This window comes from Paraburkholderia sp. EG286B (assembly GCF_040965655.1).
Classification (GTDB): Bacteria; Pseudomonadota; Gammaproteobacteria; order Burkholderiales; family Burkholderiaceae; genus Paraburkholderia.
In genome coordinates this window covers 56,238-171,580 of record NZ_JBFRCF010000007.1, presented here as the reverse complement: position 1 = coordinate 171,580, position 115,343 = coordinate 56,238, and the positions used below count along the sequence as shown (strand labels likewise).

101 protein-coding genes and 4 pseudogenes (2 of these 105 cut by a window edge) are annotated in these 115,343 nt (G+C 63.9%); 41 read left to right on the top strand and 64 right to left on the bottom strand.

The features are described 5' to 3' along the window. Positions 1–134: the 3' portion of a hypothetical protein gene (locus AB4Y42_RS17355; protein ID WP_368694826.1), read on the top strand. It extends 115 nt beyond the left edge of the window; the window shows 134 of its 249 coding nt (coding positions 116–249); the start codon falls outside the window, past its left edge; its stop codon occupies positions 132–134. A 171-nt stretch (positions 135–305) separates the two neighbouring features. Here AB4Y42_RS17355 and AB4Y42_RS17350 read toward each other — a convergent pair whose 3' ends face one another. Beyond that, the gene (locus AB4Y42_RS17350) at positions 306–686 is read right to left on the bottom strand and encodes a BON domain-containing protein (protein WP_368694825.1); all 381 of its coding nucleotides are present in this window, start codon (positions 684–686) and stop codon (positions 306–308) included. A gap of 198 nt (positions 687–884) precedes the next feature. Here AB4Y42_RS17350 and AB4Y42_RS17345 point away from each other — a divergent pair, with 198 nt between their 5' ends. Continuing rightward, positions 885–1,400: an Rrf2 family transcriptional regulator gene (locus tag AB4Y42_RS17345; protein WP_028204661.1), complete on the top strand. Its 516-nt coding sequence runs from the start codon at positions 885–887 to the stop codon at positions 1,398–1,400. Between the two features lie 96 nt (positions 1,401–1,496). Here the strand turns inward: AB4Y42_RS17345 and AB4Y42_RS17340 are convergent, their stop codons facing one another. Continuing rightward, a complete protein-coding gene (locus tag AB4Y42_RS17340) occupies positions 1,497–2,702 on the bottom strand; it encodes an NAD(P)/FAD-dependent oxidoreductase (RefSeq protein WP_368694824.1) in 1,206 nt (401 codons plus the stop codon). A 157-nt stretch (positions 2,703–2,859) separates the two neighbouring features. Next, positions 2,860–4,044 (bottom strand): TIGR03118 family protein, encoded by a 1,185-nt coding sequence (locus AB4Y42_RS17335; protein WP_368694823.1) that lies wholly within the window; start codon positions 4,042–4,044, stop codon positions 2,860–2,862. Here AB4Y42_RS17335 and AB4Y42_RS17330 point away from each other — a divergent pair. Continuing rightward, the gene (locus AB4Y42_RS17330; protein WP_368687958.1) at positions 4,043–4,201 is read left to right on the top strand and encodes a hypothetical protein; all 159 of its coding nucleotides are present in this window, start codon (positions 4,043–4,045) and stop codon (positions 4,199–4,201) included. The genes AB4Y42_RS17335 and AB4Y42_RS17330 overlap by 2 nt on opposite strands. Here the strand turns inward: AB4Y42_RS17330 and AB4Y42_RS17325 are convergent. The 9 genes and pseudogenes from AB4Y42_RS17325 to rbsK form a co-directional block, all read right to left on the bottom strand. Continuing rightward, the gene (locus tag AB4Y42_RS17325; protein ID WP_368687959.1) at positions 4,192–5,511 is read right to left on the bottom strand and encodes a tetratricopeptide repeat protein; all 1,320 of its coding nucleotides are present in this window, start codon (positions 5,509–5,511) and stop codon (positions 4,192–4,194) included. The two genes, AB4Y42_RS17330 and AB4Y42_RS17325, sit on opposite strands and share 10 nt — an antisense overlap. A 200-nt stretch (positions 5,512–5,711) precedes the next feature. Further along, on the bottom strand, positions 5,712–8,441 hold the full coding sequence (locus AB4Y42_RS17320; RefSeq protein ID WP_368687960.1) for a glucosidase: 2,730 nt from the start codon (positions 8,439–8,441) through the stop codon (positions 5,712–5,714). A gap of 92 nt (positions 8,442–8,533) precedes the next feature. Beyond that, entirely contained in the window at positions 8,534–10,501 is a 1,968-nt protein-coding gene (locus AB4Y42_RS17315) for an amylo-alpha-1,6-glucosidase (RefSeq protein WP_368694822.1), read from the bottom strand. A gap of 95 nt (positions 10,502–10,596) precedes the next feature. Further along, on the bottom strand, positions 10,597–11,625 hold the full coding sequence (locus AB4Y42_RS17310) for a substrate-binding domain-containing protein (RefSeq protein ID WP_368687962.1): 1,029 nt from the start codon (positions 11,623–11,625) through the stop codon (positions 10,597–10,599). 165 nt (positions 11,626–11,790) lie between these two features. Then, positions 11,791–12,756, bottom strand: a complete 966-nt coding sequence (gene rbsB, locus AB4Y42_RS17305; RefSeq protein ID WP_368694821.1) for a ribose ABC transporter substrate-binding protein RbsB — start codon at positions 12,754–12,756, stop codon at positions 11,791–11,793. Positions 12,757–12,863: 107 nt separating this feature from the next. Further along, a complete protein-coding gene (locus AB4Y42_RS17300; RefSeq protein WP_368694820.1) occupies positions 12,864–13,823 on the bottom strand; it encodes an ABC transporter permease in 960 nt (319 codons plus the stop codon). A gap of 42 nt (positions 13,824–13,865) precedes the next feature. Next, positions 13,866–15,365 carry a sugar ABC transporter ATP-binding protein gene (locus AB4Y42_RS17295; protein WP_368694819.1) on the bottom strand — a complete coding sequence of 500 codons (1,500 nt, stop codon included), beginning with the start codon at positions 15,363–15,365 and terminating at the stop codon, positions 13,866–13,868. Positions 15,366–15,384: 19 nt separating this feature from the next. Further along, positions 15,385–15,783 (bottom strand): D-ribose pyranase, encoded by a 399-nt coding sequence (gene rbsD / locus AB4Y42_RS17290; protein ID WP_368687966.1) that lies wholly within the window; start codon positions 15,781–15,783, stop codon positions 15,385–15,387. Positions 15,784–15,791: 8 nt separating this feature from the next. Continuing rightward, a pseudogene (rbsK, locus tag AB4Y42_RS17285) lies at positions 15,792–16,756 on the bottom strand (ribokinase). 166 nt (positions 16,757–16,922) lie between these two features. Here rbsK and AB4Y42_RS17280 point away from each other — a divergent pair. Continuing rightward, positions 16,923–17,843: a 3-hydroxyacyl-CoA dehydrogenase family protein gene (locus tag AB4Y42_RS17280; protein ID WP_368694818.1), complete on the top strand. Its 921-nt coding sequence runs from the start codon at positions 16,923–16,925 to the stop codon at positions 17,841–17,843. 18 nt (positions 17,844–17,861) lie between these two features. Here the strand turns inward: AB4Y42_RS17280 and AB4Y42_RS17275 are convergent, their stop codons facing one another. After that, positions 17,862–19,319, bottom strand: coding sequence for a sigma-54 interaction domain-containing protein (locus tag AB4Y42_RS17275; protein ID WP_368694817.1), 1,458 nt, complete (start codon positions 19,317–19,319; stop codon positions 17,862–17,864). A gap of 358 nt (positions 19,320–19,677) precedes the next feature. Between AB4Y42_RS17275 and AB4Y42_RS17270 the strand changes: the two genes are divergently transcribed. Beyond that, entirely contained in the window at positions 19,678–21,078 is a 1,401-nt protein-coding gene (locus tag AB4Y42_RS17270) for a GntP family permease (protein ID WP_368694816.1), read from the top strand. 24 nt (positions 21,079–21,102) lie between these two features. Beyond that, positions 21,103–21,894 (top strand): 3-hydroxybutyrate dehydrogenase, encoded by a 792-nt coding sequence (locus AB4Y42_RS17265; RefSeq protein ID WP_368694815.1) that lies wholly within the window; start codon positions 21,103–21,105, stop codon positions 21,892–21,894. Positions 21,895–22,068: 174 nt separating this feature from the next. On the opposite strand, the gene AB4Y42_RS17260 is transcribed toward AB4Y42_RS17265, so the two are convergent. The 14 genes from AB4Y42_RS17260 to AB4Y42_RS17195 form a co-directional block, all read right to left on the bottom strand. Then, a complete protein-coding gene (locus tag AB4Y42_RS17260; RefSeq protein ID WP_368694814.1) occupies positions 22,069–25,032 on the bottom strand; it encodes an EAL domain-containing protein in 2,964 nt (987 codons plus the stop codon). Beyond that, positions 25,029–26,273 carry an ABC transporter substrate-binding protein gene (locus tag AB4Y42_RS17255; protein ID WP_368688091.1) on the bottom strand — a complete coding sequence of 415 codons (1,245 nt, stop codon included), beginning with the start codon at positions 26,271–26,273 and terminating at the stop codon, positions 25,029–25,031. Before AB4Y42_RS17255 ends, AB4Y42_RS17260 begins: the two co-directional genes overlap by 4 nt. 328 nt (positions 26,274–26,601) lie before the next feature. Next, complete coding sequence (locus AB4Y42_RS17250) at positions 26,602–27,837, bottom strand: MFS transporter (protein ID WP_368687972.1); 1,236 nt, start codon at positions 27,835–27,837, stop codon at positions 26,602–26,604. 483 nt (positions 27,838–28,320) lie between these two features. Beyond that, on the bottom strand, positions 28,321–29,472 hold the full coding sequence (locus AB4Y42_RS17245; RefSeq protein ID WP_368687973.1) for a diguanylate cyclase: 1,152 nt from the start codon (positions 29,470–29,472) through the stop codon (positions 28,321–28,323). A gap of 194 nt (positions 29,473–29,666) precedes the next feature. Further along, positions 29,667–30,005 carry a type II toxin-antitoxin system RelE/ParE family toxin gene (locus tag AB4Y42_RS17240; RefSeq protein ID WP_133183974.1) on the bottom strand — a complete coding sequence of 113 codons (339 nt, stop codon included), beginning with the start codon at positions 30,003–30,005 and terminating at the stop codon, positions 29,667–29,669. Next, positions 30,005–30,289 carry a type II toxin-antitoxin system Phd/YefM family antitoxin gene (locus AB4Y42_RS17235; protein ID WP_133183973.1) on the bottom strand — a complete coding sequence of 95 codons (285 nt, stop codon included), beginning with the start codon at positions 30,287–30,289 and terminating at the stop codon, positions 30,005–30,007. Before AB4Y42_RS17235 ends, AB4Y42_RS17240 begins: the two co-directional genes overlap by 1 nt. A 156-nt stretch (positions 30,290–30,445) precedes the next feature. Further along, positions 30,446–31,072 carry a hypothetical protein gene (locus AB4Y42_RS17230; RefSeq protein ID WP_368687974.1) on the bottom strand — a complete coding sequence of 209 codons (627 nt, stop codon included), beginning with the start codon at positions 31,070–31,072 and terminating at the stop codon, positions 30,446–30,448. Positions 31,073–31,222: 150 nt separating this feature from the next. Then, positions 31,223–32,107 carry an SMP-30/gluconolactonase/LRE family protein gene (locus AB4Y42_RS17225; RefSeq protein WP_368694813.1) on the bottom strand — a complete coding sequence of 295 codons (885 nt, stop codon included), beginning with the start codon at positions 32,105–32,107 and terminating at the stop codon, positions 31,223–31,225. Then, entirely contained in the window at positions 32,104–32,871 is a 768-nt protein-coding gene (locus tag AB4Y42_RS17220) for an SDR family NAD(P)-dependent oxidoreductase (protein ID WP_368687976.1), read from the bottom strand. The genes AB4Y42_RS17225 and AB4Y42_RS17220 overlap by 4 nt, the downstream gene beginning before the upstream one ends. 88 nt (positions 32,872–32,959) lie before the next feature. Further along, a complete protein-coding gene (locus AB4Y42_RS17215) occupies positions 32,960–35,368 on the bottom strand; it encodes a glycoside hydrolase family 3 N-terminal domain-containing protein (RefSeq protein WP_368694812.1) in 2,409 nt (802 codons plus the stop codon). A 107-nt stretch (positions 35,369–35,475) separates the two neighbouring features. After that, positions 35,476–36,606, bottom strand: coding sequence for an ABC transporter ATP-binding protein (locus tag AB4Y42_RS17210; protein ID WP_368694811.1), 1,131 nt, complete (start codon positions 36,604–36,606; stop codon positions 35,476–35,478). A 45-nt stretch (positions 36,607–36,651) separates the two neighbouring features. Then, on the bottom strand, positions 36,652–37,482 hold the full coding sequence (locus AB4Y42_RS17205) for a carbohydrate ABC transporter permease (RefSeq protein ID WP_368687979.1): 831 nt from the start codon (positions 37,480–37,482) through the stop codon (positions 36,652–36,654). 3 nt (positions 37,483–37,485) lie between these two features. Beyond that, the gene (locus AB4Y42_RS17200) at positions 37,486–38,403 is read right to left on the bottom strand and encodes a carbohydrate ABC transporter permease (protein WP_368694810.1); all 918 of its coding nucleotides are present in this window, start codon (positions 38,401–38,403) and stop codon (positions 37,486–37,488) included. A gap of 60 nt (positions 38,404–38,463) precedes the next feature. After that, positions 38,464–39,759 (bottom strand): extracellular solute-binding protein, encoded by a 1,296-nt coding sequence (locus AB4Y42_RS17195; protein WP_368694809.1) that lies wholly within the window; start codon positions 39,757–39,759, stop codon positions 38,464–38,466. A gap of 284 nt (positions 39,760–40,043) precedes the next feature. Here AB4Y42_RS17195 and AB4Y42_RS17190 point away from each other — a divergent pair, with 284 nt between their 5' ends. Beyond that, positions 40,044–41,120 (top strand): LacI family DNA-binding transcriptional regulator, encoded by a 1,077-nt coding sequence (locus AB4Y42_RS17190; protein ID WP_368603224.1) that lies wholly within the window; start codon positions 40,044–40,046, stop codon positions 41,118–41,120. On the opposite strand, the gene AB4Y42_RS17185 is transcribed toward AB4Y42_RS17190, so the two are convergent. The 10 genes from AB4Y42_RS17185 to AB4Y42_RS17140 form a co-directional block, all read right to left on the bottom strand. Next, positions 41,099–41,488: a type II toxin-antitoxin system VapC family toxin gene (locus AB4Y42_RS17185; RefSeq protein ID WP_201695153.1), complete on the bottom strand. Its 390-nt coding sequence runs from the start codon at positions 41,486–41,488 to the stop codon at positions 41,099–41,101. The genes AB4Y42_RS17190 and AB4Y42_RS17185 overlap by 22 nt on opposite strands. Further along, on the bottom strand, positions 41,488–41,718 hold the full coding sequence (locus tag AB4Y42_RS17180) for a type II toxin-antitoxin system Phd/YefM family antitoxin (protein WP_368687981.1): 231 nt from the start codon (positions 41,716–41,718) through the stop codon (positions 41,488–41,490). Before AB4Y42_RS17180 ends, AB4Y42_RS17185 begins: the two co-directional genes overlap by 1 nt. A 688-nt stretch (positions 41,719–42,406) precedes the next feature. Further along, complete coding sequence (locus AB4Y42_RS17175) at positions 42,407–42,628, bottom strand: hypothetical protein (RefSeq protein WP_368687982.1); 222 nt, start codon at positions 42,626–42,628, stop codon at positions 42,407–42,409. A gap of 29 nt (positions 42,629–42,657) precedes the next feature. Beyond that, a complete protein-coding gene (locus tag AB4Y42_RS17170) occupies positions 42,658–43,788 on the bottom strand; it encodes an ABC transporter ATP-binding protein (RefSeq protein WP_368694808.1) in 1,131 nt (376 codons plus the stop codon). Positions 43,789–43,884: 96 nt separating this feature from the next. Next, a complete protein-coding gene (locus tag AB4Y42_RS17165) occupies positions 43,885–45,222 on the bottom strand; it encodes a GH1 family beta-glucosidase (protein ID WP_368694807.1) in 1,338 nt (445 codons plus the stop codon). Positions 45,223–45,290: 68 nt separating this feature from the next. Beyond that, a complete protein-coding gene (locus AB4Y42_RS17160; RefSeq protein ID WP_368687985.1) occupies positions 45,291–46,121 on the bottom strand; it encodes a carbohydrate ABC transporter permease in 831 nt (276 codons plus the stop codon). Beyond that, entirely contained in the window at positions 46,118–47,134 is a 1,017-nt protein-coding gene (locus tag AB4Y42_RS17155) for a carbohydrate ABC transporter permease (protein WP_368687986.1), read from the bottom strand. The genes AB4Y42_RS17160 and AB4Y42_RS17155 overlap by 4 nt, the downstream gene beginning before the upstream one ends. 106 nt (positions 47,135–47,240) lie before the next feature. Further along, on the bottom strand, positions 47,241–48,488 hold the full coding sequence (locus AB4Y42_RS17150; RefSeq protein ID WP_368694806.1) for an ABC transporter substrate-binding protein: 1,248 nt from the start codon (positions 48,486–48,488) through the stop codon (positions 47,241–47,243). 173 nt (positions 48,489–48,661) lie between these two features. Continuing rightward, on the bottom strand, positions 48,662–49,753 hold the full coding sequence (locus tag AB4Y42_RS17145; RefSeq protein ID WP_368687988.1) for a LacI family DNA-binding transcriptional regulator: 1,092 nt from the start codon (positions 49,751–49,753) through the stop codon (positions 48,662–48,664). Between the two features lie 207 nt (positions 49,754–49,960). After that, positions 49,961–51,115, bottom strand: a complete 1,155-nt coding sequence (locus tag AB4Y42_RS17140) for a porin (protein ID WP_368687989.1) — start codon at positions 51,113–51,115, stop codon at positions 49,961–49,963. An 814-nt stretch (positions 51,116–51,929) separates the two neighbouring features. Here AB4Y42_RS17140 and AB4Y42_RS17135 point away from each other — a divergent pair. Continuing rightward, complete coding sequence (locus AB4Y42_RS17135) at positions 51,930–52,271, top strand: BON domain-containing protein (protein ID WP_368694805.1); 342 nt, start codon at positions 51,930–51,932, stop codon at positions 52,269–52,271. 67 nt (positions 52,272–52,338) lie between these two features. Here the strand turns inward: AB4Y42_RS17135 and AB4Y42_RS17130 are convergent, their stop codons facing one another. From AB4Y42_RS17130 to AB4Y42_RS17110, 5 genes are all read right to left on the bottom strand, one after another. Beyond that, entirely contained in the window at positions 52,339–53,613 is a 1,275-nt protein-coding gene (locus AB4Y42_RS17130; protein ID WP_368687991.1) for an ABC transporter permease, read from the bottom strand. Between the two features lie 24 nt (positions 53,614–53,637). Further along, a complete protein-coding gene (locus tag AB4Y42_RS17125) occupies positions 53,638–55,158 on the bottom strand; it encodes a sugar ABC transporter ATP-binding protein (RefSeq protein WP_368694804.1) in 1,521 nt (506 codons plus the stop codon). Next, a complete protein-coding gene (locus AB4Y42_RS17120; RefSeq protein ID WP_342921775.1) occupies positions 55,159–56,133 on the bottom strand; it encodes a substrate-binding domain-containing protein in 975 nt (324 codons plus the stop codon). A gap of 72 nt (positions 56,134–56,205) precedes the next feature. Then, on the bottom strand, positions 56,206–57,273 hold the full coding sequence (locus AB4Y42_RS17115; RefSeq protein WP_368687993.1) for a LacI family DNA-binding transcriptional regulator: 1,068 nt from the start codon (positions 57,271–57,273) through the stop codon (positions 56,206–56,208). Between the two features lie 126 nt (positions 57,274–57,399). Beyond that, positions 57,400–57,636, bottom strand: a complete 237-nt coding sequence (locus AB4Y42_RS17110) for a hypothetical protein (RefSeq protein ID WP_368687994.1) — start codon at positions 57,634–57,636, stop codon at positions 57,400–57,402. Positions 57,637–58,012: 376 nt separating this feature from the next. On the opposite strand from AB4Y42_RS17110, the gene AB4Y42_RS17105 reads away from it, so the two are divergent. After that, positions 58,013–58,450, top strand: coding sequence for a YMGG-like glycine zipper-containing protein (locus AB4Y42_RS17105; RefSeq protein ID WP_368694950.1), 438 nt, complete (start codon positions 58,013–58,015; stop codon positions 58,448–58,450). Between the two features lie 26 nt (positions 58,451–58,476). Here AB4Y42_RS17105 and AB4Y42_RS17100 read toward each other — a convergent pair whose 3' ends face one another. From AB4Y42_RS17100 to AB4Y42_RS17090, 3 genes are all read right to left on the bottom strand, one after another. Continuing rightward, complete coding sequence (locus AB4Y42_RS17100; protein ID WP_368687995.1) at positions 58,477–59,049, bottom strand: hypothetical protein; 573 nt, start codon at positions 59,047–59,049, stop codon at positions 58,477–58,479. Positions 59,050–59,379: 330 nt separating this feature from the next. Beyond that, positions 59,380–59,778 carry a 2-oxoglutarate dehydrogenase gene (locus AB4Y42_RS17095; protein ID WP_368687996.1) on the bottom strand — a complete coding sequence of 133 codons (399 nt, stop codon included), beginning with the start codon at positions 59,776–59,778 and terminating at the stop codon, positions 59,380–59,382. Between the two features lie 83 nt (positions 59,779–59,861). Next, complete coding sequence (locus tag AB4Y42_RS17090) at positions 59,862–61,682, bottom strand: peptidase S10 (protein ID WP_368694803.1); 1,821 nt, start codon at positions 61,680–61,682, stop codon at positions 59,862–59,864. 831 nt (positions 61,683–62,513) lie between these two features. Between AB4Y42_RS17090 and AB4Y42_RS17085 the strand changes: the two genes are divergently transcribed. The 3 genes from AB4Y42_RS17085 (at position 62,514) to AB4Y42_RS17075 (ending at position 67,199) form a co-directional block, all read left to right on the top strand. Continuing rightward, positions 62,514–63,677, top strand: a complete 1,164-nt coding sequence (locus AB4Y42_RS17085) for a hypothetical protein (protein ID WP_368694802.1) — start codon at positions 62,514–62,516, stop codon at positions 63,675–63,677. Positions 63,678–63,737: 60 nt separating this feature from the next. Then, a complete protein-coding gene (locus AB4Y42_RS17080; protein ID WP_368694801.1) occupies positions 63,738–64,838 on the top strand; it encodes a TAXI family TRAP transporter solute-binding subunit in 1,101 nt (366 codons plus the stop codon). A gap of 234 nt (positions 64,839–65,072) precedes the next feature. Then, the gene (locus AB4Y42_RS17075) at positions 65,073–67,199 is read left to right on the top strand and encodes a D-(-)-3-hydroxybutyrate oligomer hydrolase (protein ID WP_368688000.1); all 2,127 of its coding nucleotides are present in this window, start codon (positions 65,073–65,075) and stop codon (positions 67,197–67,199) included. 30 nt (positions 67,200–67,229) lie between these two features. Here AB4Y42_RS17075 and AB4Y42_RS17070 read toward each other — a convergent pair whose 3' ends face one another. Further along, a complete protein-coding gene (locus AB4Y42_RS17070) occupies positions 67,230–68,108 on the bottom strand; it encodes a LysR family transcriptional regulator (RefSeq protein ID WP_368688001.1) in 879 nt (292 codons plus the stop codon). A gap of 159 nt (positions 68,109–68,267) precedes the next feature. Here AB4Y42_RS17070 and AB4Y42_RS17065 point away from each other — a divergent pair, with 159 nt between their 5' ends. Next, complete coding sequence (locus AB4Y42_RS17065) at positions 68,268–69,734, top strand: MFS transporter (protein ID WP_368694800.1); 1,467 nt, start codon at positions 68,268–68,270, stop codon at positions 69,732–69,734. 340 nt (positions 69,735–70,074) lie between these two features. On the opposite strand, the gene AB4Y42_RS17060 is transcribed toward AB4Y42_RS17065, so the two are convergent. Beyond that, positions 70,075–70,296, bottom strand: a complete 222-nt coding sequence (locus tag AB4Y42_RS17060; RefSeq protein WP_368688004.1) for a hypothetical protein — start codon at positions 70,294–70,296, stop codon at positions 70,075–70,077. Positions 70,297–70,686: 390 nt separating this feature from the next. Here AB4Y42_RS17060 and AB4Y42_RS17055 point away from each other — a divergent pair, with 390 nt between their 5' ends. After that, a complete protein-coding gene (locus tag AB4Y42_RS17055; protein WP_368694799.1) occupies positions 70,687–70,821 on the top strand; it encodes a hypothetical protein in 135 nt (44 codons plus the stop codon). Here the strand turns inward: AB4Y42_RS17055 and AB4Y42_RS17050 are convergent. Then, a complete protein-coding gene (locus AB4Y42_RS17050; RefSeq protein ID WP_368694798.1) occupies positions 70,807–72,081 on the bottom strand; it encodes an NRAMP family divalent metal transporter in 1,275 nt (424 codons plus the stop codon). The genes AB4Y42_RS17055 and AB4Y42_RS17050 overlap by 15 nt on opposite strands. A 163-nt stretch (positions 72,082–72,244) precedes the next feature. Here AB4Y42_RS17050 and AB4Y42_RS17045 point away from each other — a divergent pair, with 163 nt between their 5' ends. The 4 genes from AB4Y42_RS17045 to AB4Y42_RS17030 all read left to right on the top strand — a co-directional run bounded on the left by AB4Y42_RS17045 (position 72,245) and on the right by AB4Y42_RS17030 (position 76,262). Further along, positions 72,245–72,823 (top strand): sugar O-acetyltransferase, encoded by a 579-nt coding sequence (locus AB4Y42_RS17045; protein ID WP_368694797.1) that lies wholly within the window; start codon positions 72,245–72,247, stop codon positions 72,821–72,823. 127 nt (positions 72,824–72,950) lie between these two features. Further along, positions 72,951–73,760 carry a class I SAM-dependent methyltransferase gene (locus tag AB4Y42_RS17040; RefSeq protein ID WP_368694796.1) on the top strand — a complete coding sequence of 270 codons (810 nt, stop codon included), beginning with the start codon at positions 72,951–72,953 and terminating at the stop codon, positions 73,758–73,760. A gap of 50 nt (positions 73,761–73,810) precedes the next feature. Next, a complete protein-coding gene (locus AB4Y42_RS17035; RefSeq protein ID WP_368694795.1) occupies positions 73,811–75,184 on the top strand; it encodes an LLM class flavin-dependent oxidoreductase in 1,374 nt (457 codons plus the stop codon). Between the two features lie 139 nt (positions 75,185–75,323). Continuing rightward, entirely contained in the window at positions 75,324–76,262 is a 939-nt protein-coding gene (locus AB4Y42_RS17030; RefSeq protein ID WP_368694794.1) for a DMT family transporter, read from the top strand. Here the strand turns inward: AB4Y42_RS17030 and AB4Y42_RS17025 are convergent. Then, positions 76,229–77,119 (bottom strand): annotated as a pseudogene (locus tag AB4Y42_RS17025) (alpha/beta fold hydrolase); the annotation flags it as partial. The gene AB4Y42_RS17030 and the pseudogene AB4Y42_RS17025 sit on opposite strands and share 34 nt — an antisense overlap. 94 nt (positions 77,120–77,213) lie before the next feature. On the opposite strand from AB4Y42_RS17025, the gene AB4Y42_RS17020 reads away from it, so the two are divergent. The 3 genes from AB4Y42_RS17020 (at position 77,214) to AB4Y42_RS17010 (ending at position 79,613) form a co-directional block, all read left to right on the top strand. Then, a complete protein-coding gene (locus AB4Y42_RS17020; protein ID WP_368694793.1) occupies positions 77,214–78,134 on the top strand; it encodes a LysR substrate-binding domain-containing protein in 921 nt (306 codons plus the stop codon). A 112-nt stretch (positions 78,135–78,246) separates the two neighbouring features. Continuing rightward, positions 78,247–79,476, top strand: coding sequence for an MFS transporter (locus AB4Y42_RS17015; RefSeq protein WP_368694792.1), 1,230 nt, complete (start codon positions 78,247–78,249; stop codon positions 79,474–79,476). Then, a complete protein-coding gene (locus AB4Y42_RS17010) occupies positions 79,473–79,613 on the top strand; it encodes a hypothetical protein (RefSeq protein WP_368688012.1) in 141 nt (46 codons plus the stop codon). Before AB4Y42_RS17015 ends, AB4Y42_RS17010 begins: the two co-directional genes overlap by 4 nt. A 19-nt stretch (positions 79,614–79,632) precedes the next feature. Here the strand turns inward: AB4Y42_RS17010 and AB4Y42_RS17005 are convergent, their stop codons facing one another. Continuing rightward, positions 79,633–80,163, bottom strand: a complete 531-nt coding sequence (locus AB4Y42_RS17005; RefSeq protein WP_368688013.1) for an isochorismatase family protein — start codon at positions 80,161–80,163, stop codon at positions 79,633–79,635. 122 nt (positions 80,164–80,285) lie between these two features. On the opposite strand from AB4Y42_RS17005, the gene AB4Y42_RS17000 reads away from it, so the two are divergent. Together AB4Y42_RS17000 and AB4Y42_RS16995 are read left to right on the top strand one after the other, a co-directional pair. Next, positions 80,286–80,552 carry a hypothetical protein gene (locus AB4Y42_RS17000; RefSeq protein ID WP_342923243.1) on the top strand — a complete coding sequence of 89 codons (267 nt, stop codon included), beginning with the start codon at positions 80,286–80,288 and terminating at the stop codon, positions 80,550–80,552. A gap of 407 nt (positions 80,553–80,959) precedes the next feature. Further along, positions 80,960–81,133, top strand: coding sequence for a hypothetical protein (locus AB4Y42_RS16995; RefSeq protein ID WP_368688014.1), 174 nt, complete (start codon positions 80,960–80,962; stop codon positions 81,131–81,133). A gap of 43 nt (positions 81,134–81,176) precedes the next feature. Here the strand turns inward: AB4Y42_RS16995 and AB4Y42_RS16990 are convergent, their stop codons facing one another. Continuing rightward, positions 81,177–81,800: an ATP-binding cassette domain-containing protein gene (locus AB4Y42_RS16990; protein ID WP_368694791.1), complete on the bottom strand. Its 624-nt coding sequence runs from the start codon at positions 81,798–81,800 to the stop codon at positions 81,177–81,179. A gap of 11 nt (positions 81,801–81,811) precedes the next feature. Beyond that, positions 81,812–82,966 carry a hypothetical protein gene (locus AB4Y42_RS16985; protein WP_368694790.1) on the bottom strand — a complete coding sequence of 385 codons (1,155 nt, stop codon included), beginning with the start codon at positions 82,964–82,966 and terminating at the stop codon, positions 81,812–81,814. Between the two features lie 341 nt (positions 82,967–83,307). On the opposite strand from AB4Y42_RS16985, the gene AB4Y42_RS16980 reads away from it, so the two are divergent. The 11 genes and pseudogenes from AB4Y42_RS16980 (at position 83,308) to AB4Y42_RS16930 (ending at position 94,566) form a co-directional block, all read left to right on the top strand. Then, positions 83,308–85,659 carry a TonB-dependent receptor gene (locus tag AB4Y42_RS16980; protein WP_368694789.1) on the top strand — a complete coding sequence of 784 codons (2,352 nt, stop codon included), beginning with the start codon at positions 83,308–83,310 and terminating at the stop codon, positions 85,657–85,659. A 25-nt stretch (positions 85,660–85,684) separates the two neighbouring features. Beyond that, positions 85,685–86,323, top strand: a complete 639-nt coding sequence (locus AB4Y42_RS16975) for a MotA/TolQ/ExbB proton channel family protein (protein WP_368688017.1) — start codon at positions 85,685–85,687, stop codon at positions 86,321–86,323. Continuing rightward, on the top strand, positions 86,320–86,724 hold the full coding sequence (locus AB4Y42_RS16970; protein WP_368688018.1) for an ExbD/TolR family protein: 405 nt from the start codon (positions 86,320–86,322) through the stop codon (positions 86,722–86,724). The genes AB4Y42_RS16975 and AB4Y42_RS16970 overlap by 4 nt, the downstream gene beginning before the upstream one ends. A gap of 61 nt (positions 86,725–86,785) precedes the next feature. Next, entirely contained in the window at positions 86,786–87,418 is a 633-nt protein-coding gene (locus AB4Y42_RS16965) for an energy transducer TonB (RefSeq protein WP_368694788.1), read from the top strand. Between the two features lie 123 nt (positions 87,419–87,541). Further along, positions 87,542–88,351 (top strand): AraC family transcriptional regulator, encoded by an 810-nt coding sequence (locus tag AB4Y42_RS16960; protein ID WP_368694787.1) that lies wholly within the window; start codon positions 87,542–87,544, stop codon positions 88,349–88,351. 116 nt (positions 88,352–88,467) lie between these two features. After that, positions 88,468–89,394 (top strand): pyridoxal-phosphate dependent enzyme, encoded by a 927-nt coding sequence (locus AB4Y42_RS16955; protein ID WP_368688021.1) that lies wholly within the window; start codon positions 88,468–88,470, stop codon positions 89,392–89,394. A 141-nt stretch (positions 89,395–89,535) separates the two neighbouring features. Then, on the top strand, positions 89,536–90,297 hold the full coding sequence (locus tag AB4Y42_RS16950; RefSeq protein ID WP_368688022.1) for a pentapeptide repeat-containing protein: 762 nt from the start codon (positions 89,536–89,538) through the stop codon (positions 90,295–90,297). Positions 90,298–90,490: 193 nt separating this feature from the next. Beyond that, a pseudogene (locus AB4Y42_RS16945) lies at positions 90,491–91,993 on the top strand (phospholipase C); the annotation flags it as partial. A 569-nt stretch (positions 91,994–92,562) separates the two neighbouring features. Continuing rightward, positions 92,563–93,060: a hypothetical protein gene (locus AB4Y42_RS16940; protein WP_368688023.1), complete on the top strand. Its 498-nt coding sequence runs from the start codon at positions 92,563–92,565 to the stop codon at positions 93,058–93,060. A 153-nt stretch (positions 93,061–93,213) separates the two neighbouring features. Further along, positions 93,214–93,615: a DUF1488 family protein gene (locus AB4Y42_RS16935; RefSeq protein ID WP_368694786.1), complete on the top strand. Its 402-nt coding sequence runs from the start codon at positions 93,214–93,216 to the stop codon at positions 93,613–93,615. A gap of 255 nt (positions 93,616–93,870) precedes the next feature. After that, on the top strand, positions 93,871–94,566 hold the full coding sequence (locus tag AB4Y42_RS16930; protein ID WP_368688025.1) for a phosphatase PAP2 family protein: 696 nt from the start codon (positions 93,871–93,873) through the stop codon (positions 94,564–94,566). Positions 94,567–94,711: 145 nt separating this feature from the next. Here AB4Y42_RS16930 and AB4Y42_RS16925 read toward each other — a convergent pair whose 3' ends face one another. Beyond that, the gene (locus AB4Y42_RS16925; RefSeq protein ID WP_368694785.1) at positions 94,712–96,811 is read right to left on the bottom strand and encodes a protein kinase; all 2,100 of its coding nucleotides are present in this window, start codon (positions 96,809–96,811) and stop codon (positions 94,712–94,714) included. 531 nt (positions 96,812–97,342) lie between these two features. Here AB4Y42_RS16925 and AB4Y42_RS16920 point away from each other — a divergent pair. The 3 genes from AB4Y42_RS16920 (at position 97,343) to AB4Y42_RS16910 (ending at position 98,325) form a co-directional block, all read left to right on the top strand. After that, positions 97,343–97,615 (top strand): hypothetical protein, encoded by a 273-nt coding sequence (locus AB4Y42_RS16920; RefSeq protein WP_028204749.1) that lies wholly within the window; start codon positions 97,343–97,345, stop codon positions 97,613–97,615. Positions 97,616–97,709: 94 nt separating this feature from the next. Next, on the top strand, positions 97,710–97,982 hold the full coding sequence (locus AB4Y42_RS16915; protein ID WP_368688026.1) for a hypothetical protein: 273 nt from the start codon (positions 97,710–97,712) through the stop codon (positions 97,980–97,982). Between the two features lie 127 nt (positions 97,983–98,109). Beyond that, entirely contained in the window at positions 98,110–98,325 is a 216-nt protein-coding gene (locus AB4Y42_RS16910; RefSeq protein ID WP_368694784.1) for a hypothetical protein, read from the top strand. Between the two features lie 2 nt (positions 98,326–98,327). Here the strand turns inward: AB4Y42_RS16910 and AB4Y42_RS16905 are convergent, their stop codons facing one another. Both AB4Y42_RS16905 and AB4Y42_RS16900 read right to left on the bottom strand, forming a co-directional pair. Continuing rightward, positions 98,328–98,570 (bottom strand): hypothetical protein, encoded by a 243-nt coding sequence (locus tag AB4Y42_RS16905; protein ID WP_368694783.1) that lies wholly within the window; start codon positions 98,568–98,570, stop codon positions 98,328–98,330. A gap of 58 nt (positions 98,571–98,628) precedes the next feature. Further along, positions 98,629–99,096, bottom strand: a complete 468-nt coding sequence (locus AB4Y42_RS16900; protein WP_368688029.1) for a lecithin retinol acyltransferase family protein — start codon at positions 99,094–99,096, stop codon at positions 98,629–98,631. 478 nt (positions 99,097–99,574) lie between these two features. Between AB4Y42_RS16900 and AB4Y42_RS16895 the strand changes: the two genes are divergently transcribed. Continuing rightward, positions 99,575–99,868, top strand: a complete 294-nt coding sequence (locus AB4Y42_RS16895) for a hypothetical protein (RefSeq protein ID WP_368688030.1) — start codon at positions 99,575–99,577, stop codon at positions 99,866–99,868. A gap of 17 nt (positions 99,869–99,885) precedes the next feature. Beyond that, entirely contained in the window at positions 99,886–100,656 is a 771-nt protein-coding gene (locus AB4Y42_RS16890; RefSeq protein WP_342923256.1) for a protein phosphatase 2C domain-containing protein, read from the top strand. A 34-nt stretch (positions 100,657–100,690) separates the two neighbouring features. Here AB4Y42_RS16890 and AB4Y42_RS16885 read toward each other — a convergent pair whose 3' ends face one another. The 9 genes from AB4Y42_RS16885 to AB4Y42_RS16845 form a co-directional block, all read right to left on the bottom strand. Then, positions 100,691–102,010, bottom strand: a complete 1,320-nt coding sequence (locus AB4Y42_RS16885; protein ID WP_368688031.1) for a sigma-54 interaction domain-containing protein — start codon at positions 102,008–102,010, stop codon at positions 100,691–100,693. Beyond that, the gene (locus AB4Y42_RS16880) at positions 102,007–105,078 is read right to left on the bottom strand and encodes a peptidase domain-containing ABC transporter (RefSeq protein ID WP_368688032.1); all 3,072 of its coding nucleotides are present in this window, start codon (positions 105,076–105,078) and stop codon (positions 102,007–102,009) included. The genes AB4Y42_RS16885 and AB4Y42_RS16880 overlap by 4 nt, the downstream gene beginning before the upstream one ends. Positions 105,079–105,096: 18 nt before the next feature. Next, positions 105,097–105,849, bottom strand: coding sequence for a peptidylprolyl isomerase (locus tag AB4Y42_RS16875; RefSeq protein WP_324146608.1), 753 nt, complete (start codon positions 105,847–105,849; stop codon positions 105,097–105,099). Positions 105,850–105,897: 48 nt separating this feature from the next. Then, positions 105,898–107,283, bottom strand: coding sequence for an HlyD family efflux transporter periplasmic adaptor subunit (locus AB4Y42_RS16870; RefSeq protein WP_368688095.1), 1,386 nt, complete (start codon positions 107,281–107,283; stop codon positions 105,898–105,900). Between the two features lie 22 nt (positions 107,284–107,305). Continuing rightward, positions 107,306–109,168, bottom strand: a complete 1,863-nt coding sequence (locus AB4Y42_RS16865) for an FHA domain-containing protein (protein ID WP_368688033.1) — start codon at positions 109,166–109,168, stop codon at positions 107,306–107,308. A 177-nt stretch (positions 109,169–109,345) separates the two neighbouring features. Then, positions 109,346–110,734: an efflux transporter outer membrane subunit gene (locus AB4Y42_RS16860; protein ID WP_368694949.1), complete on the bottom strand. Its 1,389-nt coding sequence runs from the start codon at positions 110,732–110,734 to the stop codon at positions 109,346–109,348. A 207-nt stretch (positions 110,735–110,941) separates the two neighbouring features. Further along, positions 110,942–111,211 carry a hypothetical protein gene (locus AB4Y42_RS16855; RefSeq protein ID WP_321921957.1) on the bottom strand — a complete coding sequence of 90 codons (270 nt, stop codon included), beginning with the start codon at positions 111,209–111,211 and terminating at the stop codon, positions 110,942–110,944. 323 nt (positions 111,212–111,534) lie between these two features. Continuing rightward, the gene (locus AB4Y42_RS16850; RefSeq protein WP_368688034.1) at positions 111,535–111,960 is read right to left on the bottom strand and encodes a DUF4399 domain-containing protein; all 426 of its coding nucleotides are present in this window, start codon (positions 111,958–111,960) and stop codon (positions 111,535–111,537) included. A 51-nt stretch (positions 111,961–112,011) separates the two neighbouring features. Next, positions 112,012–112,437: a DUF4399 domain-containing protein gene (locus tag AB4Y42_RS16845; protein WP_368694782.1), complete on the bottom strand. Its 426-nt coding sequence runs from the start codon at positions 112,435–112,437 to the stop codon at positions 112,012–112,014. A 527-nt stretch (positions 112,438–112,964) separates the two neighbouring features. On the opposite strand from AB4Y42_RS16845, the pseudogene AB4Y42_RS16840 reads away from it, so the two are divergent. Further along, positions 112,965–114,101 (top strand): annotated as a pseudogene (locus AB4Y42_RS16840) (formylglycine-generating enzyme family protein); the annotation flags it as partial. 36 nt (positions 114,102–114,137) lie between these two features. Further along, positions 114,138–115,343: the beginning of a xanthine dehydrogenase family protein molybdopterin-binding subunit gene (locus tag AB4Y42_RS16835; RefSeq protein ID WP_368694781.1), read on the top strand. The gene runs 1,524 nt beyond the window's last position; the window shows 1,206 of its 2,730 coding nt (coding positions 1–1,206); it begins with the start codon at positions 114,138–114,140; its stop codon lies off the right edge, out of view.

The following is a 115,343-nucleotide window of genomic DNA, read 5'->3' as shown; positions in this document are numbered from 1 at the left end:
CACAGCGCGGAAACGAACGGCCGCTTCCCTCCGCCAGCAAGCCGCCGGGTCGCAGCGGCAACGCGATCCGCCCCTACATTTGCCACCAGCCATTCAAACGCCTGACGGTCTTCGTCATTCACAATGCGAATTAGCGATTCCATGCGACGCTCCTACTGGACATAAACACATACTGTGAATTTATACAGTATTCTGCGTCAGCGCAAGCCAGGTTTGAACCGGCTCCTGGGGAGCGTTCGCCGGGGTAAGGAAAGATCGGGAGTCGCCTTCTGGCGGCGTCCTCGGATGGAAGCGCGGGCGAGACGCTACTCGCTGGCCGCGGCGTCCTCTTTCTGGGCTTTCAGCCGGTTTCTCACGGCCGTCACGCCCAGCACGGGCCTCGCCGCATTGCCCGCGCGCGAGATCTGCCAGGTCTCCGGGACGGTGCCCGAGAGCGTGACGACGCCATGGCTGACCCGAATGTGAATGTCCGAATCGTCGAGATCCGGAACGCGCCTGATGGCACGGCGAACGTCACGCACCACCGAGGTATCCAGCCGGCTTCCGGGTGTCGATGCCGAGACACGTTGCACGGCCACACCGGCCGGCTCGCTCACACCGGTTTGCGCGTTCGCATTGGCAGCGCAGCTCGCGATAGCCACGAACACCATCGCGCCGATCGTTCCATTCGCACCGTTTCTGTTCATGCTGCCTCCATCGGGTCGAGTCAACCGAGGAAAAGCGCCGCCTCTACGCGTATGTTCGCACAGGTATTCACGCGTCGCGTTCACGATGGCCTGCCCCGACCCGATGCCTGCCCGAGCGCACACGCAGATGCAGCGGATGACTTCGGCGCCGCACTGCGCTACCCTAACAACTCCGATACAAAAAGTCGTCGTATAACCATGTCACACATCAGCACCGGCGTCGAATACGGGCTGCATTGCCTGCTCTATCTTGCCGGCACGTCCGCCGGCGTGCGCGAGGCGAGCGTGCGCGACCTCGCGGAAATGCAGGGCGTGCCCGTCGATTACGCCGCCAAGCTCTTCACACGCCTCGCCAAAGCCGGCATCGTCGAGTCGACCGAAGGCATACGCGGTGGCTTCAGACTCGCGAAACCCGCACGCAATATTTCGGTGCTGGATGTCGTCGACGCCATCGACGGCGAAAAGGCGCTCTTCGACTGTCGCGAAGTACGCCGGCAATGTGCCGTTTTCGACGACGAGCCGCCCGCATGGGCCACACGCGGCACCTGCTCGATCCATGCCGTGATGCAGGGCGCCGAGCGCGCCATGCGCGCAGAGCTCAAGCAACACTCGATTGCCGATCTCGCCACCCGCGCGTATTCCAAGGCGCCTGCCAGCTATCACCATCACGTGGTGGACTGGTTCACGGAGCGCGCCGCCAATCGGCGCGGGTAACATCCGTCGCTTTACAGGCCCTTCCAGCATGCGAAAAGACGCGGAGCCTTCAACGAGGCTTCCGCGTCCAATCCGATCCGTCGTTATCCTGAGGGATCAGGCAACCACGATGCGCAGCGGATCTGCGGCGATGAGCGCTTGCTCGCGGTCCGCGCGAGGCGGATAGATCCATTCGGAGTTGATCTGGTGCTTGAGCCTCTTCGCCTCGGCGCCCTGCAACTTCACTTCGCGTTCCCAACCTTCGGTATAGACCGCGCCCCACGGGCCCAGATCCAGACAGGTCACGTACTTCGGCTGGCTATACGGAATCGGCGCGAGGCCGAGCAGATCGGCGGCCGCGTTGTGGCCTGCCGAGCGCCCCAGGTTCATCGCGTGCTGGCACGACATCATCGTGTGATTGCCTTCGTCGTCGGTGGCTGCACGGGCGACGTCGCCGGTCGCGTAGACACCGGGCGCGCCCTTCACCGCAAGATTGCGATCGACATGCAGACGTCCCATGGCGTCTAGGCGGCCCGGAATCTGCGCAGTCAACGCGCTCGCGCGCAGCCCGGCCGTCCAGATCACCGTGTGCGATTCGATACGCTGGCCGTCCGTTGTCGTGACGCCGCCGGCATCCACTGAAGCCACACCCGAGCCGAGCTTCCACGTCACGCCGAGCGAACCCAGCGCCTCTTCGATCACGGGACGCGGGCCCGCGCCCAGATCGGGGCCGATCGCATCGTTACGCTCGACGATGATCACCTTCACATTCGCTCGCTCGCCCAGCGCCGCGCGCAGGCGTGCCGGCATTTCCGCAGCGGTCTCGATGCCGGTGAATCCGCCGCCCGCCACCACCACGGTATTGCGCGCGGGCGAGTCCGGCTGGCCGGCCAGACTGCGGATGTGCGCTTCCAGTTCGACCGCTTCGTCGGTCTGGTCCACGCTGAAGGTGTGATCGGCCAGGCCCGGAATCGACGGGCGGAACAGCCGGCTGCCAGTGGCGAGCACGAGGCGGTCGTAGCCGAGCGTAGAGGACTGGCCGTCGACATCGGTCAGATCCACCGCGCGGCGCTCCACGTGGATGCGTTCGACCGTGCCCTGGATGAACTTGACGCCAGTCGCATCGAAGATCTCCGTGAGCGGCGCCCGGAAGTTCGCGGGGCCCTCTTCGTACAGACGCGGACGGACATGCAGATGCGGGTCCGGCGCGACCAGCGTGATCTCCACGTCCGTGCGCTCCTGCTCATCGAGCAGCCGCGCCGCGCTCAGCGCGCTCCACATGCCGGCGAAGCCGGCCCCAATAACAAGAATACGCTTCGACATGTGTGCTTCTCCAATGCAGGGATACGGGATATCGGTGGACTCGCGCCGCGCCTGAGCAACGCATAACTCGGATTCTATGAGTCGTAGTTTAAATGCGCAAGCCCCCTTTTGGGACGCACTGTTGACGAATCAGGCAACGATGTTGCGTGGCCGGGCGCTACATGCCCATGCCCGTCCCTGCTCCCGTGCTTGTGCCCGTACCCGTGCCCGTGGTCGTGACCGGGTTCGGCGTCGCATTCAGATCGATTCGTCCATACACGCCATCGGCTTCGTCGTTCGGTCCCGCGGCGAAGAACAGCGTATTGGAGGGCTGATTGCTGAGGTTGTTGCCGAACGCGATGCCCCACACGCCGGATTCGACGAGCGCATTGCCGTTCGACCCGTTGAGCGGCCCCATCGACTGGCCGTTCGATGCATTGAACGCGTTGATTGCGCCATTACCGAAATTGCCGATCAGTATCGCGCCGCTCATCGAGCCGAAGTTCGCGGGCGCTTGCGCAATGCCCCATGGCGCGTCGAGCGGACTGCCCGTCGCGAAGCGCTGCTTCAGGTTGCCGGCCGTGTCGTACACGTCGACCATGCCGAGCCCCGCGCCTGCAACGTCGTCGTGCTTCGCCGCGTCCTGCATCGCATACGTGACGAACAGATTCGAACCGATCGCCTGAATGCCGAACGGCGCGAAGCCGGCCGGCATCGTCGGGTCCGTGAAGCCGCCGGGCATCGTCACCTTGTTGAATGAGGTATTGAAAACGTCGATCTTGTTGTTATGGAAGTCGGTCGCGTAGAGGAAGTTCGCGTTGTTCATCGTCGCGAGCGCGAGCCCCTTGTACACGGCGCCGCCCGTGCCGTCGTCGTACATGACGAATGCGTTGGTCGGCCCGACCGCTGGCGCCCACGCGGTGATGGTGCCGCCCTCGCCCGCGAAGATGAACGCCGCGAGGCCGGACTTGCCGTTTTCCGTGACGGTGAAGCTTTGTGTGCCGTTGAAGACGATGCCCGTGGGCGATGCCGTGCCGTTCTTGCCGCTGGGTATCGCGACGATCAGCGATTGCGGCACGCCGTTGCCGTCATAGAGCGTGGCGACATTGGTGCCGTTGTCCGCGACCCAGGCAAACCCGTTCGGATTGAAGGCGACACCCCAGGGGTTTTTCAGATTCCCGTCGATGTGCGCGGCCGCCACCGCGCCATCGGAAACGAGCGCCGTCGCCGTGAACGACGACGGGGCGGGCACGCTCGCACTGCTGGAACCCGAGCTGGAACCGGAACTGCCGCCACACGACACGAGCGTCGCCATGGCCGCGCCACATGCTACGACGCCGAATACGGCGAGTAGAGACTTCATGACCGCACTCCTCGTTCAATCCAGGGGACTAACGGACAAAGAACGAGGAGGATGCAGCGTTTATTCCAGCGAAGAAACAGGGCTTGCTTCTCTGGCGATCGCAATGACTGAACTAGCTAGCGAAAAACACGTGGCGGGCAACGAGCGCTATGTGTGACTATCGGGCGCCTGCAGACTCGCCGATACCGGCGGCGATCTGCGCGGCGTACCGAGCAGGGCGAGCTGCTTCTCGTGCGGCGTCAGCGCGCCACTGTCGCGCTTGTCCGCTTCGGCATATTTTTGCGCTGCACGAGACAGATCGCCTTCGTCTTCCAGCGCCTGCCCCCACAGTTCATAAGAGGGCGCGAGATCGGGACGAAGCTCCACCGCGCGCGCCAGCTTGACGATCGCCGCCTCGTATTGTCCGTTGTCGATGAGCGCTTCTCCCCAGTCATGCAGGATGTTCACGTCGTCGTGGTGCATTTCATCGGCGCGGCGAAACGCGCCAAGCGCTTCGGCATACCGGTGCGCGTGCAACAGGACGTCGCCGAGCAAGCGCTGGTTCTCCGCAGTGCTCCACCGCTCGTGAGCGCCCGCGCGAAGCTCCTTGATCGCGGCGTCGATGCTGTGCTCCTGCTCGAGCGCGATACCGAGATTGGCGCGCAAGACGGCCGAGTGTGGATACAGCAACAGCGCGTCGCGCGATTGCTGTTCCGCCTCCTCGGCACGGTTTTGCCGCAGCAGCAGCCAGCCTTTTCCGGCGAGCGCCCATTGGCGTTGCGGTGAGCCAGGCCGGCTGAGGACATCGTCATAAATGGCTTCGACGTCGCTGTAGTCGCATTGGCCCGGCGAACACCGTGTCTTTTGCACCGTCGTGAACACATGGCTCGCAAGCGTATTCGGTTCGACGAGCCGCATGACCTCGATCGCGATGTCCCGCACCGACTGGTTGAAGTCCTTCCCGGTGAACGCGACGTCGTCGTGCATGGCGTTGAACGGGCCGTTTTCGATCTGGATATGCGCAACATACCCATCGGCGCCGCCGCTCACATGCGTAATGCCGATATGGACGACCACGTCCTGCTTGTTCCTGAACAGCGTCGATTTCAGAAAGCCGACGATCGAGGCATAGGACATGTCTTGACCCGGCAGCTTGATATCCGGGCTGTCGTTATCGGCCAGCGAGACATCGTGTGGAACCGCTTCGCTGTCGCTGCTGATTCCGCGCATCGCCGAAAGAATTCGTTCTGCCAGGAATTCCGGCGTATAGCCGGTCTCGGCCAGCGCTTTCGGTGTTTCCACCGGCGGCACCAGCACGTGCTGCGTGAGCGCGCCGGAGATGACGAGCCAGCAAAAGGGCACGGTCAGTACCGCGATCACCCAGGTGAGCACAAAGGGCCACAGCTCCCGTGGCGCGCGGCCGATCAGCCCGACCAGAAACAACACATGAGATAGACCCGCAGGCCTGCGATCCGGAACGCTCGACATGTTGCACCTCGACTCGGCTGCAGTTGGCTGGGCCCAACTGTCGGTCGGCGTGAATGCATCGAGTGTGCCAGCGCCCGCAAAGGCTTGATTGACGGGCGTTTTGACCATGTTGCGAATTTCTGGCGTGGCGGGTGTTTTCTCCTGACCAACGCTTGAACGCGGCGAGTGCCGGTTCGCGGCACACACCTGCGAACGCGCGCTTACTTCACCGCCTCCACGTCTTCGACCTCGCCCGCCACCGGCACATTGCCCGAGGGGCTCATCATGCGCGGCTGCAGCATCAACGCGACGAGTCCGGTCCAGCCGGTCTGGTGCGATGCGCCGACGCCGCGCCCGTTGTCGCCATGGAAGTACTCATGGAACAGCACGAGATGGCGGCAGCGCGGATCGGCCTGCAGCAGCGGGTACGCGCCCATCACCGGGCGCTCGTTGTTGCGGTCGAGCAGAAAGAGCGTCGTGACGCGGCGCGCCAGCTCGTCGGCGATCTGCGCGAGCGAAAGCTTCTTGCCCGAGCCGGTCGGATACTCGACGCGAAAATCGTCGCCATAGTAGCGGTGAAATTCGTACAGCGACTCGATCAGCATATAGTTGACCGGCATCCACACCGGGCCGCGCCAGTTCGAATTGCCGCCGAATACGCGCGAGTCCGATTCGGCCGGCAGGTATCTGACGCGGAAGTCGCAGCTGTTGTGCCGGTAAACGAAAGGCTCGTCGAGATGGGCGCGAGAGAGCGCACGCACGCCGTGGTCCGAGAGAAATTCGGCTTCGTCGAGCATGCGCCGCAGCAGTGCCTTCATGCGGTGCCCGCGCAATAGCGAGAGCAGCAATGAATTGCCCTTGCCGGGTTCGTTCCAGCGCGACACGAGGCTGGCGAGGTCAGGCCGGTGCTGGAGGAAGAAGACCAGCCGCTCGCGCAGCCCCGGCAGGCCGCCGTGCACCCGCTCCTCCAGCACGCGCACCGCGAAGAAGGGAATCAGCCCGACGATCGAGCGCATGCGCAGCGGCACGCTGGTGCCGTCCGGCAGCCTCAGCTTGTCGTAGAAGAACTCGTCCACGCTGTCCCACAGGCCCGTCTCGCAGCCGTCGTCGCAGCTCACCGCGCCCGCGATATACAGGAAGTGCTCGAAGAACTTCACGCCGATATCGACGAACACATGGTTCGCGAACGCGAGTTCGAGCGCGATGCGCATCAGGTCGAGCGCGTAGGCCGCCATCCACGCGGTGCCGTCCGCCTGGTCGAGGTGCCCGCCTGTCGGCAGCGGCGACGAGCGGTCGAAGATGCCGACGTTGTCGAGCCCCAGGAAGCCGCCCTGGAAGATGTTGTGCCCGTCCGCATCCTTGCGGTTCACCCACCACGAAAAATTCAGCAGCAGCTTGTGGAAGACGAGTTCGAGAAAATCCCGGTCCGCCTTGCCGGTGATCGCGCGATCGATTTCATACACGCGCCACGCCGCCCACGCGTGCACGGGCGGATTCGCGTCGCCGAACGCCCATTCGTAGGCGGGCAACTGGCCGTTCGGATGCTGATAGCGGTCCTTCACGAGCAGCAGCATCTGCTTCTTTGCAAACATCGGATCGACCAGCGCGAACGCGACCGCCTGAAACGCGAGGTCCCACGATGCGTACCACGGGTACTCCCATTTGTCCGGCATCGAGAGGATGTCCGCGTTGCACAGATGCCGCCAGTCCGCATTGCGCCCGCGCTGCCGCGCGGCGGGCGGTGTCGGCTGCAGCGGGTCGCCTGCCATCCAGCGGTTCACGTCGTACTGGTAGTACTGCTTCGACCACAGCATCCCCGCCAGCGCCTGGCGCTGCACGAGCCGCGCGTCGGCGCTCTCGATGTCGCGCTGCAGCGCGTCGTAGAACGCGTCTGCTTCGGCAATGCGCTGCGCGAACAGGCCGTCGATGTCGAGCGCCACTTCATCCTTCGGCGCGGACAGCGGACGCCAGCGGAACGTGACGACCGCGCGGCCGTGCGCAGCGATCTCGATATGCACACGCGCGGCCACCTTCGTGCCCGCGTCGCGCCGGATCGCGTCGTTGTTGCCATGCACGACATAGTCGTCGAAACCGTCCTTGAATGGACCGGCGCCGTCCATGCCGAAGAGACGCTTCACGTTGGTGTCGTTCTCGCAAAACAGCCACTCGACGCGCTCGCCGCCTTGCGCGGCAGCCGTCACGACGAGCGGCTCGTGCGTGCCACAGTGCGCCACGACGTGCTCGCCGCCGGCCGACGAGACCAGTGCGAGCGACGGCTTGCTGCCTGCGGCCTTCCACGACCACGTGTTGCGCGCCCAGAACTGCGGCAACACATCGATCGACGCGTGCTGCCCGGCGCGGTTCTCGACTGTCACGCGCATGACGATGTCTTCCGGCGTGTGCTTTGCGTATTCGATCTGTACATCGAAATAGCGCTCGTCGTCGAATGCGCCCGTGTCGAGGATTTCATATTCGGGCGAGCCGGCGCCGCGCCGCGCGTTTTCATCGACCAGGTCCTGGTAGGGAAACGCCGCTTGCGGGTACTTGTAGAGCATGCGCATGTACGAATGCGTCGGCGTGCTGTCGAGGTAGAAGTACAGCTCCTTCACGTCCTCGCCATGATTGCCTTCCTGATTCGTGAGGCCGAACAGACGCTCCTTCAAAATCGGATCGAGGCCGTTCCACAGCGCGAGCGAGCAACACCAGTCCAGCCGCTCGTCGCCGAAACCGGCCAGTCCGTCCTCGCCCCAGCGATAGGCGCGCATGCGCGCGTGGTCGTGCGGGAAGTAGTCCCACGCGGTGCCGTGCTCGCTGTAATCCTCGCGTACCGTGCCCCATTGGCGCTCGCTGAGGTACGGTCCCCAGCGCTGCCAGCGGGCGTAATCGGCCGAGTAGAGGCGTTGGCCTTCAACCGTGTGGATGAGGCCGGCGGCGCGCTGCAGCATGGGCATCTCCTTGAATTGGGGCGCGGCGCAAGCGTCGCGAGTCTCCCATGCTAGCGCGGTTTGCCCGCCGGGCGTGCGCGCGGCGCTTCGGCTGCGGGCTAGCCGGCGTCGCCGAGCCGTTTCAGGACGCGCAGCAGTTCGCCGAGCGACCAAGCCTGGAACGGTGCGCCGCCAGGCCGGTGCGGCGCATCGCCATCGGCGACCTCGGGAAGGTGGTCGAGCCCGGCGCGGTCGAGATGCGCGAGCAGCGGCGCGACGAACCGCTCGCGAGCGAGCGCGCGCTGCGCCGCGGTATCGCCTTTCACGCGCAGCCAGGCGTCCACGAAGGGGCCGAGCAACCAGGGCCAGACGGTGCCCTGATGATAGGCGCCGTCGCGCTCGAGCACGCCGCCACGGTACTGCCCGCGATACGCGCGGTCAGACGGCGCGAGCGTGCGCAGCCCCATGGGCGTAAGCAGCCTGGCTTCGACCTGCGCGACGACCGGGCGCGCCGCGTCGCCTTCGAGCAGCGCGAACGGCAGACCGCCTGCCGCGAAGATCTGGTTCGGCCGGATCGAGCGATCGGCCGTGCCGTCTACGTGGTCGACGTCGACCACGTCGAATAGCGCCCCCGTCGACGGATCGACAAAGCGCCCGGCAAACGAGGCGCTGGCGCGCGCTTCGAGTTCGCGCCAGCGCGTATCCCATGCCGCCGCAATGCGCAGCGCGTTGATCCAAAGCGCCTGAATTTCGACCGGCTTGCCGATACGCGGTGTGACCACCCAGTCGCCCGCCTTCGCATCCATCCAGGTGAGCTGCACGCCCGGCACGCCGGCTCGCAGCAGGCCATCGCGCGGATCGGCCGCGATCCGGTAGCGCGTGCCGCGCGCATAGCCTTCGAGGATGGCATCGACGGCGCCTTGCAGCGCACGCCGCGCTTCGTGCGGCACGTTCCCGGCCGCGAAGTACTCGTGCACCGCCACGACGAACCACAGCGATGCGTCGACGGAGTTGTATTCGGGCGCGCCGCCCGCATCGGGAAAGCGGTTCGGCAGCATGCCCTCTGATACGGTCGCCGCCCATTCGAGCAGGATCTCGCCCGCCTCCTCGTAGCGCTCGTTCGCGAGCAGCAGACCACGCATGGCGATGAACGTGTCGCGGCCCCAGTCGGTGAACCACGGATAGCCCGCGACGATCGTGCGGCCGTCGCCGCGCGCGACGACATAGGCGCTGGCCGACCGCTGCAGGCGCGAGCCGAACGACGCCCGGCGCACTTCTTCAAAGCCGGCGAGCAGTTGCGCGCGGCTCGCCGCGCTTTCGCCGCTGTCGAGCGTGGTATCCGGCGCAGGCGCACCGGACGATGGTTGCGCGCGCAACAGCATCACCGCGTCGCCCTCGCGCAGATCGAACGTGAACACGCCTGGCGTCGCGAGGTCCTCGGTGTAGTCGAGACCGCGCTCGCGTTCGCACGTGTAGCAGAAGTTGCGGTACCAGTCCGGCGCATGCGTATAGCCGCCGTTAGAGCGCGCGACGATGGCCGGTAGATCGCCGTACGGTTGCCAGCGCACGTGCTCGCCGTCGATCCGGGCGTTGAAGTCGAATGCGGGGTTCTCGTGGTGGAGCCCGTGATAGTCGCGGCCCGAGATCAGCGGGCGGACCTTCAGCACGGCACCGCCAGCCCCGGAGGGCGCATCGAGCCGCCAGCGCAGCACGGTCTCGCGGCTCGCCTTTGCCACGAACACTTCTGCCGTGAGCATGGCGCCGCCGTCCAGCCGGTAGCGCCACGTGGGCCACGGCGTGGAGTCGAAGCACGCGATGCGCTCGGAGGTATCGGGATAGAGCAGATCGGGCGCGTAGCGCTGCATCGTCAGTGCGGTCTTGCGCTCCCCGTCCTCGAGCCAGGCTTCGATGCCGTTGACGAGCACCACGCGGTTCGTGGGCGGCTGCCTGGCCGTGAGCAGCAGCGCGTGATAGCGGCGCGTGCGCGCGGTGCCGACGGTGCCGGATGCGAATCCGCCAGCGCCGTCCGCTTCGAGCCATTCGTCGTCGAGGCGCTGCGCATCGATGGGGCTGTCAAGACGCGTCATCGGATGTCCTACCCTCGTGGATCATCTGCGCAACGATACTCCCGTTCGCCTCGGGCTGCCGTGAGCGTCAAAGTCGGCGCAGTTGCACCGACCCGTCATTCGACGGTTCGCCCGCGCCGCTGCCGATAATGGATCTGCGCGGGCACCTGAACGGACTCTGGCGCGCCTTCGCCTTCGAGCAGCGAAAATACGCAACGCAGGCTATGTTCCGCGAGTTGCGCGCTGTCCTGCACGATCGCGTCGATGCGAAGCGGCAGGCAGTCGAGCAGCTGATGATCGTCGAAGGTCATCACGCAGCCCGGCGCCTGGGCGAGTTGGTGCGCTTCGTTCACGAACTCCAGCAAGCCCTCGAGCAGCGTGATCGAACCGGCGAACAGCGCCTCGGGATAGCGCCCATGCGCTTCGAACCAGGCCTTCATCAGCGCATAGCCCGACTCACGCTGGTAGTCGCGCTGAAACACCCAGTCGGCCTGCTCCGCAATGCCGTGGCGCTCGAGCGCGAGCCGATAGCCCGCCAGGCGGTCGCGGCTCGGTGACAGTTCGGGCTGGCCGCCGAAAAACACCACTTCCCGTGCGCCCTGCGCGATCGTCTCGCCCACCAGGGCCGCCACCGTTTCGGCGGCGTCGGTAATCACATAGGGAATCGCGCTCGTCGCCACGCGGCGGTCGGCGAAGACGATCGGCAGACGCTTGACCCACTTGTCGTAGCGCGGCGCATCGGCGGTGCACGGCACGACCACCACGCCATCTACCTGCTGCGCGACCAGATGCGCGAGGCCCTCGGTCTCGCGCACCGGATCTTCGTCGCTCGTCACGATCACGAGCTGATAACGGTAGCGCTCGCGGCATTGCCATTCCATGGCCTGGGCGAGCGCGGCGTGCGCCGAGTTGGTCAGATCGGGAATCACGAGGCCGATCGTGTTGCTGCGCCGCGAGCGCAGCGCGCGCGCCGATTGCGACGGCGTGAAATGATGGTCCCTCGCCACCTGCAGCACGCGCTCGACCGTCGCCGCCGAAATGCGGTAGCGCTCGGCGTTGCCGTTGAGCACCATGCTGGCCGTGGTGCGCGAAACCTCCGCGAGGCGGGCAATGTCGTCGATAGTCAGACGCTCGAACTGGGACACGCGGCCTTCCTGCTGGATGTGGGTTGGGGATCGGCTGGGAGCCCGGGCAAGCCCCAAAACGAAGCGCCCCGTGTGGCACGGGGCGCGCGGTCGCTCTCAAGCGCGCGCGGACGCGAAGATCTTCGCGTCCGATGGTACTACGCTCGCGCGCGCCTGAAAACGTGCTTACTGCTTGTACAGGTTCAGCGGCACCGGGATGAACTTGTCGACCGGCTGACCGTCGACCACCTTCTTCGCCGCCTGCACGCCATACTGGCCGATCAGTTCGGGCTGCTGCTGCACGGTCGCGGCCATCTGGCCGGCCTTGACCGCGGCGATCGCGTCGTCGGTGGCGTCGAAGCCTACCACGGCCACGTTCTTCAGGCCCGCAGCCTGCAGCGCCTTGACCGCGCCCAGCGCCATTTCGTCGTTCTGCGCGAACACGCCCTGAATGTCCTTGTTGCTCTGGATGATGTTTTCCATCACCGAAAGGCCCTTGGCGCGATCGAAGTCGGCCGGCTGCTTCGTGACGATCTTCACGCCGCCCTTGGCCGAGATTTCGTCGTCGAAACCGGCGCCGCGCTCGTTGGCGGCCGACGAACCCGGAATGCCTTGCAGCTCGACGATGTTGCCCTTGCCGCCCAGCGTGTCGGCAAGGAAATCAGCAGCCATTTTGCCGCCCGCCTTGTTGTCCGAAGCGATATGCGAGCTGACTTCCGCGCCGTTCACGCTGCGGTCGAGCGAAATCACCTTGATGCCCTTGCTCGTCGCTTCCTTCACGACGTTGGCCACCGCCGAAGAATCGGTCGGGTTGATGAGGATGACGTTGACCTTCTTCTCGATCAGGTCTTCCACGCTCGCCTGCTGCCTGGCCGGATCGTTCTGCGCGTCGACGGTGATGAGCGTCACGCCGTCCTTCTTCGCTTCGTCTTCGGCGCCCTTCTTGAGCGAGACGAAGAACGGATTGTTGAGCGTCGAGATCGACAGGCCGACCGTGACTGCGCCGCCCGAAGCCGGCGCCGCGGCCGATGCGCCGGCATCGGCGGTGCTGCCCGGACCTTCCTTCGAGCAGGCCGCGAGGCCCAGCACGAGCGAACCGGCGGCGAGCGCCGCAAACAGTTTCGAGATCGACGGCGAATTGTGCTTATGCATAGTCTTCCTCCTCGTTATATATGGAGTGTGTGGAGATAAAAAACGTCAGGATAACTATTGATGCAGAACTGCCGCGCCACGCGAATGAAGCGTGGCGCGCCGAGGTATTACGACGACTTCTTGTTGCCGCGGTCGATCAGCACGGCAAGCAGGATCACGATGCCCTTGATGACCTGCTGATAGAACGACGACACGTCGAGCAGGTTCAGGCCGTTGTTGAGCACGCCGATCAGCAGCGCGCCCACGAGCGTGCCGAAGATCCAGCCGCGGCCGCCCGTGAGGCTCGTGCCGCCCAGCACGACCGCCGCGATGGCGTCGAGCTCGTAGCCCGTGCCGGCGGTCGGCTGCGCGGAGTTCAGGCGCGAGGTCAGCACCACGCCCGCGAGCGCCGACATGACGCCCGCGATCGTGTACACCCACAACTGGATGCGATCGACCTTCACGCCGGACAGCTTCGCCGATTCGGCATTGCCGCCCGTTGCATAGATATGGCGGCCGAACACGGTCTTGCGCAGCAGGACCCAGAACACACCGAACATCACTAGCATCAGCACGACGGGAATCGGCACGAGGCGCGCGACATAGCCGCCGCCCAGCAGCGAGAAGAAGTCGCTGTTGAAGCTGCTGATCGGGCTGCCGTTCGATACGACGAGCGCGAGGCCGCGCAGCACCGTCATCGAACCGAGCGTGGCGATGAACGGCGCGACCTTGCCCTTGCTGATCACGAGACCATTCGCATAGCCCATCAGGCCGCCGGCCACGAGGCCGGCGAGCGTCGCGACGACGGCGGGCGTGCCCGCGCTCAGCAGCGTCGCGATGATCACCGAGGACAGCGCGAGCACCGAGCCCGCCGAGAGATCGATGCCGCCGAGCAGGATCACGAGCGTCATGCCGAACGCGATCAGCGCGTTGATCGACGCCTGCCGCATCACGTTGAGCAGGTTGTCGAGCGTGAGGAAGTCGCGGCTCACGATCGAGAGCGCCACCGAAATGATCAGCAGTGCTACGAAGGGTCCGAGCTTTTGCAGCGTAGCCCGGCTGCCGGGGGTAAGGGTCACTTGCGACATGTCATGTCTCGCTAGTTTTCAGTGATTGGTAAGCGCCTTCGCTCAGGCCGCCACGGCTTGCGCGGCACTCGCCTGTCCGCCGGCTGCCGCCGTCATGATCCGTTCCTGGGTGGCCGTGGCCGCTTCGAAGATGCCGTTCTGGCGTCCCTGATGCATGACGAGAATGCGGTCGCTCATGGCCAGCACTTCGGGCAGCTCGGACGACACCATCACGATGGCGACGCCCTGCTCCGCGAGCTGATTGATGATCGTGTAGATCTCGGCCTTGCCGCCCACGTCCACGCCGCGCGTGGGCTCGTCGAGCAGCAGCACCTTCGGCGGCTGCGCCAGCCACTTCGCGAACACGACCTTCTGCTGATTGCCGCCCGAAAGCGCCTTGACGTCCAGTTCGGCGTCGCGCGTGCGCACGCGCAACTGCTTGATGAGCCCGTCGACGGCGCTGCGCTCCGCGCGCTCGTTGACGAAGCCGAGCGTGGCGTACTGGTCCAGATGCACGAGCGTCGCGTTTTCGCGCACCGACATGCCGAGCACGAGCCCCTGTCGCTTGCGGTCTTCCGTGACGAAGCCAATGCCCGCCGCAATCGCGCTCGACGCATCGCGCACCTCGAGCGGCTTGCCGTCGAGCGTGACCGTGCCCGCGGTCTTGCGGTTCGCGCCGAACAGCGTGCGCAGAATCTCGCTGCGGCCTGCGCCCATGAGTCCGGCGATGCCCAGCACCTCGCCCGCGCGCACGTCGAACGTAATGCCTTCGATATGGCCGTCGTCCGCCAGACCGGACACGCTCATGCGCACGTCGCCCGGCGCATGGCTGCGCTTCGGGAATCGCTCGCCGATCTCGCGGCCCACCATCAGGCGCACGATCTCGTCGAAGCCGGTGTCGCGAATCGCGCGCTCGCCGACGAAATGGCCGTCGCGCAGCACGCTGATCTTGTCGCAAACACGGAAGATCTCTTCCATGCGGTGCGAGACGTAGACGATCGCCACGCCGCTCGCCTTGAGCGACTGCATGATCTCGAACAGCGTTTCGATCTCGCGGTTCGTGAGCGCGGCGGTCGGCTCGTCCATCACGAGGACTTGCGCGTTCAGCGACAGCGCCTTGGCGATTTCCACGAGTTGCTGCTGACCGATGGAGAGCAGCCCCGCCTCGGTCTGCGGATCGATACGCTGCGCGCCGACCTTGTCGAGCCACTTGCGCGCCTCTTTGCGCATCGTCGCGACGTCGACCATGCCGAAGCGGCTCGGCTCGCGGCCGAGGAACAGATTCTCCATCACCGTCAGTTGCGGGATGAGGTTCAATTCCTGGTGAATGATGGCAATGCCCGCGCGTTCGGCCTCGACGGTGCTGCGGATCTGCACCGCGCGCCCGTCCACGAGGATCTCGCCCGCATCGGCTTGATACACGCCGCTCAGGATCTTCATGAGCGTCGATTTGCCTGCGCCGTTCTCGCCCATCAGCGCGTGGATCTCGCCGGCCTCGATGCGGAAATCAACGCCTTCGAGCACCCGAACCGGACCGAACGCCTTGCCGATCCCCTGCATCATCACTTGCATCCTGGACCTCTCAGAAGATCACGCCCGAATGCAAAATCACATTCGCGTAGGGGCTGCATTCGCCGGTGCGGATCACCGCCTTCGCCTCGCGGCAGCGGTGCTTGAATTCTTCGTGCGGCACGTTTTCCACGGCGATGTGCGCGGCGGCCATCTCGCGGCTGCGCGCCACCACGGCCGCGTTGTGCGTCTGCGCCTCGCTCGCGAACACCGCGCGCTCGGCCTTGAAGTCGGCGAGCACGCTGTCGAGCACGGCGAAGAAGTCGGGCACGCCCACCGCGAGCGAAACGTCGATGCATTCCACACCGTCGGGAATGGGCAGGCCGCAGTCGGCGATCACGAGGCTGTCCGTGTGGCCCATGCGCGCGAGCACGCGTGCGATATCGCGATTCAGATGTCCGTGTTTTTTCACTGCGAATCTCAGGCTTGCGTGTTCAGGAAGGCTTCGAGTTCGGCGAGCGTGGGCATGCCGCCCTGCGCACCGGCGCGCGTCACCGAGAGCGCGCCCGCCGCGTTCGCGCGCCGCACGGCCTCGCCAATGCCGAGATGCCAGAACGCCGCGAGCGCGCCGTTGAAGGTGTCGCCGGCGCCGGTCGTATCGACGGCTTCGACGGTGAATCCCGGCTGATGCACGAGCGCGCCATCGGCGTCGGTGTAGTACGCGCCGTCTTTACCGTGCGTCATGGCAATGCGCACAGGCGAGCGCGCGATGACCTCGGCCCACGCGCCTTCCGGCGTTTGCAGCGCGGTCGCGAGCTCGTGCTCGTTGGGCGTGAGCAGCGTGGTCAGCTCGAGCAGCTCGCCGCTCAGTTCGACTGCGGGTGCGGGATTGAGGAAGAACGGCTTGCCGTGTTCGCGAGCGCGCCGCGCGGCATGGAGCACCGTTGCATAGGGCACTTCGAGTTGCGCGAGCACGACGTCGGCCTGGGCGATCGCGGCGCTTGCACGGTCGATGTCTTCGGGCGAAAGCTCGTGGTTCGCGCCCGGCACGACGATGATCGCGTTGTCGCCGCCCGAGAGCGTGATCGAGGCGATGCCGGTCGCCTCGCGACCCGTGCTCACATGCGCGATATCGACGCCTTCGCGCGCCAGCGTCGCTTTCATCTCGCCGCCGAACGCATCGGCGCCGACGCAGCCAATCATCGTCACCTCCGCGCCAAGACGCGCCGCCGCGACCGCCTGGTTCGCGCCCTTGCCGCCCGGATGGGTCGAAAAATGCGTGCCGAACAGCGTCTCGCCGAGCCGGGGAAACGTGTCGGTCGTGACGACCATGTCCATATTGATGCTGCCCACCACCACTACGCGCGCCATTGCACTCCCTTTCCACGGCTTGCCGCGCCTGCGGTTTTTTGCCGTGCTAAAACGTAATCAGCTTGGGAGCGCAGTTATACCAGAGTCCTCACGCGGGTGAAATAGACCCAGGGTATTACCGGATACGCATAGCAAATATGTCCCCGATTATTGGCAACCAGCCGAAGCGGGACGACGCCGCGTCATGCGAAGCGCTATGCTGTCGAACCCAATTGAAGAACAGCAAGGAGATGACGAAGCATGAACAGAACGGTGACGGTGGCGGGCGTGATCGGCACGGGATTGATGGGCGTCGGCATCGCGACGCAATGTGCGCTGCACGGCCTGCGCACGATCGTCCATGACGTTGATCCCGCGCGGCTCGACAGTGTGTCCGCGAAGGCCCAGGCCGTGCTCGACGAACTGACCGACGCAGGCCGCATCGACGCGGCAACAGGCGCGGCCGCGCTTGCGCGTATCGAAACGAGCGCGACACTCGAAGCCATGACCGAAGCCCAGTTCGTCTTCGAGGCCGTGCCCGAAGTGCTCGATCTCAAGCACCGGCTCTATACGCAACTCGGCGCGGTGCTCGCCCCCGACGCGATTCTCGCGAGCAACACGAGCGGCTTCGAGCCGGATCTGCTGGCAGAGCCGCTGGCCGCGCCCGAGCGCTTCGTGATCGCGCATTTCTGGAATCCGCCGCACATGATCCCGCTCGTCGAAGTCGTGCCGGGGCGCGCCACCACGCCCGACGTCACCGCGCGAACCGAGACGCTGATGCGCGCGATCGGCATGGAGCCCGTCGTGCTCGCCAAGGCGATCCCCGGCTTCGTCGGCAACCGGCTGCAATTCGCGGTGCTGCGCGAGGCGCTCAATATCGTGCGTTCGGGCGCGGCGAGCCCCGAGGTGGTGGACCGCGTGATGAAGGCGTCGCTCGGCCGCCGGTGGGGCATCGTCGGCCCGTTCGAGAGCGCGGACATGGGCGGCCTCGACACCTTCGTCGACATCTCCTCGCATCTCATGCCCGAACTGGCGAAGGACGAAGACGTGATCGATTTGTTGCGCGCGCAAGTCAAAGCGGGCCGTGTGGGTGTGCGCAGCGGCGCGGGCTTCTACGACTGGGATGAAGCACACGTGGCGCGCGTGAAGGCCGCGCGCAAAAAACTCATTGCGGGCGGGTGACTGCGCGGACTCACGGCATCAAACGTCGATACCCAGCGCAACGATGCGCCGGTACAGCGTCGCGCGCGCCATGCCGATCTGCGCGGCGGCTTTCGTCACCTGGCCGCCCGCCGCGCGCAACGCGTCGGTCAGGAAGCGGCGTTCGTAGTCGCGCATTGCTTCGTCGTACTGCTGATACTGCGGCGCGCCGGTGTCGTCCTGCGTATCGTGCTGAGCGCCCTCCTCCTCGTCCCGGCGCTGCCCGCGCCCGTCGCCGATGAAGCGCGCGAGCGAGCGCGCATCGATGCGCTCGCTATCCGATAGCAGCACCGCGCGCTCGAGCGTGTTGCGCAACTCACGCACGTTGCCCGGCCAGCCATACGCACACAGCATCGCGAGCGCGTCCTTGTCGAGTTCGAGATGCCCCGCGCCGCTCTCCACCGCGAGCTTGTCGAGAATCGAATACGCCATCGCCTCGATGTCCGCCAGGCGCTCGCGCAGCGGCGGCACACGAATCATCAGTACGTTGAGCCGATAGTAGAGGTCCGCACGAAACCGGCCCCGCGCCACGAGTGCGGGCAGATCCGCCGAGGTCGCCGCGATGATGCGCACGTCGGTGCGCACGATGCGATTCGAGCCGAGCGGCTCGAACTCCTGCTCCTGCAAGACCCGCAGCAATTTGCCCTGCAGCGCGAGCGGCATGTCGCCGATCTCGTCGAGAAAGAGTGTGCCGCCCTGGGCCAGCTCGAATTTGCCGATGCGCCCCTTGCGCTCCGCGCCCGTGTACGCGCCCGCCTCCGCGCCGAAGAACTCGAGTTCCAGCAGCGTGTCGGGAATCGCCGCGACGTTCACCGTCACGAGCGGACTGTCCGCGCGTCCGGACGCGCCGTGGATGGCGTGTGCGAGCAATTCCTTGCCCGTGCCCGTTTCGCCGAGCAACAGCACCGGCGAGGCGAGACGCGCGGCCCGGCGCGCCTGGCGCTTCACTTCGAGGCTTGCGGCGCTGGTGCCGATCAGGCTAGAAAAGCTGTACTTCGCGCGCCGCACCTGCGCGAGCGACTGGCGCGTGCTGATCAGTTCGGCGCGCAGCCGCGCGTACTGGCTGAAGAGGGGCGACAGTCCCTTGAGTTCGTTGAACAGCACGAAGCCGACGGCGCCGATCGTTTCGCCGTTGTCGTCCTTGATCGGCAAACGCGTGACGACGATCGGATCGCGATCGGTCTCGAGAATGTCGAGCAGAATGGGCTCGCCCCCCTTCACGACGTCGCGCATCATGCTGTTCGGAATGACGGCTTCGCAATCGAGACCGATCACGGCCATGGGGTCGTCAAAGCCGAAGCGCGCCGCGTAGTCCCGGTTGATCCAGACCACGCGCGCGTTGCGATCGACGATCACGGTGCCTTCGCTGAACTTGTCGAGCGATTGAAAGAGCGATTGCATCGCCAGCTTGCGCACGTGGTCGTAGTCGGCCAGCAGCGCGGTCGTTTCGATTTCCATTCGGTGCTTTTCTTTGGGCGCGGCCCTGACGGAGCCCGTCACGGCCAGTGAATTCTCATTTTCGGGACGCATTATCTCAGAAATGAGATTGCGCCACTTCCCCTGAAATTACCCGGCTTTGCGCGCGGGGTGGCAAGCGGCGGCGCGCTCTCTTCGCCTAACCCGTCTCAGTTTTGAGACGCACTGCCGCCGCAACCACCCCAGCTGTACCCTCGCGCCCCATGCCGCCCGTTCGCGCGCCGCTTCGCGCAAGGCTCCCCGCCCGCTGGCACATATCGTGCTCTATTGCGCGGTCGCGCCGGCTTCGGCGCGCGCGAACAACAAACAGACCTGCACGAATAAACCAACTGGAGACAAGATGTCCTTTGTGATTGTGATCGCCGCTTTGGCGTTCCTGATGTTCGTGGCCTACCGCGGCTACAGCGTCATTCTCTTCGCGCCCATCGCCGCACTGGGCGCCGTGCTGCTGATCGATCCTTCCGCCGTCGCCCCCGTGTTTTCCGGCATCTTCATGGAAAAGATGGTCGGCTTCGTCAAGCTCTACTTCCCCGTCTTCCTGCTCGGTGCCGTGTTCGGTAAGGTCATCGAACTATCGGGCTTCTCCGAGGCGATCGTGGCCGCCGCGATCCGCTACATTGGCCGCTCGCGCGCCAATGCCGTGATCGTCGCGGTCTGCGCGCTGCTCACGTATGGCGGCGTCTCGCTCTTCGTCGTGGTGTTCGCGGTGTATCCGTTCGCCGCCGAACTCTATCGCCAGAGCAACATTCCGAAGCGCCTCATGCCTGGTGCGATCGCGCTCGGCGCGTTCACGTTCACGATGGATTCGCTGCCCGGTACGCCGCAGATCCAGAACATCATTCCCACCACGTTCTTCAAGACCACCGCGTGGGCCGCGCCCAGGCTCGGCGTGATCGGCTCGATCTTCATCATCGTGGTCGGTCTCACGTACCTCGAATGGCGCCGCCGCAGCGCCATGGCGAAGGGCGAAGGCTATGGCACGTCGCTCGTGAACGAACCGGAGCGCGTCGAAACCGGCAACCTGCCTCATCCGGCGCTGGCCATTGCGCCGCTCGTGCTGGTTGGCGTCGCCAACTTCATGCTCACGAAGTGGATTCCGCAGTGGTACGGCGAAAGCTTCACCGTCGCGCCCGACGTGCTGCCCGGCATGCATGCGCCCGTAACGGTGGCCGTGAAGAGCGTCGTGGCCATCTGGGCCGTGCAGGGCGCACTGCTGCTCGGCATTCTGCTCGTCATCGTGACGGCGTTCGGCCGCGTGAAGGAACGCTTTGCGACCGGCACGAAGACCGCAGTGAGCGGCGCGCTGCTCGCCACGCTCAATACGGCATCCGAGTACGGCTTCGGCGGCGTGATCTCGGCGCTGCCCGGCTTCCTCGTGGTCGGCAATGCGCTCAAGGCCATTCCGAATCCGCTCGTGAATGCGGCCGTGTCGGTTTCGGCGCTCGCGGGTATCACGGGTTCGGCTTCGGGCGGCATGAGCATCGCGCTCGCCGCCATGTCGGACACCTTCATCAAGACCGCGCAGGCCATGCACATTCCGATGGAAGTGCTGCACCGCGTGGTGGCAATGGCGAGCGGCGGCATGGATACGCTGCCGCACAACGGCGCGGTCATCACGCTGCTCGCGGTCACGGGCCTCACGCACCGCGAATCGTATCGCGACATTTTCGCGGTCACCATCATCAAAACGCTCGCGGTCTTCTTCGTGATCGCCGTGTTCTACCTGACCGGCATCGTCTAACCGGCAACTACACCAGGCCCACCCATGCATCTCCCCAACACGCTCTCCCTCGCCGGAAAAACCGCCGTCGTCACCGGTTCGACCAGCGGCATCGGTCTCGGCATTGCGACGGCGCTGGCTCGCGCAGGCGCCAATATCGTCCTGAACGGTTTCGGCGAGCCGGCGGCCGCGCTCGCGCAAATCGAAGCGGCCGGCGTGCGCGTCGCGCATCACAACGCGGATATGAGCCGTCCTGCCGAGATCGAAGCCCTCGTGGCCTTCGCGGCAAGCACGTTCGGCGGGCTCGATATTCTCGTCAACAACGCGGGTATTCAGTATGTCGAAACGATCGAGAACTTTCCGCGGGAACGCTGGGATCAGATCATCGCGATCAATCTGAGCGCGACGTTTCATGCGACGCGCGCGGCGCTTCCCATCATGCGCGCAGCGGGTTGGGGACGCGTGATCAATATCGCATCGGTACACGGGCTCGTGGGCTCGGTCGGCAAGTCGGCCTATGTCGCGGCCAAGCATGGCGTGATCGGGCTCACCAAGGTCGCCGCACTGGAAACCGCGCGCAGCGGCGTGACCGTCAATGCGATCTGTCCGGGCTGGGTGCTCACGCCGCTCGTGCAGAAGCAGATCGACGATCTGGCCCACCGCGAGGCCATGTCCGTCGAAGACGCTACGCTGAAACTGCTCGGCGAAAAGCAACCGTCGGCAAGCTTTGCGACGGTCGAGCAGATTGGTGGCGTGGCGGCGTTCCTGTGCTCGGAAGCGGCGAACGAGATGCGTGGCGCCGAGTTCAAGGTGGATGGCGGCTGGCTCGCGCAGTAAAAGCGGCGGCGCGCGAGCGACGCACAACGCGTCAATCGCGCGCCATGCGCCGCAGTTTCATGGCGTGCGTATTCCGTACGTCTTCGTACAGAACACCTGAGCGCGCCGATTTATGTGCTGGCTGATTATTTCGTATCGTTCCGCAGTGAGTCGATACGATGCTGCCGTATCGATTCATTTGCGATTGCTTCGCTCCTGCCCGGCCGCCGCGCCTTCTGCGATCAACGGCCAGACCACCTGTTCGAACTGTTCGGGCTCGATCGGCCTGGAGTACAAATAGCCCTGCGCGAAATCACAGCCCATCGACTTCAGAAAATCCCGCTGTTCGACGGTTTCCACGCCTTCGGCGATGACCTGGATTCCGAGCTTGTGCGCGAGCACCACCATCGCCTCGCAGAGCACCTGATTGTTTTCGTCCACGCTCAGGTTCTGGACGAATGAGCGATCGATTTTCAGGTAATCGATGTCGAAGCGTTTGAGATAGGCCAGCGAGGAATAGCCCGTGCCGAAGTCGTCGATCGAAATGCCAATGCCTGCAAGACGGAAATCGAGCAGCCTCTCGTCGATATTCGATTCGGCCTGCAGCAGCAGCCCCTCGGTGATTTCCACCACCACGCTTTGCCCCGGCATGCCCTCGCGGTCGAGATAGTCGTGCCACCGCACGCCGACCGTGCTGTCCTGGCGGACCTGCACCGGCGACATGTTGACGCTGATCTGGAACGACGGATCGTATTGCTCACGCCAGATGCGCGCCTGTTGCACGGCTTGCCGGAACACCCAGTCGCCGATGGGAATGATCAGGCCGGTATCTTCGGCGAGCGGAATGAATTCGAGCGGACTGATCATGCCGCGCTCGGGATGCAGCCAGCGCAACAAGGCTTCCGCCTTGCAGACCCGGCCCGTCGCCAGGTCGACGACCGGCTGATAAACCAGCCGAAGCTGACCGCGCGGCAGCGCCGAACGCAGGTCGCTGGTCAGGCGCAAGCGCGTTTCCGCCTCCAGCTGCATATCGGGCGTGAAGTAACTGAAGCGGTTGCGTCCGGCATTCTTGGCCGCGTACATGGCCTGGTCGGCGTTCTTGAACAACGCGTCGAGTTCGACCGTGTCGTCGGGGAAAACGGTGACGCCGATGCTCGCCGAAATGTAGACCTCGTCCGCGCCGAGCTTGAACGGCTCAGTCAGTTTGCGATTGATATTGCGCACGGTCTGCTCGACCGCTTCCATGTCTTCGAGATCGGGCAAGATCACCGTGAACTCGTCGCCGCCCAGCCGCGCGACGGTATCCAGATTGCGCACGCAGGCGCTGATACGGCGCCCAGCCTCGATCAACAGCACGTCGCCGCGGTCGTGCCCCAGCGAGTCGTTGACCTCCTTGAAGCGATCGAGGTCGATCAACATCAGGGCCACGCGCCTTTGCGAACGGCGCGCGAGCGCGGCCTCCTCGGTGAGACGATCGTGGAATAACTGCCGGTTCGGCAGCCCCGTCAATGCATCGAAATTGGCCTGCTTCCAGATGGTCGCCTCGAACGCCATCCGGTCGGAGAGATCGCGACCGACCGCCAGCACGGAAGTGACATGGCCGGACCGATCGATCTCAGGCGTGATGCGAATGTGAGTACATTGCTCCTGCCCGTCCTTCCCTGCCCACCTCAGTTCGAACTGCGCGCTTTTTCCCGTCGCGATGACTTCGCCGATCTTCCTTTCGTAGACCAGCGCATTGGCCCCGCCGGGAAGCTCCGAAGGCCGCTTGCCGAGGACGGTGGCGAGATCGCATCCCGCCGACGTGCAAAAGGCCGGATTGGCGAAGGTGCGGCGCAGCTCGCGGTCATATCGCGTGATCGTATCGGGCGAATTCTCGATCAGCGTGCGCGCCTCCCGTTCGCGGGCGACGAGTTCCGCCGTCCGGTCGACGACAGTCTGTTCGAGCGACGCATTGATTTCGTTGATCTTGTGAATCTTCTGCCTGATCGCCGTGCGCATGCGCTCGAAACGCTGCGCCAGGCGGGCCAATTCGTCCGGTCCGCCAAGCGGCCCTTCCCCGTCCTTGCCATCGTCCTCGACGGCGCCGGCATCCTCGCCGGTGTCGTGCATGCGGCGCACCAGATCCTGCAGCGGCGCCGAAATGCTGTACGAAATAAAGTAGGCAAGGAAAATGGAAAGCAGAAACCCGGAGATGCCGACGACCACGATCTGGTTGCGTACGGCCTGGGCCTCCGCAGTGAGATTCTGTTCGGCGATCGTGCTGACCACGAACCAGCTCGTGCCGGGAATGCGCGCGTAGGCGGCAAGATAATGGCCGCCGCGCTTTGCTGCGAAATTGACGAACCGGCTCGACTCGCCCGATACGCGGTGGCGCGCGATATCCTCGATCAGGCCAGGCTCGGGGGCGGCGCCCGGGTTGGGCGACGACGCGTGATTCGGGACTACGATGATCTTGTTGTCGCTCGCATCGAATACGTAAATCTCTGTTCCGCTGCCCGTCGCGACGTCGTTGAAAATCGTCGAGAAGTATTCGGGGCGAACGACCAGAACCAGACTGCCGATCTTCGCGTTGTCGCTCTTGTTGTAGATGGCGCGCACCATCCCCAGGTTCTGCTGCCCGACGCCGTCGTCGTAGCTGCCCCAGTAGGTGCGTTCATGCGACTCTTCCGCGATGCCGACGAGCGCCGTCACACCCGAAGTCAACTGCGCAAATGCCTGCGTATCGAGAATCCGGTCTTTCTGGTCGAGCAAATATTTCTGGTTGATGAAATCGACCGACCCATAATGCTCGAGCAGCAAACGCGTCATGTCCTCGCGCGCCTCGCTCTGCTCCCTCGCGCTGCCGCTCGCCACTCTCGCGAGCGCGCCCTGGACCCGGTCCGAAAGCACGAGCAGATTGCTTTCCGTTTCGATCTCATGCATGCGCAGTTCGACATTTCTCGAAACCTGCCTCACCACCTCTTTCGAAAATATCTCCGCATTTTCCTTGATCGCAGCAACTGACTTCACATAGGAAATGCAGCCCGAAATGATAATGGGCAACAGCGCCAACAGAATGGAAGCGGCAATCAGTCGATAGCGAATCTCGACGCGTCGAAGCAAATCCTGGCAGAGGTAGTCGAAAGCACGTCGCAGCAGTGCGGAGATTGCATTCATTTGTAGTGCATCTTCGCTTCAGTCTTGACCGAGATGTCCAGGCGCTGCGCAGCCTGCCTGGGTGTAATTTTCCTGAGCAGCACATCCTGCATCAATTCATGCACCAGCTCAATCGTATTGGAAGGAAGCGACGAATAATAGGGGCTTGCCGTGACGGGATAACGGCTGAGCGCGTTCGTGTAGTCGACGATCTCCACGTCGCTCACCACGGTCCCCATGCCTTTCTGGAACGGCGAAATGTTGTGGCGTTTCCGCTGAAGAATCGGAAACCCCTTGCCGGCGATGAATTCCAGAAAACGCATGGCCGCGGCCTTGTTGGGCGTTTCGCAAACGGCAAAGCCCGTTTCGCTGCCGAGCACCGGCACGACGCGTTCGCCGCGCGCGTTCCAGGGCGGCACGAACACGCCCACCGAGAAATCGTTTCCATGCAGCATGAGTCCGGCTGACCAGCTGCCCTGGAACGCCATCGCCACCTTGCCTTCCTTGAAAAGGCGAATGCCCTCGTCGTACCCCGTCGTCATGAACGACGGCTGCGCGTAACCGCGCTCCGGGATCAATGCGATTTTGGCGAAGATATCGGCCGCCTCCGGCGTATCGAGGTTCAGCGTGCCGTCCGCCATTTTCTCTTTCCAGTTGGGCTCGCGCGCGACCACATCATTGGCAAAGCCTGAAGCGAATGGCCCGTTGCCGAGCATGTTCGGAAACCCGCCGCTCCACATCACCGGAATCATGCCCGCCTGCTTGAGCCTCGCGCACACCGCCAGGAACTCATCGAAATTCGTCGGCAGCGTGTCGATGCCGGCCTTGGCGAACATGGCTCGGTTGTAATAGATCATCGTCGTCGCCACGCCGCCCGAAACGCCGAACCCCTTGCCGTCGCGACTGGTCCAGTCGGCCTCGAGCGGATCGAGCATGTTCTTCCATGCGGCGCTCTGGCGGACATCGGCGAGCACGCCCTGGTCGGCCAGCTCGGCGGCATAGGCGTTCGGATTGATGCTGACGAGGTCGGGCAGCGTGCCCGCCGCCACGCGCGGCTTGATGTTCTCCTCGATCGAGTTGCCGACCATGAACTGCACGTTCACGTGCAGATCGGGATTCAGTTTGTCGAACCCGGCGGCGATCTGGAGCATCTCCTCCGGCCAGTCCGGCGCCCAGATCAGCGCGGTGATGGTGGTCCGTGCCGGCGCGGCCTTGCTGCTCTGGGCGCCGTTCTGCTGATCGCAACCCAGGAGCAAAAGCATGCCGATCAGACCGGACCACAGCCAGGCAAACTTGATTCCGTGCACGTAACGCTCGCTTTCAGTTCGGGAATGGCGGACCCTGCGGAACGCAGGGGAACCACATTGCATATCGGCCGAAACCGGGCGTCACTTGAGGGGTTACGCGTGAGCGTGGCACGCGACAATTGGCGAGCCTTGCGGACGGACGATCATGCCCGTTCGCAAACGTTAGCGCAGTGCGCGATGCGCTAACGTGGTGCAATGAAATCAGGTCTCTTTGCGCAGACCCGGCGCGCGGCGCGGCGAGGTCGATGGCTCGCCGCCTTGTGTCGCTCCCGTTTCAATGGTTTCAATCGAGCGACGGGCTGCATTCGCATTCGAGCGCCGCGACCCGCGCCGGCCGCTCCATTGCCGCAAGCCGCTGCAGCGTCACGAGTCCGAACACGGCGAGCGCGCAGCCGAGCACCAGATCGGCACGGATGCCCGCACGGTCCACGATCGTGCCGCCCACCGACGAGCCAAGCGCAATCGCCACCTGGATCACGCTCACGAACATCGCCGAGCCCGCTTCGGCGAGATCGGCCGTGCCGCGCTGAATCCACACGGAGAAGCACAGCGGAATCGCGCCGAACGCCACGCCCCACATCAGCATCGCCGCGATCTCGCCGATTCGCACGTGGTCGAGCAGAATCATCGCCGAGAGCGCGCACAACAGCAGCGCCGTCATCGTCGCCACGGCGGACTTCAGTCGCGTGGCCACGACCGCCGAAGTCAGCGCGTTCGAGAAAAAGCCGATCACGCCGAATGCGAGCAGCAGCAGCGTGATCGCGCTCATCGAGAAGTCCTGCTGAAGCAGCGGCGCGATGAACGTATAGGTCGAAAAATGCGCGCCGAACACGAGCGCCACCATCAGCATGCTCAGACGCACATGCGGGCGGCGCAGCAGCGTGGCGAAATCGGCGAGACGCAATGCGGCTGCGGAAGGAAGCGTTGGCACCAGCAACGCCTGCGCAGCGAGCGCGAGCGCGACGAGGCCGCCCGTTACGAAAAACGACATGCGCCACGACGCGAAACCGGCGATAAAGGTACCGAGCGGCACGCCGATCACCGTCGCGAAGGTCACGCCGGTCAGGATGATGGCCGTTGCGCGTGCGGCGTCGCTCGTATGCACGAGGCGGCCCGCCGCTGCGGTTGCGAGGGTCCAGAAGCCGCCGAGCGCTGCGCCGAGCATCGCGCGGCCAACCAGCATGAGCGCGAAATTCGTCGCAAGCGCGGAGACGATATTCGATGCGAGCAGCACGGCCGTGAGCAGGAGAAATACCTGCCGCCGGTCCATGCGGCCGGCGAACATCATCAGGCCCGGCGCGAAGATCGCCGCCATGACGCCCGGCGTGGTCACCATGAGGCCGGCCGTGCCTGGCGTCACGCCGAGGTCGCGGGCGATCTCGGTGAGCAGACCGACCGGCAGGAATTCGGACGTCACGAACGCGAATGCGCTGATCGCCACGGCAAAGACAGACAACCACTGGCGCAGTGTCGTCTCTTCGAGCGGCGCGGGCGCGAGATTGGGAGAACGGTCGTTCATGTTTCTATGACTGTTTTGTGTGTGGCGAATAATAAAAGCCATTGTTCGGCAATTTCGCACCAAAAAATGGGGAAAATCGCCGTTTAAATGGCCAATCGGGAATGGGGTTTAAATTAACATCAAATAAAGAATGGCGTGCGGCCCTGCGATTAGCGGGGTCGTCAAAAGGGTTATGAATGGAATGTGACGCGGCCCGCCGCGCGCCGCGCCGGCGGGGCAGAGATTATGTCATTTCAGCGCCGGAAAAATAAACGATATTTTTCCGGGGACAAATTAGGCATCGAATCGATGCTTATGCCTGTCGCTGGCCAGGAGGCTAAGGGCGCCGGGAAAGCGCCCTGTGAGGCATTGCCGGAAACCGGTCTTTCTGGTCAGCGCGCGGCGCTCGCAAGCGACCCAGTTCAGAAGCGTGTCCGCACGCCCATGCGGGCGATGAACTGGTTAGGACCACTCGACGTACCGGCGCGATCGGGCAGGCCGCTCTCAAGACGCGGGTCGTTCGACCACCCCAACGGGCTCGCCAGGCGCCTTCTCGCGCTTGACGGCGTACATCGCGAGATCGGCGCGGCGCAAGACCTGATCGACGTCCAGGTCGTCTGCCGCCACCGTCGTGAAGCCCACGCTCGCCCCAACCTTCACCAGCAGCCCCGGCGCAAGCTCGAACGGCCGCTCGATCGCTTCGGTCACGAGGCTGGCCCAATCGCGCGGCGCCCGGTCCACCTGAGGATCGACGATGACGAATTCGTCGCCGCCCATGCGGGCCACCCATGCGCCCGCGCTAGCGAGCATGCGCAGACGGCTGGCGACCTGCACGAGCAGCATGTCGCCGGCCTTGTGGCCATGCGCATCGTTCACCAGCTTGAAGTCGTCGAGATCGACGAAAAACACCGTCATGCCGGCCTTGAGTGGCGTGGCGCTCGTGGGCCCGGCCGCGCTGAACAGACCATCGCGGTTCAGGAGTCCCGTGAGGGCGTCATGGCGCGCGCGATGGCTGTTTTCCCGTTCGGCCTTCATCGTCGAGATGAGCATGGCGTTCAGGTGGCGCGCGGCGGCGCTCATCGCGAACAGATAGAAGGGAATTTGTAGGAGCGAGAGCAGGAGAACTGGCTCGCCGCCCAGCAGCGCGCCAATGCAGCACGGGCCCAGCGAAAGGCAGATCATGACCGCCACCAGGCGCGGCGCCGCGAAATTGCGGAAGCAGATCCCGCCCACCATGGCGGCGGCGGAAAGAAAGGCGAGCGTAGCGGATACCCAATCCCGGCTCATGGCGCTGACGAGCGCGCCGTAGCCGACCGTCGCGCCCCACAACGGCGCGAGCAGAATATAGAAGTCGGTGGGCGTGCTCTTGCCCTCCCTCGCGCGGCGGCGCGACAGGGTGAGCGTGGCGAGGCGCACCGCGCAGACGAGGATTTCGGCGACGAGCCAGAACTTGAACGGCAGCGTGCCGTGCCGGCGCGCGAGCACCCACGCCACGGCCACGGTATTGGATACGCCGCCAAAGAAGATCGGCAACGTTCCAAACAAGGTGCCGACAAGGGCGACACGGATTTCGTGCGGCGTGTCCCGTCCGGGTTCGGTCAACCAACGGGCCAGCTTGCCGCGCGGCAAAGAGTAGATTTCGTTGCGGGAGCTCACATGCATCACCGTCGGTCGTACCGCGCGCCAGACGTTATCGCCTCTCGCGCCCTGTCAAGTCCGGGTCGTACGGCCGCGCGAAAGCAACAGGCGGCCACCCAACTGCGATAACGGCAGGCTGTAAGGGAAACTTTAGGAATGCGGGTGGATATCGTTGGTTGAGCTAGCAACCAATTGAAGATTTGGTATGCGATTTACATCAGGCGAAGCACGATTCTTTGTAGAAGCGCTTGCAGGTCGCGTCGCGTGTCGATCACGAGGTGAATAAAAACGGTGTCATCGCGGACCTGATAGATGATCCGGTTCTTGCCCGAAAGTATCTGTCGAAAAGTGTCGTCGACAAAGCCTTCGAGTTCGGCAGGCAAGTGGCCGCTCTCCGGGAACTGGCGGATCTGCGCAATGGCGTCCTGAAGTTGAGCCGACGTCTGGCGCCAGGTCTCCCATCCGAATGCGCGGACGATGTAGCTTCTCAACTCATCGATACCGATCCGCGCGGTCGGCAGGACGCGGTACTTCAGCAGCGGGGCCTGCATTAGCGAAGCTTTTCCTGGCGGTCGAGTTCGTTGAGTTCTGCAAAGAACTCGTCGCCATCCAGATGGTCCGCACGCTCGATCTGTTTTTGGCCGATGGCCAGGATCTTCAGCAATGCGAGCGTTTGTTGAGTCGATTCATAGGTTCGCACGTCCTGAACAACGAGCTTCGCTTCGCCGTTCTGCGTGATGATGAGCGGCTCCCCTGAATCGGTCAGATCCTTGACGATTTGCGCGGCTTCACTCTTGAGGTAGCTGATTGGCTTCACGTGATCGGCGAGATGCATGAGGTGCTCCCGTAGCAAGTTAAACAGGACCAAATATAGACTATTATCGGTCCGCTTGCACGCACCACCTTTTAGGGCCGGGTTTGACCGATCGCACCTCCGCGCCGATCGAGATCGGCGCCGCGTGCGAAACGCGTGCGTCCCCCAGCATGGCCGCTAACGGGCGACGATGATCGTCATCTCCGATTCGTACTTGATGCGCACGTGGCTATGGTGCTTGAGGGACTGCATTACTTCGATCAGGTCCGGGCGGCTGACCCGAATGGAACGGGCGGTGCCGGACTTGTCCACGACGGTCAGGAGGTTGAGCTTGCGGTCCACGCCGGTGACCTGCGCCACGCCGCTGAACTCGCGGAGCACCTGGAAGTTTTCCTGGTCGGCGCCGGAGGAATGCTGGGTCACCTTTGCCGTGTGGGTCAGGCGCGTGACCGCCGCGCCCTCGGCAGGCGTCAATCCGGTGACGTACGGCTCCATGTAGTGGGTCGTGAGCTTGTCGCCGACCCGGATGACCTTGAGCACGTCGGGATGATCTTTCACATTGAAGCTCAGGTCGTCGCGACCCGGCACGGTCACGACGATGAGTGCATTCTTCTGATCGATCAAACTGATGGTGCCGCTTTCCGTGTCGACGGAGGCCCCGGCTGGCATGGCCTCCGAGGCGGCGGAAGCTTCCGTGTCGGCCGCGCGGCACAGGGGCGCCGAGGCCGCAAAGAAGCCGCAAGCCGCGACTGAGAGCGCCAGGCCGCGCGCGAACGCAATGCACGTATTCGATCGATAGAGCATGGTAGTCCCCCTGGAACGATCAGGTGCCACGCTTGTTGCGCCGGTCAGGGACCATGGCGTGTGCTCTCGGAGCCTAACACCGCAGGACGCCCCGACCATCGGACTTTGGTCCTATAGGGTCAAGAGGGTCGAGGCCGGGGTCGAGGCTGCCTACCGTCCGAATGCCGCCGCGCAGTTCGCCGGCGCCTGCCCCGGCACCGGCGAGCGGAACGTGAACAAGCCGCCCGCCAGCGGCTGTTTCTCGCGCTCGGCAGCCGTGAGCCCCTTCCATGCGGTGGAAACGTACACGGTCTGCAGATCGTCCCCGCCGAACGCGAGCTTCGTGATGTTCGCGCAAGGAAACGCGATCCGACCGGCCAGTTCGCCCTCGGGTGAGTAACGGTCGATGCGCCAGCCGCCGAACAGCGCGACCCACACGTAGCCCTCGGCGTCCACCGCCATGCCGTCCGGGTGCCCGTCGCCGGCTATGGCGGTGAAGACGCGCTTGCCCGACAGCGTGCCATCAACGGCGACGTCGAACGCATACACGACGCGACGCATCGTGTCGTTGTGATAGAGCGTGCGGCCGTCCGGACTCATGGCCGGGCCGTTGGTGATCACGTAGCCGCTGTCCTGTGCGCTCAACACCGCGCCTGCGTCCACGCGATACAGCGTACCGCTCGGCGCTTGCTCGGCGTCGTCCATCGAGCCGAACCACAGGCGCCCGCGCGCATCGGCGAAACCGTCGTTGAGGCGATTGCCCGGCAGATGCGGCTCGACATCCACCAGCTTGTCGAATTCCCCGCTCACGGCGTCGAAGCGATACAGGCCGTCAGGCAAGCCGCACACGAACACGCGGTCGCCCAGCGGCGCGATGAAGCCGACCTGGTCGGGCGCGTACCACGTCATGCGCTCCCCGGTCGTGACCTCGAAGCGATGAATCCGGCGACCCTTGATATCGACGAAATAGACCGCGTTTTCCGCGGCCTGCCAGAGCGGCCCTTCGGCCAGCTCGGCGCCGATCGGCCAGACGCACACGGGATGCGGCATCGTCATTCTCCGTACCATCCCGCGTCGACGAAGTAATCGCGTCCGGAGCAGCGCGAGGCGTCGTCGGATGCGAGGAACAAGGCCATGCGGGCCACGTGCTCGGGCTCGATGCGCAATTGCAGACACTGCCCCGCGACGACCTTCGCCTCGCTCTCCGCCGTTTGCCACAGATTCATCTGCCGCGGCGTTTTCACGGCGCCCGGGATAATGCAGTTCACGCGAATACCCGCGCCGCCCAGATCGCGCGCGAGGCCGCGCGTCATGCCTTCAATGCCGGCCTTCGCGGTCAGGTAGATCGGCAGGTTCGGCAAGGCGACGTGCCACGACACCGAACCGAAGTTAAGGATCACACCGCTTCCCGCCTGGCGCATGCCTCGCGCGGCGGCCTGCGCGCAGAAGAACTGATGGCGCAGGTTCACGGCGATACGCCCGTCCCAGTAGCTCGCGGTCAGCTCGCCGATCTCATGGCGATCGTCGTTGCCCGCGTTGTTCACGAGCACGTCGATCGGGCCCGCGGCATCGACGATCGATGCGAACACGCTTTCGATCGCCTCCACGCTGCACAGATCGCAACGCTTGAACAGCGGCGGATGCTTCGCACCGCGAAGCTTCTCCTGAAGAGCGAGCGAATCGTCTTCGGCCACGTCGAGGAAAAATACGCGCGCGCCCTGCTGCGCGAATGCCTCCACGACCGCGGCGCCGATCCCGCTGCCGCCGCCGGTGATAACGACGGTTTTGTCCGCCAGGCTCGGATAGATTGCGTACGACATCAGATATTCCAGTGTTGACTTGTCAGAACCCAAACAGGGCGGCGAGCCGCAAATGGCTCGCCGCCCTGACCTGCCGCTTCCCTTTCGCTTACGAGACGACTTCGACGGCGCTCAGCATGCGCCAGTCGCGCGGGAGCGTGCGCGTGGCATTGCCCACCACCGTGACCGTGCCGCTCAGATGGATATCGCGGCTCGAACTGCCCACCATCAGATCGAATTTGCCCGGCTCGACGATGCGCTCGCCGCGTGCGTCGGTGAAATTGAACATATCGACGGGCAGCTTCACGTTCACGCGAGTGCGCGCGCCTGCCGCGAGCGGCACGCGTGCAAACGCCTTGAGTTCGCGCACCGGCCGCGCCGTCGACGCGTGCTGGTCGCGCACGTAGATCTGCACGACTTCCGTGCCGTCGCGCGAGCCGATGTTCTCGACCGTGAAGCTCAGTTCGACGGTGCCGTCTTCGAGCGGCACTTCGCCTTGCGCCACCGCGAGATCGCCGTAACGGAACTGGGTGTAGCCGAGCCCGAAACCAAACGGATAGCGGCTGCCGAAGTGATAGGCGATCGGCGTGCCCGCGCTCTTGAGGCGATGGTTGTACACATACGGCACGGCGCCTGCGCTCTTCGGCACGGAGAGCGGCAGACGGCCGCTGAACCCGGCGCGCCCCACCAGCAGATCGGCAAGCGCCTCGGCGCCGCGCTCGCCCGGCGCAAACGCCATGATTTGCGCGGCAATGCGATCTTCGAGGCCGCCCAGGTTGTACGGCCGGCCGCCCGTCATCACGACGACCGTCGGCGTGCCGCTCTCGACCACGGCCTTGAGCAATTGCAGTTGCACACCCGGGAGTTCCAGGCTGTCCGTATCGGAGCCTTCGCCCACCGTACCGGACTGGAACAAGCCCGCCAGATCGCCGACGAACACGACAGCCACGTCCGCCTTGCGCGCGGCTTCGACCGCGGCGGAAATCGCTTCGGTATCCTTGCTGATCAGGTCGTCGCGGTTGGCGGCGGCGCTCAGGTCGAGCGACACGTCGCCCGGGAAGACCGGCGCGCCCGCACGGCGGGTCTTGATGATGTCGCAACCCTTGGCATGCAGCACGCGCGCCTCGCCCAGCACCTCGCGCAGTGCGCCCAGCGGCGTGGCGATCGACGCGACCGACTGCTCGCCCGAGTTGATGAGGTGCACCGGGAAGCTGTAGCCGGCGAGCAGCGCGAGCGGGTCGTCGGCGGTCGGACCGATCACCGCGATTTTTTCCGCGCCGTTGGCGTTCAACGGCAGCACGCCGCCTTCATTGCGCAGCAGCACCGCCGATTCGAGCGCGACCTGATACGCGGTATCGGCCGCCGCCGTGCCCTTCACGTCCACGCGCTCGGGGTCCACATACGGATTCTCGAACAGGCCGAGGCGGAACTTGGTGCTCAACACGCGCGACACCGCGGTGTCGATCGTCGCTTCGGTGATCTCGCCGCGATCGAGCGCTTCTTTCAGATGGACCGCGCACTCGTGGCCCGGCAACTCGACGTCGAGTCCCGAATTGAACGCGAGCGCCGCCGCCGACGCGCTGTCGTGCGCTACCGCATGATGGCTGTAAAGCAGGTCGACAGCAGCATAGTCCGCAACGACGAGCCCCTCGAAACCCCACTTCTCGCGCAGCGTATCGTGCAGCAGCGTGCGGTCCGCATGGCAGGGCACGCCGTCGATATCGTGGTACGCGGGCATGATCGAGCCCGCGTGCGCGAGCTTGACCGCCATTTCGAACGGCAGCAGAAACACGTCGTTCAACTCGCGCGGTCCGACATGCACGGGCGCATGATTGCGGGCGCCTTCGCTCGCCGAGTGGCCGACGAAGTGCTTGAGCGTGGCGAGCACGTCACGCCGCTCGCCTTGCAGACCGTTCACGTAGTGACACGCGAGCACGCCCACCAGATACGGATCTTCGCCGAGCGTTTCCTCGGTGCGGCCCCAGCGCGGATCGCGCGACACATCGAGCACGGGAGCCAGGCCCTGGTGGCAGCCGATCGAGCGTGCCTGCTCGCCGATGATGCGCCCCACTTCGCCCACGAGATTCGGGTTCCACGTCGCCGCGTAGTTCAGCGGCGAGGGAAACAGCGTGGCGTCCTTGATCATCAGGCCCACGAGGCATTCCTCGTGCGACATGACGGGAATGCCCAGGCGCGTGTCTTCGACCATCTTGCGCTGCAGCTCGTTGAGCGCGCGCACGCCCTCTTTGGGATCGACCGTGTGGGTCCCGAGCGGACGCGTGATCTGCCCAAGACCGTGTTCGAGAATCTGGTTCACCGTGAGGCTGTTGGCGCTTTGCGCGAAGTCGATACTGCGCGCCTTGTGCTCGCCGTCGGCCGAAAGCACCAGCCACGCGGCGTGAAGCTGGGCAATCTTTTCATCGAGCGTCATGCGCGCGAGCAGGTCGGTCACGCGCTGCGCCGTCGGTGCGTCGGAGCGGCGGTAAAGCGGAATCTCGGTGGTGTGTTCAAGCGACATTGCTTCACTCCCTGGTATTGCACGAGACGGCGTTTTTTCTCGCCGTCCGTTTAGTTGTGCTTTTGAAAATGGCGTTGCGCGGTCGCGCGGCGAAAGCCGCGCCCGGCTTAGCTGAGACGACGCAGCGCCATATCGTGATCGTCGAACACGTGGCATGCCTCGGCCGGCAGCGCGAGCTTGACCACTTCATCGTGCGTCAACGCGCTGTCGCCGGGCACCTTGGCGATCAATGTCGTCGCGCCGGGGCCCGTCTGCGCCGCGTGGATGTAGCTGTGCTCGCCCATGTGTTCGACGAGCTTCACGCGGCACGCCAGCGTCTGTTCGTTGCGCGCATCGCCGGCTACACGCAGATGCTCCGGCCGTACACCGAGCGTCACCTTCATGCCGGCGCGCGCACGCGCGCCGTCCACGCGCGCACGCACGCGCTCGCCGCTTTGCAGGTCGATGTCCACGCCGCCATCGTCGCCGCCCACCACCGTGCCCGCGAAGAAGTTCATCTTCGGCGAGCCGATGAAGCCCGCGACGAAGCGGCTCTTCGGATGGTGATACAGATCGAGTGGCGCCCCCACCTGCGCGACGCTGCCGTGGCGCTCCATGTGATCGCCGGCCTGCAGGAGCACGATGCGATCGGCCAGCGCCATGGCTTCGACCTGATCGTGCGTCACATACACGGCGCTCGCCTCGCTGAACTCGCGATGCAGACGCGCAATCTCGGTGCGCGTCTGCACGCGCAGCGCCGCATCGAGATTCGACAGCGGCTCGTCGAACAGGAACACGCCCGGCTCGCGCACGATCGCGCGCCCAATCGCCACGCGCTGGCGCTGGCCGCCGGAAAGCGCTGCGGGGCGGCGTTCGAGATAGCTATCGAGCTGCAGCGCCGCGGCGGCGCTGCGCACCTTCTTGTCGATGACGGCCTTGTCGATCTTCGCCTGACGCAGACCGAATGCCATGTTCTCGTACACGCTCATATGCGGATAGAGCGCGTAGTTCTGGAACACCATCGCGACCTTGCGCTTCGCGGGTTCGACCTCGTTCATCCGTTCGCCGTCGATGCGCAGTTCGCCGTCGGTGATCGATTCGAGTCCGGCGATCATGCGCAGCAGCGTGGACTTGCCGCAGCCCGACGGGCCGAGGAACACGCAGAACTCGTTCTTGCCGACTTCGAGGTTGGCGTCGCGGATCACGGCGTTGCCGTTCGCGTAGGCCTTCTGTACGTTATTGAGGGAAATGCTTGCCATATCGATTTATGCGAAGTTCGGTTAGCGGTGCGAATCAGACCTGAATCAGCCCTTCAGCGAGCCGGCCATCATCCCCTTGATCACGCGCTCCTGACCGAACGCGTAGGCGACGATCAACGGCAGCGACGTGAGCACGAGAACGGACAGCATCGAGGGTATGTTCGACGCGTATTGCCCCATGAAATCCCAGATCGCGAGGGGCAGCGTACGGTGCTCGGACGTCGACGTGAGCATGTACGCGAAGATGAACTCGTTCCAGAGACCAATGCCGTTGAAGATCGCCACCGTGGCGAGCCCCGGTCCCGAAAGCGGGAAGAAGATACGCCAGAAAATGCGGAACGGGCTGCAGCCGTCGAGCTGCGCGGCTTCTTCGAGCTCGCGCGGAATCTGCCGCATGAACTCGGTCAGGATGAAGATGGACACCGGCAGGCTGAGCGCCACATACGGGCCGAGCAGCGCGAACTGCGTGTCGTAGAGGCCGAGGTTGCGCGTGAGCAGATAGATCGGCACCAGTGTCGCATGCAGCGGCACGATCATGCCCGCGACCACGAGGCCGAAAAGCAGCTTGTTCAGCCTGAAGCGCATGCGTGCGAACACATAGGCCGCCATCGCGCTGATGACGACGATCAGCGCAACCGACACACCCACCGTGAACAGGCTGTTACGGAAATACGTGAAGAACGGCCCCTTCAGCACGGCCGCGTAATTGCCCCAGTAAATGTGGCTCGGCGGCGCCCACACTGAAGTCGTGAAGGTCTCTTCCTGGCTCTTGAAGCTCGACACCACCATGAAGATGAACGGCACCGTGGTGACGGCCAGCCAGATCAGCGCGAGGATCGGAATCGTCACGCGGGGAAAGCGAAATTTCTTGATCATGCTTCAGACCTCGGTTGCATAGCGGCGCGTGAAGTACATCGACACCGCCGCCACTGCGATGACGATCAGGAACATCGCCGAGCCGATGGTGCTGCCGTAGCCGAGCTGGAACGAACTGAACACCGTGCGATACATGTAGGTGGCCATCACCTCGGACGAGCCCTCGGGGCCGCCGCCGGTCATGACGAAGACGAGATCGAAGTAACGCAGCGAGCCGAGCACGGAAAGGATCACCGCCGTGCGCACCGTGCCTTGCAGGTGCGGCAGCTTGATGCGCCAGAAGATGGTCCACTCGGAAGCGCCGTCGAGCAGCGCCGCCTCGTTGACCTCGGCCGGCATCGACGAGAGGCCGGCGAGGAACAGAATCATGTAGAAAGGCGCGTTCTGCCAGATGATCACGGCGATGGTCGCGCCCAGCGAGAAGTGCGGGTCGCCCAGCCAGTCCTTCGCGAGGCCATCGAGCCCGAACGCCTGCAGCGCTACGTTCAGGGGTCCGAAGTTCGGATCGTAGATCTGCTTGAACAGCACGCCGATCGCCACGCTCGACATGAGCAGCGGCAGAAAATAGAGAACCTTGAGCACGCGCGAGCCACGGCCGGCCTTTTCCAGCAGCACGGCGAGCGCGAGCGCGACAGGAAGCTGAATGACGATCGAGGCGAGCGCGAGAATCACGTTGTTCTTGAGCGATTGCCAGAACACCGTGTCATGGGCGAGCCGCGCCCAGTTCGCGAGCCCCGTATAGCGGGCCGTATTGCCGAGACCATTCCAGTCGAGCAGCGACAGCCGCAAGCTGGAAACGAGCGGATAAAGCAGGAACACGGCCAGCAGCAGCAGCGCCGGCGCGAGGAACACGACCGTGACGAGCGTTTGCGAGGAGAGCTTCAGCCGGCGGTCGGGTGTAGCGGAAAGTGCAATATTCACGAGCTTTTCTGCCGGCCGGCGCCTTGCGGCGCCAGCCGGACTTTTCCTGAGTGCTGGAGATCAACCGCCCTTCTTCGAAGCGGCTTCCATTTGCTGCGCGGCCGCCTCAGGCGTCACCGACAGACCGAACAGCGCCTGCGTCGTGTCCTTGTGCAGTTCGCCCAACGCCGGCGGCAGAGCCTGGTCGTACCAGAGCTGCACGCTCGGCGCCGCCGCAAGCAGTTGCTGCAGACGCTGCGTGAACGGATCGCCGATCTTGACGTTGTTGACCGGCGGAAGCTTGTGGTCATCCGACGCGCGTGCCTGCATCGCCTGGTCGTCGGTCAGCGACTGGATCAGCTTGAATGCGGCTTCCGGCGTCTTGCACTCGGTCGAGATGCTCAGGAAGCCATCGCCCACCGTGCCGATCAGGTCGCGCGGGTCGCCCTTGCCGCCCGGCACGCTCGGGAACGGGAAGAAGTCGAGATCCTTCGAGAACGTCGGATTTTCGTTCGCGATCGTCGAAGCTTCCCAGGCGCCCATCAGCTCCATCGCGGCCTTGCCCGTATACAGCAGACGGCGCGACGCACCCGAGTCATAGTCGAGACCGTTGATGCCCGGCGCGAACGCGCCCGCCTTCACTAGCTCCTGAATGCGCTTGCCGGCTTCGATGAACGCCGGATCTTCAAAGCCCTTGCCCTTGCCTGCGATCGCGTCGCTCACCACTTGCGGACCGCCGATACGGTCGACGAGGTACATGTAGTACATCGAGCCCGTCCACTTGTTCTTGTTCGCAAGCGAGAACGCTGCCACGTTGTGCTGCTTCAGCACATCGACGACGTGCATCAGCTCATCCCACGTCTTGGGCGGCGTGATGCCGTACTTCTTGAAGACTTCCTTGTTGTAGAAGATCACCGCGGCCGCCGCGTTTTCGGCAGCGACACCGTAGGTCTTGCCGCCGAACGTCGTGACGCTCCACGACGACTGCATGAAGCGGTTGCGATACGCCGGGTCCTTGTTCAGGTACGGCGTGAGGTCGACGATCTGACCGGATTTCACATATTCCTGCAGGCCGCCGCCGCCCCAGTTCTCGAACACGCACGGCGGCTGGTTCGCGCCGAACGCCACCTTCAGCTTCGTCTTGTACGCCTCGTTCAGGACGTGCGAATTCTCGACCTTGTAGCCCGGATCGGTCTTCTCGAAGCGGTCCGAAGCGTCACGGATGATCTTGCTCGACGACGCATTGGTCTGCTGATCCCATACCGTGATGGTTTTCGATTCCGCCGCGACGGCGTTCGAAACGACTGCAGACAGTGAAAACAGCAGTGCCGTGGCGCCGACAATCGCCCGCGCCTTGGAGAAACCTGGGTACGCCATGTTTGTGTCCCCTCTTTAGGAATATTGAGAGCTACCTGAGTTATCTGCGGGTTTAACGTTAGCCTTAACGTTAGTGGATGTTAATCCGGGAGCTGAGCTACGGCTATGCGGGATTTTCCTGGTGAGCGCCCGTCCGAGCTTGCGCTCCGCGCAAGGTTGGTACGCGCGCCAACGGTTGAACAAGCCCGCATCTGCTAGAATAGCCGGCACATAAACGGTATCGCTAACGTGACGAGCGACCCATCCGCGGAGTAACCGCGAGTCACGAGCGAGTCTTCGCAGACATGACCTCTCGTAAGCCCACACCACGCATGGCAAGGCAAACTCCAACGCTTGAGCACGTCGCCAAGCTTGCCGGGGTGTCGCAGATGACCGCGTCGCGCGCGCTCAACGGACGCCCGGGCGTGTCGCGCGAAACGCGCGACGAAGTACTGAGAATCGCTTCGGACATCGGCTATGTCGTGAACCGCACCGCCCAGAAACTCTCCGGCGGGCGCAACGGCATCATCGGCATCATCACGCCCACGCTCGACACGCAGTTCTCCAGCGAGCTGGTGCTCGGCGCGGGCCGCGCGGCACGCGGCGCGGGCATGGAAATGCTCGTGTACACCGTGTTCGACGAAGACCGCCATACGCATCACGACCTGCTCGGGTTGATCCAGCAATTTTCCGACGGCATTCTCGCCATCCTGCCGCGCGAATCGCTCTGCCTCGAAGCCCTCGCCACGGCCAAAGTGCCGGTGGTGGTGGTCGATCAGCGCGGCACGCTCACGGGCTTTCCTTCGGTATCCGTCGACAATTACGGTGGCGCCTGTCTCGCGGTCGAGCATCTCGCGGAACTCGGCCACAAGCGCATTGCGTTTCTCGCCGGCGACGAAACCATCGAAGGCGTACGCGACCGCCAGCGCGGCTATCGCGACACGCTCGCCAAGCTCGGCCTGCCGCGTGAAGACGCGCTGGTCGCCGCCGGCGATCTCTCGCAAATGATGGCGTTCGACGTCACGTTCGACCTGCTCAATCTCCCCGATCCGCCCACCGCGATCTTCACGGCCAACGACCAGAGCGCGTTCGGCGTGATCGCCGCGGTCAGGGAAGCGGGCTTGCGCGTGCCCGACGACATCTCCGTGATCGGGTTCGACGACATTCCCATGTCCGAGCAGTTTCATCCTGCCCTCACTACGATTCGCCAGCCGTTCCAGCAAATGGCGCGTTCGGCGGTCAATACGCTGCTCGCGCAGATCGCCGGCATCGACGCCGCTTCGCAGCGCATCACGCTGCCTGCCGAGCTGGTGGTGCGCGACTCGACCGGACCGGTGCGAGCGCGCCACCGCCGCTCGCGTCACCAGATCGTTTCGACGTAAGTCGAGGCGCGCACCTTCGCATCGGAGGTCACGAGCGCGCCGCCGTGCGTGCGGGCGGTCGCGACGATCAGCCTCTGATGCGAGGTGAGCGCGGGCGGCAGCGTCGCCGCCCGGAACGCAATTTCGGAATCGACCGGAATCAGGCGCACGCCATCCAGCTTCAGAAACGTGGAGAGCCAGCTACGGGCATCCATGGAAAGCCCCAGGCTGCCCGCCTTCACGAACTCCGCGATTTCCAGCGCGCTGATGGCTGAAATGAGGATCTCGCCGCCGTCCAGTTCACGGTCGATCGCATCGTGCGCGGCCTGACTCAGCGCTTTCTGCCTGCCGAGCCAGCACACGAGCGCAAGCGTGTCGAGCGTGATCATTAGTCTTCCTGCTCGGCGGGAACCGGTGCAAGCGCGTGCTTGAGATTGAAATGCGTGATCGACGCGCGCAGCAGCTCGAGCGGATTCTCCGTCTTGCTGCGATACGGCCGGATTTCAATGGTGGGTTGTCCCCGATCCGTCACGACGACGGTTTCGCCCAGCGTTTCGACCTGGCGGAACAGCTCGCAGGCGCGGGACTTGAAAATGGCTTTGGATACTCGCTTTTCCATGACGCTCTCCACCCATCAAAATTCTATCGGATTTTTATTGCATCGGGTCGTTGCGCACGCAACGAAATTGCGCTTCGCACCCCAATGGCTCTTTATCGGCGTTGCCCAACCGTTTGCTACCTGAACTACGCCCTGCACCGGTATATCTCGCACCAACGGACTGCGGGTTTTTACCGGTAACATGTTTCGCCCGAATCCGCCCCGCGGCCCTTGCGCTTTCATATAATCGGTCTGTCTGATGAATGTCCGTCAAGCAGCCCGAGTTGTGATCGGGCGACCCGCGAGGCACGACAACAGGATGTGTTGCTTGCCGGCGGATATGCGCGAGTAGCGACGTACGCTTCGCTTGCCGATACGGACGCTGCCGCAGGAAAGCGGAGCGTTGAGGGAGGTGATTGCCCTTGCTGCAGACCGTCGATTAAGCAGAAACATAATAACGTTACCCTTAACGTTAATTCATGTTAAATGCCCGCTTCGGGCGCCGCCATGCGTGGTTTACCTGGGCTTGGCGAATTGACGCAGAGTCCGCGTAAACCCCGCCGGATCCCGGCCCAGCAAGGCATGAGCGCCCGGAAAGCTGGCCACAGGGTACTGCAAAAAAGTACCGTTCCGGCTAACGTTAAATGGGCGGTAAGAAAAGTCGTAACGCCGTTTCGCGACACTCATAATCATCCCTGCCCCCATATCGTCACACTCGCTGGTCCGGATCGTCCGGCGGCGGCTTCGACGAAGGCTCCGCGTCGAAATGGACGATGAACGCATGCAACGGCTCGCGCAATTTCTCCTGGCGGTTGCGTTGCGGCTCGCGTTCCCTGTCCGTCACGGCGCGCGTTTCGCCTGACGTCGCGGTCTGCCCGCTCCGCGCATTGGCAGCGGACGCGAAATCGTCCTTCGACCCTTTGTTCGTCATGGCACTCTTCCCCTACCCAAACCGGCACGTCAAACGACGGCTTGAACGTTCTCTCCCACCTGGGGGCGCTCTAACGCCACCGCGTCGCCCTTCGCATCGAACAGCGTGACCGCGGACGAGGCCACCTTGATGCCCACGCGCGCGCCCGGCTCGTATTGCGCGTCCTTCTTGTCGAGCTTGAGCGCGATGGCGTGCGCCATGCCGTCGAGGCGCGCGTGCAGGATCGACACATCACCCAGATGTTCGACCAGCTCCACGCGCGCGGCGATGCCTTCGTCCGCGAAGCCGATGCTCAGATGCTCGGCGCGCACGCCCAGGGTCAATTCGCCGTTGAGTGCGCGATCCGGACGGCCCGACAACGCGATGCGGTGGCTCGCACCCGCAAGCGCGAGGACGGTTTGCACGCCGTTTTGCGACACGACGGTGGCGGCGAGCATGTTCATTTGCGGCGAGCCGATAAAACCGCCGACAAAACGGTTCGCGGGCCGGTCGTACAGATCGAGCGGCGCGCCCGTCTGCTCGATGTTCCCCTTGTTGAACACCACGATCTGCTCGCCGAGCGTCATCGCCTCGACCTGATCGTGGGTGACGTAAATCATCGTCGTGCCGAGTTCGCGGTGCAGCTTCGCGAGTTCGATGCGCATCTGCACGCGCAGCGCCGCATCGAGATTCGACAGCGGTTCGTCGAACAGAAACACGCGCGGCTTGCGCACGATCGCGCGGCCAATCGCAACGCGCTGCCGCTGGCCGCCCGAGAGCGCCTTGGGCTTGCGCTCGAGCAGGTGTGTGATCTGCAGGATTTCGGCAGCGCGGCCCACGACCTCGCGCACTTCGCGCTTCGACTTGCCCGAGAGCTTCAGCGAAAAGCCCATGTTCTCCGCAACCGTCATATGCGGATAGAGCGCATAGCTCTGGAACACCATCGACACGCCGCGATCCACCGGCTGCAGATCGTTCACGCGTATGCCGTCGATCAGAATGTCGCCACCGCTCACTTCCTCGAGCCCGGCGATCATGCGCAGCATGGTCGACTTCCCGCAACCCGACGGCCCGACGAATACCGTGAACTGTCCGTCGGGAATATGAAGATCGATGCCCTGAATGATCTGCGGACCTTCGCCATACGTCTTCACGACGTTGCGCAATACGAGTTCGCCCATTGTTACGTCCTCCTTGGTGCTCTTGCTTGCCGTCCCGCGCGAGACAGGCGTGTTTGCCCTCTTCGCGCGGGTTACTGTGCTGTCTGTGTGCCCGCGTTAGCGTGCGGCCTCGGCCGCGGCATGCTCCGCGATCACCTCGCTATACCAGTGCGCGCTGTCCTTCAGCGTGCGCTTCTGGGTCTCGTAGTCGACGTACACCATGCCGAAGCGCTTGTCGTAACCGGACGCCCACTCGAAGTTGTCCAGCATGCTCCATGCGAAATAGCCGGCCACGTCCACGCCCTGTCGTGCGGCTTCGGACAGTGCAGCCAGGTGCAGATCGAGGAAGCGGATGCGGTCGGTATCCTGCACGCGGCCGTTTTCGAGCACGTCTTTCGACGCGCAGCCGTTCTCGGTGATGAAAATCGGCGGCAGCGTGTACTCGGCATTGAGTTTCGTGAGCAGTTCGGTCAGGCCTTCCGGATAGACTTCCCAGTCCATGTCCGTGAAGCCGTGCACGCCCGGCGGACGCTTGTTGCCCGAAGCGCTCGCGAAGATACGCGTGTAGTAGTTGATGCCGAGGAAGTCGAGCGGCGTGCCGATGATGTCGAAGTCGCCTTTGCGGATCACCTCTTGCGGGCCGTTCGCGCCATACCATTGCAGCGCTTCGGCCGGATATTCGCCATTGAAGATCGGGTCCATGTACCAGCGCACGAACTTCGCGTATTCGAGCGAAGCGGCAGCGAGGTCTTCAGGCGCGTCGGTCGCGCCGTGTGCCGGCGACTGGTTGAGCACGATGCCGAGCGGCGCCTTCACGCCGTCGGCGCGCATGGCCTGAACGGCCAGGCCGTGCGAAAGCAGGAGATGATGCGCCACGTGCGCCGCCTTCTTCAGATCGGCGTTGCCCGGCGCGAAGTAGCCCGTCGCGTTGCCGAGCCATGCGGTGCACCAGGGCTCGTTGTGCGTGGCGATCGAAGCCACGCGGTCGCCCAGCACGTTGCCGATCTTGCGCGCGTAGTCGGCGAAACGATACGCCGTATCGCGGCTTTCCCAGCCGTTCTGCGCCGTCTGCAATGCTTGCGGCAGGTCCCAGTGATACAGCGTCGCGAACGGCTGGATGCCGCGCTCGAGCAGGCCGTCGACCAGACGCTCGTAGAACGCGAGGCCCTTTTCGTTGTATGCGCCGCGACCATCCGGCTGCACGCGCGGCCACGCAATCGAAAAGCGATAGGCATTGACGCCCATTTGCACCATCAGATCGAGATCCTCTTCGAGGCGATGGTAGTGATCGCAGGCCACGTCGCCGCTCTCGCCTTTCACGACCTTGCCGGGCACGCGGCAGAACGTGTCCCAGATCGACTCGCCACGGCCGTCCTCACGGGCCGCGCCTTCGATCTGATACGAGCTGGTGGCCACGCCCCAGACGAAGTTTTCCTTGAATTGAAACGTCGACATAACGGTAGGTATCCTGATTAGTCGTGTCCGCTCTTGTGTGAGCGGGCATGAAATGAACGAAGCGAAACTCAGGCCTTGACGGCGCCGGTCGTCAAACCGTCGATCAAGCGCCGCGAGGTGAAAGCGAACAGCACCAGCAACGGCACCACGGCGACCGCCGAGCCCGCCATCACCGCGCCCCAGTCCGAATTGGTCGGGCTCTGCAAGATGCGCAGCGCGAGGGGCAGCGTGTACATCGAGGGCGAACGCAGCACCACGAGCGCCGAGAGAAAGTTGTTCCAGGCCTGAATGAAGCTGATGAGGCCGAGCGTGCCCAGTGCCGGCCCGAGCAGCGGCAGCACGATGCTCCAGTAGATGCGGAACTCGCCGCAGCCGTCGATGCGCGCCGCCTCGATCAGGTCGGACGGAATGGCCGAGGAGATGTACTGGCGCATGAGGAACACGCCGAGCGCGGCCGCCGCGCCGGGCACGTAGAGCGCACGCGGCTGATTGATCCAGCCGAGCAGGTTCATCGTCATGAAGGTCGGAATCATGCTGAGGAACGGCGGCACCAGCATGGCCGTGAGCGCAACGGCAAAGAGCGTCTTCTTGAAGCGGAACTCATACATCGCAAACGCGTAACCGGCCATCGAGGTGACGAGCAGCGTCAGCAAGGTCTGGATCGTGGCCGTGTAGAAGCTCCAGCCCAGATTGCGCCAGAACGGAATGTGACGCATGAGCGACGCCATGTTGTCGAGAAACGCATTGCCGAACCACAGCGGCGGCGGCATCGAGAAAATCTCGGAACTCGTGTGCGTGGCGAAAACGAACATGAACCAGAACGGCGAGAACATCAGCACCGCGCCCGCCAGCACGACGGCGTAGCCCGTATAGCGCGCCTTGTTTTTCGACAGTTTCATCGCTGTGCCTCTTCTTTCATGCCGCTGCGGTGGAAAATGCGCGTGTTGAGCCACATCAGCGCGGAAATCGTGATAAAGAGCAGCCACGCAATCGAACTAGCCGTGCCGAAGTCGCCGTCGTGGAATGCCGTGCGATACATGTAGACCGCCGTGGTCAGGCCGGACTGGCTCGTGCCCATGCCTTCGTTCGGGAGCAGGATGAACGGCTCTTCGAACAGTTGCAGCCCACCGATGATCGAAAGCGTGACGGCGAAGAAGATCATCGGTTTGAGAAGCGGAATCGTGATGCGCGTGAACTGTTGCCAGCCATTGGCACCGTCGATGCGTGCCGCCTCGTAAATGTCCTTCGGAATGGTTTGCAGCGCGGACAGATAAAGCACCGTATTCCAGCCCACGTAGCGCCAGAAGACGACAACCGAAACCGCCGGCTTCACGTTCGCGGGGTTGTACAGCCACTCGATCGGTTTCGAAGGCACGATCCAGTGCAGCCCCGGAATCTTGCCGATTTCGGCAATGGCGAGGTTGATCATGCCGAAGTCGGTCGAATACAGCGACGAGAAGATCAGCGCGATCGCCACGCTCGACGTGATGAAGGGCAGGAAATACAGCCCGACCACGAAATTGCGCCAGCGGCGAAACGCGGTTTGCAGAAAGAACGCCAGCGGCAGCGCAATGAGGTGCTGCGGCACGCCGGACATGACCGCCATCGAAGCCGTGTTGTAGAGCGATTTCCAGTACCACGGGTCCGTCAGCGTGAAAGTGAAGTTCGACAGACCCACCCACTTCATGCTCGCCAGACCCGCTGTCGCGTCCCAGCTCTGGAACGAGAGATACAGCGAAAACAGCAGCGGAAAGGCCAGGAACACGGCGAACAACAGGAAAAACGGCGCGAGAAACAGGTACGGCGCGATCTTGACCGGATTGAGCCGCGGTTTGCCACGAGCGTGGGCGAGCGTATCGCGCACGAGCCCTTCCCGGGAGACTTGTTCAGTTGTGGGCAGAGGAGAGTTCATCAATAGTTCCGTCCATTCGGGCGTGGCCGGCCGGGGCGACCGGCCACGCTGTTGCAGCGGGCTTCAAAGCGCGGCGATGCATGCCGCGCCGTTTCATCAGAACCGCTTAACGGCGGATCCGATGCGTGATCTCAGCCTGTGCTTCCTGCAGCGCCTGGTGGATGTCCTCGTTGCTGTCGACCACCTTGTCGAGCGCCGAGTGGACCGCCTCTTCGGCAACCTGGTCATACTTGCTGCGCTGGATCGCCGGGATATGCGAGGCCGCATCGCGCCAGATCAGGCGAGCCTTCTCGTTGCCGAGGAACGCAACGGGCTGCGCGAAGAAGTCGTCGTGCTGCGCCGAAAGCAGCGCCGGGAAGGCGTCGATCGAGCGGAACGAAGCGAGCTGCTCGTCCGGACGCGTCGTCAGGAACTTGATGAATTCCCACGACAGCTGCTTTTGCGAGGCCTTCACCGGAATCGACCAGAACGTGCCGCCGAACGATGCATAAGCACCGCCGGGCAGATTCGTCGCGCGCCACAGGCCCTTCGTATCGGGTGCGATCCACGACGAGAGGTGGCCGCCGAGCCATGCGCCCATCATTTGCGTGGCGACCGTGCCCCGCTTGAAGCTTTCGGCCCATTCGTTCGACCACGGCGTGATCTTCGCGTCGAGACCGAGATCGCGCGCCTTCTTCGCCAGCTCGAATGCCTTCACGAAGCGCGGCGACGTCACGACCGGATTGCCGGCCTTGTCGAAGTACACGCCATCGCCTTCTTTCAGGTCGGCGCGAATATAGATGTCTTCGATATCGCGCGACGACGCCATCAGGTACGCGCCGGTCGCCTTCTTGATCTTCTGCCCGGCCGCCAGATACGACTCCCACGACTTGGTCAGGTCGGCTTCGGTCACGCCTGCCTTGTCGAGAATGTCCTTGCGGTAGAACAGCGTGCCCGGGCCGATATCGCCCGGCATGCCGACGATCTGGCCCTCCTGGGTCGTGGCCTGCGCGAACGTGTAGTTGATGAACTGGCTCTTGTACTGACCTGCGTCATAGGGCGGCTTCGCCAGGTTCTCGAGACCGCCGCCCGCTGCGAAACGGCCAATGAAGCCGACTTCGACCGCCATCACGTCGGGCAGGTCCGAGCTCGTTGCGAGCGCGGTGGTCATGGCGTTGTGGTGATCGGCGATCGCCAGCGACGACACCTTGATGTCGACGTCCGGATGGAGCTTCTTCCACGCGGGAATCGCGTCCTTGATTTCCTGGTCGAGCTTCGGAAACACCGCGACGGTCAGCGTGGTGTTGGCATGCGCAGCCACGGTAGCCAGGCTGAGCAAAACGGCAGCGGCAGTGCCTGAAAAACGGAAATTCATTACATGTCTCCTGGTGATACGTTTGTGAGTGACGTTCAATTGCTCCCCTGCTGCTACGAACTACTTCCCCTGTTGTATTCATTCGCAACGCCTGACTCCCTGCTTGCAGCGCTCATCTGTTTGAAAGCGCTTTCACCGCAAGACCAAAAAAACGGCCGAAGTGGACGCGGACCTTATGCACCTTTGTCTACCGGGCTAAGCGACGGCCCGATGCGACGCGTCGTCTCGCGCGTCACCAGCGTGAGCGGAATGGGGCTCAGCGCGATGGGCTGCTTGCGGATCATCTGCACGATGCCTTGCGCGGCGAGACGGCCGATTTCATAGGTCGGCTGGCGCACTGTCGTCAGAGGCGGCGTCATGTACGAAGAAGTCGGCAGATCGTCGAAGCCGACCAGCGACACATCCTCGGGCACGCGCACGCCGCGGCGGAACATCGCGAGACGCGCGCCGTACGCGGTCTGGTCGTTCGCGCAGAACACCGCGCTCAACGACGGCCGGCGCACCAGCAGCCGCTCCATGGCCGCGAGGCCGCCTGTTTCGAGGTAATCGCCCTGCTCGACCAGATCGGCGTCGAAGCCGATTCCCGCGTCTTCCAGTGCGATGCGGTAACCGTCGAGACGCTCGATCGCGTCTTCGTGACTGCTCGGGCCGGCAATGAACGCGATCTCGCGGTGGCCCTGCTCGATCAGATGGCGGGTCGCGTCGCGTGCGCCCTGCAGGTTGTCGATCGGCAGGCCCGCGAGCGCCGTGCCGTTTTGCACCGAGCGCCCCAGCACCAGCATGGGCGCGTAGCGCGAGTATTCGGTAAGCGTCGGCTCGTCGAGTTGGGCATGCAACAGAATGATGCCGTCCACGCGGCGCGCGATGAACTCTTCGAGGCGTGCCTTTTCGTCGACGACATTCCAGCGGCTGCTCACGAAGATCGGCGTGAAGCCCGGCTCGGAAAGCGCCTCTTCAATACCGCGCAGCCACTCGGCGTAAAACGGGCTCGACACGGCTTGTGTCAGGACGCCGATGGTTTCGGTGCGGCCGCTCGCAAGACTGCGCGCCAGCACGTTCGGACGATAGTTGAACCGCGCGATCGCCTCTTCCACCGCGCGCTGCTTTTCGGGGAGAACACGCGCGGTGCCGTTCAGGATGCGCGACACCGTGCTCGGAGACACGCCGGCAGCGCGCGCAATTTCTTCCAGCGTCACGTTGGGACCCGGAGTGGGTCCGCTCTGGACACTGGGCGCGCCGGGTGCTTCGTTGGTGCCATCGGTCATGAGTTCCGCCTGAACATTTTCATGAAAGCGCTTTCAGACACTGAAAAAAGCGTTTCCAGATACGAATTCGAAGTGACTAAAAAACTCGGAAAAAGCAGCCGGTGCGACCAGGGTGGAGGAGAGATCGCACCGGCCTCTCTATGAAAGAGAATTAAGCAGTACCTAACACAAAGAGATCACAACAACTACAGGTCAAACGAAGTCAAATCAGAACATGTGCATGATGCCCGCGAACACGCCGGTCTGGCTGTGGCCGTAGTTCGGGTTGTCGTTCGACGACGTGCCCGTCGCCGCGTCGAAGTTGTTGTTGCCGTACGAACCGTTGCCGAGGTTGATGTTCGACGTCGAGCTGTTGTGCACGTAGCCGGCTTCCGCGTACAGGAACGTGCGCTTCGACAGGTTGTACGTCGTGCCGAGCGTGAACAGCGTGGCGTTGCCGTTGCCGTTGTTCGCGTTCGCATGGAACACCGCAGCCGTGATCGCCGACGCGTCGTTCACCTGCCAGCCAGCGCCGATCCACTCGTGGTCCACCGCCGTCGGTGCGCGTACGCCAGCCGGCTGCGACGCGTCGGTCACGCCCACGCTTGCGTTGGTGGCGCTCGGTGCGCTCAAGTGCTGGTAGCCCGCGTAGATCTTCACCGGACCGATCACATACGTGCCGCCAGCGAGAATCGAGCGCGAAGCCGAATACACGTTGTTGAACGAACCGTCCGCGCCGCGGACTTCGTCATAGATCACGCGGAAATCGCCGCTGCCCCACGTATAGATGCCTTCAATCGCGTTCGTACGGCCCTGGCCCGTCGGCACGCCTTGTGCGTTGACCGGCGCCGAGTTCCAGCTCGTGTTGTTGGTCAGCGAATACTGGCCCTTGAACACGAGACCGCCGAACAGCGTGGGCGAATCATATTCCGCGCCGTTGCTCGTGCTCGCCCAGTTGCGGCCGCGCACCAGCGTCGAGATCGCGTAACGCTGCATCAACTGCGGGTCCGCGCCCCAGCTGTCCTGCGAAAGTTCGCCGGCGCCGAGATTACCCATCTTGAACAGACCGAAGCGGTCGTTGCTGAAGCCCACCGTGGCGTGACGCCCGAACAGGTTGCCCGCCGAAGCGCCCGTCATCGTATTGAGCTGGCCTTCCAGCTGGAACACCGCCTTCGTGCCGCCGCCCAGATCTTCCGAGCCCAGCAGGCCGAACCAGGAGCAACCCCAGTCGCCGCTCTGTGCCGAGAACCTGCTACCGCCCGGCAGACCGGTTTCATACTGCACGCCGTTGTCGATACGGCCATACAGGGTGACGCTGCTCTGCGCGTGCGCCATCGTCGTCGCAGCAGCCATCACCGACAATGCAATAAGCTTCTTGTTCATTAGATATCCTATATATATTTTGGCGTCTCCAAACCGCGCAGGTCGCGTGCGCTCTACACGTTCCCTACCAGGCTGCCTCACTGAAATGTTCCGAATCACATTTCGAGGCGATTATAGGGACGCGCCTGCCCCGTGTATCGAACCGGCAGTCCAGGGAAAACGATGTTACCGATAACAGTTGCGCGCCGCGCGGCCCCGGAGTAGACCCCTGCTTTGTGACCATTCCGTTATGGTCACAAAGCTCGCAACTCCGTTTGCGGTCGTGCGGGAAAATATGCGCAGCGAGGGAAATACACCGAACAGCCGTGCTACTTCGGCCAAATCGCGCTTGACAGCGCTTTCAAAAGCGACGCTCTGACGTTGTGAAGTTGCAACGACAACACGGAAATTTTTTGCCCGTTGTGTCCGCAGCGTTGCAGTTCTGCTGAGAGCGCTGTCACCAGCAGGCCTCGGCAATAGCGACTATGATCAAGGTATACCCTGCCGGGCAACGAGTTGAGATTCTCCGGTAAGCACACTCAGCGCGGGACGTCGAATCAATCCCGCGGGCTTTCCGGCTTCAGACCATCGCGCCACGCAATTCCCCGCGCCTCGACTCCCGCTGTTCCCCGCCACGTCGCGCGCGCGACGTCCCGTCCGAACGCAATGCACCAGCACGCACCAGCGCAACTTTCGCCGGGCGATGGCGTTGCCGTTCCATGCCCGGCTGGCTGAACCCCCGACGCGTCCTTGCGGTGACCATTGCACCGCGCACTGCGCGGGCTGGTTTGCCCTCTGACTTCCGCGGCCCTGCGTTGAAGAAGGAACGGAAGACTTGCTGCCGGCTGTCACCGGCATTTTTGCCACACTGCAAGGAGGTATCGTGAAAGCCATCATCACTTCCACGCTCGCATTGCTGATTTCCAGCGCCATGGTGCCGGCCGTTCAGGCTCAAACCGACTCGGGTGCAAGCAACCCGCAACTCGCGCACAACGTCCGGGTCGCTTTTGCGCGCAATGGCGTCAACACTTCTCATATATTTGTCTTTGCTCGAGGAGGCACCGTCACGCTGCTCGGATGGGTAGACGCGCACGAACAGGTCGCGCTCGCCGAGCGCAGCGCGGCTTCGGTCGAAGGCGTGCAATCGGTGGACAGTTGGCTTGCGCGTGGACGCTGAGGTCAATGAGATCGAATGAATCGCGGCGCGCGGACGGCGCCTGTATTGTCCGCGCGCCGTGCTTTATTTATCGATCGCGCCGCGCAATGAGATGTCTGATCCGTTTGATCCAGCCGCCGCGCCCATAGTCGGTCTGCTGCAGAAACACGGCAATCACGATGATCAGTCCTTTGAGGACCAGTTGGGTATTGCTGTCGATATCGTTGAGCAACAGGATGTTGCCGAGGAAGCCGAATATGAGCACGCCCGCCACCGTGCCCGATATCCGCCCAACGCCGCCGGCAAGACTCGTCCCGCCAATCACAACGGCGGCAATCGCGTCGAGTTCCCAGCCGGACCCGGCATCGGCCTTACCCTGGCGGTACTGCGCCGCATAGAGCACGCCAACCAGCGCTGAGAGCAGGCCGGAAATGGCGTAGGCCATCAGCTTGTAGCGGTTGACATCGAGCCCTGAAACCACGGCGCATTTCTCGTTGCCGCCTATCGCGTACAGATATTTGCCGAACACCGTGCGATTCATCACGAAACTGAACACGAGCGCGATCACGAGAAAGAAAAGCGCAGGCACGGGAATCAGATTGAACAGCAGCGCGCGCAGATTCTCGATTTCGGCGGTCGCGTTCGTTCCGCTGTAAATCGAATAGACGGCGGTGTCCTGCCCGGCGATCAGCCGCGCAGCGCCGAGCACGCCGACCATCGCCGCGAGCGTGACGATGAACGGCTGCATGCGCCCGCGCGTGATGATCCAGCCGTTGATGCTGCCCACCGTGAAGCCCGCGAGCGGCACGATCCAGAGCACGCCTGCGAGCGGCATGCGGTGCGCCGCGTGCAACGCGATATACAGGCACGCCAGCGCCGCGCACAGCAGCGCAATGCCGCCGCGCACCGCGCGTGCGGCGCCCGCATGCGCGCCATGCGAACGTTGCGGCCTGCGCCATGCACCGAGCACGATGAACGCGATCGAGAACACGGCAATCGCGTTGAGCACGAGTGAAGCGTCAGTCGCCCGGTTCCATCCCTCCGTGGTCAGCAGCATGGCGGTCAGCACGCTGCCCAGTCCCATGATCGCGCCGACGGAAAGATCGATGCCCGCGGTGATGATCACGAGCGTCATGCCGATCGACATCACGCCGACGTTGGCGACCTCGCGAAACACGTCGGAGATATTGGCGCTGGAGAGAAAGATGTTGCTGCCATCGGTCGAGTGAGGCGAGGTGAATGCGCCCACCACGAGCAGCAGGATCAGCCCCAGGTAGTACTTCAGGTGCGTCATGAGCGTGCTGAGTTGACGCCTGCGCGTTGGCGCGTCCGGCTCGGCGACATGGTCCTGCACATGCAGCATGGTCAGTCTCCAGTCAGTATCGATTCAAGGCGAAGCGAGATTGATCAGCAGGTCGCCGGAAAAATCGCTGCGCGGCACGATCTGTTTCGTACGCCCTTCGCACAGCACGAGAATGCGGTCGCACAGCAAGGTCAATTCGTCGATTTCCGAGCTGGCGATCAGCACCGTCACGCCCGAGCGCGCCGCGTCGAGTATCTGGCGGTAAATCTCCGCTTTGGCGGCGACGTCCACGCCGCGCGTCGGTTCGTCGAGCAGCAGGATGCGCGGCTTCGTCATCAGCCATTTGCCGATGATGAGCTTTTGCTGATTGCCGCCCGACAGGCTATTGGCGCTTTGCGCGAGACTGCGATGCTTGACCCGCGAGGCTCGCGCCTGTTCGGCGGCCCAGCCGCACAGCCTGCGCCGCCGGTAGAACGGAAAGCCGGGCACGCGCGGCAACGACGGCAGCACGAAGTTCGCTTCGAGCGACTGATCGAGCACGAGGCCGTCCTTCTTGCGGTCTTCGGTCACGAAGGCGAGGCCCGATTCCGCGGCTTCATTTGGAGACCTGAATGACCGGTTCTGCCCCGCAATCGCGATGACACCCTCCTGCCGGTAGGCCGAGATCCCGTAGATGGCTTCGAGCACTTCGGTCTTGCCTGCGCCGAGCAGGCCAGAGAGGCCGAACACTTCGCCCTCGCGCACCGCAAACGACACGTCGCGCACCATCGCGCGCGCCGGCCCCCACAGCGAGAGATTGCGCACTTCCACACTCGTGCTGCGAGCGCGCGGCGCCTCGTCCGCACCGCGCTCGGGCGGCGCGAAGTCCTTGCCGATCATCATCGAGACGAGCGCCGTCGAGGACTCCACCTGCGCGACCGGCAGCGTCGAGATGCGCCGGCCGTCGCGCAGCACGGTCACGCGGTCGGCCACGGCGAAGACTTCGCCCAGCCGGTGGCTGATCAGCACGATGCCCATGCCGCGTTCGCGCAGTTGCCGCGTGAGCGTGAGGAGCGCGTGGGTCTCCGCATCGGAGAGCGCCGAGGTCGGCTCGTCCATGATCAGCACCCGGGCTTCGGCCACCAGCGACTTGGCAATTTCCACCAGTTGCTTTTCGCCCACCCGCAGCGCGCCGACCAGCGCGTCGGGACTCGCGCGAAAGCCCAGTTGTCCAAGCACGCTGCGCGCGGCCGTGCGCATGGCGCGCCGGTCAGGAAAGCCCCAGCGCGTGCGCGGCTCCTTGCCGAGGAATATGTTGTCGACTGCGGACAGCGTATCGACGAGGTTCAACTCCTGATGAATCACCGCGATCCCGGCATCGATCGCGTCGTTGACGCTCGCGAGGCGCGTGGGCACGCCCCGCACCCGTATCGTGCCGCTGTCGGGCGTATAGAGGCCGCCCAGCATCTTCATCAGGCTCGATTTGCCCGCGCCGTTCTCGCCAACGAGCGCATGCACCTCCCCCGCCACGACATCGAAGTCGACGCTCGATAACACGGCGCTGCCGTTGAAGGAAATCGACAGGCCTGCCGCCTCGATGAGCGGCGCGGTGGCAGTGGCATTCATTCAGGAGTGGCTAGCAATATACGCCTTGGCGTTGTCCGCAAAAATTCCCTGGGTCGGCAACGTGACCTTCTTCGGGATCTTTTCGCCATGCAGCAGCTTGAGCGCCTGGCGTATGCCTTCGGCGCCGGGCGTGGGGTACATGAACGTGCCGGCGAGCAGGCCTTGCGAGACCCAGGTCGCGCCCTCCTGCGGCAACCCGTCGATGCCCACGAACTTGATGCTTTTGTCGCGCCCCGCGTCCTTGGCCGCGAGATAGGCGCCGTAGGCCATGGGATCGTTGTGCCCATAGACCACATCGATTTTCGGATTCACGCGCAACACCGTCTTCATGTACTCGTACGCCTTGTCCTGCTTCCAGTCGCAGTCCACGCGTTCGCCCACGAGCTTGATGCCCGACTCCTTGCCGATCACGCTCGCCGCGCCGTCGTGGCGGTCGTGCGCCGGCTGCGCGCCGAAGCCGCCCCAGACCTCGACGAGATTGCCCTGCGCGTGACCCGGACCGCCCATCAGCTTGACGATGAATGCGCCGGCTTCGCGGCCGATCTGCACGTTGTCGCCGCCGATGAACTGCGTATAGGATTCGCCGTTCACCTCGCGGTCGAGCACGAACACGGGAATGCCTGCCTTATAGGCCTTTTCCACCACGCCGGTCAGCCCCGCCGACTCCTTGGGCGAAATGAAGATCGCATCCATCTTCTGGGCAATGAAATTCTCCATGTCGGCATTCTGCTTGTCGGTGCGGTCGCCGGCGTCGGCAATGATCAGATCGACCTCGGGATGCTTCGCGGCCTCGGCTTTCATGTCCTTGTTGAACTGCACGCGCCAGGGCTCGACCGTGGTCACCTGCGAGAAGCCGAAGCGGTATTTCTTCTGCTGCCCGAACGCGGGCGTGCTGAGCGTCCCGAGTAGACCCGCTGCGCCGGCGAGCGGCACGGCGACCAGACCCGCAATCAGAATGCGTCGTTGACTGTCCATTGCCCTGTCTCCTTTGTTGTCTGAACCGGGCGGCGCGTGCGGCCGGCCTCGGGTGCTGCGAAAAATAAAACGTTATAGCGGCGGCGCGGCAGAGGCACGCGCCGCTTCGCCCCATTCGTCATACCGCACCGGGCCCGTGCTGTCGCGCACGCGCAAGTCGGCACGCATGCGCAAGTGCACGATCTCCGCGTTCTCGCCCAGCAACTGCTTGTGCAGGAGATGCCAGATGCCGCGGGCAATCGCCTCGGCGGGCTGACGAATCGAACTGATGCCGGGACGCAGCACCGACATCCACGGCGCGTCGTCGAAGGAAAGCAGCGAGATGTCGTCCGGCAGTTGCAGGCCCGCGTCGCGGATCGCCCGCAGCGCACCGAGCGTCGCGACGTTCGCGCCCGTGAAGAGCGCCGTGGGGCGCTCGCGCGCGGCGAGCACGCCGAGCGTCGTCGCGTGGCTTTCGGTATCGCTCATGCCGCATACCACGACGTTGGCGTGCTGCGCCAGCCCGGCGCGCTGCATCGCGTCCTGGTAGCCCTGGGCACGCTCGCGGCTGTTCACGAGGTCGAGCGCATTGACGATGAACGTGATGCGGCGGTGGCCGAGCGCGATCAGATGCGCGGTGCCGTCCATCGCCGCGCGATGACTGTCGGTCGTGACCGTGTTGGCGGGAAAGCTGTTGTCCACGCGGTCGGCCATCACGAGCGGCACGTCGCATTCGCGCAGTTCGCTGATCGCGTGCTCGTAGCCGTGGCAGGGAATGATGATCATGCCCGCCACCTGGCGCGAGAGGACGAAGCGGATGCGCTCCGCTTCGCGCTCCGGGTCCTCCTGGGCGTGCGCCAGGATGAGCCGGTAACCGGATTCGAGTGCATGGTCTTCGAGCGCGCAGACCAGTTCGATGAAGAACGAATTGGTCAGGTCGGGCACGACAAAACCAATCGACGTGGAGCGGCAACTGCGCAGTTCGGCGGCCAGGCTGTTGCGCCGGTAGCCGAGCTTGCGGGCCGCTTCCCAGACCTGGCGCTGGCGCGCTTCGCTCACGTTTGCGGCTCCCGCGAGCACTTTGGACGCCGTGCCCAGCGAGACTCCCGCTGCGTTCGCGACGTCCTTGAGTGTACTGGCACTTTTCTTGCGGTCGTCCATACTGGTCTGTCCGCCCGAGGTGACGCGCTTGAGGTTATCCGCCCGAACTGAAACGTTTCATAGAGTAGGAAATGGATTTTCAGGCTTCAAGGGAGGGTTTTTCCGGGTCGCCGCAGAAAGGGAGGACTAGCGGTAGTTCACGAAGTTGATGATGTCGTTTAGGAACCACGGAAGAATCAGTTGCGTGTCGGGATCGCTGACGCCCACGGTTAGCCTCGGTGGCTTCGAGGCGGGCGCGCCGGGGTGCGCGCCATCGGGCGTATGCAGCATGTAGCTGTTGGTGTCGGCGGCGGGCGGCGGCGACGGCGAAGCACAGCCGGCAACGAGTAAGGCGAGGAACGCTGCGCAGCACAAGCGCTTCATGATCGGCAATCTCCAGCCATGTGATCTCGAGAAGCCCAAGCGTACCATCGGACCCGCCGCAATCGCGCGCACGCGTGCGCTCACCTTGCGAGCCCGGCAGCCAATTCATAGCCGGATTGAGTTCGGTGAGAACCAGAATATTTGTCGCACGCCATCCCACTGCTTTATGCAAAAGCCAATCAATCAAATGCGGCCGCGACTTGCAATCTTCGGCGTCGTTTTGACCTCCATTGATACGTATCAACGGGAACAACGCTTATTACCCTATCGACCTACGCGATCGAATGAGCACGAGATATTCTCTGCCGACTCATTCAGGCCACTACGGGAAACGTCTTCCATGAGAATCAATCGCATCGTTTTTATTCCCGCCGCAATGGTGATTGCGGGAACAGCACTTCCGGTCCTTGCGCAGCAAACCGTCGTGTACCCGTCGAAAGGCCAAAGCGCCCAGCAGCAAAGTTCCGATGAAGGTGCCTGCTATGCGTGGGCAAAACAGAAAACCGGCGTTGACCCTGCGGTCGTGGCAAACGCTGCACCGCAAGCTCAGGCGTCGAATGGCCAACGCGTCCGGGGCGCCGCCGGAGGCGCGGCCATTGGCGCCGCCGCGGGTGCGATCGGTGGCGATGCCGGCCACGGCGCGGCCATCGGCGCCGTGGCCGGCACGGTTGCCGGGGGCGTAGCGCACCGGCGCCAGGGGCGCGCCGCGGCGGCGCAGAACGCGCAGATGGAATCGTCGCAACAGCAGGCGCTCGCTAACTATCGCCAGGCGTGGGAGGCTTGCATGCAGGGCCGGGGCTACTCGCTGCGCTAGGTCCGGACGATATCGAAGAGACGCGCTTAGCGGAAGCCGTAAACGAGAACCTTCTTCCCCTCGAATTGTTCCTGCACACCTTGATCGCAATTCGGCGGGCACGTCGTGCCGTCGGCGGTGGGACCGGACGCGGGCGAATACGCTTTATAGACAACGGATTCGATGAGCGTCCCGTCGTCGGAAACAACGATCTGCAGGTCGGTCTCGACACCGGCCAGCACCGGCCCGCCGCTGCCATAAACCTGTTTCATGATGCCCGTGCAATCGGAATTCACGGTGTAGGTGCCGCTCTGGTACGGGTTGAAGGCAGTCTGCCCGCCTTTCGGCAAGCCGTTGATCATGCCGAAGTCGGTACGGGTGAATTTACCCGCGCCGTCGAACGTCACGATGGCGACATCATCGAGTGTCGACGGTGAGGCAAATGGGTGCAGCTTGTTGTTGCTATCCAGCAGGCCAAGAATTTCTCCATGCCCGTGAAATCCGTAAGCTCCCCTCAATGTTGCGTTCGAGCAAAGGCCACCGTCGGCGTGTGCGACGCCACTGAGCGAGAGCAGTGCAAAGGCTGTTGCCGACAACATTCTTGAATGCTTGATCTTCATGGTCATCTCCTTGTCACCATAGCAGGCGTCTGGCTTCATAACGCGCAGTGAGCCATAAGCAGTCGTAGAGGGAGGCCCCGGCTCGCGCCGGTGAGCGCTCCGCTTCCTAAGCCTATGGAACCGCGCACGCTTGCGCCTCCATCATTTGATGGAGAGAGCGGGTCAGCAGGAGATTTCGGGTGCAGAAAATTCGATGGGAAAGGCGTTACGGCTTCACGGCTTGAGGCATTACGACGGAAACGGCGTCGAGCGCGAAACTGGCCGGGGCGCCTGCCCCCGCCGCCAGCACGCCCACGACGCCGATCACTGCAGCGCGACAGACCGGCATCCTCATTGGCCCTGTTTCTGCAGATACTGCCGCACGTCGCTCATCGACACCCTCCCTGTATGTGCCGTGTCGATCTGATCGAAATGTTGCGCGATATACCCGAGCCCGCTGCTCTGCGCCTGCGCCTTCGTGATCGAAGCGCCGTTGCTCAACGCGGAAGTCGCGCCGAGGCGTGCTTCCACCCTCTGCTGCGCTTGCTGCTGCAATTGCGTTCCGGTGGAGGGTGTAAGCGGTGCTGGACGGTTCGACGGGAAGAATGGGCCATCCACGCCGTGGCCGCCCTTCGGCAGCTGAACCGGCGCCACCGCTTGCGTTGCCGCCTGCGCATGGCCTGTCGTGACCGCAGCCATCGCGCAAAGCATGAGCGGAGCAACGCACCACAGCTTTTTGAATGTAGACATGATCGCTCGCCTTCAATGAGTGAGGAGCGGGCCTCAATCGACTATCGATGATCGACGCTCGACGAAGCCCGCGGCCTGTGACGTTATTGGCCCGCTGCCGCGACTGCCGTGGAAGTCGGCGTACCCGCGGGACTCTCGTCGGGCCACGGCTGCGGAAGCGTCCAGAGCGAAAGCGCCAATGGGATGGGTTGACCACCATAGTAGCTCACGAGATCGGCCTTCATCTTCGGGCGCGCCACGTCGTCCAGATAAATCATGTGTCCGCCCTGGAAGAAGTTGACCTGCAGGTTCGGGCTCAATCCCGCCACCGTTTGCAGACGCGCGAGCTGCTTCTCCGTATTGAAGAACGGCGTGGCGAGATCGTGATAGCCGTTCTCCGCGAGCACCTTCAATTGCGGATTGAGCTGGATCGCGCCGAGCAGGTCGGGCAGCGTATCGGGCAGCGGCTGGCCGTCGTGCGAGAAGTCCCAGACCTCGATGATGTTGTCGTTCAGCGGCATGTACGTCGCATTCGGCGCCGTGTAGCCGAGATAATCCGGCATCTGCGTGGCGAGTGCGGTCGTGAACGGCTGCGAGATGAGAATGTCCGACGGGTCGCCGTCGCTCTGCAAACGCGGATCCGAATTCGGCAACGATACGCGCCCGTCGTAACGACCGATCGTCGTGCCCGGGATCAGTTCGTTATTGAACGGATTCACGTTGAAGTAGCCATTGAGTGCCTGCAATGTGAGGCTCGAAGGCCAGCGCCAAGAATCCAGCGTTTTCTCGGGCGGAAAGACCGGCTTGCCCAGCGCGTCGGGAATGCCGAGTTGACTCAGCACCCACGATTGCGCGTACTTGCGGAAATGCTTGTACTGGCCCGTCGCGAAGATCTCCGACTGCAACGCGAAGAGGCCCTGATCGATCAATGGCGGCGAAACCAGATTGAAATAGGCGGCCACCTCCGCATAGCCGGGGTAATAACCCGCAAGTGTATCGGTATCGAGCACCAGGCCCGCCGTCGAATCCGTAATGGCCGTCGCCTCGATCGCATCGGCAAAGTAGTTCAGGATGGACGACTGCAGCACGATGCCGGTCAACGGCACGCCCGCCGCTTCGAGCGCGAGCGCAAGCATGTCGGTGCGCGGCGTGCCATACGATTCGCCGTAGAGATAGATCGGCGAGCTGCTGCGGTTATTCACGGCCAGATAGCGCTTGATGAAATCGCGCATCACGTTCACATCGGGATCGCAGCCCCAGAACTTCTGGTTCGTGTTCGGTAGAATGGCCTCCGAAAGCCCCGTGCCCGGCGGGTCGATGAACACCATGTCCGTCGTATCGATCAGGCTCTCGGCGTTGTTGACGAGCGGAAAGTTCGGCCAGTTGGTAAGCAGCGGATCGGGCGTGGCGACACGCGTTGGCGCAAACGAGCCGAGACGCAGCCAGATCGACGACGAACCGGGGCCGCCGTTATAGATGAACGTCACCGGCCGCGGCGAGCCGTTCGTGGCCGGCGCGGTATAGGCGACATACGACATCGTCGCCTCCGGATTGCCGTTTGCGTCCGAAGCGGTCAGATGGCCGGTGGTCGTCGTGTAGTTGATCGTCGTCTTGCCCGAGGTCCACTGGTAATGCATGATCGCGGCTTTTTCAGCAACCTGCGACGCGGCAAGGCCATCGGTAGCGTTCGGCGAGTAGGCGATCGGGTCCGTATAGGGCTGGTTTGCGTTTGGCGAGTTCGACGTTTGCGCGGCTGCTTTCTCGCTTGCCGAAACCTGGTTCATTGCGCTTGCGGCAGACGTGGACGGGCTATCGCCACCGCCGCAACCCGCCAGCATCAGCACGCCGATGGCGATTGCGCCTGCATGGCGCAGCTGGCACCAACTGCGGCTCGAGCCCACGCGGGATTTACTGTCCGGATGCATTGTTATACCCCTTCGAATGATGACGTCACACTACGCGGGGGCCGCGTTCGCCGGCAAAAATTCCTTGAATAAAGGCATCAAACTTCAACTGCAATTACCGGCAGGAAGCGGCTGACATTTAACTTTCCATTCCTGACAAAGTCGATTCAACTTAAGCGTTATTTATTTACTATGGATTGCTAAATAATCCATAGCGCATCGGGCGAAACCATTGAGTTTCTCTGACGGGATTGCGCTGGAAATATTTGGTAATGAAACGTGGCAGAGGAAAAATAGGAGGCGCCGCAGTACTTTGTCAAGGGCTAGTTTCAGAACCTATGCGCGCTGATTCGTTGCGCACGCAGCAATTGCGTCGAGCATGAAACAGCCGCGTGCATGCGGGTCGGCAATGCGGGATCTCGTTGCAACGCGACCGCGAGCGAAGGGCGAATGCATGCTCGACAATGCCCCACGGGTTATCTGAACGATTGCAATCCGTGGCTTGCGTGCGCCGGCCGACACACCCAATTGGGGTCACCCTTCCCGCTCGGTGCGTGACGGTTATCCCGTCCGCTCATTTAGCTACTCTTATAAATAAAACGCCCGCACGGTAAAAAATTCCGCAACGCGATCTTCACCAGAACGCAGCCATCAAGCATATGTGCGCTGGGCAACAACGGAGATTGACGCGCTGTGCGAAATCAACCATATTTTGACCAGACGGCTGCGCTCGGTCCGGCCCCGTCGCTTTCCTGCGCATGCAGATCGTGAGTTCCGCGAGGCCTTGCCCATCGCTTCAACGACGATTCTGAGCATGCCGAAATGGCATTGCCATAACGGTGGGACGACATCATGTCCGCTCAGATTGGTCGCGACCAGAATTTCCCCGCGGCGTGCAAGCGTTGCGGCGGACTGCTGTACGAGAACTTCGAATTCTGTCCTTACTGCGGCACGGATTGCCCACTCGACAAAGTCGCGCTGGGCACCCATCCGAAAGCCACGTTGCCCCCCCTCTGCGCCACGGCGGCGGCGCCCCCTGCCCCCGCGGCCGCAAAGCTCGCGCAGGCGGTCGTGCCCGCGACCGACGGGCCGTCGCTGGACACCGGCTACCCGCACGCCGCACAGCACGCCGCAGCGCTTACGCATGGGTTGCACTTCTCGCACATGTCGCAATGGATCTTTCCCAGGGGCCTGTTCGTGATCGCTCTGATTCTTGCGTTCGCGTACGGCACGTATCTGCTGCTCGGTGCGAACCGCCAGCGGGAGGGTACCGCCAGCGAAGAGACCCTGCACTCTTCGGGCGGTTCGGTTTCAACCGATGCCTCTGCGCGACAGACCGATGAGATGCCCCCTGGCGCCGCCAGGCAGATCAGCGAGCAGCCGCAATCGCCCCCGCGCAATGCGCACCCCGCGCCGCAATTCGCGGACGTGGCCGACGGTCTGCGCATCGCACGGAACAGCCTTGCAGAAAACAACCTGTTCGACGCGAAGGCCGTGGCGAACGCCGTGCTCGCGCGCGACGGGGACAACGAGGAGGCGCGCGCGCTACAAAGCGATATCGCGGCGCGCGAGCAACGGCGCGATAGCGCGTTGCAGAACGCGGACCGCTGCGTCGCGCAGCGTGCCTGGGCCTGCGTGCAGCAACAGGCTTCGGAAGCGCTCGCGATCGATTCGAGCAGTCAGGCTGCGCAATCGTTGATGGAGCGCGCCATCGTATCGACGGCCTGGAAGCCGCTCAGTCCACCCAATGGCGCCCCGCAAACGAACGCGGCAGCGGCGTTGCCGCGCGGCGCGGACACCGTGCGGCTGCCGTCGTCGCAGGATTGGAACACGAGCGCCTCGCCGCCGCCACTGCCCGGCGCCCTGAACACTGCGAACGTGACGAACGCCACGCACGCGGCAAACGTCGCGACCGCCGCCAGCCCCACCGGCGGCGACAACAGCGTCGACGCCCAGCAGCGTGCGATCGTGCAAAACGGCTGGAAGCACGCCGCGCCGCCTGGCGCCGCGCATTGAACAGGATTCCATAACATATCGAAGTCTGCCGTACATCGCAAACAAGGCGGGAGAGAGACCATGCTGAAAACGACTCTAGCGGGAGTGGCGGCGCTGATCGCCCTGCTTTTCCCGGTGCTCGCCGTCGCCGCCGAGGTCGACGCGCACTACCGCATCGTGACCGGCCCGGAGCGCGGCACCTACATTCAGATCGGCCAGGACCTCGCGAAATGGGTCGCGCAGCCGGCGGGCATCGACCTCGAAGTGATCCCATCGAAAGGCTCGGCCGAAAACGTGCAGCGCATGCGTTTCGAGCCCGGCGTGAAGCTCGCGCTCGTGCAGTCCGATGTCTACCAGGCCTACGTCGACATGGCCAATTCCGGTAACGAAGAGGCCGGCACGCTGATACGGCCGCTGCGGCTCATCATGCCGCTCTACGATGAAGAGATTTATTTCGTGGTGCGTAACGACTCGCCGATGAAGACGATCAACGAGATCAAGGACAAGGTGATCAGCGTCGGCCTGATCGGCAGCGGCACCGCGCAGTCGGCGACGACGCTGTACCGCCTCATGTTCGGCCAGCCGATTCCGGAGCAGAACGCGCAGCACCTGAGCAACGAAGACGCGCTGGCCGCGCTCATCGTCAAGAAGATCGATGTGGCCATCATCGTCGCCGGGCAGCCCGCCAAGCTCTTCACCGACATGAACCCCGAATTGCTGCAGCAGATCCGCTTCCTGCGCGTCGATGCGAACGCGCCGGAAACGGCGCGCGCAAAGCAGACCTACTATCCCGCGACGATCCACGTGTCGAGCTACCCGAACTGGCTCAAGGAAGACGTGCCGACGTGGACCGTCAAGGCCTTTCTCGTCACCTATGACTACAACCTGCGCGATACGGTCGGCAACCTGAAGCGTTTTGCCGATTCGCTCTGCGCGAACTTCGACAACCTGCAGGAGCACGGCCATCCGAAGTGGAAGCAGGTAAAGCTCGATCTACCGGACCTCGGCAAAGGCTGGCAATACTATCCGCCCGTTGAGCGACGCCTGAAGGCGTGTTTCGCGCACCGCGCCGCGGTGCAGGCCGCCACGGGGTCGACTGCGGCGCAAGGCGCTGCCGCCGCGCAAAAAGTCGATGGGCGGCCATGCCCGGATCAGGAGCGCCTGCTCCTGCTCTGCAAGTAATCCCGCAAGGAATCCTCTGAGGGAACGCGGTTCCCATCGCGCGTGAACAGCCAGCAAGGGGACCCTTCCAACGCCAGCACGGCGTGGAAGGCGATCCCCTTGCGCCCGCATGCAATCTCTCCTGGTATCTGCTTTCAGGATGTCCTAATGTCCATGGGTGCCGTCATGCCGGCACGTCGAAACGGTCTTCCCGATGCAGTGCGTCCTAGCCTAACAACAAACAAGGAGACACCCATGAGAGATACCCCGTTCACAGTCCGGCGTATAACGGCACGCCTGTGTGCCGCGATCGCCATTGCAGGCGCGGCGCTCGTGCCCGGCGCACACGCTGCCGGGAACAATGCCAGTCACCCGGCATTCAACCGACTGCCGTCGTTCGTGGTGGCGAGCAGTCTGCAAACCACCAGCTACGATGGCGTCAGCGACGATCTGTTGACCGCCGGGCTCGGCAAAACCGGGCTTGCCGGGGCGCAACCGGCCATCGCGAACCCCGCGGCCCCGACGGCGGCGGAACTGCGCCGGCTCGCGATCTGGTCGAACTATCGCGCGCTCGTCGATATCAGCGCGAACGGCGGTTATGGCCGCTTCTGGGGGCCCAACGTCGATGTATACGGCAACGACACACTGGGTGAAGGCAAAATTGCCGGCACCGAATATCTCGCGTTCGCCGACGACGGCAGCGGCCGCCAGAACGTCAGCCTGCTCGTGCAGGTGCCGACCAGCTTCGATCCGGCGAACCCGTGCATCGTGACCGCCACGTCGTCGGGCTCGCGCGGCGTGTACGGCGCGATCTCGGCGGCCGGCGAGTGGGGACTCAAGCGCGGCTGCGCGGTCGCCTATACCGACAAGGGCTCGGGCAACGGCGCAGAAGAACTGATGAGCGGCCTCGTGACGTTGATCGATGGCGTCACGGCCAACGCCGCAACGGCTGGACGCACGAGCATTTTCACCGCGAACGTGCCCGCGGGCGCGCTCGCCGCCTACAACCAGAAGTTTCCGAACCGTTATGCGTTCAAGCACGCGCATTCGCAGTTGAACCCCGAAGCGGACTGGGGCCGCGACACGCTCGAAGCAGTCCAGTTCGCGTACTGGGTGCTCAACCAGCAGTTCGCGCCGCGCGTCGACGCATCGAATCACGGCGTACGCTACGCGCCCGGCGACATTACGACGATCGCAGCTTCCGTGAGCAACGGCGGCGGTGCGTCGCTCGCGGCAGCCGAAGAGGACACGGGCAAGTGGATCACGGCGGTGGTGGTCGGCGAACCGCAGATCAACGTGCGCCTGCCCGGCGACGCGCAAGTCAGGGAAGGCGGTCAGCGGATTGCCGCGGCCGGCAAACCGCTGGCCGACTACATGACGCTCGCGAACCTGCTGCAACCGTGCGCCGCGCTCGCGGACGCCGCCGCCGGCGCGCCCTACCTCACCGCGCTGCCCCTGGCGACCACGACCGCGATTCGCCAGGCGCGCTGCACCTCGCTCGCGGCGGCAGGCTACATCCACGGCGGCGACACGCAGGCGCAGGCGAACGACGCGCTCGCCCGCCTGCATGAGGCCGGCTATGAAGCAGACTCCGATCTGCTGCAGGCGCCGATGTGGGATTCGCAGGCCGTGCCGGCGGTTGCGGTGACCTACGCCAACGCCTACACGCGCTCGAGCGTGCTCGACAACCTGTGCGGATTCAGCTTCGGTACGACGAATGCTGCGACGGGTGCCGCGGGCGTTGCGCCCGCCGTCTCGCCGATGCTGACCATCTTTGGCGTGGGCAACGGCGTGCCGCCGACCAATGGCGTCAACCTCGTCTACGACGTCACGCCGCCTGGCGGCGCCGACCATCGGCTCGCCACGCCCGATGCCAGCTTCGCGGGCGCGGCATGTCTGCGCGCGTTGTGGACGAAGGGCGATCCGCGCATGCGCCAGAGCGTCCAGGCGATCAGCGTGAATGCGAACCTGCACGGCAAGCCCGCGATCATCGTGCAAGGCCGCAGCGACGCGCTCGTGCCGATCAATCATGCCTCGCGCGCGTATCTCGCGGCAAACAGCGAACGCGAAGGTTCGCGCAGCCACCTGTCGCTCTACGAGGTGTTGAACGGGCAGCACTTCGATGCGTTCCTCGCGGTGCCGGGCTTCGACACGCACTTCGTGCCGGTGCACTACTACAACATCGCGGCGCTCAATCTGATGTGGAGTCATCTGAAGAATGGCACGCCGCTGCCGCCTTCCCAGGTCATCCGCACGATCCCGCGCGGCGGCAACCCGGGCGCCGCGCCGGCGCTGGGCCTCGCGAACCTGCCGGCCATCGTGGAGAACCCGGGCAGCAATGCAATCCGCGCGAACGACGGGGTCGTGAACGTGCCGCATTGACGCGCGAAGGACGCTGTCGCGGCGGTCGCCTCACACCAGCAGTTGCCGCGACAGCACTTCCCTCGCCTGTGTCACGGTGTCCCCTTCGCCGGGATGCGGCGGCAGGAGCGAGAACACGGCATCGGGCAACGGCGGCAGCCGGTGCCTCGGGCCGAGCCGCATGAGGCCCTCCCCGATTGCCGATGCGCACAGACAGCCCACGCCCAGGCCGGCTGCCAGCATGGACTGCAGCCCGGCCACGCCCGACGCGCTGTGAACGAGCACGTACGGGATGTCGTTTTCTTCGAGCGAGCGCACCGCGACCTGGTGCATCATGCAGTCGCCCGGCAGCAGCACGAGCGGCAACGCCTGCGGCAACTGCTCGGCGAGCGCCGGCGACGCGACCCAGTAGAGCGGCTCGCGCAGCAACTCCCAGCGCGCGTCCGCGTCGGTGGCGGCGGGACGGAACGGGCCATGCGACAGATGCATGACCACGCCGAGATCGATTTGCCGCTTCGCATAGGCGAGCTCGATATCGGCGCTCTTCATCGCGCTCACATGCAAGCTCAGCTGCGGATAGCAGTCGCGCAACCGCACGAGCAAACCGGCCACCTCGTTGGTGCGGAAGTACTCGGTGATCGCGACGCGCAGCTCGCCCTTGATGGCCTGGCCGCGCACGTCGTCGAAGGCGGCTTCGTTGAGCGCCACGAGACGCCGCGCATGGTCGAGCAGACGCGTGCCCGCGGGCGTGAGTTCCACCCCGCGCTTGCTGCGCACGAAAAGCGGCATGCCCGCGCGCACCTCGAGCTTGCGCACCTGCTCGCTGATCGTGGATTGCGAAAGATGCAGCAGCGGCACCGCCGCCGAAAGGCTGCCCACGTTCGCCACCGCCGCGAACGTCTTCAACTGGTCGAATTCGAAGCCACGCATGACATTCCACATCCATCGAATAACTCGATGGATACTACCACCAATTCCCGCTTTTCCGTCAGATCGAGATTGACCAGAATGTCGACTGGACGCCCACGCTGCGCGCGTGCCGGATAGCGCAGCCTGACGAAATCCAGCCCTTTATCGCTGAGCACACTCATGTCTGACAATACGTACGCCGCCTGCGCGGTAGCACCGCGAGCCGCCGACGCCAGCCACGGCCATCACGGCTGGGCGCTGGTCGTTTTGCTGGTGGGCGCGATTCTGCCGCCGCTCGACTACTTCATCGTGAATCTCGCGCTGCCCGCCATCCGCGACGGACTCGGCGCGAACGCGTCCGAACTCCAGCTGGTCGTCTCGGCCTACGCATGCGCGAATGCCGTCATGCTGATCACGGGCGGCCGCCTCGGCGACCTGTACGGCCGCAAGCGCATCTTCATGGTGGGCATGGCGGGCTTCGTCGTCGCCTCCACGTTCTGCGGCCTCGCCACCAGCGGCACGGCGCTCGTCGCCGGACGCATCCTGCAAGGCCTGTTCGCCGCGACCCTCGCGCCGCAGGTGCTCGCCACGATCCGCAGCGTATTCACGCCGCACGAGCAGGTGCGCGTGATGGGACTCTACGCGTTCGTTTTCGGCGTTGCCGCGGTGATCGGCCAGCTTGGCGGCGGCGCGCTCATCAGCCTGCATCCGTTCGGCCTGGGCTGGCGCGCGATTTTTCTCGTCAACCTGCCCATCGGCGTGTTCGCGCTCATCGGCAGCTGGCGCTTCATCCCGGAAAGCCGGCCGCCGCGCGGCAAGCGCATCGACGTGCCGGGCACCCTGCTGCTGTCGCTGTTTCTGCTGATGTTCGTCTATCCGCTCACGCGCGGACGCGAGTCGGGCTGGCCGCTGTGGATGCTCGCCTGCCTGGCCGGCTCGCTGCCCATGCTCGGTCTGCTGCTGCGCGTGGAGTGGCGCAGCCTCGTCAACGGCAAGGATCCCCTGCTCGACGTGCGCCTCTTCCGCAATCCGGTCATCGCCCTCGGCCTCGTGCTGGCGTTCCTCTTCTATACGATGAGTGCGTTCTTCCTGACCTATGGCATTTATCTGCAAGGCGGCCTGCACTGGACGCCGCTCGCTTCGGGACTCGCAATCCTGCCGTTCGGCATCGGCTTTCTGTCCAGCCCGCTGCTGATGCCGCGCCTCGTGCGCCGGTTCGGCGGTTATCGCGTGCTGACGCTGGGCTTCGTGATGCTCGCGGGCGGACTCGCCACTGCGGCTGCGCTCGCGGGCGTGGCGCAGCCCGGCGCGGGGTTCTACCTCGGACTCGCGGCGATCGGCATCGGCCAGGGGCTCGTGTTGCCTTCCGTCGTGCGCATCGTGCTGGCCGAAGTGGAACCCGAGCGCGCGGGCATCGCCTCGGGCATGGTCACGGCGACGCTGCAGATCGGCGCCGCCGTCGGCGCGGCCACGCTGGGCGGCCTGTTCTTCTCGACGCTCGGCGCGGCGCCCGGCGTCATCGACTACGCTCATGCGTTCAGGACCACGATGTTCGCACTCGTCGCGATCCTGCTGCCCTGCGCGCTGCTCTCCACTGCGCTGGGACCGCTGCATCGGCGTACGCATGCGAACGGTCCCGCTACGTAAACGAATCCGCAGAGATTTGCTGCGGAATCCTCGCTATCAGAAGTCGATCTGCGCGGAGAGCAGTACGGTGCGCGGCGCGGAGGTCGTGAGGCAGGTGCCCTGCTGGATCCAGTAGCGGCTGCCGAACAGGTTCTCCACGTTCGCGCGGAACACCACGTCTTTCTGGGCGATCCACGTGCTGGGGGAAGTTGTGTGGACAACGGCGCGCTGACTCGCATGCCGCTTTCACGACCTGGGCCACGAGACATCGAAGTATGGCGGCAAGGAAAGCGCCGACGCGAGGCCGGCGATCCTTCAGCGCACCTGCGATTAAATTGGACGCCTAACGATATTTCTCGCCTCACTGGGCCTGGTCGCTCACGGGAGGAAATACATTCCAGTAGCCGTCGTCGTGCTGAAAGAAGAACAGCGCGTGAAATCCCGTTGTCTGACGCGTCTCCACGCACACGTAGCGCGCCCTGCCCGAAGGGGTATGACCAAACGCGGTGACATGCACCGGCGAGGTCGGTGCGAGCCATTTTTCGACCTGGTAACGCAGTGACTGCGTCTTCGTGCGTCTCATCTGGTCCTCCCAGAGATCGGTTAGTTTTGCAGCCCTTTTCGCCGGCAACCGCGAAACACCCTGCACAAACCGAACGTTCTTGATGCAAAGCGCAATTCTTACCGCGTTGCATCAAGTGTTTGAGAAAGCACTTTAACTATAGCCAGAAAAGCCCTTTGCAACATCGATTTCAGCAAGATAGCAACAAAACAACGGAAATCGGGAAACGTGCGGCTGGCTGCGTCGGGCGAGCCTGGCTGATGCGCCGCACCAGGCGGTGAAATGAATGGAAACGTATGCGATGTGTGAGGCACGCCGTCCCGGCGTATCCTGATTCGATGGCAGCGAGCCACCGGGATCTTTTCACTGGCGATCGAAATGATGAGACACGTGTACGTTGCGACTTACATCTTGTTGTTGATAGCCGTTATCGTCGGCGTGGATATTATTTTCCTCAAGAATCTTTTCTGGCTGCGGCTGACCGTGAACATCGGCATCGTCGTGGTGTTCGCCGCCGTCTACTACGCACTATTAAAGAATCTGTAAGCCAGCGATGGCGAGTGAAGGACGCAAACCCTGCAGCGCGCCCCACGCACCCGCGGCACACACGACCGCGCCCACGAAAACCACGAGCCACAAGTAATACCCGCGCGGCCGATACCGTTGCGGGAGCGTGGTGACGCTAAGGGCGACGAGCAACCCCAACACGAGCGGCAGCATCAACGTGTTGACCACTTGCGCCGCAACGTTCAGGGAAACGAGGTCGGGCGCGAGCCAGACAGCCCAGGCACTGCCTGCAACGGCCAACGCATACGCGCCGTAGAACCAGGGCGCGCGGTCGGGACGGACCTCGAGCGAGGCGCGGTAGCCGAACACATCGCCGAGCCCCCAGGCCAACGCGAGAGAACTCACGATGGCGGCCACCAATGCCGCACCGAGCACGCCCGCGCCGAAGAGCAGGCGCCCCGCAAACGGGCCCGTGACGGCAACGAGCGCATTGCTGATTTCGCCGATGCTGTCGAGGGAGCGCGGCTCGCCATGCGCCGACAGCGTTGCCGCCGCCGCGACGAGCACCGCTGCCGTCAGCAATTGCGTGAGGACGGCGCCGACCGCCGTCTCGACTCTGGCCGACGTGAAGTCTTTCGCCGTGAGGCTGTCCGCGACCGCCGCCTGCTGATAGAACACCATCCACGGATTGAATGTCGCGCCAATGAGCGCCGCCGCCAGATAGCCGGCCTCACGGCCGCCCGCTGCAAGGTGGGTCATCTGCGGGACCATGACCTGGAGTTCGTGGCGCGCGCTCCATGCGACGGCGAAGAACGTCAGGTCGAATGCACCGATGGCAATCGCGATCCGGTCGACGCGCTTGTGCGAGCCCGTGAGCACGATGCCGGTCAACAGGACGACGGCGAGCGGCAGCGTGACGGCACGCGATACGCCGTACATTTCCCCCACGCCGGCAACGCCGGTGAACTCCGTCACGAGCGACCCGAGCACGGCCACGACCAGTCCCGCCGCGGCCAGCGCCGCCCAAACCGGTCCGAAGCGCGAGCGGATGAGTTCGCCATAACCGCGCCCGGTGAAGATGCCGAGGCGCACGGTCAGTTCCTGAACCATGTAGAGCAGCGGAACCAGCCCAAGCAGCACGGGCAGGAGCCGCAGCCCCGTTTGCGCGCCGGCCTGCGCGGCCGTCACGACGTTGCCGGCGTCGCAGTCGGCCAGCATCACGAGCAGCCCCGGGCCCCACAGGGCGAGCCGGCGCAGTCCTCGCGAAACGGTTTGCTTGAGCGTCGGGAGAGGGGTCATGCGTTCTGAAAGATTGCGCCTGTAGTATCTGTCGCGCGATTGTAGCGTGCGGGTCCGGACCCGCTGTCCCCCGGCACAGCCTGCCCGCGAACCGGGATGTCGAGATGGCTGGACAGATCAACCTCTGAGGCACAATCCGGCGATCACTGGAGAAAAACGACGCATGGCGAATGACGACCGCACCACGATAATTGCCAGACGAACGCCGGAATCCGCGGCCATGACGGCCAACCTCAAACGGGCGATGGCGATCACCGCCAGGATCAACCGCTTGACCTTCGACGATGCCGATGAAGTCCGGGCCTTGTTCAGCGAACTCATCGGCAAGCCGGTCGACGACAGCTTTCTGTTGATCCCGCCGTTCTACACGACGGGCGGCGTCGAGATCCGCGTGGGCCACAATGTCTTCGTCAACCAGAGCTGCACGTTCTATGATCTGGGCGGCCTCGAGATCGCCGACGACGTGATGATCGGCCCGAACGTCAGCCTCATCACGTCCGGCCATCCCATCGAACCCTCCCGGCGGCGCGACGGCGTCGTCGCAAAGCCCATCGCGATCGAAAGGAACGTCTGGATCGCCGCCAGCGCGACCATTATCGGCGGAGTAACCGTCGGCGAGAACTCGGTGGTGGCGGCGGGATCGGTGGTCACCAAAGACGTTCCGCCGAATACGCTCGTCGGCGGCAATCCGGCGCGCGTCATCCGGTCGATTGCGGAGTCAGGAACGGCCCCCGCGGATTGAAATTCCGCCGTAGCAGCGGAATCGACGCGAACTCACTCGCGCTACTATCAATAGCTCAATTGCTTGTTTGTGGTGAGATAACCGATCGGCAAGAATGGCCCTGCCAAACTTTGGTCAGGACCACGATATGTCGAACGCGCCCAGCCTTCAACTCGATTCCGCCACGCTCGTCGAAGCATACGACCGGCTTGGCATTCGCCAGTTTCATCACGGTCTGCAACTGCTCGACGTGCTCGGCTTGCGCGAAGGCGAACGCGTGCTCGACGTGGGTTGCGGCACGGGCCGCCTCACCGAATCGGCGGCGCAGCGCGTAGGCCAGCACGGTGAAGTGCTCGGGCTCGATCCGTTGCCGCTGCGCGTGCAGCGCGCGCTCGAACGCGCGCAGGGCCGCTTCGCCGTGCGCGTCGGCCGCGCCGAAGCGCTGGACACGGTGCCCGATGCGCACTACGACGTGGTGTATTTCAACAGCGTGATTCACTGGATCCCCGATCAGGCGCAGGCGCTGCGCGAAGCGTGGCGCGTGCTCAAGCCGGGTGGCCGGATCGGCTACACGACCATGCCCGAAGAAGCGCCACACGACCTGCATGTCGTGCTGCGAGCGCTGTTTGCTGGCGAGCCCGAATGGCAGCGCGCTGGAATCGGTGCGCCGAACAAGCTCACGCGCGAGCGCTCGGCAACCCTGCTCCAGGGCGCCGGCTTCGAAGTGACGCACAACGAGATTCGCGCCTTCGGCGACAGCTTCGACAACGTCGACGATGTGCTCGCCTTCAGCCGGTCGAGTTCGTTCGGCAATTTCCTCTCCTCGCTCACGCCCGGGGACGTTGTACGCGTGCGCGCACGGCTCGCGAGCGCGCTCGAACCGCATCGCGGCGTTCGCGGCTATGCGCTCACGCGGCGCATGATCATCGCCACGGCGCACAAGCCGCTCGCAAACTGAATCCCTGCCTTCCATTCCGCAGCGAACCCGACCGCAATCGAGGAGCACACATGAGCGCAGCACCGCGACGCCAGGGACAATTGAGCCTCGGCGCCTTCCTGATGGAGACGGGCCACCATATCGCCGCATGGCGCCACCCCGATGCGCACGCCGCGGGCGGCCTCGATTTCGCGCACTACGCGGAACTCGCACAAACGGCCGAGCGGGCCAAATTCGACGCCGTCTTTTTCGCCGACAGCGTGAGCGTGCGCGACACGCATGTGCCCTCGCTCTCGCGCACCGCGCGCGCCGATCATTTCGAGCCGATCACGCTGCTCTCCGCGCTATCGGTGGTCACGAAGCACATCGGGCTCATCGCTACCGTGTCGACGTCGTTCAACGAGCCCTATAACGTAGCCCGCAAATTTTCTTCGCTCGACTATCTGAGCGGCGGCCGTTCGGGCTGGAATCTCGTGACGTCGAGCACCGAAACCGAAGCGCACAACTTCAGCCTCGACAAGCATCTCGATCACGCCGTGCGCTACGAGCGCGCGAAAGAGTTCTACGACGTGGTTTCCGGGCTTTGGGACAGCTGGGAAGACGACGCCTTCATTCGCGACAAGGCGAGCGGCATCTACTTCGACCCCGAGAAGCTGCACACGCTGGACTATCGCGGCAAGCACTTCAAGGTGCGCGGTCCGCTCAACGTCGCGCGTTCGCCGCAAGGCTGGCCCGTCGTGGTGCAGGCCGGCGCCTCGGAGGCCGGCAGGGAACTCGCGGCGCAAACGGCCGAAGTGATTTTCGTCGCGCATCAAACGCTCGATGAAGCGAAGCAGTTCTATCGCGACGTGAAGGGGCGGCTCGCACGTTACGGCCGCCGCCCCGAGCATCTCAAGATCATGCCGGGCATTTTCCCCGTGATCGGCCGCACGCAGGAAGAAGCGCAGGAGAAGTTCGACGCGCTGCAGGCGCTGATCCATCCGAGCGTGGGACTGCAGCTGCTCGCGAACATGTCGGGCGGCCTCGACCTCTCGCACTATCCTGTGGATGGCCCCGTGCCCGATTTGCCGGAGACCAACGGCGGCAAGAGCCGGCAACGCCTGCTGCTCGATCTCGCGCGGCGCGACAATCTCACGATACGCGATCTATATCTGCGCATTGCGGGAGCGCGCGGGCATCAACAGGTGATCGGCACGCCGCAAAGCATTGCCGACCAGCTTCAGCAATGGTACGAGGAAGAAGGCGCCGACGGCTTCAATATCATGTCGCCGTGGCTGCCTGGCGGCCTCGACGAATTCGTGCAGTATGTCGTGCCCGAATTGCAGCGACGCGGACTCTTTCGTACGGAATATACGGGGCGCACGCTGCGCGAGCATCTTGGCTTGCCTCGTCCCGCAAACCGCTTCGCCACGCAGCGGGAAGACACATTGCGCGTCGCTTCCTGATTCCGTTGATCGACAATCCACATTTCATTCCAGGCCGAAATATTCGTCCCGAAGATGCCCGCATACTGTCGGTACGCGCTCTACCGCTGGCGCGTGGCCCCGTCATCTCACTTCGTCTGCGTGGAATCGATCGCCCAGTATGCAAGCCACGACTGCGAGCAAGTCTACCGGACTCGATCTGCTCTTGCTCCTCGGACTTTCCACGCTTTGGGGCGCGTCCTATACGTTCATTCGAGTTGGCGTAACGACCATCCCGCCGCTTACGCTGATCGCCGCAAGAACGTCGATTGCCGGAACACTCCTTCTGCTCTGGATGCTCGCGCAGCGCATTCCCGTACCGCGTGACCCGGCCGTGTGGCGTCGCTTCGCCGTGCAGGCGCTGCTCAATAGCGTGATTCCGTTTACCCTGATCGCATGGGCCGAGCGCTCGGTGGAAGCCGGCCTGGCGACCATCCTCAATTCGACCTCGCCGGTCATGGCGTTCCTCGGCACGTGGCTGATTACCCGCCACGAACAGGTCACCGCGCGCAAGCTGTTCGGCGTCGCCGCGGGCCTCGCCGGTATATGCCTCGTGGTCGGCGTGAGCGCATTCGAAGGACTCGGCCAGCAAATCGTTGCGCAACTGGCGATCGTCGCCGCGACGGTCTGCTACGCCGGCGCGGCGATCTACGGGCGATCGTTCAAGGGACTCTCGCCGGTCGCGCCCGCTGCGGGATCGCTAGTCGTGGGGGCGGTCCTGCTGGTCCCCGTGAGTCTGGCCGTCGACCGCCCGTGGACACTTCATCCGTCACTGCAATCGATTACAGCGCTGATCGCGCTCGCCGCTTTTTCCACGGCGATCGCGTTCGTCATCTACTTCCGGCTCGTTCAGACGCTCGGTTCGGTTGGCACGACCGCGCAGGCCTATTTGCGCGTGCCGATCGGCGTGGCGATCGGCATGGCGTGGCTCGGCGAATCGCTCTCGACCTCGGCGTGGCTGGGACTCGGCTGCGTCGTTGCCGGCGTCGTCGCGATGACGCTGCCATCGGCCAGCCAACGCCGCGCGAGCGGCCACAGGCTGCGCTCGAACCGCGAGTGAAAATACGCGAAGTGCCCGATGCTGCGCTCGCCGAGTGAGGCGGGCGCGATGCGTACATGTGTCGACTGGCTCTGGGTGAAATAACGCAGCGTGCGTTCGATCGCGCGGATTGTGCCGAACGGGTCATCGGGGAAGCTGACGGCGAGGATCGGCGCACGCATGTTGCCAAAGCGCGCGACGATGTCCGCGCGCTGCTCCGGCGTGCGCGCCAGCGACCCTTTACTGAGCGTGTCTTCGAAGCGGGCGCGGCCCCGGCTCCAGATCTTCGCGACGCCGCGCGGCGTGTCCTCCATCCATCCGAACCACGACGCGGGGAAATAGCCCATCAGCCCCGTCAAAACCGGCATGACGACATGCCATTTCCAGAGCATGAGCGGCATGCTGCGCGGCGCGTAGTCTCGCCAGTACGCGTACTGCGTGCCGACGGTGAAGACGCGCCGAATCAGATGATTCGACGGCGCGAGCCCGATCAGGAAGCCGCCGATGCTATGCCCCACGACGTCGATCGGCTGCCCCGGGAACAGGCTTCGCGCGTAGTGCAGCACCGCTTCGAAATCGCGTTCGCCCCATTCCAGCCAGCTCGCGTCGAGCGTTGCGAGCGCGACGGGCTGCGAGCCGCCAATGCCACGGTAGTCGTAGACCAGCACATCGAAACCCTGCTGGTGCAGCCATGCGCCAAAGCGGAAATAGTAGTGGCAGCGCACCGACGTGGCCGAATTGACGATGACCACCGGCCGCGAAGCGTCCGTGTTCGGCAGCGCGTGACGACGCCACACATAAGCGCGCAGCGCAAAGCCATCGGCGGCGGTGATGGCGACGGCGAGAGGACGCGCCTCGCCCGGATCGGCTGAACGCATGAACGTGCTCCATGAAGAAACGGAGTATCGATTTCACTTGACCTCGCCCGCCGCTTCAATCAATCTTTGCGCAGCTTTCGCATGAGGAAAACGCATGTCAGTGCCGCTCGTGAAACTCCCTCCTCTCGACCTCGTTCGCGGTTTCGTCGCGGTGGGCCGGCGCATGAGCATCACGCTCGCCGCCGACGACCTGTGCGTGACCCAGTCCGCCGTTAGCCGCCAGATCGCCGCGCTCGAAGAGGCGCTAGGCGTGCGCCTCTTCGAGCGCGGCTATCGTTCGATCTCGCTCACGCCGGAGGGCGAACGCCTGCTGCGCGTTGCGGACAGCGCCGTGCAGCAGATGCAGGAAATCGTCGGCGCGCTGGCCGCGCCCCAGATGCGCCAGCCGGTGACGATCACGGCCAGCATCGGCATTGCCGGCCTGTGGCTGCTGCCGCGCATCGGCGAATTGCAGCGCCTGCTTCCCGATATCGATCTGCGCCTTGCAACCTCCGAGAAGGTGCTCGACCTGCGCGCCGAAGGCATCGATCTCGCCTTGCGCTACGCGCCGGCCCGCATCGCGCCGGAGTCAGCGAATCGCGCGGTGCATCTGTACGACGAATACATATTGCCGGTCGCGCATCCCTCGTTGAACGTGAAAAAGCTCGACGCGGCCACGCTCGCGCGCCACGTGCTGCTCGAATTCGAAGGCGTGCGCCGCCCGATGCTGCGCTGGGCAGATCATCTGGACGCGCGCGGCCTCGACGGCGCACCGCTTCGCGGGGTGCTGCGTTTCAACCAGTACGACCAGGTCATTCAGGCCGCCACCGCCGGCCGCGGCATCGCGCTCGGGCGCCTCGCCCTCGTGCAGCCGCTGCTTGCCGACGGCAGGCTCGCCTCCGTCGGCAACGCGCGCGCGGCGGGCCCGACCGGCTACGCCTACTGGCTGCATCGGGCCGACGAAGCGCCGCGCGACGACGTGCGCGCCGTCATCGACTGGATCGTCGAGCAGGCTCGCCAAAGCCAGATCACATGATCGCCACGCATGCGAAGCGTGCCAAAAACTCGCTTGAGCGCACGCGCCTTCCCGCGCTCTACTAGGCGCAACGCGGCGCAACTGCGAAGCGCCCGGTGCGAGGAGGCGAACGATGACCGAAATGGACGAGGCATGGCGCCGCCGCTGGCTGCTCGTGATCGCGGGTGGCGTGGTGATGGGCGCGGCGCTCGGCGTGCGCAACGTGCAAGGGCTTTTTCTGTTGCCCGTCACGCTCGAGCGCGGCTGGTCGCGCGAGACGTTCGGCCTCGCGCTTGCGCTGCAAAACCTGCTGTGGGGCGTTGCACAGCCGCTCACGGGCATGATCTCCGACCGCTTCGGCTCCGCGCGCGTGATCTTCGCGGGCGCCCTGCTCTACGCGCTCGGACTCGCGATGATGGCGCTCAGCGCGACGCCTGGCATCTACACGTTTGGCGTGGGCGTGGTGCTCGGCGTGGCATTGTCCGGAACCGCCTTCGGCGCCGTTTATGGCGCGCTCTCGCGGCTTTTTGCAGCCGATCAACGCAGTTGGGCGCTGAGCGTGGCGGGCATGTTCGGCGGCCTGGGCCAGTTCTGCGTCGTGCCGCTCACGCAAGGGATGATCGGCAGATTCGGCTGGGTCACGGCCATTCTCGTGCTCGCCGCCATGATGCTCGCCAGTGCGCCGCTCGCGGCATGGCTGCGCGATCGTCCGCTACCGCGCAGCGGCGCGATCGATACGCACGACACCCTGCGCCGTGCGATCGGCAAGGCGTTCGCGCATCGCGGGTTCTGGCTGCTCAATCTGGGCTTTTTGTCGTGTGGCTTCCAGCTTGCGTTCATCGGCGCACACCTGCCGGCGTATTTGCTCGACAAGGGCATGAGCGCGCGCGAAGCGAGTCTGGCGCTCGCGCTGATCGCGCTGGCCAACACGGCAGGCACGTTTCTCTGCGGTTACGCCGGGGGATTTCTGCGGCGCAAGTATCTGCTCTCGGCGATCTACTTCGCTCGTGCGGGTGTGATGGCGCTGTTCCTCGCCTTGCCGCTCTCGCCTTTCACGCTTTATGTGTTCGCGTTCGCGATGGGATTCATGTGGCTCGGCACCGTGCCGCTGACGAGCGGGATTGTCTCGCAGATGTTCGGCGTGCGCTATATCTCGACGCTGTTCGGCTTCGTGTTTCTCGGGCATCAGATCGGCAGTTTCTTCGGCGTCTGGCTGGGCGGCGTGGTGTTCGACGCGACGCATAGCTATGGGCTGCTCTGGCAAGGCTCAATCGCGCTCGGCATCGTCGCGGGATTGATGCACCTGCCGATCGACGACGAGCGGGTCGCGCAGCGCGCCATGATCGCGGGCCAGCCTTCATGAGCGAGTTGTTGGCCGTGCGCGTCAAGCAGGTCATGCTGGCCATTTCATTCGGAGCGCTTATTGTCTGGACGTTCGCGGAGTATCTCGCACCGTCGACAATGATTGCCTTGCTCTCTGGCGCCGCATTTTGCAAATGATCGTGCCGCTGCAGCCGGCTTACCTGATCAACTGCAGCATGTCGCGGAAGCGCGGATGCTGGCTCGAGCGCAGCCATTCGAACGCGACCATCTCGACCGTCGCCATTTCGGCGCCCGCTCTGTTCAACCGCGCAATGGCCGCCTCTTTGTCGACGACTTTGCGCGAACCCATCGCATCGACAACGACAGTGACCGGCAGGCCGCGATGCAGCAAACCCATCGCCGTCTGCAATACGCAGACATGCGCCTCGCATCCCGCGACGATGACTCGGGTTCGCCCTTCAGGCAGCGCTTCCAACAGACCATCGGCGGCAGCGTCGAAATGGTGCTTTGCAACAGTCGTCGAGCACAAATCCTTTATTTCCTGTGTGTTTTCGCCGAGGGCGCCCGGATTCTGTTCTGTCCCGATGACCGGAACATCGAGACCCCGAGCAATCCGCCCGAGCCTGAGGGCTTGAGCGACAACGGATGCGCCGTCGTGAATCGCCGGCATCAGTCTCGTTTGCAAGTCGATCAGAACTACGATCGATTCGGAAAGGCTATGCAGCATCGCGAATCCTTTTCGCAGATTGCAGTGCGCAAAAATGGCACCTGTCAGGGATATTACTAAGTATGCGACAAATGGTCGCCATGCGACTCTATCTCCCAATGCCATTCCCTATGGAGCCAGGCATGCAAGCAGAGACGCTAAAGAAAGCAAGAGCCGCCACCTTTCTCACCCGGTCGGCGCTGTGTCTGATGCTGTTGCCAGTTGCCTGTCTTGTCTGGGCACTCCAGGCGTATCCGCCACAGGAAGCAATCTGGGTTTGCTTCTCGCTGGCAATCTATATCTGGCCTTTCGCCGGAGTCCTGTTTGTGATTTCAGCGGGATTCCACGTCGGCAACCACGCTCGCCGACTCGAGAAGGACGCCGGATTCCGCGAGGCGCATGGGCACTAACTAGCCCGCGTGCCGTTCTGCCAAACGGTCTGCTGTCGTTGTTCGAATAGAAGCCTGCCGGCAACAGCAGGATTCTGAGGCGCGGCTTGCCGTTTGTCAGGACTGCCGATATGACTGGTTAGCAAACCTTAGCGGCGCACCATCCTTCGCCATCAGCGCGGGGTACAACAACGCACGCATCGACGGCGCAGGTGACGCGGCGCCTTGCGTGCGCGCCTGCACACTCCAATCCGTTCGACATCCTTAACGCGTGTCCATTCGTCGGCGCCAGCGGCTCCGCGCGCCCTGGCGACATCAGGCGCGCAGTGTGCTCCGACCCGGTGTGCTGGGTGAAAGCTCGTTGATCGCTCTTTCCCCAATGGTGTTGTTTGCACTGCACCCAGGCCGAAATCACAAGGAGAAGAACGATGACTCTGCTCATCTATCTGATTGGATGGATCATTTTCATTGGCGGCGTGGCGTGGGCATTGATGGCGCTGCATGTTGCGCTGCACATCATCGAGATCGTGGCGGTGATACTGCTCGGCATCGCGGTGATCACGGGCGCCACGCGCGCGCGCAATCGCGACCGGTCGATGTAGCCATAACAGGACGAGTCACGCATGTGTGCAGACCGACTGCGCCTCACACGGCCATACCAAGATCGGCAAAACTCGTGGCTTTTGCCTCACAAGCCTGCGCAAGCCGCAAATCGTGACTCGAAAAGAAGACCGCACTGTCTTTAGCCAGATCCCTGAACAGATCGATGAGAACCGCGCGCGCGGCGGCGTCGAGCCCGTTGCCCGGTTCGTCCGCGATGACGACGGCGGGCTCGCCCAGCATCGTCGCCGTCAGGAATAGCTTCTTGCGGGTGCCGAGCGACATCTGCTCGAAGCGCTTATCGAGGTGCGGTGCGAGGCCGAAGCGATCCGCGAGATCGAGCGTGCGGGCGTCGACGGTGGTCTTCTTCGTCGACGCCACGAGTTCGAGAAACGCCCGACCGGTCTGGAACGGATACGCCATGCAGTCGTCGGGCACGTAGGCCAGCGCAGATTTCGCCTTGAGCGGATCGGCACGCAGCGAATGGCCGTCGAGCCAGACCTCCCCTTCGTCGGCCTCGATCGCACCGGCAAGGATGCCGAGCAACGTGGATTTGCCACTGCCGTTTTCATCGCAGAGTGCCACGCATCCGGCGCCGCTGGCGTAATGCAATCCGTGGAAGATGACGCGCTCGCCAAAGCGTTTGCACAGGTTTTCGAATCGAAGCATGGTGGAATCAATCAAGTGAACAATGGCCAGACGGCAGCGACCCAGATCGCGGCCGACATCGTGCCGGGCAGGACGGATTGCCGGGGCGCGTAACGCTGCGGGAGATACAGCAAGGCAACGAGCGGCGCGCCCGAGCACAGGAGCGCCGCTGCCGACCACCACGGCAAAACGCCATGTGCGACCAGCAGCAGCGGCGCAACGCAGGCGAACGGCAGCGCCAGCGCGGCGACCGTCAGCATATCGGCACGCGGTTGCACCGCCGCAGCAATCGGCAGCGATCGCGTGAACTGCCCCGCGCGAAGGTGCGCCGCGCGCAAATCGCGATAGGTCGTCGCGGCGACCAGCGCAGTCACGGCCTGCGATATCAACGTCAGGGGCACGGCGCGTGCGTCGAAGTTCCAGAGGCCAAGCAGCAAGCAGGTGGAGGCCGTGACGGAGCCCATCACCAGGTAGCGTGCGAAGGCGCCTGCGGCGCGATTCCACACGATGCCGATCTGCAGCCTCGTCACAGGCGAAAGGCCCTGCCCAACGTTAGCGCGCACGCAGCCCATGAGGCGGCGTGCGAGCGCGCCAAGCGGTCCAGGCCGTGAAATCGAAGCAGCCGGTGTATGGGCGATCGCAAACGCTGCGAGCAGCAGGGGGATGAGCAGCAGCGCCGGCCTGATCGAGTCGCCCGTCTGCAGCGCGCCGACGAGGATGAGATTGGCGGCAACCAAAGGAACCGCGTTGCGCGCGCTGCGCGACAACGCAGTCAATTGCCATCCAAGCGTAATCAGCAGCAGATCGAGAACGAACAGATAGTTGCCTGCCTTCTGCGGCAGAAAGGCCAGCGCGACCGCGGCGGCGAGCACGGGCAGAAACAGCGGCGTACTCGCGACGAGCACGACAGCAATATCGACGGCGCGGCGGCGGCCATGGGAAGTGGGCAACGAATCGAGGAAGGCGGCAAACGCGCCGCCGGTGATAGCGCTACGTTGCGCGAGCACCCACAGCATGCCGACGGCTTCGAGCAGGTGCACCCACACGAACCGCCATTGCATGCCATGCGAAGGCGCGAGCGCCGCGAGGACCGGCGCACCGAGAATCCGCGTCTGGGCGAACACCGGCATCGCCGGCAGCAACAGCAGGATTGAAAGCGTCAGCGCCTGCCAATGTCTGCGCAACAAGCGAGACGTCGCGAGGGCGTACCAGCGCAGTCGGCAGGACAACATCATGTTTTCGAGTTCCCTTAACGCAGTCGCGAAATCGTGCACGAGGCGGACTCGATATCGTGCCACGCCGGCTGCGGTGCAACAACCGCACCCACCTTTCGTCGGCACTCCCGCTTCTATTATTTAAAATAACCGACAAATAACTTTCATATTTATTTCTTTATCGACTTTCGATTTTTATCCAGTTCACTCTGGCGGGATTGAAATGCAATGTTATATCATTGCATTTCAATCCCGCGACAAGCCGAGGCTTTGTGAGGTGCGCGCGGAAAACAATAACGCTTCCAGACCGCATCATGATCCACCGCACACTCATCGCCCGCGCGGCGCTAGTCTCGTTCGCCATGATCACGGCCAGTCAGGCGCAGGCTGCCGACGCCGACGCCACACTCAACGGCACAGTGAAGGACACGACCGGCAAGCCGGTGGACCATGCCGCTGTCGTGCTCCAGGACGCGAGCGGCACTCAGGCAGGACAAACCACGACCGACGCGACTGGACACTTCGAACTCCTCCACATTGCCACGGGCACTTACGCGGTGACCGTCACGGCGCCCGGTTTCGCCGCCGCCTCGCAGATCGCGACCACGGCGCCGGCGAATCCAGCCAGCGTGGCCGTGGTTCTGAACAAGGGCGACACGCTCGACGTGCAGGTCAATGCCAGGCGGCTCAACGAGGCGCGCAACGGCCTGCTGCCGGAGACGGGCAGCAGCATCTACCGGATCACCCAGGCCGACATCCAGGCCATGCCGCAGGGCCAAAACACGCCGCTGAACCAGGTGCTGCTGCAGGCCCCCGGCGTCGCGGACGACTCATACGGCCAGGTCCACGTGCGGGGCGACCATGCCGACCTGCAATACCGGATCAACGGCATTCTGATTCCCGAGCCGATCAGCGGTTTCGGGCAATCGCTCGATACGCGCATCATCGACCAGCTCAATCTCCTGACCGGCGCGCTGCCGGCCGAATACGGCTACCGCACAGCCGGCATCGTGGATATCCGCACCAAATCGGGCGATCTCGGCAACGGCGGCTCGATCGATGTCTATGGCGGCAGTCACCAGACCATCCAGACGAGCGCCGATGTGTTCGGCAGCAAGGGCGATTTCAGCTACTACTTCAGCGGCTCGCTGGGCGAAAACAACCTGGGCATCGAGGCGCCCACCGCGTCGCCGAGCCCGATCCACGATCACACGCGCCAGGGCAATGCCTTCGGGTATATGTCGTACATCATCAACCCGCTCACGCGCGTAAGCGTGATGTTCGGCACGACGAGCAACCAGTTCGAGATCCCGAATACGCCCGGCCTCACGCCGAACTTCATGCTCGCCGGCGTGCCGACGTTCGATTCCGCCAACCTGAACGAAACCCAGTCGGAGTTGAACAACTTCGCGGTCGTCGCGCTGCAGGGGACAAACGGCGGGGCGCTCGACTATCAGGTTGCGCTTTTCACGCGCTATACGCGCACCCAGTTCAACCCGGACCCGGTCGGCGACCTGATCTTCAACGGCGTCGCCTCGCAGGACTTCCACAGCGATACCGCCAACGGCCTGCAGGCCGATACCACGTACCGGCTGAACGACCACCACACGCTGCGCGCCGGTGTGCTCTTTCAGCAGGAGCATGCGAACTTCTCGGACAACGTGACCGTTTTCCCTGCAGACGCCAATGGCAATCAGACCTCGGATGTGCCCTTTACGCTCTCAGATTCGAGCAGCAAGACGGGTTACCTGTACAGCGCGTATATCCAGGACGAGTGGAAGATCAGCGACAGGCTCACCCTGAACTACGGTCTGCGCTATGACGGCATGGACGAATACGTGCAGGCGAACCAGTTGAGTCCGCGCATTGGCGCGGTGTTCAAGCTGACGCCCACCACGACGTTTCATGCCGGCTACGCCCGCTACTTCACGCCGCCTTCGTTCGAGCTCGTATCCAGTTCCACCATCAGCCGCTTCAATGGCACGACCAATCAGCGCGAGGTCACGCAGAACGATCCGGTGCAGCCCGAGCGCGCCGATTACTTCGACCTTGGGGTGACCCAGCAAATCGGCGCGGATCTCACGCTGGGGCTGGACGCGTACTACAAGAAGGCGCACAACCTGCTGGACCTCGGCCAGTTTGGCGCGGCGCTCATCTATACGCCGTTCAACTACCAGTACGGGCGTGTTTATGGCGTCGAATTCACCGCCAACTACAAGCATGAAAACGTGTCGGCCTATCTGAACCTCGCCTACAGCCGTGCAATGGGCAAGAACGTCACTTCCGCCCAGTTCAATTTCGGCGCGGACGAACTGGCCTATATCAGCAACAACTGGGTATTCCTCGATCACGACCAGCGCGTGACGGCGTCGTTCGGCGGCGCCTATAACTGGCATCGCACCACCTTCACGATGGACGGCACGGCAGGCAGCGGCCTGCGCAACGGCTTCGCCAACACCGGCAAGATGCCCTTCTATGCGCAGATCAATCTGGCCGTCATCGAGCATTTCAACCTGCCCGTGGTCGGCAAGATGGATGGGCGTGTCGTGGTGATCAACGCATTCGGCAGAACTTATGCGCTGCGCGACGGTTCCGGCATTGGCGTGTTCGCGCCTCAGTACGGTCCCTACCGCGCGTTCTATGCAGGCCTGACCAAATACTTTTGACAGAACCAGATAACCGGGTGCTTCCATGCAAGACTGGACAGGAATCGTGCAAGCCGCGCGGGTTGGCGGATGGGTCGTTTATCCGCTCACGCTGCTCGCCATCGTTGCGCTCGTCATCATGCTCGATCGCGCGTGGGTGTTCTGGCGCTTCGCGGCCATTCCCGCCGCCCCGCAGCCGCAAGCCCATGCAGCGGACGAGCCCGATCGCACCGCTGCGCTACTGCGACTGCCCCCGCAGCACGCATTGCGCAGGCTGCTCGAACCGTTGATCGGTCACGCGGCAAAACCCGCATGGTGGATCGAAGCGAGGGCCGGCGCGCTCGCACTCGACGTGCAGCGCGACATGTCGAGAGGCCTGTGGGTGCTCGAAACGATCGTGACAGCCGCACCGCTGCTCGGCCTGCTGGGGACGATCGTCGGCATGATGCATGCGTTCCGGTTGCTCGGAAATAACGGCCTCGTCAATCCCGGCGGGGTGACCGGTGGCGTGGCGCAGGCGCTGGTGGCGACCGCCATCGGCCTCGTGATCGCACTGGTCTCGCTGTTCGCCTTCAACTATTTTTCGAGGCGCATCGACAGGCTCATGGACGAACTCGAAGCGATCGCGAGCACGTGGCTCAGCAACGTGAGACTCGCGCAGGAACACGAGGCGCAAAGGTCATGAAGCTGCGCCGTTCCCGGGCATCGAAGCGCGGTCGCATCGAGATCATTCCGATGATCGATGTGATGTTCTTCCTGCTCGCCACCTTCATGCTCGCGTCGCTCACGATGCAGCGGCTCGACGCGGTCAAACTCGATCTGCCGCGCGGCGCGGCGCAACCGCTTGCCGCGCAGCAGCCCCTCACGCTCAGCGTAAGCCGCGGCGGCCAGATCGCGGTGAACCGCCAGGACGTGCCGCTCGATGAAGTGGCGGGAACGGTAAAGCGGCAGCTCGCTGCCGATGGAAACGTGGTGGTGGCCGCGGACGCCGGCGCTCCGAACGGGCTGGTCGTGCAGGCCATGCTTCAGGCCCGTCTGGGCGGAGCCGGCCATTTCCTCATTGCGGTCCACCGTGACCAGCCGTAGCATCGCGCGCTTCGTCAGGCTGCTGGACGCACGCGGCCCGAGAGCCCTGGCCGGATGCGTCGTGGCGCTCGCGGTGTGGGCCGCATTCGTCAATATGTTCGTGGCCGGTCTTGCGGAAAATTCGCAACCCGCCCGTTCGTTGACGCTCGATGCGCGCGTGGTAGAAATCACAACGCCAGCGCCGCCCCAACCGCAGGCCGCAGTCGCACGCCCTGCGCCGAGCATCGCAGCGCCATCCCGCCCTGCACACGTGGCTCGGCCGATGAATCGGCCTGCGGCGCCGGCTCCCAGGCGCTTGACTGCGCATACCGAATCCCCGTTGCCGGCGCCTGTGCCCGCGCCGCCGGCCGCCACGACAGCCCATGCCAACGCCGAAAGCGCATCGGCTACCTCCGCCCCGTCTGGCGCCGCTTCCGCAGCGTCCGGCGATACCACCGCGCATCCGCTCATCCAGCCGTTGCCCGTGCTTCCCGATGATCTGCGCGAGTCTGCATATCGGGCCATCGCGCTAGCTCGCTTCACGATCCATCCCGACGGTTCGGTCGACGTCGCGCTCGTCAAACCCACCCAGAACCCGCGCCTGAACCAGTTGCTGCTGGAGACGCTTCGAAACTGGCATTTTTTCCCCGCAATGAAGCAAGGGCATCCGGTCGAAAGCGAGCAGGACATCCGCGTCCATTTCAATATCGAGTAAGGCCGGCAGCGCGGCTGCTGACATATACTCGTCGTGCCGCGCCGGAAAAAGCCTCGAGTGCCTCGACACTCGCGTCTGGTGCGGCCCCTTAAATCTGCCGCAAGAGTGACTACGTGATTTGAAATGAGCGATGGCGTGGAGTACGAACGGCTCGTCGATCTTCCGGGACTGGTTCTTGGCACTGGGCGTTTCAAGGCGTTCAATTTCGGCCGGCATTACCATCTTGACTATCACGTCGGGCTCGTGACCGAAGGGATTCAGCGCCAATGCGCGAACGGCGAGGCAGTACTGCTCGGGCCGGGTCGCATTTCCTTGATGCCGCCCGGCGAGATCCATGACGGCGCTGGAGAAAGCGGCAATGCGTATACGCTGAGGACCTTCAGGCTGTCCCGGGACCTGCTGCAAGACGTCACGACTGAGGTAACGGACTCGGCTCGCGAGCCCGATCTGAAAGCCATCATGATCGAGAATTCGACACTGGCTGCGCACTTGTTGCAGCTCCACGACGCGATGCGATCGTCGCCGGGTGCTTCCTCGCTATCCGTGCAGTCGGAATGGCTTTCCCTGCTGTATTGCCTGTTTAGCCAGTCGGGAGCCATCAAGCCGATGGCCATTCAAGGCACGCTCTCGCCCATGCACTGGCAACGGCTCAAAGACTATTGCCTGTTTCATCTGGCCGAGAAAATCACGCTCGATGAACTGGCTAGCTTGTGCGGCCTCGGGCGCTTTCATTTTTTGCGCCGCTTCAAGCAGACGGTTGGCATGACGCCACACGCCTGGCTGCTGCGTCTGCGACTGGAACAAGCGTGCACCTTGCTCGCACGCGGCAAGCAAACCATCGCCGAAGTCGCCCAGGGCGTCGGGTTTTACGATCAAAGCCATTTCAACAAGGCATTCCGTCACGCGTTTGGCGTGGCCCCGTCCGCCTACTGAGCCGATGGGCCTTCGCTCGCCGCGCGCGTCAATTTTTTACAAGCCAGACTCCCCCTTCCTCTTTAGGATCAGCAGAAGAACGGTTGGTCCGATCGCAAACCTGGAAGCCCATCGCAATGAATCTGCACTTTGAAACCCCTTTGGTGGAGTCGCGCGCCTTGAGCGTCCCTGGTGAACAATCCGTGTGGCTCAAGCTCGACGCCTTGCAGCCATGTGGATCGTTCAAGATCCGGGGCATCGGCCATGCTTGCTCTGTCCACCAAAGTCGTGGCGCGCAGCGTTTCGTTTCCTCGTCCGGGGGGAATGCGGGTCTTGCCGTGGCGTATGCGGGCCGGCGCCTGGGCGTTCCCGTACTAGTCGTGGTGCCGGAAACGACGACGGAACGCGCCAAGGAGTTGCTCCGCCTGGAAGCTGCCGAGGTCGTGGTGCACGGCAGTTCCTGGCAGGAGGCCAACCAGTTCGCGCAGACTTTGCTGGGCGCGACGGACGCGTTTCTGCATCCCTTCGACGATCCGCTGCTGTGGCACGGCCATGCCTCGATGATCGATGAAGTTGCCCAGGCCCGCTTCAAGCCGGATGCCGTCGTGCTTTCCGTCGGCGGCGGCGGTCTGCTTGCTGGCGTGGTGGAAGGCCTGCAGCGCAATCATTGGCACGACGTGCCGGTGTTGGCCGTCGAAACCGATGGCGCCGCTTCACTCCATGCCGCTATCGAGGCGGGTCACACGGTGGCGTTGCCGTGTATCTCCAGCGTCGCCACGTCACTCGGCGCCAAGCGCGTGTGCGAGCAGGCATTGCGCTGCGTGCACGAGCACCCTGTCCACAGCCTCGTCGTGTCGGACTCCAGCGCACTCGCTGCCTGCGAGCGTTTTCTCGCGGATCACCGCATTCTGGTCGAGCCGGCTTGCGGCGCAGCGCTGTCCGTCGCCTACGAGAGGCATCCGGCCTTGACCCGATACAGGAAGATTCTGGTTGTCGTATGCGGCGGCGCTACGGCCACCATCGACCAGATACGCGCGTGGGCTAGCGAGGCAGATAGCCGATGACCTTGTGCCCGCGACGGCGGAAACGATAGAATCTTCTCCGCCGAAAATAGAGTGGCAGGTTGGTATCTCCTGCGCCCAGTTGCTGGGTTCTAATTCCGCCGCGGCGTCAACCTTACTTTCACCAAGTTGAGGGGACGCGCTGTGGAGAAGACGCTGCGCATCCCTCAGTATGAGGAGTCTGCACAGATGCGCAGCAACACAAAAGACCCGTCAACCGGAGCAGGCGCGCTGTTCAGCGGTTTGACTTTCGACCGCGAAGCGCTGACCCGCCTGCTGCGAGAATGCGGCGACGAACCGACGTTCGAGCACTGCAGTTTCGACGGCGAAGATCTTTCGAATCTCGATCTCCGCGCCGCCCGATTCACACAGTGCAGCTTCGAGCACACCCTGCTCGAGCACTGCGAACTCTCGAGAAGCCGCTGGCTGGCGTGCAAGGGCGCAGCCGCGAGATTTCGCTACGCCAATCTGGGCGACGCGCGTTTCTACCGCAGTGATCTGAACAATACCGACTGGACAGGCTCGAAACTCGCGTCGGCGGCTTTTACCGAGGTGAAGCTCACGGGCGCCCGCTTTGTCGACGCCCGCACCCTGGGGCTCAGCTTTCACGATTCACTGCTGGTTGGCGCAGACCTGAAGGGGCTCTCCTTCCGGAAACAAACCCTCGAGGCACTGAACTTCACCGACGCGGATCTGTCCGATTGCGACTTTCGCGACGCCGTATTCGAAGGCGGCAGCCTGCGCAACGCACAGCTGCGCGACAGCCGCTTTGACGGTGCGGACCTACGCTCTGTAGACCTAAGCGGGTTTCGACTCTCCGATGTGCTGCAGCATCTCAAAGGCACGATACTCTCCGTCGATCAAGCCGTGATGCTGGTTGGAGACTGCGGCGTGCGCGTGGTGTAGTTCGGCGAGGGCCAGCACACGCTGGCCCTCGCTTGCGATCGCCGCGGCAACGCCAGCCGGGAACTCCCATTGCGCTACGAGGAAACGCAACTTACAGGAGCCCGACATGCACTGGCGTCATCTAGCGCCTGGTTCGCTCTTAGCCGCGGCATTCTCATTACCCATTGCGTGGGGCGCGAATGACGACCAGCACATGAATCGGCCGAACGACCTTCATACTGCCACCCCGATCAAGCACCTGGTCGTGATCTATGGCGAGAACGTCTCGTTCGATCACTACTTTGCAACCTATCCGCATGCGGCGAATCCCTCAGACGAACCGGCGTTCAACGCACTGCCCGGTACGCCCAGGGTCAATGGTCTCTCAGGGCCGCTCCTCTCCAGAAATCCGAATGCCACGAATCCGGCCAATGGCACGGGCGCAGCGAACCCGTACCGCATCGACCGTACGCAGGCGGCCACCGCCGACCAGGATCACGCCTATGCGGCAGAACAGCAAGCCTACGACAACGGCGCCGTCGACCTGTTCCCGAAGTACACGGGCAAAGGGCCGAACGACAGCGCCAGTGAGTCTGGAAGCCGTCGCCAGGTGATGGGCTATTACGACGGCAACACGGTCACTGCGCTGTGGAACTACGCGCAGCGCTTCGCGATGAGCGACAACGCATGGACATCGACCTATGGCCCCTCGACGCCGGGTGCCCTGGAGGTGGTCTCGGGTCAAACCAACGGCGTGAAGCCCGTGCGCACGACGAAACAGCCGTCGGCCCCGGGCTCCTACTACGTGAACGACGGACAGGGCGGCTTCACGCTGATCGACGACGTCGACCCTGCCTTCGACCAATGCTCGAGCCAGCGCGACACCGTCCTCATGACGGGCCGAAATATCGGCGACCTCCTGAATGCCCGCAATATCTCGTGGGGCGGCTTCATGGGCGGCTTCAATCTCTAGACCGTGAACAGCAACGGCACGACCGGGTGCAGGCGCAGCACGCTATCGGCAGTCGTCGGCTCGGCCACGGCGGACTACATCCCACACCACAACTGGTTCCAGTATTACGCGTCGACGTCGAACCCGAAGCATCTGCGCCCGAGTTCGATCGAGGCGATCGGGCATACGCTGGAAAGAGATGGCCGAACTCCGGACCCCGCCAATCATCAGTACGATTGCGACGACTTCTTTGCCGCGGTGAGCGCCGGGAACTTTCCGGCCGTGAGCTTTCTCAAGGCCCCCGCATACCAGGACGGTCATGCGGGCTATTCAGATCCGCTCGACGAACAGGTATTCATCACCCAGGTCGTCAACTTCCTGGAGCGCCAGCCGGACTGGACCAGCACCGCCATCGTCGTAACGTGGGATGACTCGGATGGCTGGTACGACCATGCGTACGCGTCGCCGACGAGCGCGTCATACGATTCGGTCGCCGACCGCCTGAACGGCCAGGGAAAGTGCGGTACCGGCCCGGCGCAGGATGGCTTGAACGGTAAGCCCGTGAACGGCCGCTGCGGCCCGGGCGCACGCATTCCGTTTCTCGTCATTTCGCCCTGGGCAAAGGAGAACTACGTCGACCATACGTTGATCGACCAGTCGTCGGTCGTTCGCTTCATCGAGGACAACTGGCTCGACGGAGAACGCATCGGCGGCGGATCGTTCGACAGCAAGGCCGGCAGCATCATGGGCATGTTCGATTTCAGCCGCCGCGACGAAGACCTCGCGCAGCGCAAGCTGTTTCTCGACCCGCCGACGGGGCTGCCAGTCGATCAGCCTGCGAAGGTCTGGCGCCAGGCAGCGCGGAATTCGGGAGGCATTCCGGTTTGGATTTCGGTTCAATGCAAGGGTAAACGATGCAGTGCGCGCCATTTCTACACTGCCTTCTTGTAGATATGTCAACGCATCTCCTCGCTTCGTTTCCTCAGTTTGCAGCCTCCTGATAATTCATATGGTTGATTTGAAATCCAAATCTGTCTCACCTACATGTGCTGGTCGCTACGCGGCCGCCCCGCAGCGCCGCCTGCGCTATGGCTGATTGTGGTTTCGGCCACGGCACGGGGTAAAAAATGTGGCGCTATGTATCGAACGAATAACGCCCTCGCCTTTACACAGACCGTTGCAAATTTTTCTGATGCTCGGGAGGGTACGAGTATTGCGTCACAAGCGAAGCGCGTTGCCGTGAACGCCGATTGCCAGGTGACACAAAGAGACCCAGACGGCTTTTGGAATTGCGCGACGCGATGCCAGACATTTGCATGAGCGGGGGCTCTTCTATGTCGAACCGACACGAGGCCTCTCCTGCCGAGACGGGGGAGGTTCTGGTACTGGTGGGCGCCGCCTTCGCTGTGCTTGGCGGCTGGCTCGTCGCAATGGGTTCCACGCCCTACTACGTCGTCACCGGCCTCGCGCTGATCGGCTCCGGTACCCTCATGGTGCGAAGCCGCCTGGCAGGCGTCTGGAGCGTCTTTTTCACGCTCGTCGCGGCACTCGTCTGGTCTATCTCCGAAGTCGGGCGCGACGGCTGGAAGCCCATGCCGCGCCTGCTGTTGCTCGCGTTGCTCGGCATCTGGTTCTACCTCAACATCGTCGTCGGCAATTCGGCGATCGCCCGTCCCGTTCGCGTCGTGGCGGGCGTCGCGGCAGTCGTCTACGCGCTCACGATCGTCGGCATGTTCTCGCCCAGAGTGCCCATGTCGGTTGCGCAACACCTTCGCTATGGACCGCTTTCTGCGCCCCACAACAGCAGCACGTCGTCCGATCAGGGCAACTAGCACTCGCCGACATTTTCGCGGTGAACGATTTGAGAAGTGATTTCGATTCAAACGACGAGCCCCTGATGCGCCCTTGCAGACTGCATCAGACGGGCGAGGCGAGGAACGCCAGTTGCTTGAAGGCAGGTCCGGGAGTCACAGAGGTAAGCCACCGTGCTCATACAATTTCCAGACGAAGATGCTTTCTACTACGCGAGTGGCACGATCCGGTATCGCGCCGTCGTCGACGGCACATGGGTCATGTGCGAAATATCGCCGGAGGCCCTTGAAGACTATTTCCGTGCGCGCTCCGGTCGCGCCGGCCTGTTGGCCGCCTTCGCAACACATAGAAAGGAGATCGAATCAATCACAAGACAAATTCTTCCCCATCGGATCTCCGCTGGACGCTGTCAGCTTTTCTCGCGAGACTGCCTGTACCGGCCAGGAAGGAGCGAAGCCGACACGAGGCCCAACAGGGAAATCATGGAAGTCGCGCGACGCGACGAGACAGCAATCACGAGCGCATGCCTACCCTCCGACATGGAGGCTCTCGAGGCGGGGAGTGCGTTGACGTGAGCATGCGCTCTGCGATGTTATTCCCTTGAATGCGAATGCCGCCGGGGCCTTGACGCACTGCAGTGTGATTAAAGGCACGCTATATGCGCAGGTTCGGGATTGCATCGCAGCAACTCGCCGCTGCGAATTGCTTTCACCGTGTGCGCTGGCTTGAAAAGAAAATGAATAATGCCTTGCGTATGTGGCGCGGAGGCGGTTGAGAATTCTGTTCGAGACCGCTCTTCTCACGAATTCATCAGCGGGATGGCCACAATAATGAACAGCTTCGATACCGTCATTCTGGGAGCCCTCACCCAACTCCAGCTTCCGCCCGAGGTCAATTACGCCATTGGGGTAATTGCCGACTTCTACACGTTCAAGGGCTATCTGTTGATCCCGTTGTTGTGGTGGATCTGGTTCCAGCCACACGAGCGGCGTGGCTGGCGCCGCGAGATCGTACTCGCCACGCTGGCGAGCGGACTGATTGCATTAGCGGTTGGGCGCCTCCTTGCGCACATTCTGCCGTACCGGGAAAGGCCGCTATTCACGCCGGACCTGCATCTGCATTTCGCCTCGTCACCGGTGCAGCTTGCCGGGCTGATGCACTGGAGTTCCTTTCCCAGCGATCACGCCATGCTGTGGACGGCAGTGGCGATGGGGATCTTCCTCGTCTGGCGAGGCATCGGCATTCTTGCGTTTCTGTCAGTCGCGGCATTCGTCTGCTTTCCGCGTGCGTACCTGGGTTATCACTACCCGACGGATCTGCTCGTCGGCGCCTTGATCGGCATCGTGATTACCTGGATCATGACGCGCAGAGCCGTGAGAAGACGCACGGTCAAGCCCTTCATGCGCTACGTCATGCGCTACCCCGGGCCGGTCGCGGCGGTCGGTTTTCTGCTCTGCTTCGAACTGGTCACGCAGTTCGACGATCTTCTACGGCTCGCCCATTCGGTACTGCATACGGCGACATGACTGATGCCGGCGTCGAATCCACGCCAATCCGGGCTGCGGGCTTTCCCGCCCACCGCCTTCGCGATGGTGATGGCAGCGGCTTTATTCGGACTGCTACGCGATGCGATCAGATCGGTCACGGGGAAATGACGACTCTGGAAGGGCACTACTGTGTATCACTACGCGCGTGCGTCGTGATCTGCACGAAATCGGCAACGATACGCCCTGCGCCGTAGTGTGCTTCCATCTGCTTCAACTGCTGCCCCACGGCCGCAAGGTAAGCCGAGCGAGACTCCGCAGCCGGACGCAGCCCTTCGAACAACGGCGCCGGCGTAATCAGCAAAACGATCATCTCCGTGCCGAACGGCTTGTCCACGAGCCAGTATCCCGATCCTCCGACCGTCGCCGAGAAGCCGGCCGGCGCCTGGTTGTCGCGCTCGACGTTGCTGGGAACGAGATGCACGACACTGCCGTCGAGCGCAAAATAGTCGACGTTGACGTATGACTCGTAATGCGGCGTGGTGATATCGACGATGAGCGGCATGCCCTGCGTCAGGCGAGCGTCGAGCGGCCGGGTATGGATCGTCGCGCCGCCGCCCGCCAGATGGTTGGCGCGCCAATACGGCGCGAACGCGCTCACGACTTCGCAGTTGTGGTTCTCGACCGCAGTCACATCGAGTTTCGCGGCCTGCCCGCCGGGCGTTTGCGCGAGCGCGTCATGAACGTGCGCCATGTTCTCGCCGGTATTGGCAAAGCCACGCACCTGGACCACGTGCTCGGGCAGCGAAGCCGCAAGCGCCGAGCACGGAATGCGCGCGAGCGTCGCGTTCAGCGCGGCGATCGACGCCGCGTCGGCCACCGGCGCGCTCGATGCCGGAGCCGCTGCAACCGCGCTCGCGGCTGGCACGCTCGCCACAACCGCCGCTGGCACTGCGGCAAGCACCGGCGAGGCCGGCGCCTCCGAGGCCGCCTTCATCGCACTGGCGGGCGACATAGCGACCATGGAGGGCGTTGCGCCCGTTTGCCCGTGCCCGGAAAGCACGCGATAGCCTAGCCATAGCCCCGCAGCGACGACGACCGCGCCCACGCCAATGGCGCCGACCCGCGCGCCCGGGAACGCCGGTGCATGCGTGAGCACGCCCATGCCTTCGAGAAACTGATTGACGCTCGCAGTGCGCGAGGCGCGGTCAAACGAAAGCGCCGCACTCAAGGTGCGCCATTGACCGCGATCGAGCCCAGGCGGCCGCTCGGCGCGCATCTTGTCGCTGCGTGCCTGGGTGGCCGATTTGCGGTTGAACGGATGCTTGCCGGCGAGCAGTTCGTAGGTCACACAGGCGAGCGCATAGACATCGTCGCGCGGGTCCGGTTCGCGATGCTCGAACATCTCCGGGCTCGCATAGGCGGGCGTGATGCCGCCGAGCGTCGCGGGATCGAACACGGTGACGTCGGGATCTTCTTCGGGCCGCTGGAACACGCGCGCAATGCCGAAGTCGATCACCTTCACCTCGCCGCCGTCGGTGAGGAAAACATTGGCGGGCTTGAAGTCGCAATGCACGAAGCCGCGCTCGTGCGCATAGGCCAGCGCCTGCCCCATCCCGGCAATGATGGGCCGCGCCTTTTCGAACGGCATACCCGCGAAACCGGGCGCGCGCAGCAGCTTGCTGAGCGGCTTGCCCGACAGATATTCCATCGTGAGGTAGACGAGCGGCCCGTCGCGGTCGAAGTCGTACACCGTGACGATATTGCGGTGCGCGAGCGTCTGCGCCTTGCGGGCCTCGCGCTGCAGTGCGATCAGCGAAGTCGGCTGGCCGCGGAACTGCACGTTCAGCACCTTGATCGCGATATAAGGTTTGCGGTCCGAAGCTTCCAGCTTGCGCAAATCGAGCGCCTTGTAGACGGTGCCCATGCCGCCCACACCCAGACATTCTTCGAGCACGAAGCGTCCGTTGAGCGTGTCGCCGATCCCCTTCACGTGTTCCGCATCGTCGCCCGTGGTGGCGGTACGCGCAGCGGCAAGCGCTTCGTGGATGCGAGTGGAGTCGTCCACGGCCGCCGCATTGTCCTCGCGATGTTCGATGCGGCGCAGGACCTCGGTATACACGGCATCGGGCAGCGGGTGGACGGTTTGCGTCGCGTCCACCGCTTCGCGCAGGCGCGCGCAATTGGCCGCGTCGACCGCGAGCACGTGGTCGATCTCGGCGAAGAACGCCTCGCGTGAGAGCGCCCCGCTCTGGAATGTCTGGATCAGCTGCGCAAGGCTCATCATTCGCATGCCTTCAACTCGGCTTCAGGATGGCCGAGGCGCTTTGGGTCACACGTTAACGGCGCACGATCGCGCCGCGTGTGGCTGCTGCCGCGATCCTCGTCGAGCCCGCGGCAACGCGGTCCCGTCATCGTTAAAGCATACAGAGTCGCCGCCGGATCTGCGCGCACCGTGATCTCAGCCGGCGCGCGCGCTTGCAACCATGCAACAAGGTCTGATGAGAGATTAATCTGCGGCAACGCACAGTGCAATCGGTGCCCGAACCAGGCCTTTGGCTCGCACGTGTTGCCACAGATCCAACGGCCTCGCCGCGCGCTGTTGGGCTTCCAGCATCAGCGTTTTCGCGCGCAGGCGCTGGCAGCGGTCCTCCCCGCACCCGGCGGCTTGCTGCAAAGCCCCGTCGCACAAGGCGTCGCGCGGTTCGTGAGGTGAGTGCGAAGGCGCTGGCACACCCTGTGCATTAAGAGGAGCGAGCCCGCAAGATACTGCAGCTCAATCGCCAACTACCCCGTACTGCCCTTCTGGAGAACTGTCATGAGCAAGCTGATGATCGCCGACCTGAGCGTCGCGCAAGAACTCGACCGCAAAGCAATGAGCGCCGTTCGCGGCGGCGGCGGCCTGAGCCTCTGGCCCGGCTACTACCCGGCGCCGTCGTTCAAGTACGACACGACGAACTTCAACGCCCAGCAGTTGATCGGCCAGACGAATACCATCGAGAACAACGTGGGCAACGACGTCGCCTTCGCGCAGAACATCCACGCGACGGTCAACCCGGTGCAGACGGCCCACAACACGATCAACTTCTGATCCTTCCGCCGGCGGCGCGGCCGCACGCTGCGTTCATGCGCGTGCCGCCCGCCCGGGTCCATCCGTCCTATTCATCAGCAACTGGAGGCTCATCATGAGTTCCCTCGTTATCCGCGAGCTGGCTCCCGGAACGGCGCTCGACCGCCGCGCCATGGCAGCCGTACGCGGCGGCAACGGCAGCTCCTACGGTGGCTACGGCCCGATCGCCAACATCACCGTCTCGCCCAACATCGTGCAGAACATCTCGCAGGTGCAGGTGGTCGACGTCGCCGCGCTCAACAATATCGGTTATATCGGCGCTGGCTTCGGGCCGCTGAATCTCAAGGTCAATCCCTCGCAATACGCGAACACCGGCGTGATGTTTTAGCCGCTGCCGCGAAGGGATCATACAGACGGCGCCGCGAGGCGCCGCCTGCTTGTTTACGTGCGCCGCGCGCCACCGCCTATACTCAAACGACTCCCCTCTAGCCCAATCCGCTCACGTGGAGCAGACCATGAGCATTATCGTCATCAAGGACCTTCCGGAAAGCGTGGAACTGGACAGGCAGGCCATGGCCGCGATCGTGGGCGGCGCCCGCGTCGCCTCGCAGCGCACGCTACTCGTGCCGCGGCCATTTATCGGCGTACGTGTGGAGATCGAAGGCTCGCCCGCGCAGCGGGGGCCGACAACCGTCCCCACGGCGCGGCCCCGCCCGACGCTGCTGCGCTGAATTCAGGCAGCGCGCGCGGTCATCGCCGGACGTGTGCTGGCAGGCGGAAATACGCACCACGTGCCATCGTCGTGGCGGAAGAAGAAGATTGCAATCGTGCGCGCGGGATGCACCGCTTCTACGCAGACATAGCGCTGCCGTTGCTCCTGCGTGCGGCTGAAACGCACCACACGGGCCGGCACGCGCGCGTTGGGTGCGAGCCACTTGTCGACGAGGGTGCGCAGCGAAGTTTCGGCGGAATTCATGATGGTCTCCGATGCAAGTGGCGATGCGTGTCGTAATGGTCTCGACTGGATCTGGCGTTCACACCGCCCGCGCGGCGTACGTTTGGCGGCTGGCCTGCACGCGGCGCGCGTGAATCAGCGCGCGCACCACGCGCAAGCCGGCCAGCGGATGGGCAATGCAGGTGCGGACCTGGTCGCTGCGGCCCTTGCCGTCCACGCACCAGGTGCAGAAGTGTTCGCAGTTGTTGCTGAGCAGGCGGTAGCGGTCTTCGCCGAGACGCGAGCGCGCACGCGCGACAGCTTCGCGGCCCACGAAGGCCGCGCACGGATGCGCGACGACGGCGACTTCGTAGCCGGCCGCGAAACGTTCGAGCGTGACCTCTTCGATCGGACCGCGATGCAGCGACACGCACAAGCCGGCGTAATGAACGACGCGCCCACCGCCGACATAGATGCCGTGATGGTTGTAGCCCGCGCGACGCGACACGAGATGCGCGCCGAGCGGCGGTTCGTCTGCGTGCATCGTCGGTTGGAGGTCGGGGCTCATGGCTGCATCCGTCTGGCTGGTTGCCGGCTTCCGGTGCTGCTCAACGGTTTGCCGGTTGCCAACTACCCTGCATCAGACATGCCAGGCGGCCGATCACGGTTGGATAAGGCGTAGCGGGAGAACGTAGGCGCTGGAGGCGCCAGTGTGTCGGCGACATGCCAACTCGAGCGCTTCGATTGTGTCGGCGCCGAGCCATCAGTTCGCCGCCAAACCGCCTCACGAAGCGCGCTGGCGTATGTGTCGGAGTCCTGATGACGACCGGCAACCAACGTGTTGGCGAGCGCACGACCATCGCACCGCGGCCGCACGAGACCCGGGCGCGCGCGGAACGCGCTGCGCGAACGCGATGTCATATGGGGCAAGCCTCACGTGGGAGATGGCGCGCGAGCGCCGCATTTCGCCGAAAAATGGCATGCTGCTTGCAAGGTATGGTCGGAACGCCGCGTGCCCGCGGCCATCATCTTGACGGAGACCTGTCATGACCTCGCTCGCCATCACCGACCTTCATCTGCAATGCGATCTCGACCGCAAGGCCATGTCGTTTATCCGGGGCGCAGGCGCGCCGTGGGTATTCGGCTGGATACAGCCCTACCAGCCCGCGCAGCCTTCGCCGTTCGGACCCGTCATCAACCTCTACCAGACCAACAACACGTTCTACGCGAATCAGGTCGTCAATCAGTACCAGACGCTCGACGTGACCAATTCGGCGTCGAACTCGAACGTTGCGGTAAACGTGGGCCAGAACGGCAGGAATAACGGACTCGTCGCGTAGCCTATGGAGGCTCGATCGTGACAGGCGGATTGTTATGGAGCTCGGCATCGCGCACTGACGTAGGCCGTGTGCGGGCGCTCAACGAGGATGCATGTCTCGATCAGCCCCAGCGGGGCTTGTGGGCAGTGGCCGACGGCATGGGCGGGCACACGGCGGGCGATCTGGCCAGCGGCATGATCGTGCGGGCGCTTGGGGCCATTGTCGTGCCCAACGCGCTCACCAGTTTCTCGGCCACGGCGCGCGGCACGCTGCAGACGGTGAACCACCAGTTGCGCGAAGAAGCGGCGCGGCGCGGGGTGCGCATGATCGGCAGCACCGTTGCCGTGCTGATGGCGAAGGGGCGTGAATTTGCCTGGTTATGGGCGGGCGACAGCCGCATCTATCTGTATCGCGATGCGCAGCTCGAAGCGCTCACGACGGACCATAGCTACGTGGCGGAGCTACAGGCGCAGGGGCATTTGAGCGCCGAAGCGGCGCGCCACCATCCATCGCAGCATTTGATAACACGGGCCGTCGGTGCGGCAGACTGGCTTGATCTTGACGAAGGCCGCATCGTCGTGCGCGACGGAGACCTCTTTTTGCTTTGCAGCGATGGGTTGAGTAATGAAGTGCAGGCGCCCGAGATGGTGCGGGCGCTCGAGGCTGGGGATTGCCAGCATGCCACTGATTTGCTCGTTGAGATGGCCTTGCAGGCCGGGGGGCGGGATAACATTACCGCTGTGGTCGTGAAGGTCGATGATCCGGTTGCGTCGGATCGGACGCTGGTTAATCCTGCTGTTGGGCGCTAACCGCGACAAAAAAGGCGCCCGCTGGGCCCGAGACTCAAGACCCCTTCTCGTGATTCACCTTCTCGGCATGCCGAAAATCCTTAGAATGAATCCCATGCTTCTTGAGCAGCATCTGCAAATGCGACCGATTCATATCACAGCGCCTCGCAAGCTCCGCCACGGTGCCCCCGGTCTCCTGCAACCCACGCTCGAGAAACGCCCTCTCGGCCTCATCGCTCGCAGCGCGCTTCGCATCGCTCAGTGACAGCGGCGCACCTGCCGCTTCAGCCTCCGCCACCCGCAAAGCCAGCGCAGCAGACTTGGGCCGAATATCATCGGGCAGATGCTCGATATCGGCCGTCTCACCCGCAAGGCACGAAAGCCGATACACGAGATTACGCAGTTCGCGAATATTCCCCGGATAAGCGTACGTAAGCAGAAAATCGCGCAGCTTGGGCGTAAGCTTCATAGGCCGCCGCTTGAGCTGCGCAGCAGCCTCGTCGCCGAAATAGGCAATCAAAAGCGGAATCTCGTCGTTGCGTTCGCGCAGCGCAGGCAGCGTGACATGAATCACGCTCAGCCGATAAAACAGATCCTCGCGAAACAGCCCCTGCGCGGCGAGTTCGCGCAAATTGCGGTTGGTCGCGGCAACGATGCGCGTGTCGACCCCGATAGGCTCATCGGAGCCCACCCGCTGGATCTCGTGCGATTCGAGCACGCGCAGCAGCTTCACCTGCCCCTGCAGCGGCAACTCGCCGATCTCGTCCAGAAAGATCGTCCCCGTATGCGCGCTTTCGAACTTCCCTTTGCGATCGCTCGACGCCCCCGTGAACGCCCCTCTGCGATGCCCGAACAGCTCCGATTCGAGCAGGTTCTCGGGTATCGCGCCACAATTCACCGAGATGTACGGTCGGTCGGCGCGCGCACCGTTGGCGTGGATCACCTTCGCCATCAACTCCTTGCCCGTACCGCTCTCGCCGTCGATCAGCACGGGCAGGTCGGTCGGCGCCGCCTTTTCTGCGATCTCCAGCGCGGCGAGCAGCTTCGGGTTATCGCCGAATATGCCTTCGAAGATGAAGCTGCGTTCGATCAGCGCCTCGCGCCGCCGGTGCGCGGTAGGCGTGAGGGGGTCCGGCCTCGCCAGCGCATCGAGCGCTTCGGGCGCCTCGGCCGCCGCCTCGACGAAGCGCTCCTTGCGCGAGAGTTGCATGACTTCCTCGCGCAGCGCGTTCGACTGGTTCAAGAGCTTTTCGATGTCGGTGCGTTCGAGCCGCGGCGCCCAGCGCAGCGTGGAGCGCAGGATCTCGATCTTCTCGAGCAGCCCGGCATACGAAACAACGGAGCTGCCGAATCCGTGCGGATCGAAGAGTTTCATGACGCCCCCAGCTGCTTTTGCACGAGCTGGTAATACATGCCCTTGCGCTCGACGAGTTCTTCGTGCCGCCCCTGCTCCACGATCGCCCCTTCGTAGAGCACGAGGATCTTGTCCGCCCGCATGATGGTGCTCAACCGGTGCGCGATGATCAGCGCCGTGCGGCCCTGCAGAATGTCGTGCATGTTCGAAAGGATGTTGCTCTCCGACTGCGTGTCGAGCGACGAGGTGGCTTCGTCGAACACGAGCAGGCGCGGGTCGTGATAGAGCGCACGCGCAATGCAAAGACGCTGGATCTGCCCGCCTGAAAGGCCCATGCCGCGCTCGCCCACCACCTGCTCGTAGCCGAGCGGCATCTTGCTGATAAACGCGTGCGCATCGGCCATGCGCGCCACTTCCTCCATGCGCCGCCAGTCCGGCGTGGCATCGCCGCATGCGATGTTCTCTGCAATCGTGCCGGAGAACACGAGGTTCGTCTGCATCACGTAGCCTACCTGGGCGCGAAAGTATGCGTGGTCGATCGCGCTCATGTCGTAGCCGTCCACGTTGATCTTGCCTTCGGTCGGCGCGTAGAAGCCCACCAGCAGTTTCGCGAGCGTCGTCTTGCCGGAACCGCTGCGCCCCACGATCGCCACCATCTGGCCGCGCCCCACCGAAAAGCTGATGTTTTCCAGCACATACGGCGTTTCGTTGCCGCCATAGCGGAAATACACGCCGTCGAATTCGATGTCGCCCTGCAGGTCGGGAAGCAGTACGCGCGAACCGAGGTCGGCGGGCTTTTGCTCGGGCTCGATGTCGAGCACGTCGCCCAGCCGCTCCATCGCGACAGCCGCGTCGTTCATGAGGCTCCAGAGCCCGACGAGCCCCATGAGCGGCGCGAGCACGCTGCCCATGAACGCATTGAACGCAATCAGTTGCCCGATGCTCAACTCCTGATCGAGCACGAGCGTGGCGCCCGCCCAGAGAATCACGATCGTGGTCGCGGCGTTGAGCAACTGGCTGCCGAGTCCAACCAGAATATGGAACGCCTGCGCATGATATTGCACTTCGAGCGACTTCGCGTACTTGCGCTCCCACTTCAGGCGCACCGCTCTTTCGATCCCCATACCCTTCACGGTTTCGACGCCGCCGAGCGTCTCCATCAGCATCGAGCGCGCGTCGGTGGACACGGCAAAGACTTCGCGCGCGTAGCGCTTGATGCGCGGCGTCGCAATGGCGGTGAGCGCCATGATGGGAATCACGAACGCGATCAGCAGCAGCGTCAGCTTCACGTTGTAGAGGAACATGATCGTGAAGTAGATGAAAATCATCAGCAGGTTGAGCGCCGTGGTCACCGTCGATTCGGTCAGGAACGCGCGTATCGTCTGGTTCTCCTGAAAGCGCGCGAAAATGTCGCCTGTTTTGCGGCGCGCGAAGAACGAGAACGGCAGCGACATGGTGTGCTTGAAGAACTGCGACATCATCGCGAAGTCGAGACTGCGCACCATGAAATTCGACAGATGCGCGCGTATCGTCGTCATGAGCTGCGTAAACACGTGCGAAATAATCAGCCCCACAATCAGGAGATGCAGCAGGCTCACGTTCTGGTGGACGATCACGCTGTCGAGAATGTTCTGGATAATGAGCGGCGGCACCACGCCCAGCAGCTGGATCACGAAGGTGGCGAGAAACAGGTGCGCGAGTATTTTCCGGTAGGGCAGCAGATAGCCGATGAAGCGCACCCATGGCGAGCGCGTCGCCGCCTGCGCGCCCGTGGTCTCGACCTCGGTGAACAGCAGGCACGTGCCGTTCCAGCCGCGCTCGAACGCTTCGACGCTCAGCTTGCGAAAGCCGAGCGCCGGGTCGGCCACCCTCACCCACTGCTTCGACACGCCGTACACGACGATATAGTGGTAGCCCTCCCAGTGCGCGATGAAGGGCAACTCGAACCCTTGCAGCGCCTCGAACGTGCACTGCACGCCGCGCGTGGTAAAACCGAGCGCCTCGCCGGTGCGCGCGAGACTGTCCAGCGTCGCGCCCTGCGTCGTCACGTTCGCGAGGTCGCGCAGCTTGCCGAGCGTCATGGGAATGCCGTAATGCCGGCAGATCATGGCGAGGCACGCCGCACCGCAATCCATCTCCTCGGCCTGCTCGACCAGCACGAAGCGCTTGACCACGCGTTCGCTGAATGCAGCATCCGCCCCGCTGTCCACGGCAACGGGCCGGCTGCGGCGCTCGGCGAGCTTCTTCTGCCGCTGCAATTCGCGCTCGTTGAAGCGCACGCGCTCTTCCAGCACCTCGCGCAGCTTCGGGTTGCGCTCCAGCATGAAATGCACGGTCTTCTCGGGAATCACCAGCAGCCGCACATCGGTGACCGCCGTGACGCTCGCGGGCTGATCCTGGCGCAGCAGGCACGCGCGTTCGCCGAAGATCTCCCCCGCGCCGAGCTTCGCGATCTGATAGACGCTGCCTTCTTCCTCGCGCGCGATACTGACCTCGCCCTGCCGCACGACATACAGGCGCGTGTCGCCACCGGCGCCTTGATGGATGATCTCCTTGCCCGCGCTCACGCGCTTGACACCCACGCTCGACACATACTCTTCCAGTTCGGCGCGCGAGAGCTTGCCACGCAGGTCGAACAGCCGCGTGACGAAGCCGCCCGCGGAGCTGATCGCCACATAGCTCGTCACGAACGACTGCGCGGCCGGATTCGCGGCCAGCAGCGGTTCGAGCGCCGCGCGGGGAATGCAAAGCACCTCGGTCTTCGCGGAGGCGCGCACCGACACTTCGTGCCAGTAATCGCGCAGCATGGCGATTTCGCCGAACACTTCGCGTTCCTTGCGCACGCCGAGACTCATTTCCTTGCCGCGCTCTTCGGCGATGAGCCGCACGGAGCCCGAGCGGATCACATAGAGTCCGGCGGCGGGCTCGCCGCGCTTGCACAGCGTGTCGCCGAACGCGTAGCTCTGCGTTTCGACCTGCGCGGCGAGACGGTCGAGTTCTTCGCGCGAAAAGAGCGAGAGCGGTTCGACCGATGCGAGAAAATCCACCAGCGACGGCGCGCTGGCCGGTAGGGGCGCCTGGGTGTCCATCTGCGTGGCTCTGCGCGCTCAGTGCGCGTCGATGATATGTTCTTGCGCGCGCTCCGCGAGCCACTCTTCGCGCAAGAGCCGCCGCACCTCGGAAGAAACGTCCGCTTCGAGCGACGCCGGGTGCTTTGCCGTCACGCAGAAGATTTCGAAGAACGAGCCGTCCGGCGCGGGAAACGGGCCGAGCAGGTCGCCGACCTGCGCATTGAACACCTTCGCCTCGATGTCCGTCTTCAACGACCCGCGCAGCACCTTGCCGATCACGCCGCCGCGCTCGCTGGTATCGGCGATCGAATGCTCGCGCGCCATTTCGCCGAACGCCTGCGGCTCGTCCTCCAGGATCGACATCACCTCGCGCGCCTTGCCTTCGGAGTCCACCACGATGTGGCTCACTTCGATGCTGTCGAATTTCGGCGAATTGAGCTTGAAATAGCTTTCGACCGCCTCGTCGTTGCAGATCAGGCTGAAGGTCTTCTCCTGATAGAGCGTATCGGTGATGAAGTGCTCGAATTCGTCGAGGCTGATACCGAACACGTCCAGGTAGCGATTCATGTCCGCCGCGCGGTGCAGCCCGCGTACGCGGCGAAACTGGTCCGCGCGTTGCTGGATTTCGTCGGGCTCCACCTTCACGCCCATCTTTTTCGCGGCGATGACCGTGAGGCGGTCGCGCACCTGCTGTTCGACCAGGCTCTCGAACTGCCCCGTGAGTTTCAGCACGCGGATGAAATCTTCCGTGCCGATCGCTTCATCGTCGATCCGTACGATTGTCGTCATTGCGTTCCCCTGATTTCCGATTCCCGAATACTGAACTGGTTAGCGCCTTCAGCCTGCGACCTGGCGGAATGGGTCCAGCGCGAAGTCGATCAGGCGCCGCTCGCGCACCACGATTTCGGCGGTCGCCGTCATGCCGTAGCGCAACGGATAGGTCGCGCCGCCAATCGAAAAATGATCGCGCGCGAGACGCACGCGCCCTTCGTAAACCGGCTCCTTCGTCTGCGCCTGCGGCTTCGTGGTCGGCGAAATATACTCGAGCGTGCCGTCCACCACGCCATAGCGCTGGTACGGAAACGCGTTGAATTTCAGCTTGACGGCCAAGCCCTCGTGCAGGAACGCGCGGTCCTGCTCCGCAATCGCCACCTTCACGACCGGGCGCGCGTTGGCCGGCGCAATGCCCCCTAGCGGCGTGTTCGCCTGGATCTTGTCGCCGGGCTGCGTCGTCGTCACGTCGGTAATCACGCCCGAGACCGGCGCGAGCACGAGCAGGAAGTTGTCCTTGTCGATGTTCTCGAAGCGGATGCGCGCCGCGGCGTCGGCGGCAAGGCGCGCGGTTTGCACCTGCAGGCGCAGCTTGTCCTCGGTATTGGCGATTTCGCGCTCTGTCGCGTCGTATTCGATGCGCAGCGACGTGAGCTGCCCGGCGCTGCCTTCGAGCTGCGCCTTCGCCTGGGCGAACTCGTGGCTCGTTTGCGCCTGCAATTCGCTGAGCCGCGCCTGGGCGATCCGGTAGTTGTTATCGGCCTGCAGGAACGCGCTGCGTTTTTCCTCGACCTGGCTTTGCGAGACCCCGCCGCCGCCGGGCAGCGCGAACAGCCGCTCGTACTTGTCCTGGTCTTCCTTCGCGAGGTCGCGCACGTGGCGCGCGTTGTCGATATTGCCGCGCGCTTCGTCGAGCTGGGCATTCTCGGCCTGCTGGAGCTTGCTCGTGCCCTCCGCCACGCGCGTTTCGTGCAGATGCGTTTCAACGTCCATCTGCGCCTTGAGCGCCTCGGCCTTGCGCTCCATGAGCGCCTTCTTCTCGGGGAACTCCTTCCAGTCGCGCTCGGCGTCGTCGAGCTTCAGGCGCGCGTCGAGCGCGTTGGTCGCCGCCTGGATCGCGCCGCGCGCGTTGATGCGGCCGATCACGTCGTCCTTCTCCACGGGCTGACCTTCGGCGATGTAGATGTCCACGAGTTCCCCATCCACGGGCGCGTAGATGCGGCGCACCTCGGATTCCGGGGCCAGCGCCCCCGGCGCACTCACGATGACGTCGGCGCGGCCGACGAACGACCACAGGAGGCCGCACACCACGAGTGCCACCATCGTGATGATCGTGGCTTCGATGAGGCGCCACGGACGCGCCGTGAGGATCGCCACGCCTTCCTCGCTGTGGTCGCCCAGCGCCTCGCCAAGCGGCCGCGGCGGTTCGGCCGCGGCACGCCCCCCATGCATGCCGAACGCCTTGCTCAGGCGCTCAATGAGCTGGCGCGGATTCACCATGCCCTCCCGCTAGCGCCAGCTTTTCGAGCGCGCCCGCATGGGCTGCGAAGGGCGGCGTGGCGAAGTGAGCGGCGGCCAGGCTGTCGTGCACGGCCTGCGCATGGCCCGCGTGCGCCTCGCTGTCGATCTGCTGATACTGGTCGACGTCGGCGCGCACCTCATCGAGCCCGGCGAGGCGCGGATAGCGCTGCGCGTAGTCGTTCAGCATCGCCGTGAGCGCGTCGAAACGATCGCTCGCGAGCGCGCTGTCGATGGCCTGATGGATGCGATCGAGCGCGGCCACATACACGGAGTCATCGCTCTGCAGCTTGCGCAAGTGGCTGAGCGAATCCGCATACACGCCAGCAAACGCCGGCACATACGCCGAGATGCGGTCGAATGCACGCTGGTGCTCGCCGGGGTCGTCGTTCCAGCGGCTCGTCAGCGCGTGGATCGGCGCCTCGTCGCGATAGATGCGGATCGGCGCCTGCGAACCGCCCCGTCCCTGCACGAACGATTGCAGTGCGCCGATCCACCCGATGTTTTCCACGAGCGGCGCGGCGTCCGGATTGTGGCGCGCGAGCGTACGCATGTCTTCCACGATGGCGCGCGCACGGTCGAACGCGCGCGCGTTGATCGCGGCGACCCAGTCGGGCACGTTCGCCTTGATGAGCGCTTCCGTCCCCATCGCGCGCCACGTGCTGTCGTTCGGGTGGCGCGTGAGATATTGATCGGCCATGCGCGCCGCGCTTTCGAACTGTCCGCTCGTGAGCAACGCCTGCATGTCGCGCTGCGGCGCGCCCTGGAAATACGTGAGCGCGACGAGCGCGAGGATCACGGCAATCCCGCCGCCGCCCCAGCGCGCGAACGCGCCCATGTTGATCTTCCCGCTGCCGCCCAGCGCTTCGCTCAACTCGCTCAGGAAGAGCTCGACCCTGCCGCGCCGGCGTCGCGCGTCGTGGCCCGGTTCCGGCGCGGGTTGCGGCGCATCGGGGTTGATTTCGTCGTCCTGCGCGGGCGCGGGCGGCGTGCAGAAAATGTCGAGAAACGAGTGCGCGCTGCCAATGAACGTCGTGCGGTCGGCGTCTTCGGCGAGCACCGAGGCGCGGTGTTCGCGCGTCGCCGTCACAGTGGCATCGCTTCCACTCGTGCTCTCGAGGCCAATCCGGTAGACGAAGTGCTCGCCGCCAAAGGCGATCCGCTGGCCGTCTTCGAGCTTGACCGCGTGATCGTCGAGCCGCTGGCCGTCGAGGAACGTGCCGTTGGTGCTGCCGAGGTCTTCGACGTACATCGCGTCGTCTTCGGCATAGATGTGCGCATGACGCCGCGACAGATAGTTCACCTGGTGCGGATACGCGTCGTGATACTGCGAGAAGGTCTCGTCGGCCTTGCTGACCAGGAACGGAAAACTCGTGACGACGATCTGCTGCAGACCGAGATCGGCGCGCTCCGGCGTGAGCGTCACCACGGTCGCCCGCACGGGCGCGCGCACCGTGCGCGGCGCGAAGCTCACGCGAAACGCGAGCGCGCCGGCAAAGCTGAGTTCGTCGCCGTCCTTGAGCACGTGGGGCTTCTGGGTGACTTCGATACCATTGACCGCCGTGCCGTTCTTGCTGCCCAGGTCGGCCACGTAGGCCGCCGCGCCCTCGCGAAAGATGCGCGCGTGACGGCGCGAGACATCGACCACGACTTCGGGCCGCGCCGCGGCAAAAGGCGGCTGTGTCCGCCCGACGGCGAAAAGATCCTTGTCGATGCGGATTTCGCCCAGCTCCGCATGCGATATCGGCCGCAGCACGATATCGAACGTCCGGTCGAGCGATGTCTGGCTCTCGGCAATGGAAGCGGCGTCAGGCACCATGATTCCGCCAGCGATCAGCAGTTGTGAGCCGGAATGCGCGTGGCGCAAGCGCCGCGTGCGCACTGACTCTCCGAGTGAAGCCGCGCGCCTTGCACCTGGCGATCGGGGTGTGAGAAAAGTGTAGGCGACTGTTGGCTGGAGTCAAACAACTGACGCGGTCCGCTGCAACGAGCGCGCTCACTTGACGGGCGCTGCCGACACAGCGGAATTCGAGGCCACGTTGGCCACATCGACGTCGGGCCAGCCGCCGCCGATCGCCTTGTAAAGGGTGACGGTGTCGCTCAGGATCAGCTCATGGTTGGCCAGAAGCGACTGTTCCGCATTCGCGAGCGAACGTTCGGACTCCAATACTTCGAGTTGCGACACGAGCCCTTCCTTCAACTGCGCCTCGACCTGCGCCGCGACGGTGCGCAGGCGCTCGTTCTGCTGGAGCAGTTCGATGCGCTGCTTTTTATGCGCATCGAGGTTCACGAGCGCGTTCTCGACTTCTTCGAACGCCGTGAACACCACCTGGCGATACTGCTCTTCGGCGACCTTGCTCTGGGCCTCGGTCGTCTTGATGTGGGCATGCACGCTGGGGTCGAACATCGGGAAGTCGATGCTCGGCATGAAGCTCAGCGTGAACACCTTGAACAGATCGGAAAGCGAAAACGCCGCCGTGCCGGCGCGGCCCGTGAGACTGAGGGTCGGCAATTGCGCGAGCCGCGCGGAACCGACTTCGTCATACGATTCGAGAATGCGGTACTGCGCGGCCACCACGTCGGGGCGGCGCCCCAGCAACTGCGCGGGCAGGCCCATGGGCACGTCCGGCAGCTTCACGCGCTGGCGCAACTGGCCCAACGGCATCCTGAATTCGCCCGCGGGCACGCCGACCAGCGTGGACAGCGCGTTTTCGGCGGTATCGCGCTCGCGATGCAATTCCAGCAGTTCGTTCGTCACGCCGTTGACTTCCGCGCTCTGGCGCAGCACCTCGGTTTTGGGCGCGACACCGTTTGCGTACATCTGCTGGTAGATGGTGAGAATCTGCTTGTTCCGCTTGAGCGTGTCTTCCTCGTCGCGGATCTGATCGTCGAACTGGAGAATCTGGAAATAAGTGCTCGCCACATTCGCGACGAGCGTCAAATAGCCTGCACGCCAATCCGCTTCGCTAGCGTGATACTCGGCCTTTTGGGCCTGCACGCTTTTTTCGACTTTGCCCCAGATATCGATGTCCCAGTTGACCTGAGTGGCGACGTTATAGGTCTTCGAGAGCGCTAGCCCCGTGCTCTTCTCATAGTCGATACCCGCGCCCGCGTCGACCGTCGGAAGTGCACCGGCCTGCACTTCCCCGATCTGCGCGCCGGCCGCGCCAATGCGCGCCGCCAGCACCCGGATATCGACATTGCCCGCAATCGCCTTATCTACGAGTGTATTCAGGTAGGGATCGTCGAACTCTTTCCACCACTGCGGATTGACCGTATCGGCCGCCGAAAACGTGCGGCTCGTATGCGCCCAGGCGTCCTTCTCTGGCATGTCCGGGCGCCGATACGCAGGCGTACTCAGATCCGTGCAGCCGCACAGCGCCACGGCACACAACCCAGCCGAACCGACGACGCGGGTCAGCCAGCGCGACGCGCCGCGACGTACGTGTGCGGCGGACGGCGAGAGCAGTGTGTTCACGATCGACTCCTTAAGGGAAAGGCGGCGAAGGACGCGACGAAGAAGCGGTGTGCAGCGGATGCGGTGGAGGGCGGCGCCGTGGAGGTGGGTAAGCCTCCTCGGCTGGCAGCACGATCAGAAGTTGATCGTGTTGTGAGCCGTTTGCACGGGGTTGGTCGAAGCGTGGAGGTTGTTCACGAACGCCACGTCGTTGCCCGTGTTGGACAGGATGGTGTTCGTCTGGCCGATCAGCTGCGATGCGGAGAAGTTGGTGGAGTCGACCTTCACGCTCGGCATCGTCGGGTAGTAGACGGGCCACAGGCCCAGGCCGCCGCGCACGGCGCTCATTTCACGGCGGTCGAGTTCTTGTGCGACGCTCAGGTCGGCGATCATCAGCTTGCTCATGGCAGTTCTCCAGAAAAGGATGCAACAGTGTTGGGATTGTGAGCTGCAAGGTTGCGGGCTCGGGTCCAACAAGGCATGAGGCGTGCCAGGTGCGCGAGCGCGCGTGCGCATGGCGCGCATCGCCCGTTGCACAAGGACAGTTCTGGAATTCCCGGAGTCTCACGCGCGGCGCGAGGCGCGCGCGGGTCGTGCGTGGTGATGGGCACACGCCAACGCGTCAATCGGCTTATGTTGGCGCGCCGCGAACACTGTTTGTGGGGGAACGTGAAAGCGTCGCAAACGTTCGTGTATCGCCTTGGCGTGCGAGACCAGATTCGTATGGATCACTTAACGTAGATGGTGATTTTCTTCGAGTACACCGGCGGGTTGTGCGGCACGTGGTGCGCGTCGCCCATCAGCAGCTGCAGCGTATGTTTGCCCGGCGGCAACTGCAGCATGGTTTCGGTCTGGCCGGCGCCGAAGTGCAGGTGGTTGCGATCGGATGGAATGGGCTGATCCATCGGCGGCAAGTCCGTATCGACGAGCAGATGGTGGTGACCCGTGTTGGGAAACTCGACTTCCGCAGGCGCCACGCCCATGTTGCGCAGGCCGAACCAGACGCGGAATGGCCGCCCGGCCGGCATGACCTGGCCGTCGTTGGGCCAGCCGATATAAACGTGCGCGTTCGGGTCGGCCGGCGTCGTGCCTGCATGCGCCGCACCGCCCGTGAGCAGCACGAGGCTGGCAGCAAAAACGAGGAACCTGTTCATGGCGTGCACTCCCGCTTCTTTTGCGCTGCGGCTAAAGCCGGACGTCCTTCGCTACTTGACCGTGACCGTGATCTTCTTCGAGTAGACCGGCGGATCGTGCGGCACGTGGTTGTAGTCGCCCATCAGCAACTGCAGCGTGTGCTTGCCCGGCGGAAGCTCGACCCGGGCTTCCGTCTCGCCCGCGCCGAAATGCAAATGATTGCGATCCGACGGGATCGGCTGATCGAGTGGCGGCAGGTCCGTGTCGATGAGCAGGTGATGATGGCCGGTGTTCGCCTTGTTGATCCCCTTGGGGCAGACGCCCATGTTGCGCAGGCCCATGCGCACCCAGAACTTGCCGGTGGGAATCGTCGCGCCGTCCGGCGGCCAGATGATGTAGACCTCTGCGCCGGGCGGCGACGGGGTGCGCTCGGCAAACGCGAAGCGCGGCATCAGAACGGCCGCTGCCAGGGCCAACAGGGTTGCTCTTCGTTGCATCTTCGTGCTCCTTGTTCGGCAGACGGCGCGCCGTTTTGGAGTTCGGTGCGTGTTCTACAGCTTAGGACGGATTCAAGCGGGTGGAGATAAATCGGCGCGGCGCGGGCGGGTGCCACCCAGTTACTGCATCGCGCGGCGTGCGTGCTATTTTGTAGTTGTGCGCAGGCAGTGCGTTTGCCAGCGGCGGCTTGCGTATCACGCGAGCGCGGCCGGCGACTGCAGCGGGGTAGCGCACCGTCGGCATTGAAAGGCGATGACGCCTGGGTTGGCACCCGGGTTGGCACCTGATAGGGAGAACGAACATGTGGCGGCTAGTGTTGCCTGTGTGCCTCTTGATCTCGCTAGGCCTGACCTCGACACTACGCTCGGCCGCGCCCGCAGCGCATGACCGTTCGGCTCCGGCACGCGAGCAGCCGCGTCTCGAGCCGCAAGACCCTGGCCGGTACGCAAGCGCCCACGCCGCGCATGAGCGGCTCACCGCGGCCAGCGCAGCGCGGCAACGCTATGGCGTCGCGATCGTGCGCGTCGGCCTGATGCCGAAAGACACCTCCCAGGAATATGAAATCACGTTCTGGAATTCGATCAAGGACAGTCAATACGCGAGCGACTATGAGGCGTATCTCAAGGCCTATCCGAACGGACGCTTCGCGCCGCTCGCTCAGGCTCGCCTGACACGTTTGCGTGCGGAGGCATCGAAACCGGCTGCAGCGTCCGCCGCGCCCGCTACGTCCGCCCAGCACCCAGCTAGCAGCCCCGCTGCCGCCGCGCCCACACCGGCACCCGCGTCAGCGCCTCAGGCAAAGACACCGCCGCCCCCGGCCGCGCCGCCAGCCGCACAGACCAAGGCAGCGCCCGCCTCCGCGCCGCCGGCCGCCGCAACGACCGCGGCAACGGCTGCGGCGGCGGCAGTCGCGGCGAAGGGCAACCCGGCCCTTTCGAAGCCGGGTCCGCACGACATTCAGGACTGCCCATCTTGCCCGGTGCTGGTCGCGGTGACGCCCGGCAACTTCACCATGGGCATCGACACCGACGACGCCTCGGAGCGGCCCGCGCACCACGTGACGATCAGCCATAGCTATGCGCTCGCGAAGTATGCGGTGACGGTGGCGCAGTGGAACGCGTGTGTCGCCGCGAGCGCCTGCCCGCACCTGTCGAACGAGAACAACGCCTCGCCGAACGCCCCCGTGCGCGACCTGAGCTGGGACGACGCGCAGCAGTACGTGAAATGGCTTTCGAAGATCAGTGGCAAGCCCTACCGCCTGCCGACGGAGGCGGAATGGGAATATGCCGCGCGGGCCGGCACCGAAACACGCTACTGGTGGGGCAACGACATGCGCAAGGGCACGGCGAACTGCAAGGACTGTGGCCAGCCATGGCACGTCGACGCGCCCGACGACGTCGGCTCGTTCCCGGCCAATGCGTTCGGCTTCTATGACATGGCCGGCGGCGTTTGGGAATGGGTCAGCGACTGCTGGCACAACTCGTACAAGAACGCGCCGAACGATGGCCACTCGTGGGACGAGCCCAACTGCCAGACGCGCGTGATCCGCGGCGGATCGTGGCGCGACGGCGCGGGCTATATGCTCGCCGCCACGCGCTTCAAATACGACAGCAGCGTTCGCTACGAGGCCAATGGATTTCGCGTAGCGCGCGACATGAAGTAACGCAGATTACGCTGCGGGTCTCGCCTGGAGACGCACATGGCTTGCGATGTTCCGATCACTCGCCGGACATTCCTCAAGGCCATGGGGAGCGGCGCGGTCACGATGTCGGTCAGTTCCATCACCGCATACGCGGCCGCCAGCCCAACTGTACATGCCGCGACGGGCGCCCACGCCGCGCCACAGGCACCGAACGGCGCGCCCGACTGGGCGCCGGAGCCTGGCAAGGCGCGCTGGCGCATCGACGGCGTGAGCAAGGTCACGGGCGCGAAGATCTACGCGCGCGATTACAAGGCGCGCGACTTCGACGGCTGGCCGAAAGAAGAAAACTGGCTATACGCGCTGCGGTGCAATTGTGTCGACAAGAATTTCGAAGACTTCGACCTGAGCGTATTGCCGCACGATCTTCGCCCAATCGCCGTGGTTTCCAACCAGACGTTGAATGACAATCGCATCTATCTCGCTGCCGAGAAGGATCCGGTAGCGAGCCAGGATATCTATCTTTTCGCACAGAAAGGCAAACCCGCCAATTGCTACGGCCAGCCCGTCGCCTTATTGATCTTCGAAGACTTCGACACGTATCGCCGCGCGAAGAAACTGCTCGATTTCAACGAGTCGGTGATCCGGTACGGCGCAACGGTGCCGGAAAGCGCCACGACCACCTTGTATCCGTTCGCATCCAAGCTCTATGTGCGCGACGACGCGACGTCGTTCTCGAACCTCCACAACAGCTGCCACGTCGACAAGACATCCAGCGCGAGGTGCAACAGCATCAGTAAAGGCATTCTCAGTCTGGCCAGCGCCAAGGTCGTCAGCAAGGCCTGGCACCAGTTCGACGGTGCTTTCAAAACGCCCGCCATCGATCCCGTCTTCATGGAGCCGGAGTCGGGGCTGGCGTGGTTTCAGGCGGATTCCGGTTGTCTGAACCTGGTGCTCGGCACACAATCGCCGCGCGGCGACTGCCTGGCCGCAGGTAAGGTGTTCAAGGACAGCAATATCGACGTCAAGCACGTTCACGTGATCAGTTGCTACCCAGGCGGCGGATTCGGCGGCCGCGACGAATCGTATTTTCCCGTTTATCTCGCGCTCGCCGCGCCCTTCGCGAAGGGGGCGTTGCGCTGGCAGCAATCGCGCTATGAACAATTTCAGGTCGGCTTGAAACGCGCGGAAACGGATTTCACGGAGTCCATCTGGCTCGACGATAGCGGCAAGCTCCAGGCGCTCGTCAGTTCCTTCAGCTTCAAT

Coding starts and splice junctions, on each gene's coding strand:
- AB4Y42_RS17350 (WP_368694825.1), bottom strand. CDS start 686: ATGAACAGAAACGGTGCGAATGGAACGATCGGCGCGATGGTGTTCGTG.
- AB4Y42_RS17345 (WP_028204661.1), top strand. CDS start 885: ATGTCACACATCAGCACCGGCGTCGAATACGGGCTGCATTGCCTGCTC.
- AB4Y42_RS17340 (WP_368694824.1), bottom strand. CDS start 2,702: ATGTCGAAGCGTATTCTTGTTATTGGGGCCGGCTTCGCCGGCATGTGG.
- AB4Y42_RS17330 (WP_368687958.1), top strand. CDS start 4,043: ATGACCGCACTCCTCGTTCAATCCAGGGGACTAACGGACAAAGAACGA.
- AB4Y42_RS17335 (WP_368694823.1), bottom strand. CDS start 4,044: ATGAAGTCTCTACTCGCCGTATTCGGCGTCGTAGCATGTGGCGCGGCC.
- AB4Y42_RS17325 (WP_368687959.1), bottom strand. CDS start 5,511: ATGTCGAGCGTTCCGGATCGCAGGCCTGCGGGTCTATCTCATGTGTTG.
- AB4Y42_RS17320 (WP_368687960.1), bottom strand. CDS start 8,441: ATGCCCATGCTGCAGCGCGCCGCCGGCCTCATCCACACGGTTGAAGGC.
- AB4Y42_RS17315 (WP_368694822.1), bottom strand. CDS start 10,501: ATGACGCGTCTTGACAGCCCCATCGATGCGCAGCGCCTCGACGACGAA.
- rbsB (WP_368694821.1), bottom strand. CDS start 12,756: ATGCATAAGCACAATTCGCCGTCGATCTCGAAACTGTTTGCGGCGCTC.
- AB4Y42_RS17300 (WP_368694820.1), bottom strand. CDS start 13,823: ATGTCGCAAGTGACCCTTACCCCCGGCAGCCGGGCTACGCTGCAAAAG.
- AB4Y42_RS17295 (WP_368694819.1), bottom strand. CDS start 15,365: ATGATGCAGGGGATCGGCAAGGCGTTCGGTCCGGTTCGGGTGCTCGAA.
- AB4Y42_RS17280 (WP_368694818.1), top strand. CDS start 16,923: ATGAACAGAACGGTGACGGTGGCGGGCGTGATCGGCACGGGATTGATG.
- AB4Y42_RS17275 (WP_368694817.1), bottom strand. CDS start 19,319: ATGGAAATCGAAACGACCGCGCTGCTGGCCGACTACGACCACGTGCGC.
- AB4Y42_RS17270 (WP_368694816.1), top strand. CDS start 19,678: ATGTCCTTTGTGATTGTGATCGCCGCTTTGGCGTTCCTGATGTTCGTG.
- AB4Y42_RS17265 (WP_368694815.1), top strand. CDS start 21,103: ATGCATCTCCCCAACACGCTCTCCCTCGCCGGAAAAACCGCCGTCGTC.
- AB4Y42_RS17260 (WP_368694814.1), bottom strand. CDS start 25,032: ATGAATGCAATCTCCGCACTGCTGCGACGTGCTTTCGACTACCTCTGC.
- AB4Y42_RS17255 (WP_368688091.1), bottom strand. CDS start 26,273: ATGCTTTTGCTCCTGGGTTGCGATCAGCAGAACGGCGCCCAGAGCAGC.
- AB4Y42_RS17250 (WP_368687972.1), bottom strand. CDS start 27,837: ATGAACGACCGTTCTCCCAATCTCGCGCCCGCGCCGCTCGAAGAGACG.
- AB4Y42_RS17240 (WP_133183974.1), bottom strand. CDS start 30,005: ATGCAGGCCCCGCTGCTGAAGTACCGCGTCCTGCCGACCGCGCGGATC.
- AB4Y42_RS17235 (WP_133183973.1), bottom strand. CDS start 30,289: ATGCATCTCGCCGATCACGTGAAGCCAATCAGCTACCTCAAGAGTGAA.
- AB4Y42_RS17230 (WP_368687974.1), bottom strand. CDS start 31,072: ATGCTCTATCGATCGAATACGTGCATTGCGTTCGCGCGCGGCCTGGCG.
- AB4Y42_RS17225 (WP_368694813.1), bottom strand. CDS start 32,107: ATGACGATGCCGCATCCCGTGTGCGTCTGGCCGATCGGCGCCGAGCTG.
- AB4Y42_RS17220 (WP_368687976.1), bottom strand. CDS start 32,871: ATGTCGTACGCAATCTATCCGAGCCTGGCGGACAAAACCGTCGTTATC.
- AB4Y42_RS17215 (WP_368694812.1), bottom strand. CDS start 35,368: ATGTCGCTTGAACACACCACCGAGATTCCGCTTTACCGCCGCTCCGAC.
- AB4Y42_RS17210 (WP_368694811.1), bottom strand. CDS start 36,606: ATGGCAAGCATTTCCCTCAATAACGTACAGAAGGCCTACGCGAACGGC.
- AB4Y42_RS17205 (WP_368687979.1), bottom strand. CDS start 37,482: ATGATCAAGAAATTTCGCTTTCCCCGCGTGACGATTCCGATCCTCGCG.
- AB4Y42_RS17195 (WP_368694809.1), bottom strand. CDS start 39,759: ATGGCGTACCCAGGTTTCTCCAAGGCGCGGGCGATTGTCGGCGCCACG.
- AB4Y42_RS17190 (WP_368603224.1), top strand. CDS start 40,044: ATGACCTCTCGTAAGCCCACACCACGCATGGCAAGGCAAACTCCAACG.
- AB4Y42_RS17185 (WP_201695153.1), bottom strand. CDS start 41,488: ATGATCACGCTCGACACGCTTGCGCTCGTGTGCTGGCTCGGCAGGCAG.
- AB4Y42_RS17180 (WP_368687981.1), bottom strand. CDS start 41,718: ATGGAAAAGCGAGTATCCAAAGCCATTTTCAAGTCCCGCGCCTGCGAG.
- AB4Y42_RS17175 (WP_368687982.1), bottom strand. CDS start 42,628: ATGACGAACAAAGGGTCGAAGGACGATTTCGCGTCCGCTGCCAATGCG.
- AB4Y42_RS17170 (WP_368694808.1), bottom strand. CDS start 43,788: ATGGGCGAACTCGTATTGCGCAACGTCGTGAAGACGTATGGCGAAGGT.
- AB4Y42_RS17165 (WP_368694807.1), bottom strand. CDS start 45,222: ATGTCGACGTTTCAATTCAAGGAAAACTTCGTCTGGGGCGTGGCCACC.
- AB4Y42_RS17160 (WP_368687985.1), bottom strand. CDS start 46,121: ATGAAACTGTCGAAAAACAAGGCGCGCTATACGGGCTACGCCGTCGTG.
- AB4Y42_RS17155 (WP_368687986.1), bottom strand. CDS start 47,134: ATGAACTCTCCTCTGCCCACAACTGAACAAGTCTCCCGGGAAGGGCTC.
- AB4Y42_RS17150 (WP_368694806.1), bottom strand. CDS start 48,488: ATGAATTTCCGTTTTTCAGGCACTGCCGCTGCCGTTTTGCTCAGCCTG.
- AB4Y42_RS17145 (WP_368687988.1), bottom strand. CDS start 49,753: ATGACCGATGGCACCAACGAAGCACCCGGCGCGCCCAGTGTCCAGAGC.
- AB4Y42_RS17140 (WP_368687989.1), bottom strand. CDS start 51,115: ATGAACAAGAAGCTTATTGCATTGTCGGTGATGGCTGCTGCGACGACG.
- AB4Y42_RS17130 (WP_368687991.1), bottom strand. CDS start 53,613: ATGCTGCATGTGCAGGACCATGTCGCCGAGCCGGACGCGCCAACGCGC.
- AB4Y42_RS17125 (WP_368694804.1), bottom strand. CDS start 55,158: ATGAATGCCACTGCCACCGCGCCGCTCATCGAGGCGGCAGGCCTGTCG.
- AB4Y42_RS17120 (WP_342921775.1), bottom strand. CDS start 56,133: ATGGACAGTCAACGACGCATTCTGATTGCGGGTCTGGTCGCCGTGCCG.
- AB4Y42_RS17115 (WP_368687993.1), bottom strand. CDS start 57,273: ATGGACGACCGCAAGAAAAGTGCCAGTACACTCAAGGACGTCGCGAAC.
- AB4Y42_RS17110 (WP_368687994.1), bottom strand. CDS start 57,636: ATGAAGCGCTTGTGCTGCGCAGCGTTCCTCGCCTTACTCGTTGCCGGC.
- AB4Y42_RS17105 (WP_368694950.1), top strand. CDS start 58,013: ATGGTGATTGCGGGAACAGCACTTCCGGTCCTTGCGCAGCAAACCGTC.
- AB4Y42_RS17100 (WP_368687995.1), bottom strand. CDS start 59,049: ATGAAGATCAAGCATTCAAGAATGTTGTCGGCAACAGCCTTTGCACTG.
- AB4Y42_RS17095 (WP_368687996.1), bottom strand. CDS start 59,778: ATGTCTACATTCAAAAAGCTGTGGTGCGTTGCTCCGCTCATGCTTTGC.
- AB4Y42_RS17090 (WP_368694803.1), bottom strand. CDS start 61,682: ATGCATCCGGACAGTAAATCCCGCGTGGGCTCGAGCCGCAGTTGGTGC.
- AB4Y42_RS17085 (WP_368694802.1), top strand. CDS start 62,514: ATGTCCGCTCAGATTGGTCGCGACCAGAATTTCCCCGCGGCGTGCAAG.
- AB4Y42_RS17080 (WP_368694801.1), top strand. CDS start 63,738: ATGCTGAAAACGACTCTAGCGGGAGTGGCGGCGCTGATCGCCCTGCTT.
- AB4Y42_RS17075 (WP_368688000.1), top strand. CDS start 65,073: ATGAGAGATACCCCGTTCACAGTCCGGCGTATAACGGCACGCCTGTGT.
- AB4Y42_RS17070 (WP_368688001.1), bottom strand. CDS start 68,108: ATGCGTGGCTTCGAATTCGACCAGTTGAAGACGTTCGCGGCGGTGGCG.
- AB4Y42_RS17065 (WP_368694800.1), top strand. CDS start 68,268: ATGTCTGACAATACGTACGCCGCCTGCGCGGTAGCACCGCGAGCCGCC.
- AB4Y42_RS17060 (WP_368688004.1), bottom strand. CDS start 70,296: ATGAGACGCACGAAGACGCAGTCACTGCGTTACCAGGTCGAAAAATGG.
- AB4Y42_RS17050 (WP_368694798.1), bottom strand. CDS start 72,081: ATGACCCCTCTCCCGACGCTCAAGCAAACCGTTTCGCGAGGACTGCGC.
- AB4Y42_RS17045 (WP_368694797.1), top strand. CDS start 72,245: ATGGCGAATGACGACCGCACCACGATAATTGCCAGACGAACGCCGGAA.
- AB4Y42_RS17040 (WP_368694796.1), top strand. CDS start 72,951: ATGTCGAACGCGCCCAGCCTTCAACTCGATTCCGCCACGCTCGTCGAA.
- AB4Y42_RS17035 (WP_368694795.1), top strand. CDS start 73,811: ATGAGCGCAGCACCGCGACGCCAGGGACAATTGAGCCTCGGCGCCTTC.
- AB4Y42_RS17030 (WP_368694794.1), top strand. CDS start 75,324: ATGCAAGCCACGACTGCGAGCAAGTCTACCGGACTCGATCTGCTCTTG.
- AB4Y42_RS17020 (WP_368694793.1), top strand. CDS start 77,214: ATGTCAGTGCCGCTCGTGAAACTCCCTCCTCTCGACCTCGTTCGCGGT.
- AB4Y42_RS17015 (WP_368694792.1), top strand. CDS start 78,247: ATGACCGAAATGGACGAGGCATGGCGCCGCCGCTGGCTGCTCGTGATC.
- AB4Y42_RS17010 (WP_368688012.1), top strand. CDS start 79,473: ATGAGCGAGTTGTTGGCCGTGCGCGTCAAGCAGGTCATGCTGGCCATT.
- AB4Y42_RS17005 (WP_368688013.1), bottom strand. CDS start 80,163: ATGCTGCATAGCCTTTCCGAATCGATCGTAGTTCTGATCGACTTGCAA.
- AB4Y42_RS17000 (WP_342923243.1), top strand. CDS start 80,286: ATGCAAGCAGAGACGCTAAAGAAAGCAAGAGCCGCCACCTTTCTCACC.
- AB4Y42_RS16995 (WP_368688014.1), top strand. CDS start 80,960: ATGACTCTGCTCATCTATCTGATTGGATGGATCATTTTCATTGGCGGC.
- AB4Y42_RS16990 (WP_368694791.1), bottom strand. CDS start 81,800: ATGCTTCGATTCGAAAACCTGTGCAAACGCTTTGGCGAGCGCGTCATC.
- AB4Y42_RS16980 (WP_368694789.1), top strand. CDS start 83,308: ATGATCCACCGCACACTCATCGCCCGCGCGGCGCTAGTCTCGTTCGCC.
- AB4Y42_RS16975 (WP_368688017.1), top strand. CDS start 85,685: ATGCAAGACTGGACAGGAATCGTGCAAGCCGCGCGGGTTGGCGGATGG.
- AB4Y42_RS16970 (WP_368688018.1), top strand. CDS start 86,320: ATGAAGCTGCGCCGTTCCCGGGCATCGAAGCGCGGTCGCATCGAGATC.
- AB4Y42_RS16960 (WP_368694787.1), top strand. CDS start 87,542: ATGAGCGATGGCGTGGAGTACGAACGGCTCGTCGATCTTCCGGGACTG.
- AB4Y42_RS16955 (WP_368688021.1), top strand. CDS start 88,468: ATGAATCTGCACTTTGAAACCCCTTTGGTGGAGTCGCGCGCCTTGAGC.
- AB4Y42_RS16940 (WP_368688023.1), top strand. CDS start 92,563: ATGTCGAACCGACACGAGGCCTCTCCTGCCGAGACGGGGGAGGTTCTG.
- AB4Y42_RS16930 (WP_368688025.1), top strand. CDS start 93,871: ATGAACAGCTTCGATACCGTCATTCTGGGAGCCCTCACCCAACTCCAG.
- AB4Y42_RS16925 (WP_368694785.1), bottom strand. CDS start 96,811: ATGATGAGCCTTGCGCAGCTGATCCAGACATTCCAGAGCGGGGCGCTC.
- AB4Y42_RS16920 (WP_028204749.1), top strand. CDS start 97,343: ATGAGCAAGCTGATGATCGCCGACCTGAGCGTCGCGCAAGAACTCGAC.
- AB4Y42_RS16915 (WP_368688026.1), top strand. CDS start 97,710: ATGAGTTCCCTCGTTATCCGCGAGCTGGCTCCCGGAACGGCGCTCGAC.
- AB4Y42_RS16910 (WP_368694784.1), top strand. CDS start 98,110: ATGAGCATTATCGTCATCAAGGACCTTCCGGAAAGCGTGGAACTGGAC.
- AB4Y42_RS16905 (WP_368694783.1), bottom strand. CDS start 98,570: ATGAATTCCGCCGAAACTTCGCTGCGCACCCTCGTCGACAAGTGGCTC.
- AB4Y42_RS16900 (WP_368688029.1), bottom strand. CDS start 99,096: ATGAGCCCCGACCTCCAACCGACGATGCACGCAGACGAACCGCCGCTC.
- AB4Y42_RS16895 (WP_368688030.1), top strand. CDS start 99,575: ATGACCTCGCTCGCCATCACCGACCTTCATCTGCAATGCGATCTCGAC.
- AB4Y42_RS16885 (WP_368688031.1), bottom strand. CDS start 102,010: ATGAAACTCTTCGATCCGCACGGATTCGGCAGCTCCGTTGTTTCGTAT.
- AB4Y42_RS16880 (WP_368688032.1), bottom strand. CDS start 105,078: ATGGACACCCAGGCGCCCCTACCGGCCAGCGCGCCGTCGCTGGTGGAT.
- AB4Y42_RS16875 (WP_324146608.1), bottom strand. CDS start 105,849: ATGACGACAATCGTACGGATCGACGATGAAGCGATCGGCACGGAAGAT.
- AB4Y42_RS16870 (WP_368688095.1), bottom strand. CDS start 107,283: ATGCATGGGGGGCGTGCCGCGGCCGAACCGCCGCGGCCGCTTGGCGAG.
- AB4Y42_RS16865 (WP_368688033.1), bottom strand. CDS start 109,168: ATGGTGCCTGACGCCGCTTCCATTGCCGAGAGCCAGACATCGCTCGAC.
- AB4Y42_RS16855 (WP_321921957.1), bottom strand. CDS start 111,211: ATGAGCAAGCTGATGATCGCCGACCTGAGCGTCGCACAAGAACTCGAC.
- AB4Y42_RS16850 (WP_368688034.1), bottom strand. CDS start 111,960: ATGAACAGGTTCCTCGTTTTTGCTGCCAGCCTCGTGCTGCTCACGGGC.
- AB4Y42_RS16845 (WP_368694782.1), bottom strand. CDS start 112,437: ATGCAACGAAGAGCAACCCTGTTGGCCCTGGCAGCGGCCGTTCTGATG.